The sequence below is a fragment of the Pseudomonas sp. S2_E01 genome, from assembly GCF_054668365.1.
Genome location: NZ_CP162762.1, coordinates 3,313,146 through 3,428,046, shown reverse-complemented (window position 1 = coordinate 3,428,046; position 114,901 = coordinate 3,313,146). Strand labels below are relative to the sequence as shown.

Annotated in this window: 104 protein-coding genes and 1 pseudogene (2 of these 105 only partly in view); 67 read left to right on the top strand and 38 right to left on the bottom strand. The window is 62.0% G+C overall.

Features of this window, described 5'->3' with window-relative positions; genetic code table 11:
* The 3 genes in view from AB4O36_RS15675 to AB4O36_RS15665 are tightly spaced (at most 11 nt apart) and all read left to right on the top strand, a layout consistent with a single transcriptional unit that may run on beyond the window.
* On the top strand, window positions 1–844 hold the 3' portion of the coding sequence (locus tag AB4O36_RS15675) for a catalase family peroxidase (RefSeq protein ID WP_460139640.1). It extends 98 nt beyond the left edge of the window; only the last 844 of its 942 coding nucleotides appear in the window; the start codon falls outside the window, past its left edge; its stop codon occupies window positions 842–844.
* Between the two features lie 11 nt (window positions 845–855).
* Window positions 856–1,197 carry a hypothetical protein gene (locus tag AB4O36_RS15670; RefSeq protein ID WP_460139639.1) on the top strand — a complete coding sequence of 114 codons (342 nt, stop codon included), beginning with the start codon at window positions 856–858 and terminating at the stop codon, window positions 1,195–1,197.
* Entirely contained in the window at window positions 1,188–1,520 is a 333-nt protein-coding gene (locus tag AB4O36_RS15665) for a hypothetical protein (RefSeq protein WP_460139638.1), read from the top strand. The genes AB4O36_RS15670 and AB4O36_RS15665 overlap by 10 nt, the downstream gene beginning before the upstream one ends.
* A gap of 234 nt (window positions 1,521–1,754) precedes the next feature.
* On the opposite strand, the gene AB4O36_RS15660 is transcribed toward AB4O36_RS15665, so the two are convergent.
* Window positions 1,755–2,375 (bottom strand): LysE family translocator, encoded by a 621-nt coding sequence (locus AB4O36_RS15660; protein WP_460139637.1) that lies wholly within the window; start codon window positions 2,373–2,375, stop codon window positions 1,755–1,757.
* A gap of 236 nt (window positions 2,376–2,611) precedes the next feature.
* Here AB4O36_RS15660 and AB4O36_RS15655 point away from each other — a divergent pair, with 236 nt between their 5' ends.
* Window positions 2,612–3,541: a DMT family transporter gene (locus AB4O36_RS15655; protein WP_460139636.1), complete on the top strand. Its 930-nt coding sequence runs from the start codon at window positions 2,612–2,614 to the stop codon at window positions 3,539–3,541.
* A gap of 72 nt (window positions 3,542–3,613) precedes the next feature.
* Window positions 3,614–4,213, top strand: a complete 600-nt coding sequence (locus tag AB4O36_RS15650) for an eCIS core domain-containing protein (protein WP_460139635.1) — start codon at window positions 3,614–3,616, stop codon at window positions 4,211–4,213.
* Window positions 4,214–4,235: 22 nt separating this feature from the next.
* Here the strand turns inward: AB4O36_RS15650 and AB4O36_RS15645 are convergent, their stop codons facing one another.
* Window positions 4,236–4,649, bottom strand: coding sequence for a cupin domain-containing protein (locus AB4O36_RS15645; protein WP_460139634.1), 414 nt, complete (start codon window positions 4,647–4,649; stop codon window positions 4,236–4,238).
* A 748-nt stretch (window positions 4,650–5,397) separates the two neighbouring features.
* On the opposite strand from AB4O36_RS15645, the gene AB4O36_RS15640 reads away from it, so the two are divergent.
* The 5 genes from AB4O36_RS15640 to AB4O36_RS15620 all read left to right on the top strand — a co-directional run bounded on the left by AB4O36_RS15640 (window position 5,398) and on the right by AB4O36_RS15620 (window position 11,078).
* Window positions 5,398–7,464, top strand: a complete 2,067-nt coding sequence (locus AB4O36_RS15640) for an ATP-binding cassette domain-containing protein (RefSeq protein WP_460142147.1) — start codon at window positions 5,398–5,400, stop codon at window positions 7,462–7,464.
* 14 nt (window positions 7,465–7,478) lie between these two features.
* Window positions 7,479–8,525 (top strand): ABC transporter substrate-binding protein, encoded by a 1,047-nt coding sequence (locus AB4O36_RS15635; protein ID WP_460139633.1) that lies wholly within the window; start codon window positions 7,479–7,481, stop codon window positions 8,523–8,525.
* Complete coding sequence (locus AB4O36_RS15630) at window positions 8,525–9,424, top strand: homocysteine S-methyltransferase family protein (protein WP_460139632.1); 900 nt, start codon at window positions 8,525–8,527, stop codon at window positions 9,422–9,424. Before AB4O36_RS15635 ends, AB4O36_RS15630 begins: the two co-directional genes overlap by 1 nt.
* 180 nt (window positions 9,425–9,604) lie before the next feature.
* Window positions 9,605–9,883 carry a hypothetical protein gene (locus AB4O36_RS15625; protein WP_460116544.1) on the top strand — a complete coding sequence of 93 codons (279 nt, stop codon included), beginning with the start codon at window positions 9,605–9,607 and terminating at the stop codon, window positions 9,881–9,883.
* 16 nt (window positions 9,884–9,899) lie between these two features.
* Window positions 9,900–11,078 (top strand): carboxylate-amine ligase, encoded by a 1,179-nt coding sequence (locus AB4O36_RS15620; protein WP_460139631.1) that lies wholly within the window; start codon window positions 9,900–9,902, stop codon window positions 11,076–11,078.
* On the opposite strand, the gene AB4O36_RS15615 is transcribed toward AB4O36_RS15620, so the two are convergent.
* On the bottom strand, window positions 11,039–12,163 hold the full coding sequence (locus AB4O36_RS15615) for an ATP-binding protein (protein WP_460139630.1): 1,125 nt from the start codon (window positions 12,161–12,163) through the stop codon (window positions 11,039–11,041). The genes AB4O36_RS15620 and AB4O36_RS15615 overlap by 40 nt on opposite strands.
* 150 nt (window positions 12,164–12,313) lie before the next feature.
* The gene (locus tag AB4O36_RS15610; protein WP_460139629.1) at window positions 12,314–15,709 is read right to left on the bottom strand and encodes a bifunctional diguanylate cyclase/phosphodiesterase; all 3,396 of its coding nucleotides are present in this window, start codon (window positions 15,707–15,709) and stop codon (window positions 12,314–12,316) included.
* Between the two features lie 168 nt (window positions 15,710–15,877).
* Between AB4O36_RS15610 and AB4O36_RS15605 the strand changes: the two genes are divergently transcribed.
* Window positions 15,878–16,900 carry a UV damage endonuclease UvsE gene (locus AB4O36_RS15605; protein WP_460139628.1) on the top strand — a complete coding sequence of 341 codons (1,023 nt, stop codon included), beginning with the start codon at window positions 15,878–15,880 and terminating at the stop codon, window positions 16,898–16,900.
* A 120-nt stretch (window positions 16,901–17,020) separates the two neighbouring features.
* On the opposite strand, the gene AB4O36_RS15600 is transcribed toward AB4O36_RS15605, so the two are convergent.
* On the bottom strand, window positions 17,021–17,857 hold the full coding sequence (locus AB4O36_RS15600) for an AraC family transcriptional regulator (RefSeq protein ID WP_460116537.1): 837 nt from the start codon (window positions 17,855–17,857) through the stop codon (window positions 17,021–17,023).
* A gap of 135 nt (window positions 17,858–17,992) precedes the next feature.
* Here AB4O36_RS15600 and AB4O36_RS15595 point away from each other — a divergent pair, with 135 nt between their 5' ends.
* Both AB4O36_RS15595 and AB4O36_RS15590 read left to right on the top strand, forming a co-directional pair.
* Entirely contained in the window at window positions 17,993–19,390 is a 1,398-nt protein-coding gene (locus tag AB4O36_RS15595; RefSeq protein ID WP_460116535.1) for an NAD(P)/FAD-dependent oxidoreductase, read from the top strand.
* A gap of 17 nt (window positions 19,391–19,407) precedes the next feature.
* A complete protein-coding gene (locus AB4O36_RS15590) occupies window positions 19,408–19,767 on the top strand; it encodes a cupin domain-containing protein (protein WP_460116534.1) in 360 nt (119 codons plus the stop codon).
* A gap of 142 nt (window positions 19,768–19,909) precedes the next feature.
* Here the strand turns inward: AB4O36_RS15590 and AB4O36_RS15585 are convergent, their stop codons facing one another.
* A complete protein-coding gene (locus AB4O36_RS15585; protein ID WP_460116532.1) occupies window positions 19,910–20,803 on the bottom strand; it encodes a LysR family transcriptional regulator in 894 nt (297 codons plus the stop codon).
* Between the two features lie 130 nt (window positions 20,804–20,933).
* On the opposite strand from AB4O36_RS15585, the gene AB4O36_RS15580 reads away from it, so the two are divergent.
* From AB4O36_RS15580 to AB4O36_RS15555, 6 genes are all read left to right on the top strand, one after another.
* Window positions 20,934–22,034: an ABC transporter ATP-binding protein gene (locus tag AB4O36_RS15580; protein ID WP_460116530.1), complete on the top strand. Its 1,101-nt coding sequence runs from the start codon at window positions 20,934–20,936 to the stop codon at window positions 22,032–22,034.
* Between the two features lie 75 nt (window positions 22,035–22,109).
* Window positions 22,110–23,225: an ABC transporter substrate-binding protein gene (locus AB4O36_RS15575; RefSeq protein ID WP_460116529.1), complete on the top strand. Its 1,116-nt coding sequence runs from the start codon at window positions 22,110–22,112 to the stop codon at window positions 23,223–23,225.
* A gap of 1 nt (window position 23,226) precedes the next feature.
* A complete protein-coding gene (locus tag AB4O36_RS15570; protein WP_460139627.1) occupies window positions 23,227–24,075 on the top strand; it encodes an ABC transporter permease in 849 nt (282 codons plus the stop codon).
* Complete coding sequence (locus tag AB4O36_RS15565; RefSeq protein ID WP_460139626.1) at window positions 24,072–24,926, top strand: ABC transporter permease; 855 nt, start codon at window positions 24,072–24,074, stop codon at window positions 24,924–24,926. The genes AB4O36_RS15570 and AB4O36_RS15565 overlap by 4 nt, the downstream gene beginning before the upstream one ends.
* Before the next feature lie 66 nt (window positions 24,927–24,992).
* On the top strand, window positions 24,993–26,144 hold the full coding sequence (locus tag AB4O36_RS15560) for a M24 family metallopeptidase (protein ID WP_460139625.1): 1,152 nt from the start codon (window positions 24,993–24,995) through the stop codon (window positions 26,142–26,144).
* A 10-nt stretch (window positions 26,145–26,154) separates the two neighbouring features.
* Window positions 26,155–27,258 (top strand): arginase family protein, encoded by a 1,104-nt coding sequence (locus AB4O36_RS15555; protein WP_460139624.1) that lies wholly within the window; start codon window positions 26,155–26,157, stop codon window positions 27,256–27,258.
* A 442-nt stretch (window positions 27,259–27,700) separates the two neighbouring features.
* Here AB4O36_RS15555 and AB4O36_RS15550 read toward each other — a convergent pair whose 3' ends face one another.
* On the bottom strand, window positions 27,701–28,975 hold the full coding sequence (locus tag AB4O36_RS15550; protein WP_460139623.1) for a nucleotide disphospho-sugar-binding domain-containing protein: 1,275 nt from the start codon (window positions 28,973–28,975) through the stop codon (window positions 27,701–27,703).
* A 95-nt stretch (window positions 28,976–29,070) separates the two neighbouring features.
* Window positions 29,071–30,003, bottom strand: a complete 933-nt coding sequence (locus AB4O36_RS15545) for a GntR family transcriptional regulator (RefSeq protein WP_460116519.1) — start codon at window positions 30,001–30,003, stop codon at window positions 29,071–29,073.
* A gap of 197 nt (window positions 30,004–30,200) precedes the next feature.
* On the opposite strand from AB4O36_RS15545, the gene AB4O36_RS15540 reads away from it, so the two are divergent.
* The 9 genes from AB4O36_RS15540 to AB4O36_RS15500 all read left to right on the top strand — a co-directional run bounded on the left by AB4O36_RS15540 (window position 30,201) and on the right by AB4O36_RS15500 (window position 38,792).
* On the top strand, window positions 30,201–31,256 hold the full coding sequence (locus AB4O36_RS15540) for a polyamine ABC transporter substrate-binding protein (protein WP_460139622.1): 1,056 nt from the start codon (window positions 30,201–30,203) through the stop codon (window positions 31,254–31,256).
* 81 nt (window positions 31,257–31,337) lie between these two features.
* Window positions 31,338–32,198, top strand: a complete 861-nt coding sequence (locus AB4O36_RS15535) for an ABC transporter permease (protein ID WP_460116515.1) — start codon at window positions 31,338–31,340, stop codon at window positions 32,196–32,198.
* A complete protein-coding gene (locus AB4O36_RS15530) occupies window positions 32,195–33,001 on the top strand; it encodes an ABC transporter permease (RefSeq protein WP_460116514.1) in 807 nt (268 codons plus the stop codon). Before AB4O36_RS15535 ends, AB4O36_RS15530 begins: the two co-directional genes overlap by 4 nt.
* Window positions 32,994–34,070, top strand: coding sequence for an ABC transporter ATP-binding protein (locus AB4O36_RS15525; protein ID WP_460116512.1), 1,077 nt, complete (start codon window positions 32,994–32,996; stop codon window positions 34,068–34,070). Before AB4O36_RS15530 ends, AB4O36_RS15525 begins: the two co-directional genes overlap by 8 nt.
* Window positions 34,071–34,103: 33 nt before the next feature.
* Entirely contained in the window at window positions 34,104–35,387 is a 1,284-nt protein-coding gene (locus tag AB4O36_RS15520; RefSeq protein ID WP_460139621.1) for a nucleotide disphospho-sugar-binding domain-containing protein, read from the top strand.
* Window positions 35,380–35,748: a cupin domain-containing protein gene (locus AB4O36_RS15515; protein ID WP_460116509.1), complete on the top strand. Its 369-nt coding sequence runs from the start codon at window positions 35,380–35,382 to the stop codon at window positions 35,746–35,748. The genes AB4O36_RS15520 and AB4O36_RS15515 overlap by 8 nt, the downstream gene beginning before the upstream one ends.
* A 131-nt stretch (window positions 35,749–35,879) precedes the next feature.
* Window positions 35,880–36,224, top strand: coding sequence for a cupin domain-containing protein (locus tag AB4O36_RS15510; RefSeq protein ID WP_368553905.1), 345 nt, complete (start codon window positions 35,880–35,882; stop codon window positions 36,222–36,224).
* Window positions 36,225–36,229: 5 nt separating this feature from the next.
* Complete coding sequence (locus AB4O36_RS15505; RefSeq protein ID WP_460139620.1) at window positions 36,230–37,297, top strand: aminoglycoside phosphotransferase family protein; 1,068 nt, start codon at window positions 36,230–36,232, stop codon at window positions 37,295–37,297.
* Window positions 37,284–38,792: an aldehyde dehydrogenase family protein gene (locus AB4O36_RS15500; protein ID WP_460116505.1), complete on the top strand. Its 1,509-nt coding sequence runs from the start codon at window positions 37,284–37,286 to the stop codon at window positions 38,790–38,792. Before AB4O36_RS15505 ends, AB4O36_RS15500 begins: the two co-directional genes overlap by 14 nt.
* Before the next feature lie 133 nt (window positions 38,793–38,925).
* On the opposite strand, the gene AB4O36_RS15495 is transcribed toward AB4O36_RS15500, so the two are convergent.
* From AB4O36_RS15495 to AB4O36_RS15445, 11 genes are all read right to left on the bottom strand, one after another.
* Window positions 38,926–40,398 (bottom strand): aldehyde dehydrogenase family protein, encoded by a 1,473-nt coding sequence (locus tag AB4O36_RS15495; protein ID WP_460116503.1) that lies wholly within the window; start codon window positions 40,396–40,398, stop codon window positions 38,926–38,928.
* Entirely contained in the window at window positions 40,391–41,218 is an 828-nt protein-coding gene (locus tag AB4O36_RS15490) for an ABC transporter permease (RefSeq protein ID WP_460116502.1), read from the bottom strand. The genes AB4O36_RS15495 and AB4O36_RS15490 overlap by 8 nt, the downstream gene beginning before the upstream one ends.
* Window position 41,219: 1 nt before the next feature.
* Window positions 41,220–42,137 (bottom strand): ABC transporter permease, encoded by a 918-nt coding sequence (locus AB4O36_RS15485; protein WP_460116500.1) that lies wholly within the window; start codon window positions 42,135–42,137, stop codon window positions 41,220–41,222.
* 31 nt (window positions 42,138–42,168) lie between these two features.
* On the bottom strand, window positions 42,169–43,311 hold the full coding sequence (locus tag AB4O36_RS15480; RefSeq protein WP_460116498.1) for an ABC transporter substrate-binding protein: 1,143 nt from the start codon (window positions 43,309–43,311) through the stop codon (window positions 42,169–42,171).
* A 34-nt stretch (window positions 43,312–43,345) separates the two neighbouring features.
* Window positions 43,346–44,455, bottom strand: a complete 1,110-nt coding sequence (locus tag AB4O36_RS15475; protein WP_460139619.1) for an ABC transporter ATP-binding protein — start codon at window positions 44,453–44,455, stop codon at window positions 43,346–43,348.
* A 117-nt stretch (window positions 44,456–44,572) separates the two neighbouring features.
* On the bottom strand, window positions 44,573–45,415 hold the full coding sequence (locus tag AB4O36_RS15470) for a helix-turn-helix transcriptional regulator (protein ID WP_460116495.1): 843 nt from the start codon (window positions 45,413–45,415) through the stop codon (window positions 44,573–44,575).
* A 178-nt stretch (window positions 45,416–45,593) separates the two neighbouring features.
* Window positions 45,594–45,800, bottom strand: coding sequence for a hypothetical protein (locus tag AB4O36_RS15465; protein WP_460116494.1), 207 nt, complete (start codon window positions 45,798–45,800; stop codon window positions 45,594–45,596).
* A gap of 301 nt (window positions 45,801–46,101) precedes the next feature.
* Window positions 46,102–46,518: a hypothetical protein gene (locus tag AB4O36_RS15460; protein ID WP_460116493.1), complete on the bottom strand. Its 417-nt coding sequence runs from the start codon at window positions 46,516–46,518 to the stop codon at window positions 46,102–46,104.
* Window positions 46,519–46,618: 100 nt separating this feature from the next.
* A complete protein-coding gene (locus AB4O36_RS15455) occupies window positions 46,619–47,032 on the bottom strand; it encodes a VOC family protein (RefSeq protein ID WP_460139618.1) in 414 nt (137 codons plus the stop codon).
* Between the two features lie 106 nt (window positions 47,033–47,138).
* Window positions 47,139–47,741, bottom strand: a complete 603-nt coding sequence (locus tag AB4O36_RS15450) for a TetR/AcrR family transcriptional regulator (RefSeq protein WP_460139617.1) — start codon at window positions 47,739–47,741, stop codon at window positions 47,139–47,141.
* On the bottom strand, window positions 47,728–48,579 hold the full coding sequence (locus tag AB4O36_RS15445; RefSeq protein WP_460139616.1) for a 3-hydroxybutyryl-CoA dehydrogenase: 852 nt from the start codon (window positions 48,577–48,579) through the stop codon (window positions 47,728–47,730). The genes AB4O36_RS15450 and AB4O36_RS15445 overlap by 14 nt, the downstream gene beginning before the upstream one ends.
* Window positions 48,580–48,742: 163 nt before the next feature.
* On the opposite strand from AB4O36_RS15445, the gene AB4O36_RS15440 reads away from it, so the two are divergent.
* The gene (locus tag AB4O36_RS15440; RefSeq protein WP_460139615.1) at window positions 48,743–49,753 is read left to right on the top strand and encodes an AraC family transcriptional regulator; all 1,011 of its coding nucleotides are present in this window, start codon (window positions 48,743–48,745) and stop codon (window positions 49,751–49,753) included.
* Here AB4O36_RS15440 and AB4O36_RS15435 read toward each other — a convergent pair.
* From AB4O36_RS15435 to AB4O36_RS15425, 3 genes are all read right to left on the bottom strand, one after another.
* Entirely contained in the window at window positions 49,695–50,681 is a 987-nt protein-coding gene (locus tag AB4O36_RS15435) for an alpha/beta hydrolase (protein ID WP_460139614.1), read from the bottom strand. The genes AB4O36_RS15440 and AB4O36_RS15435 overlap by 59 nt on opposite strands.
* 221 nt (window positions 50,682–50,902) lie before the next feature.
* Window positions 50,903–51,901, bottom strand: coding sequence for an NAD(P)H-quinone oxidoreductase (locus AB4O36_RS15430; protein ID WP_460139613.1), 999 nt, complete (start codon window positions 51,899–51,901; stop codon window positions 50,903–50,905).
* Window positions 51,902–51,959: 58 nt separating this feature from the next.
* Window positions 51,960–53,171: a YbfB/YjiJ family MFS transporter gene (locus AB4O36_RS15425; RefSeq protein WP_460139612.1), complete on the bottom strand. Its 1,212-nt coding sequence runs from the start codon at window positions 53,169–53,171 to the stop codon at window positions 51,960–51,962.
* Window positions 53,172–53,282: 111 nt separating this feature from the next.
* Here AB4O36_RS15425 and AB4O36_RS15420 point away from each other — a divergent pair, with 111 nt between their 5' ends.
* Window positions 53,283–54,146 carry a LysR family transcriptional regulator gene (locus AB4O36_RS15420; RefSeq protein WP_460116479.1) on the top strand — a complete coding sequence of 288 codons (864 nt, stop codon included), beginning with the start codon at window positions 53,283–53,285 and terminating at the stop codon, window positions 54,144–54,146.
* Window positions 54,147–54,269: 123 nt separating this feature from the next.
* Here AB4O36_RS15420 and AB4O36_RS15415 read toward each other — a convergent pair whose 3' ends face one another.
* Window positions 54,270–54,992 (bottom strand): pirin family protein, encoded by a 723-nt coding sequence (locus tag AB4O36_RS15415; protein ID WP_460116478.1) that lies wholly within the window; start codon window positions 54,990–54,992, stop codon window positions 54,270–54,272.
* A gap of 237 nt (window positions 54,993–55,229) precedes the next feature.
* Here AB4O36_RS15415 and AB4O36_RS15410 point away from each other — a divergent pair, with 237 nt between their 5' ends.
* Window positions 55,230–56,180, top strand: a complete 951-nt coding sequence (locus AB4O36_RS15410) for a GlxA family transcriptional regulator (RefSeq protein WP_460116476.1) — start codon at window positions 55,230–55,232, stop codon at window positions 56,178–56,180.
* A gap of 159 nt (window positions 56,181–56,339) precedes the next feature.
* Window positions 56,340–57,812, top strand: a complete 1,473-nt coding sequence (locus AB4O36_RS15405; RefSeq protein WP_460139611.1) for an ATP-binding protein — start codon at window positions 56,340–56,342, stop codon at window positions 57,810–57,812.
* Here AB4O36_RS15405 and AB4O36_RS15400 read toward each other — a convergent pair.
* Complete coding sequence (locus tag AB4O36_RS15400; RefSeq protein WP_460116472.1) at window positions 57,783–60,581, bottom strand: ATP-binding protein; 2,799 nt, start codon at window positions 60,579–60,581, stop codon at window positions 57,783–57,785. The genes AB4O36_RS15405 and AB4O36_RS15400 overlap by 30 nt on opposite strands.
* Before the next feature lie 336 nt (window positions 60,582–60,917).
* On the opposite strand from AB4O36_RS15400, the gene AB4O36_RS15395 reads away from it, so the two are divergent.
* Complete coding sequence (locus AB4O36_RS15395; RefSeq protein ID WP_460116470.1) at window positions 60,918–61,493, top strand: flavodoxin family protein; 576 nt, start codon at window positions 60,918–60,920, stop codon at window positions 61,491–61,493.
* A 59-nt stretch (window positions 61,494–61,552) separates the two neighbouring features.
* On the opposite strand, the gene AB4O36_RS15390 is transcribed toward AB4O36_RS15395, so the two are convergent.
* Window positions 61,553–61,984, bottom strand: coding sequence for a helix-turn-helix domain-containing protein (locus AB4O36_RS15390; RefSeq protein ID WP_460116468.1), 432 nt, complete (start codon window positions 61,982–61,984; stop codon window positions 61,553–61,555).
* 135 nt (window positions 61,985–62,119) lie between these two features.
* On the opposite strand from AB4O36_RS15390, the gene AB4O36_RS15385 reads away from it, so the two are divergent.
* The 5 genes from AB4O36_RS15385 (at window position 62,120) to ycaC (ending at window position 66,815) form a co-directional block, all read left to right on the top strand.
* Window positions 62,120–63,040 carry a LysR family transcriptional regulator gene (locus AB4O36_RS15385; RefSeq protein WP_460139610.1) on the top strand — a complete coding sequence of 307 codons (921 nt, stop codon included), beginning with the start codon at window positions 62,120–62,122 and terminating at the stop codon, window positions 63,038–63,040.
* A 243-nt stretch (window positions 63,041–63,283) separates the two neighbouring features.
* Window positions 63,284–63,700 carry a DoxX family protein gene (locus tag AB4O36_RS15380; protein ID WP_460116465.1) on the top strand — a complete coding sequence of 139 codons (417 nt, stop codon included), beginning with the start codon at window positions 63,284–63,286 and terminating at the stop codon, window positions 63,698–63,700.
* Complete coding sequence (locus AB4O36_RS15375; RefSeq protein ID WP_460116463.1) at window positions 63,693–64,286, top strand: antibiotic biosynthesis monooxygenase; 594 nt, start codon at window positions 63,693–63,695, stop codon at window positions 64,284–64,286. Before AB4O36_RS15380 ends, AB4O36_RS15375 begins: the two co-directional genes overlap by 8 nt.
* The gene (locus AB4O36_RS15370) at window positions 64,283–66,121 is read left to right on the top strand and encodes an amidohydrolase (protein ID WP_460116462.1); all 1,839 of its coding nucleotides are present in this window, start codon (window positions 64,283–64,285) and stop codon (window positions 66,119–66,121) included. The genes AB4O36_RS15375 and AB4O36_RS15370 overlap by 4 nt, the downstream gene beginning before the upstream one ends.
* 67 nt (window positions 66,122–66,188) lie before the next feature.
* Window positions 66,189–66,815, top strand: a complete 627-nt coding sequence (gene ycaC / locus AB4O36_RS15365) for an isochorismate family cysteine hydrolase YcaC (protein ID WP_460116460.1) — start codon at window positions 66,189–66,191, stop codon at window positions 66,813–66,815.
* A gap of 55 nt (window positions 66,816–66,870) precedes the next feature.
* Here ycaC and AB4O36_RS15360 read toward each other — a convergent pair whose 3' ends face one another.
* On the bottom strand, window positions 66,871–68,298 hold the full coding sequence (locus AB4O36_RS15360; protein ID WP_460139609.1) for a mechanosensitive ion channel domain-containing protein: 1,428 nt from the start codon (window positions 68,296–68,298) through the stop codon (window positions 66,871–66,873).
* A gap of 168 nt (window positions 68,299–68,466) precedes the next feature.
* On the bottom strand, window positions 68,467–69,486 hold the full coding sequence (locus tag AB4O36_RS15355) for an alpha/beta hydrolase (RefSeq protein WP_460116458.1): 1,020 nt from the start codon (window positions 69,484–69,486) through the stop codon (window positions 68,467–68,469).
* 160 nt (window positions 69,487–69,646) lie between these two features.
* On the opposite strand from AB4O36_RS15355, the gene AB4O36_RS15350 reads away from it, so the two are divergent.
* The gene (locus AB4O36_RS15350) at window positions 69,647–70,543 is read left to right on the top strand and encodes a LysR family transcriptional regulator (RefSeq protein WP_460116456.1); all 897 of its coding nucleotides are present in this window, start codon (window positions 69,647–69,649) and stop codon (window positions 70,541–70,543) included.
* 152 nt (window positions 70,544–70,695) lie between these two features.
* On the opposite strand, the gene AB4O36_RS15345 is transcribed toward AB4O36_RS15350, so the two are convergent.
* From AB4O36_RS15345 to gspG, 3 genes are all read right to left on the bottom strand, one after another.
* On the bottom strand, window positions 70,696–71,214 hold the full coding sequence (locus AB4O36_RS15345) for a hypothetical protein (RefSeq protein ID WP_460116455.1): 519 nt from the start codon (window positions 71,212–71,214) through the stop codon (window positions 70,696–70,698).
* An 89-nt stretch (window positions 71,215–71,303) separates the two neighbouring features.
* Window positions 71,304–72,491, bottom strand: coding sequence for a type II secretion system F family protein (locus AB4O36_RS15340; protein ID WP_460116453.1), 1,188 nt, complete (start codon window positions 72,489–72,491; stop codon window positions 71,304–71,306).
* Between the two features lie 12 nt (window positions 72,492–72,503).
* On the bottom strand, window positions 72,504–72,947 hold the full coding sequence (gspG, locus tag AB4O36_RS15335; RefSeq protein ID WP_460116451.1) for a type II secretion system major pseudopilin GspG: 444 nt from the start codon (window positions 72,945–72,947) through the stop codon (window positions 72,504–72,506).
* A gap of 194 nt (window positions 72,948–73,141) precedes the next feature.
* On the opposite strand from gspG, the gene AB4O36_RS15330 reads away from it, so the two are divergent.
* The 20 genes from AB4O36_RS15330 (at window position 73,142) to AB4O36_RS15235 (ending at window position 95,875) form a co-directional block, all read left to right on the top strand.
* Window positions 73,142–73,750, top strand: coding sequence for a lytic transglycosylase domain-containing protein (locus tag AB4O36_RS15330; protein ID WP_460116449.1), 609 nt, complete (start codon window positions 73,142–73,144; stop codon window positions 73,748–73,750).
* A 336-nt stretch (window positions 73,751–74,086) separates the two neighbouring features.
* Window positions 74,087–79,915, top strand: a complete 5,829-nt coding sequence (mnxG, locus tag AB4O36_RS15325; RefSeq protein ID WP_460139608.1) for a manganese-oxidizing multicopper oxidase MnxG — start codon at window positions 74,087–74,089, stop codon at window positions 79,913–79,915.
* Window positions 79,916–80,261: 346 nt separating this feature from the next.
* The gene (locus tag AB4O36_RS15320; RefSeq protein WP_460139607.1) at window positions 80,262–82,214 is read left to right on the top strand and encodes a YncE family protein; all 1,953 of its coding nucleotides are present in this window, start codon (window positions 80,262–80,264) and stop codon (window positions 82,212–82,214) included.
* 13 nt (window positions 82,215–82,227) lie between these two features.
* Window positions 82,228–82,887, top strand: coding sequence for an SCO family protein (locus AB4O36_RS15315; protein WP_460139606.1), 660 nt, complete (start codon window positions 82,228–82,230; stop codon window positions 82,885–82,887).
* Complete coding sequence (locus AB4O36_RS15310; RefSeq protein WP_460126541.1) at window positions 82,884–83,504, top strand: SCO family protein; 621 nt, start codon at window positions 82,884–82,886, stop codon at window positions 83,502–83,504. The genes AB4O36_RS15315 and AB4O36_RS15310 overlap by 4 nt, the downstream gene beginning before the upstream one ends.
* A gap of 9 nt (window positions 83,505–83,513) precedes the next feature.
* Entirely contained in the window at window positions 83,514–85,064 is a 1,551-nt protein-coding gene (locus AB4O36_RS15305) for a cytochrome c/ABC transporter substrate-binding protein (protein WP_460126539.1), read from the top strand.
* Window positions 85,065–85,079: 15 nt separating this feature from the next.
* Window positions 85,080–86,033 carry a peptidylprolyl isomerase gene (locus AB4O36_RS15300; protein WP_460139605.1) on the top strand — a complete coding sequence of 318 codons (954 nt, stop codon included), beginning with the start codon at window positions 85,080–85,082 and terminating at the stop codon, window positions 86,031–86,033.
* A gap of 224 nt (window positions 86,034–86,257) precedes the next feature.
* On the top strand, window positions 86,258–86,788 hold the full coding sequence (locus tag AB4O36_RS15295; RefSeq protein ID WP_460126536.1) for a response regulator: 531 nt from the start codon (window positions 86,258–86,260) through the stop codon (window positions 86,786–86,788).
* 83 nt (window positions 86,789–86,871) lie between these two features.
* On the top strand, window positions 86,872–88,578 hold the full coding sequence (locus AB4O36_RS15290) for a GspE/PulE family protein (RefSeq protein WP_460126534.1): 1,707 nt from the start codon (window positions 86,872–86,874) through the stop codon (window positions 88,576–88,578).
* On the top strand, window positions 88,559–89,362 hold the full coding sequence (locus AB4O36_RS15285; protein WP_460139604.1) for a hypothetical protein: 804 nt from the start codon (window positions 88,559–88,561) through the stop codon (window positions 89,360–89,362). Before AB4O36_RS15290 ends, AB4O36_RS15285 begins: the two co-directional genes overlap by 20 nt.
* A gap of 1 nt (window position 89,363) precedes the next feature.
* Window positions 89,364–89,909: a PilN domain-containing protein gene (locus AB4O36_RS15280; RefSeq protein WP_460139603.1), complete on the top strand. Its 546-nt coding sequence runs from the start codon at window positions 89,364–89,366 to the stop codon at window positions 89,907–89,909.
* Window positions 89,896–90,444, top strand: coding sequence for a GspMb/PilO family protein (locus AB4O36_RS15275; protein WP_460126528.1), 549 nt, complete (start codon window positions 89,896–89,898; stop codon window positions 90,442–90,444). Before AB4O36_RS15280 ends, AB4O36_RS15275 begins: the two co-directional genes overlap by 14 nt.
* Complete coding sequence (locus AB4O36_RS15270) at window positions 90,444–90,962, top strand: hypothetical protein (RefSeq protein ID WP_460139602.1); 519 nt, start codon at window positions 90,444–90,446, stop codon at window positions 90,960–90,962. The genes AB4O36_RS15275 and AB4O36_RS15270 overlap by 1 nt, the downstream gene beginning before the upstream one ends.
* Window positions 90,959–92,803, top strand: a complete 1,845-nt coding sequence (locus AB4O36_RS15265) for a secretin N-terminal domain-containing protein (RefSeq protein WP_460139601.1) — start codon at window positions 90,959–90,961, stop codon at window positions 92,801–92,803. The genes AB4O36_RS15270 and AB4O36_RS15265 overlap by 4 nt, the downstream gene beginning before the upstream one ends.
* Before the next feature lie 2 nt (window positions 92,804–92,805).
* Window positions 92,806–93,279 (top strand): type II secretion system protein, encoded by a 474-nt coding sequence (locus AB4O36_RS15260; protein WP_460126522.1) that lies wholly within the window; start codon window positions 92,806–92,808, stop codon window positions 93,277–93,279.
* Window positions 93,280–93,282: 3 nt separating this feature from the next.
* The gene (locus tag AB4O36_RS15255; RefSeq protein WP_460126521.1) at window positions 93,283–93,657 is read left to right on the top strand and encodes a type II secretion system protein; all 375 of its coding nucleotides are present in this window, start codon (window positions 93,283–93,285) and stop codon (window positions 93,655–93,657) included.
* Window positions 93,632–94,171 carry a type II secretion system protein gene (locus AB4O36_RS15250; protein WP_460139600.1) on the top strand — a complete coding sequence of 180 codons (540 nt, stop codon included), beginning with the start codon at window positions 93,632–93,634 and terminating at the stop codon, window positions 94,169–94,171. Before AB4O36_RS15255 ends, AB4O36_RS15250 begins: the two co-directional genes overlap by 26 nt.
* A complete protein-coding gene (csgE, locus tag AB4O36_RS15245; protein WP_460139599.1) occupies window positions 94,168–94,557 on the top strand; it encodes a curli production assembly/transport protein CsgE in 390 nt (129 codons plus the stop codon). Before AB4O36_RS15250 ends, csgE begins: the two co-directional genes overlap by 4 nt.
* A complete protein-coding gene (locus AB4O36_RS15240) occupies window positions 94,554–94,988 on the top strand; it encodes a curli assembly protein CsgF (protein ID WP_460139598.1) in 435 nt (144 codons plus the stop codon). Before csgE ends, AB4O36_RS15240 begins: the two co-directional genes overlap by 4 nt.
* A gap of 29 nt (window positions 94,989–95,017) precedes the next feature.
* Window positions 95,018–95,875: a CsgG/HfaB family protein gene (locus AB4O36_RS15235; protein WP_460126513.1), complete on the top strand. Its 858-nt coding sequence runs from the start codon at window positions 95,018–95,020 to the stop codon at window positions 95,873–95,875.
* 304 nt (window positions 95,876–96,179) lie between these two features.
* Here AB4O36_RS15235 and AB4O36_RS15230 read toward each other — a convergent pair whose 3' ends face one another.
* The 6 genes from AB4O36_RS15230 to AB4O36_RS15205 form a co-directional block, all read right to left on the bottom strand.
* On the bottom strand, window positions 96,180–96,542 hold the full coding sequence (locus AB4O36_RS15230) for a hypothetical protein (RefSeq protein WP_460126511.1): 363 nt from the start codon (window positions 96,540–96,542) through the stop codon (window positions 96,180–96,182).
* 304 nt (window positions 96,543–96,846) lie between these two features.
* The gene (locus tag AB4O36_RS15225) at window positions 96,847–97,131 is read right to left on the bottom strand and encodes a hypothetical protein (RefSeq protein WP_460126509.1); all 285 of its coding nucleotides are present in this window, start codon (window positions 97,129–97,131) and stop codon (window positions 96,847–96,849) included.
* Window positions 97,132–97,418: 287 nt separating this feature from the next.
* Window positions 97,419–98,864: a curlin gene (locus tag AB4O36_RS15220; RefSeq protein WP_460139597.1), complete on the bottom strand. Its 1,446-nt coding sequence runs from the start codon at window positions 98,862–98,864 to the stop codon at window positions 97,419–97,421.
* 28 nt (window positions 98,865–98,892) lie between these two features.
* Window positions 98,893–99,357: a curlin gene (locus tag AB4O36_RS15215; RefSeq protein ID WP_460126506.1), complete on the bottom strand. Its 465-nt coding sequence runs from the start codon at window positions 99,355–99,357 to the stop codon at window positions 98,893–98,895.
* 58 nt (window positions 99,358–99,415) lie between these two features.
* On the bottom strand, window positions 99,416–101,671 hold the full coding sequence (locus tag AB4O36_RS15210) for an Ig-like domain-containing protein (protein ID WP_460139596.1): 2,256 nt from the start codon (window positions 101,669–101,671) through the stop codon (window positions 99,416–99,418).
* Between the two features lie 35 nt (window positions 101,672–101,706).
* A complete protein-coding gene (locus AB4O36_RS15205) occupies window positions 101,707–103,053 on the bottom strand; it encodes a hypothetical protein (RefSeq protein WP_460139595.1) in 1,347 nt (448 codons plus the stop codon).
* A gap of 289 nt (window positions 103,054–103,342) precedes the next feature.
* On the opposite strand from AB4O36_RS15205, the gene AB4O36_RS15200 reads away from it, so the two are divergent.
* The 5 genes from AB4O36_RS15200 to AB4O36_RS15180 all read left to right on the top strand — a co-directional run bounded on the left by AB4O36_RS15200 (window position 103,343) and on the right by AB4O36_RS15180 (window position 111,797).
* Window positions 103,343–104,791: a sensor histidine kinase gene (locus AB4O36_RS15200; protein ID WP_460139594.1), complete on the top strand. Its 1,449-nt coding sequence runs from the start codon at window positions 103,343–103,345 to the stop codon at window positions 104,789–104,791.
* 187 nt (window positions 104,792–104,978) lie between these two features.
* Complete coding sequence (locus AB4O36_RS15195; protein ID WP_460126501.1) at window positions 104,979–107,780, top strand: multicopper oxidase domain-containing protein; 2,802 nt, start codon at window positions 104,979–104,981, stop codon at window positions 107,778–107,780.
* Entirely contained in the window at window positions 107,777–108,808 is a 1,032-nt protein-coding gene (locus AB4O36_RS15190; protein WP_460126499.1) for an SCO family protein, read from the top strand. The genes AB4O36_RS15195 and AB4O36_RS15190 overlap by 4 nt, the downstream gene beginning before the upstream one ends.
* Window positions 108,809–108,910: 102 nt before the next feature.
* Entirely contained in the window at window positions 108,911–110,401 is a 1,491-nt protein-coding gene (locus AB4O36_RS15185) for a sensor histidine kinase (RefSeq protein WP_460126497.1), read from the top strand.
* Entirely contained in the window at window positions 110,370–111,797 is a 1,428-nt protein-coding gene (locus AB4O36_RS15180; protein ID WP_460126495.1) for a sigma-54-dependent transcriptional regulator, read from the top strand. Before AB4O36_RS15185 ends, AB4O36_RS15180 begins: the two co-directional genes overlap by 32 nt.
* On the opposite strand, the gene AB4O36_RS15175 is transcribed toward AB4O36_RS15180, so the two are convergent.
* On the bottom strand, window positions 111,788–112,177 hold the full coding sequence (locus AB4O36_RS15175; RefSeq protein ID WP_460126493.1) for a hypothetical protein: 390 nt from the start codon (window positions 112,175–112,177) through the stop codon (window positions 111,788–111,790). The two genes, AB4O36_RS15180 and AB4O36_RS15175, sit on opposite strands and share 10 nt — an antisense overlap.
* A gap of 170 nt (window positions 112,178–112,347) precedes the next feature.
* On the opposite strand from AB4O36_RS15175, the gene AB4O36_RS15170 reads away from it, so the two are divergent.
* A complete protein-coding gene (locus AB4O36_RS15170; protein WP_460126491.1) occupies window positions 112,348–113,199 on the top strand; it encodes a class I SAM-dependent methyltransferase in 852 nt (283 codons plus the stop codon).
* Here AB4O36_RS15170 and AB4O36_RS15165 read toward each other — a convergent pair.
* Window positions 113,184–113,490 (bottom strand): annotated as a pseudogene (locus tag AB4O36_RS15165) (addiction module antidote protein). The gene AB4O36_RS15170 and the pseudogene AB4O36_RS15165 overlap by 16 nt on opposite strands.
* Before the next feature lie 434 nt (window positions 113,491–113,924).
* On the opposite strand from AB4O36_RS15165, the gene AB4O36_RS15160 reads away from it, so the two are divergent.
* Together AB4O36_RS15160 and AB4O36_RS15155 are read left to right on the top strand one after the other, a co-directional pair.
* Window positions 113,925–114,593: an ABC transporter ATP-binding protein gene (locus tag AB4O36_RS15160; RefSeq protein ID WP_460139593.1), complete on the top strand. Its 669-nt coding sequence runs from the start codon at window positions 113,925–113,927 to the stop codon at window positions 114,591–114,593.
* Window position 114,594: 1 nt separating this feature from the next.
* Window positions 114,595–114,901 carry the 5' end (the start) of an ABC transporter permease gene (locus AB4O36_RS15155; protein ID WP_460139592.1) on the top strand. The gene runs 2,165 nt beyond the window's last position, so the window shows 307 of its 2,472 coding nt (coding positions 1–307); the start codon lies at window positions 114,595–114,597; its stop codon lies off the right edge, out of view.

The window sequence follows — 114,901 nt, the reverse complement described above, 5'->3', positions numbered from 1 at the left end:
CGTCTGCGCGAGTGGTGAATTCACACCATCGACTGACGCGCCCCAATGGGTCAGGTCGAGCCTGTTTACCCAGGGTGGCGTGCCCGCGGTGCTGCGTTTTTCTGTGGGCGGTGGCAACCCCAACGTCTCTGATAAGAGCCGCACCGTACGCGGCTTGTCGGTGCACCTGAACGACGGTGCCCAAGCCTACGACCTGATGATGATTTCCGAGCCGGTGTTCTTCGCCGCCACGCCCGCTTCGTTCGTCGCGTTCCTGCAAGCACGGGTGGCTGACCCGGCCACCAAGAAGCCTGATCCGGACAACATCAAGGCGTACGAAGCCAGCTTCCCCGACGGCAAGCTCCAGCCGCGCCTGCTGGCGTCGCACCCGGCGCCGGCGTCCTATGCCACGACCGCGTACTTTTCCACGCATGCCTTTCGCTTCGTCAACGGCCGTGGTGAAGGTGTGTGGGGCCGGCTGGTGATGGAGCCGGTGGCAGGCACGGTGTTGCTCAGTGAAGAACAGGAAGCCAGCCTGCCTGACGCGTTTCTGGCCGCAGAACTCGATGCGCGTCTGCAGACCGGCACGGTGCAGTTTCGCTTGTACATTCAGCCGGCGGGGCCGAACGACTCGCTGGTCGACCCGTCGCAACAGTGGAGCGAAAACCACAGCGCTCGCCTCGAGCTTGGACGCCTGAGCGTTCAGGCGGTCGAAGCGGACACCTTGTGCAACCCAGGGGTGTTCGACCCGATGCGCCTGCCGGATGGCATCGAACCATCGGACGATCCGGTGCTGCTGTCGCGCAGCGCGGCGTACAGCGTATCGCTGCAGCGTCGCCAGGCACCTGGCGAAGCGACTTGCTGAGGACCAGTCCCATGCGTGTTTTACCGATGGCGGCCATGGCGTGTGCTGCCGTGATGCTCACGGGTTGCGCCTGCGCACCAAACGACCCGACCCTGACCTTGCACACCCGCAAGACTCCGGCCGAGTACGCCGATTGCGTTGTACCGAAATTGCAGGACAACGCATTGACGCCGACCGTCTCGCAGAGCCAGCGCAGCTATCGGATCGTGGTGCCCAGCAAGGTTTCGGCGAACAAGGTGCTGGAGGCGCACAAGGCTGGCAAGGGCGGCAAGGTATTTGTCTACGACCCGCAACTTCTGGCCTCGAACGTACTGCCTTCGAGCTTTGAACGCGTCGCGCAGGATTGCATCTGATTCTGGCTGACAGCGCTTATGCGCAACTCCTTTGGTTGGCCGCAACCAGCCATTTTCAACCCATGCCGGTGTCGGCGTGGGTTTTTTTTGCCAGGAAAACGCTGGGCAGCCGCGAGGAAATTGTCTCCACAGAGGCTACAGAGCGTATCGAATCGGACGGCGCACTGGCGCGCCTGCGCCTGCACTTCGATGACCCGCTATTTCTGCGGATGGGCAGAGGGTTGCAGCCAACGGTTCGGGCGATGGACATCGCGGCATTACTGATCCCGGCATTGCGTAGCATCGAGGTGGTGATCAAGCAGGCAGCGCGGCACGGTGGTTGATTGACGGGCTCGCCGTGGTCAGGCAGACACGATCCCTGTAGGAGCGAGCTCGCTCGCGATGGTCGTCAACGATGACGATGGCTGCCTGAATGCCCGCGGTGCCTGACCCACCATCGCGAGCGAGCTCGCTCCTACAGGGGATCGCGTAACGCTTTTGATCTTCTGTGGGAGCGGGCTTGCCCGCGATGGTCGTCAACGATAATGCGGAACACCTTGCACTCCGTAGTGCCTATTTCAACGCTTGCTGAACGCCAACCGCGCCGCAAACAGCACGAATAGCATCCCCGTGGCGCGATCCATCCACTTGATGACTTTCTCGCGGCGCAGAAAGCTTGCCAGCGGCTGGGTCGCGCCGATCAAGGTGGTGGACCAGATCAGCCCCAGCACCACGTGAATGCTCACCAGGCCAAAGGTCCAGGCAACCAGGTTGTGCCCCTGGGGGATGAACTGCGGCAGGAACGACACATAGAAAATGCCGATCTTGGGGTTGAGCACGTTGCCCATCATGCCCTTGAGGAACCAGTTGGCATTGGGTTTGGCGTCAGCCTGCACCGGCGATAATGAACTGCGCGGGCGCAGCAGCATGTTCAGGTCCAGCCAGGCGAGGTAGGCCGCGCCGCAGTATTTGAGGATGTTGAAGGCCAGCTCCGACACCGCAATCAGCGCACCCAGGCCAAACGCCACGGCCGCCCCCCACAGCAGGCAACCGGCGTTGATGCCCAGCGCGGCGCGAAACGCTTGCTGCCGACCTTCCACGGTGGCGGTGCGCAAGACCAGGGCGGTGTCCAGGCCCGGCGTCAGCGTCAGCAGGGTGGCGGCGAGGGTGAAGGCGAGCAGGTTGTCGGCGATGGGCATGGGATTCACTTACTGCGGGATGGATATGAGCGCACGTTAGCATAGGCCCCTCACACCCGTTGACCGCTGCGAATTCGTTCACTCGCACGCATTCACCTTTGCGCTCGGTGTCGACCGCCATGACATCCTGGGAGTGCCCAAGGTATGCCGAAAAGGAATGTCAGTATGCGGCGTTTTCGTTACATCGGCGCGGCGATTTCTCCTAGTATCGTGGCATTAATCAACGGGTAGCCGCGATGCGAACAGCAATAGTCCATGCCATGATGGCAGGCGCTTTATGGGGGGCGGTAATCGTCACGCCTTCAATGATCCCCGATGTGCATCCGGTGGTGATCAGTTGCGCACGTTTTCTGGTGTATGGCTTGTTCGCCGTGCTGGTGGCATTGCCTCGCGCCCGGCAGCTCCTGGGGCGCCTGCGCAAGAGCGATGTGCTGATGTTGCTGGAGCTGGCGCTGACCGGCAACTTGGTCTATTTCATCCTGCTGAGCGCGGCGGTGCAGTATGCCGGGGTGGCGATCGCCTCCCTGATCAATGGGCTGATCCCGGTCGCGATCATGCTCATGGGCAGGAAAACCAGCGGAGGCAGCAGCGGGTCGATGTACATCTCGCTGGCGTTGATCTGCGTCGGTACGGCGTGGATCAACGTGCCGGCGATCATGGACGTCCTCCATGGCCAGGGCAACAGCGACAAGGCATTCGGCGCATTCCTCGCAGGACTGGGCGTGCTGTCCTGGTCGTGGTTCGCCTTGCGTAACGCCGCGCATCTCAAAACGCTGCGCTTCAGCCCCAGTGAATGGTCGACGCTGCAAGGTGTGACCACGGGTGTTGTCGCGCTGTTTGCCAGCATTGGCGTGTGCCTGTTCAATCCGCAGATCCTGCCCACGGCATTGAGCGGCGGGCGCATGACCGTGTTTCTCCTGGTGATCCTGTTTCTGGCCATTTGCGGGTCGTGGCTGGCCAACGGCTTGTGGAACAGCGCTGCACAGCGCCTGCCGCTGGGGCTCAGCGGGCAGATGATCGTCTTCGAAACGTTGTGTGCGCTGGTTTATGGCTACCTCATGTTGTGGGCCTTGCCCGGCTCCAACGAGGCGATCGGCATCCTGCTGGTGCTGGGTGGCATCGCCTGGACCTTGAATGCGCGAGGGCGACGAGCTGCTGCCACCTGACATGCTGGCTTCAAGGGCTGCGCCGTTCGCAGCTACGCTAAGGGCATCTCCATCTCCAGGACGCAAGCCTTGATGCCGCCCATAACCACGCGCCTGGTGGCGCTGCTCGCGTTTTGCCTGAATCTCCCACTGGCGGCTCAGGACAGCGCCTGTCCGGCAGGCGAAAAACAGGTGTGCCTCAACGGCTGCATCTGCCTGCCAGATATGGGCAGGATTGCCGGCGTACCGGATGGCATCTATCAGGTCGCAGCGCCCGCGCTCGCCTTATGGCTGACCCAGTCCCGCGCCGAAGCCGCGAGTGCTGGGGTTCAACCCATTCCGGCGCCTGTACGTGAGCAACTGCTGCGCTGGTACGACGCCAGTGTGCTCGACGCCGTGAGCTACAAAATCAGCGACGACGGTCAACTCAACGCCGCCAACGCCATGCTGCAAAACCCTGACATCGGCGCGGTGACGCTGATCGACATCATCGTTTTTCGAACCGCTGAAGACGCCGGGCAGAACATCGCGCTGTGGGCCCATGAGCTCAAGCACGTGCAGCAGTATCAGGAGTGGGGTGTTGCCGGTTTTGCCCAGCGTTACACCGCGGATTTCAACGCGGTGGAGGCGCCGGCCTACGCCATCCAGATCGAGGTGGGAAGGGTGTTGCGGGAAGAGGCGGCGACTCAATGAGCCTCCTCCCGACAGGTGTTGCTTATTTCGACAGGATCAGCAGCGGCGTGTTTTTCTTCACGACGTAGGTCGCCAGCTCCGACGCGGTGGTTGAGCCCACGTTCTTCGCCGTGTGGGCGACACCTTCGGGAATGAACAGCGAATCACCGGCTTTCAGCGTCACCGGTGGCTGGCCTTCGAGTTGGTATTCGAACGTACCGCTCTCGACGTGGGCGATCTCCACGCCGGGGTGTGAGTGCTTCGGCGCGGCCACGCCCGCATCGAAGTCCACGCGGACCTGGATCACCTCGCGGTCGGCGGCACCCAGGTCGGCGCGCAGCAGGTCGGTACGGTGCAGGCCGCTCTGCCAGCTTTTGGTTTCTTCAGCGTGGGCGACGCCAGTGAGTGCGCCGATTGCGACGACGGTAGCGAGGACGGCGGTCTTGAATCGAGACATTTTTATTCTCCGGTAAGCGCACGGCGAAGCGGGGGAGGTAAGCGCCTGTGCGGTGAACTCATTAGGCGGGTGGGGTGTGTCTGCGGCGTGTCGAACTATGGGTGTTTTGTATCTTGAGGTAGCCGTGGGGGTAGGGGATACGTGGTGGTACATATCGCGGCTGGTCTTACCCAATTCCTGTAGGAGCGGGCTTGTCGAACCGTCGCGATGGTCGTGAACGATGATGAGGGCTGCCTGGTGCCCCGCGGTGTCTGGACCTCCATCGCGAGCAAGCTCGCTCCTACAGGTTTTTGTGTCGACTGCACATCCTGCGGCTTGCCCGGCCCATTGTGGGAGCGGGCTTGCCCGCGATGGTCTTGAACGATGACGCTGGCTGTCTGATGCCCCGCGTTGTCTGGGCCTCCATCGCGAGCAAGCTCGCTCCTACAGGTTTTTGTGTCGACTGCACATCCTGCGGCTTGCCCGGCCCACTGTAGGAGCGGGCTTGCCCGCGATGGTCTTGAACGATGACGCTGGCTGCCTGATGCCCCGCGGTGTCTGGGCCTCCATCGCGAGCAAGCTCGCTCCTACAGGTTTTTGTGTCGACTGCACATCCTGTAGGTTCACCGTCGACTAAGCTAATTCCAAAATATTATTTATTTCATTTTTTTAAGATCGTTTAGCTTTATGCCCATGCAGAGCGCCTCGCTGTCCAGCCAGGCGCTTTTTTTTGCGTCAGGTGATGTGCAGGGGAGCGGCCGTGTCAGTTATACAAACCTCATTGGCGACAGGTCTTGAGCCTGCGCAAAGGTCCGTTGCCCCAGCCGACGTCGTGCTTGAGCTGCGGGCTGTCACCAAGGCCTACACACGCAGCCAGGGCGCGGCGACTTTGCCAGCGGTCAACGATGTCAGCCTCAAGGTACGACGCGGTGAAGTGTTGTGCCTGATGGGCACCTCCGGCAGTGGCAAGTCGACCTTGTTGCGCCACATCAATCGCTTGATCGAACCGACCCAGGGTGAAGTGCTGATTGAAGGCCAGGCCATCAGTGGCTTGAGCAACAGCGATCTGCGCACGCTCAGGTCGCGTCGCATCGGCATGGTGTTCCAGCATTTCGGCCTGTTACCCCACCGCACCGTGCTGGAGAACGTGGCGTTGCCGCTCGAGCTGAGCGGCGAGCCGGAAGTCATCCGGCTGGCCTCCGCCGCCGTGCAACTCAAAGCCGTGGGGCTGGAGGGCTGGGGCGAGCATTACCCGCAGGAGCTGTCCGGTGGCATGCAGCAACGCGTCGGCCTGGCCCGGGCATTGGTCACCGAGCCGGACTTCCTGCTGATGGACGAGCCGTTCAGTGCCCTTGACCCGACGATTCGCCGAGACCTGCAACAGCATTTCCTCGCCCTGGTTCGCGAGCGCGGAATCACGACCTTGCTGGTCACCCACGACCCGGCCGAAGCCATTCGCCTGGCGGATCGTATTGCGGTGTTGCGGCGCGGGCGGCTGGTGCAACTGGGCACGCCGCAACAATTGCTTGAGCAACCCGTCGATGCTGAAGTCGCGGACTTTTTCCGTGACTGCCAGCCAACCTCAGCCACGCCATCGGCGGTGAACAGCCTGGCGACCGAGGCGGGGCAACCTGAACTGCGCGAACAGCCGGTGACGTCTGGACTGCCGTGGTGGCAAGCGCTGCTCCTGGGCCCTGCGGCCTTGGCAGCAAGGGGCAAGGGCGGATTATTCTGGGCCACCTTTGCGGCCGAACTCGGGGCTTTGGCCGCGCTCGGGCAGGGCATTGCCAGCGCAACGGCATGGACGGTGGTCGTTGCGCTGCTGGTGCTGGCTGCCAGCCGATTTGCCGCGATTTCCCTGAGCGGGCATGCCTCGCGCTCCCACGCCTCTGGTTGGCTGCTGCCCCTGACCGTGGTATTGGCGTCCCAGGCGCTGGTGGTGTGGCGGGTGATCACTCCCGAAACCACCCACGCGCTGTTGCAGTTTCCGATCAATCGCCAGGTCATGCTGGTGACTGCGCAAAGCATTGACGACTTTATCGGCTGGTCGCAAATCACCTTCGAAGGGGCTTTCGTCGGTGTGATCGTCGCGGTGCGCACGGTCATCGAAGGCGTCGAAAACATGCTGGGCTGGCTGCCATGGCCGGTCGCTGCACTGTCACTGGTCTTCCTGGCCTGGCGGTCTGCCGGTTGGGGCCTGGCGCTCACCAGCGGTGCGGCATTGTTGTACATCGGCCTGTTCGGCTTTTGGGAGCACACCATTGCCACGTTGGCGCTGGTGGGTGCCTCGGTGTTGATCGCCCTGGTGATCGGTGTGCCCACCGGCATCGTGCTGGCCAAACGGCCTCTGGTGCGCCGACTGTCCACGCCGTTGCTGGACGTCATGCAAACCTTGCCGACCTTCGTCTATCTGATTCCTGCCGTGGCGTTCTTTTCGGTGGGCAAGACTCCGGCAGTGATCGCTACCGTCATTTTCGCCCTGGCCCCAATGATTCGCCTGACTTCGCTGGGCATCCAGGAAGTGCCCAAGGACGCGGTCGAAGCCGCCGTCGCCCACGGCGCCAGCCCCTGGCAGACCCTGATCAAGGTGCAACTGCCACTGGCGCGCCGCTCGCTGCTGCTGGGGATCAACCAGACCATCGTCATGAGCCTGTCAATGGTGGTGGTCGCCGCGCTGATCGGCGCCGGCGGCCTGGGCTACGACGTCATGACCGCGTTGCGCAACATCAAGGGCGGCGAGGGCGTGCTGGCCGGTATTGCGATTGTCGTGTGTGCACTGATCCCTGACCGAATCATTCAATCGAGCTTGCGCAAGCAAGACCACCTCTCCCACTGAAAGTGAGACTTATCGTGAAGACATCTCTATCGCGCAGCTTCGGCACGGCGGCACTCGTGGCGTCCTTGATCGCTCCCGTCACGGCCATGGCCAAGGACAAGATCGTCATTGGGGAACAGAACTGGACCGGCGCCATCGCCATTCAGCACATCCTGGGCGAAGTCCTGCAAACCCGCCTGGATGCAGACGTTTCCTACCTGGCCGGGGATGTTCCGGTGCTGTTCAGCGCAGCGTCCAAGGGCGACGGCTCGGTGGATGTGCTGACCGACATCTGGCTGCCCAACCAGTCTGCTGCCTGGGCCAAATACGTCACTGGCGGCACCCGTTCACTGGTGCCCAACAAGCAGCCCTACGTGGGTGAGCAGGGCTTCTACATTCCCGGCTATGTGCAGGACAAGTACGGGGTCAAGTCGGTGTACGACCTGAAGAAACCGGAAGTGGCCAAGCTCTTCGAACCGCTGGGCGGCGGCAAGGCGCAGTTGCTGGTGGGGCCGGCGGGTTGGGAGTCGACCTACATCGGCGAGATCAAGGCCAAGGATTACCAGTTCGCCGATAAATTCGAGTCGATCTCCACCGAGGCCTCGGTGACTTATTCCAAATTGGCGGCGGCTTACAAGGCCGAGCGAGGCGTAATCTTCTACGCGTACACCCCGGACTGGATTTTTTCCGCCTTCGACCTGCGTCGCCTGGAAGAGCCGGCCTTCGATGGTTATGCCCAGGACAACAAAAAGGATGACCCGCTGTACAAGGCCGACGGTTGCTGGAAATTCATCAGCCCGACGGTCGACCCGGACTGGTTGAACAAGAGTCGTATTACCTGCGCGTTCCCGGACGCCAAGGTCTACGTGCTGTCCTCGGTTGCCCTGCAAAAACGTGCGCCCAAAATCGCCGAATTCTTGCAGAACGTTGCCATCGAGCCGTCGCAGCTCAATGACCTCATCCTGAAAATCGAAAAGGAAAAGCAACCGGCGGACGTGGCTGCCAAGGCGTGGGTCAAGGCCAACCCTGCCGTTATTGATCAGTGGCTGGCCGGTCCTGCGCAGAAAGTGAGTGCCAACTGATGACGACCGTACGTTTGTTGGATGGTGGCATGGGGCGGGAATTGCAACGCATCGGCGCGCCGTTCCGTCAGCCGGAATGGTCGGCGTTGGCGCTGATCGAATCGCCGCAGTTTGTGCTGCAAGCACACCAGGCCTTCGTCGCTGCAGGGGCCCGGATCATCACCACCAATAGCTACGCGGTGGTGCCGTTTCACATCGGTGAGGAGCGTTTTGCCGAGCAGGGCCTGGAGCTGGCCGAGCGCGCAGGAAGGCTGGCACGCCAGGCGGCCACTGAAAACCCGGAGCCGGTCACGGTGGCCGGTTCGTTGCCGCCGGCCCTGGGCTCTTACCGGCCGGACCTGTTCGATCACTCGCGCAGCGTTGCCATCCATCGAACGCTGATTGCCGGGCTACGCGATCACGTCGATGTCTGGCTGGCGGAAACCCAGAGCTCTATCGCCGAAGTGCGAGCGGTAGTCGAAGCGTTGGGTGCACAGCCCAAGCCGCTGTGGCTGTCATTTACGCTACTGGATGACGCTGACGGGGCGCCACGGTTGCGCTCTGGCGAAACAGTCGGAGCGGCGGTGCAGGTGGCTGCTGAACTGGGCGCGAAGGCGGTGTTGTTCAATTGCAGCCAGCCAGAAGTGATGGCTGCGGCGCTGGCCGAGGCGCGGTCAGTCATTGTCGGGCAGGCGATTGAACTGGGGGTATACGCCAATGCGTTCCCTGCGGTCACCGCCAAGGCCGAAGCCAACAGCACATTGCTGGAGATTCGCGCCGATTTGACCCCGGACGCGTATTTGAACTGGTCCAGTGTCTGGGTCGCGGCAGGTGCGAACATCATCGGCGGGTGCTGCGGCATTGGACCGGAGCATATTGCGCAGTTGCATGTGCACTTGGTGCAACAACAGGCATCTTGAGTGCCTGTACGGACCCCTTCGCGAGCAAGCCCGCTCCCACAGGGTGGACAACGCGGAGCTCCGGTGGGAGCGGGCTTGCTCGCGAAGAGGCCAGCCCCACACCACACCCCTCATCAATTGACCTGAACCTCGCACCGCCCCGGGTGTTCCATACCAAAACACCCCCGGATCGATGCCGCCATGAGTTCATTCAAGCCCTTGCTGACACCCCTCCAACACCAGCGGCTCTGCGCTCTGGATGCCTGGCATCGAGCGCTCGAGGACTGCACGCTGCGCATGAACTGCCCTGACGCCTACCATGAGACGCTGATACGCCATGCGGACGAGATGGATCGCAACGGTCTGGTGGATTGGCAGGAGTGGCGGGATCTGCGCGCCGAGGCAGACCGCGCCTATTTGCGGGCCGTCGCGGGTGAGGACTACCACCCGTCACGTTCCAGCGGTCGGCGCCTCGTCTAGCGCAGGGGAATGAGCCATGAACGAGCCACTGAAGTTCGGCATCGAAGAAGAGTATTTCCTCACCGATCTGGACTCTCGACAGGTGCCCGGGGAAGTCCCGCGCGAGGTGAGCAATCAGTGCGCGGCCGCCTTGGGACACGCCTTCGCCTACGAGATGTTCCAGTCGCAAATCGAAGTCGCCTCACCGGTTTTCACCAGCCTGCCTCAAGCGGCCGAATACCTGGTCAACGCCCGCGGAACCTTGCAGCAGGTATTGCAACCCTTTGCGCTCGGGTTGCTCAGCGCCGGCAGCCACCCCTTGGGTGATTGGCGTGCGCAACCCCCCACCGACCAGGCGCATTACCGGCAGCTGTTCGACGATTATCAATATGTCGCCCGGCGCAGCCTGCTTTCTGGCCTGCACGTGCACGTGGAGGTTCCAGCTGACCTGGACCGTATCCGGGTGATGAACGAGGTCCTGCCGTGGACGCCGTTGCTCCTGGCATTGAGCTGCTCCTCACCGTTCTGGCAGGGGGATGACAGCGGGTTCGCCAGCTATCGCCAGACCGCCTGCGATGAATGGCCGCGCATGGGCGTGCCGGAATACCTGGAAGATCAGCGCGCTTATGATGACTACGTGTCGTTTCTCATCGCCAATGGCGCCATGAAGAAAGCCAGTGGCTGCTGGTGGGCGGTGCGCCCATCCTCCAGCTACCCGACGCTTGAGTTAAGAATGACCGACGCTTGCCCCCGTTTGAAGGATGCGCTGAGCCTGGCTTCGTTGTTCCGGGTGCTGGTTGCCTACGCCATTGCACAGCCTCGTGCGGGGGCTGGCTACTCGGTGACGTCCCGTTGGACACTGATGGAGAACCGCTGGCGAGCAAAGAGGTCTGGCACCAACGCCATGTTTCTCGTCGAGGGCTTCGACCGTGCCTTGACCCTTGAGCAATGGTTGTCCCTGGCGGAGCAGGTATTGGGGGCAACAGCGCGATCATTGGGTGTCGAGGACGTCTTCGATGAGTTGCGGCACATAATCCGCGAGGGCAGCAGTGCAGGGCGACAACGGGTCGTTTATCAAACGTCCATCAGTAGCGGTCGCCAACCCCATGAAGCGCTCTTGCAGGTGGTCGATCATCTACTGATCGAAACCGCGTCATCCTCGCGCCGTGACATGCCTCAGGCATTGGGCAGCAGCACGGTGAAGATAGTGCCTTGATCAGGTGTGGATTGCACTTCAATGCTGCCGTCGTGTCCTTCTACGATTTGTGCAGCGATGAACAAACCGAGCCCCAATCCGGACGATGAGCCTTTTTCGCCCGAGGCATAACTGGAATACCGGCCTTCTGGATTGAACAGGTGAGGCATGATTTGTGCGGGAATGAGCTCACCACGATTCTGCACGCTGAACAGAGTGCGGTGCCCGTCGCGCTTGAGTGTCACGTGGATCGGTTGCTGCGCATCCCCATGGCGGATGGCATTGGCGATCAAATTGGTGAACACCTGTTCCATGCGTAAAGGATCGAATTGCCCACTGACGTTTTCGTTGGCGTGCAGCACGAGCTGTACGGCGGGGAAACCGGTGCGCAGTTCTTCCACCACCGAGGCGCACAAACCGTTCAGATCGCAGGGTTGACGATTGACCGGCAGCCCGGTGCCCAGGTTGACCCGCGCCAGGTCAAGCAAGTCATTGACCATCGAGTCGGCACGCCGCACGCTCGTGCTGATCTGCGTCGCAAGTCTGCGTTCGCGGTCGGACAGGTGAACGCTCTCTCGCAGCAGGTCACTGGCCATCATCACCGCGCCAAGCTGCGAGCGCAGGTCATGCCCCAGGACACCCAACACGGTCTTGCGCGTCGACTCGACGGCCTGCCCGTACGTTCTGATCGACTCAACTAGCGCCTGATCGATCGCTTCGTTGAAGCGAATCATGTCATCGATCCGATGCGTTTCGTCAAAAGCGTTTTCCGCCATCCAGAGCCTGAGCACGCTGGAGCGCAGTGCCCGGTATTCAGAAACCATCTGATCCATGGAGAAACCGGCGACAAGGCGTGTCCTGGCATGGGTATCGGCGGGCGAATCGCCGTCAATATCGGGGCCCCGTCCTTCGGATTTGGCAATCTGCTGCTGCTCGGTCTGGGTCCTGCGCATGTCCCGCGCCACTGTTTCCAGAATGAATTGAGCGTGATTTCTCAGCCCTTTGGCGTCCATCGTCGGCATGGGTGTATCTATCGTCCTGGCATACGTAACCCAGGCCGCCAAAATCTGTTCCATGTGTTTGAGAATGAAATCGTGTAATCGCATGGCGGTCGTTGTTGCCTCCCTGGTCACCCATTTGATGTGCATGTACGTGCGACAGGCGAACGGATGGCGCCGGCCCTGCCTTCAGAAGTCATTTTAGTTCAGTGCCCAGAGAGTGTAGTGCCGTATGGGGTCTGTGCCATGACACTCGGTTCAATGTCGTGCGTTCAGCCACTGTTCGAAGTCTTGCGCCGGCATCGGACGTCCGTATAGGTAACCTTGACCCTGGTCGCAGCCGATTGTTTCAAGGAAACGATGCTGCTCTTCGGTTTCAACGCCTTCGGCAATGATCTTGAAGCCCAGTGCATGGCCCAGTTCCACGATGGTTTTGGTAATGGCCACGTTTATGGAGTCCTGGGGCAGGTCCGAGATGAACGTGCGATCGATCTTGATATGGTTGATCGGCAGGATCTTCAGGTACGCCAGAGACGAATACCCCGTACCGAAGTCATCGATGGCGGTGGTGATCCCCAGATTTTGCAGGGTGCACAGCACCTCCCTGGAGTGTTCGGGGCTGGCCATCATCAGGCTTTCCGTCACTTCGACCTCCAGCGCGCTGGCAGGCAGGTCGTACAGGTCCAGCGCGCAGCGAATGGTTTCGACGTAGTCGCTGCGATCGATCTGCAAGGTGGCGACGTTGATTGCGATGACGCCGTGGGCAATGCCTTGATCCTCCCAACGGCGCAGGTCCTTGCAGACCATGTCGACCACCTGTTCGCCGATCTGAATGATCAGCCCCGTGCTTTCTGCCAACGGAATGAATTCAGCAGGGGAAATCAGGCCTTTGATCGGGTCGCGCCAGCGGATCAATGCTTCTGCACCTTCGACCGCGTTCGTGACCAGATTGACCTTGGGTTGATACCAGACCTCGAATTCGTGATTGAGCACCGCCCGCCGCAGGAAGCGCTCGCTGTTCATGCGTTCCTGGGCGCGCAGTGTCATTTCGGGCTGGTAGAAGCGGTAGTCGTTACGACCACTGTCCTTGGCGCCATACATGGCTGTGTCTGCCTGGCGCAATAGAAGCTCGGGCGTTTCGGCGTCGTGTGGGGCAATCGAAATACCAATGCTGGCAGTCAGCAGCGTCGAGGTGCCTTTGAGGTCGAAGGGCTCCTGCAGTGAGGCCAGTAGCTTCTTGGCGATGATGATCGCATCGGTGGGATGAGTCAGGTTGTTGAGAATCAGTGCAAACTCATCCCCGCCCAACCGTGAAACCGTGTCTTCTGCTCGTACGCACGCCAGGAAACGAGACGCCGCCTGCTGCAAGAGCAGATCACCCATCGAGTGCCCCAGGCTGTCATTCACGGTCTTGAAGCTGTCCAGGTCAAGCACGACGACGGCCAGTGATTGGTTGTAGCTCAGCGAGAGGTCCAGTGAATGCTGCAATCGTTCGTGGAACAGCGAGCGGTTGGGCAGGGCGGTGACAGGGTCGTAGTGCGAGACGCGCTCCAGGTCGGACCTGGATTGATTGATGGCCGCCATATCGGAAAACACCGCGACGTAGTGGCTGATATTTGCATTGTCATTGTAGACCGCGTTGATGGTCAGCCATTGTGGATACAGCTCGCCGTCTTTCCTGCGATTCCACAACTCCCCGCGCCACAGCCCGGTGAGCTTCAGGGTTTCGATGATGTCGCGGTAAAACGCATTGTCCTGTTTGTCGCTGATGAGAATGTTGGGCTTGAAGCCGACGGATTCCTCGGCACTGAAGCCGGTAATATGGGTAAACGCCGCGTTCACTGACAGGATGTGGCCGCGGGCGTTGGTGATGATCACGCCGTCGGCGGTATTGTCCAGAACGATGCCTGCCAGGCGTAACTGTTCGCTGTTCTGCCGGGTCGCGGTAATGTCGGTGGAAATACCCAGGACTCCTGAGGCTTGGCCACCGGCCCCTCTGAGCACGCATTTGGTGGTCAGGTAAGTTCGAGTCGCGCCCTGTTGCACCAGTTGATCCTCGAAATGCAGTATGCCGCCGGTTTCGAGCACTTTCTTGTCGTTCTCGCGCAGCGTGTGGGCCTCCTGCGCGGGCAAGTAATACTCCCGCGTCTGGCCTTTCATTTCTTCGAAGGAAATATTGGCGGCCTGCTCGAACATGCGGTTGCAAAGCCGTAGTTTGCCTTCGGTGTCATAGACGTAGATGAGCGATGGAGCGTTTTCGACGATCTCCAGCAACAGGGCCTTCTGCGTGTGCAAGGCTTCTTCGGCCTTCTTCCTGTCGGAGATGTCGCGCACCACGGCATAGAGCATCGGCTCGTCAGCCAGATTGACCGAGCACAGCGTGACCTCGGCCGGGAAAACGCTGCCATCGCCGCGCTTGTGCAGCCATTCGAAACGGTGCACACCGTTGGCCAGAGCCGTTTTCAACATGGCCTGTGCCTTGACGGTCGACAACTGTCCGTCGCCTTGATACTCGGGAGAGATGTCGGTCGTGCGGATTCGGTGATATGTGGCGGGATCATCGAAACCGAAAACGCGCATCGCCGCCGCGTTGGCCTGGGTGCAAATACCGCCCGGGCCCAGAATCCAGATAGGATCGGGGGAGCGCTCGAACAGCGCACGAAAACGCGATTCACTCTGGCCCAATGACCTCTCGATCACCCGGCGCTCTTCGATTTCCTGTGCCAGCTCGGTATGGCGCTGGCGGATGAGTTGGTTGCGCCTGCTCAGTTGCGCCGCGAACACCGTCAGCAGCCCGGTGCCGATCAGGGCCGAGAGGAACAGTGGCGACACGAGCAGGGACGCAGGGCGCGAGCCCGCTACGGGCAATGCCGCCAACTCCCAGGTACCACCGGGTACATCGACCGATGTGACCAGCGCATCGCCCTGGAACAGCTGCGGATCACCTTTGATCATTTCGCCCAAGGCACCCCTGCCGTCCCGGCCACGCAGCGCAAGGCGCAGACTGCTGCTGGTGTTCAGCCCCCCCGCGTCGAGCAACCGATCCACGTCAGCGACCACGGACGTGCTGCCCCAGTACACCGCTTCTCCTGAGGCATCAGTGACGAAGACGGGGCGACGATGAATAAACGCCTGACCGCCCTGCACCAGCGTGACAGGGCCGGCCAATACCGACGTCTTGTTTTTGCGGGCGAGTTCGAGCGCCGGATATTGGTCTGCAACCGTACGGTAATCCAGGCCCAGGATCTGTTGGTTGCCGGCGATTGGAAATACCCGACTGACGACGTCATTGGGCGCCAGAGAGAGGTGATGAATGTGGGGTTGGGACTCGATCGCTCGTTGCGACATGCCGTCGAAGTGCGCTGCAGTGATGGTGCCGTCCAGGCTCAGCAGTTGTCCGATACCCGCCGTCACATCGAATGTCGAGCGAACCTGGCTCTCCAGCCGAGCCTTGACTCCGGCCAGCTCCACCATGCCTTGGGCGGCGGCCTCCTGTGCCTCTTCGTGCACGTCCATGGCACCCAGGGTGACAGAAATGACGATTCCGCTCAAAAAAATGCTGGCTGGCAATACAAAGGTACGCCACCGACTTTGCGGCTCGGGAGTCGGGCTATTTTGGGTGTCCGGGGCCGTGGCGGCTCTTGGTGTGTCCAACGCGTCGTTCCTTGAGTCCATGCACGGCATCTGCCTTTGAGTTGACTGGTCGGCAACAATGAAAGTTTCGATGGATAATGAGTGAACCTCAAGTGGAATTCGGACCTAAGTTCTTATCGCTTATCTGAACGCCGTGTACGACATTAACTCAAACGAGCCGTCCTCTCCATGACCCTGACGCGAATCGGTTTTGCCTGTCAGTTCAAGCATCCGCAGCGTGAGCTGTCGGTGTCTGAGCTCAAGGCGCTCGAAGGCCCCTTGAACCCGCGTACTACCACCCTTCGCTGGATGGACACGGTGTCGCCGCAGCTTGCGCGCGACAAGCTGATTGAAGTGGTGCTGCACAACCTGGCCGCACAACTGCGCCTGCTCGAATATGTCAGCGGGTTGCCGCCGACCCTTCGCATGCTGCGTCTGAGCAGCGACCTTTTGCCGTTCTACAGCCATCAAAAGGTTCGCGATTTCTATCGCGACCCCGGGATCGAGCAGCAGTTGGCGGCGGGGTTCGCCGCCATCGGCGAGCTGGCGCGCGAGGCGGACATACGCCTGTCGTTTCACCCCGGACAATATTGTGTGTTGGGATCGGATAACCCAGGTGTCGTGGAAAACAGCGTCGCCGAGTTCGAATACCACGCCGACATGATCCGCATGATGGGCTACGGACGGCGTTTCCAGGACCTCAAGTGCAATGTGCACATCGCCGGGCGATTGGGTGTCGAGGGAACGCGTGCCGTCTGGTCGAGGCTGTCGGAGGTTGCCAGGAACTGCATCACTTTCGAGAACGACGAGAAAACCTACGGGCTGGACCATTGCCTGCAAGTGGCCGACCTGGCGCCCGTGGTGCTGGACATTCACCACTGCTGGATCCATGAAAACGACTACATCGCCCCCGATGACCCCAGGGTTGCACGAGTGATCGACAGTTGGCGCGGCGTCCGTCCGACCATGCATTACTCCCAGCCACCGGAGCGTTTGCAGGAATTGGGCTTCGATGCCGGCAACAAGCTGGAGATGGAGGCGTTGTTGCAGGTGGTGTCAAAGCGTGACCTCTATGCGCACAGCGACCAGATGTGGAACCGCTGGACCAATGACTACGCGCTGCAGTTTCGCGATCGCTTCGACATCATGCTCGAGGCCAAGGACAAGAACCTGGCGGCGCTGGCGTTCTATGAGTACGCCAGCAACCTGTAGGAGCGAGCATGTCGAGGCGTCGAACCGTCGCGATGGTCGTTAACGATGACGCTGGCTGTCTGGACGCCCGCGGTGTCTGGACTACCATCGCGACGGTTCGACGCCTCGACATGCTCGCTCCTACAGGTTGCACAGTTGTTGTGCATAACTCTTCGGCGAACACCCGGTCCGCTCCTTGAAGCAGCGATAAAACGTCGACAACGAATTGAACCCCGCCGCACTGGCTATCTCCTCGATCCGGGCCGTCGTGCCCTGGGTGTTCAGGTGCTCCAGCGCCTCATCCAGCCGCAGCTGATTGAGCAGCGCATAAAACGTTTGCCCGCGAACCTGATTGAGGAAAAACGAAATCTGGTTACGCGTGTACCCCGTCGACGCCGCGACATTGGACAAGTCCAGGCGTGGATCGAGGTACGGCTTGGACTGTTCGAAATACTGCTGCAAATCATTGGCCAGCGCGCCGATCTGCCGGGCGGACAAGCCCAGGCGGCTTACGGCACCTGCGCTGTATGTCGGGCGGGTTATGGGCGGCGCCTGGCTGACGAGGGCTGCATGCTCGTTGACCCTGACAATCAACCCGTCCCGGATCGACAGCGCTTCGACGGTGCGCAATGACACCAGCCCGTCACTGCCGTTGAGTGTCACCTGGTATTGCAGGAACGCGGTATCGCCGTCGACTCGCAGGCGGTCGGTGTAGGTCTGCAATTCCTGCGACCCGCGCGGCATGCTGGCGCCGAGATACGCGCGTAGTTGTCCGTAGTCCAGCGCGCGGTTTTGCAGGAAATCGTTGTACTCGACCGCCGGGTGATACAGCGCCATCACCGCGTCGAGGTCGCGGCGTTTCCAGGCCTGGTGGTAAAGCACGGCGACCAGGTGGGTCTGGGCGCTCGCCGGGTCCGTCACGAAGGTGTCGGTGGTGGGTAAATCCAGTGCTTGCACAACGAACTCCAGGTCGCGCATCAGGGGCGAGCCGTGAGTATTCCAGAAGCCGTGGTTTTCCGCCCGTGTCCGCTGCGAGGTTTGTCGCGCCGTGGTGCCTGTGAAAGCGCAGGCGTTTGCATTAGCGTCAGCCTATGAATTTTCGGAGCCGAGCGCATGCCCCAGCACACCGCGAACCCATCCCTGGCTGATGCCCGGCCTTACCCCGTCTGGCTGGAGGCGCGAGTCAGCCCGCCAGCCGCTCCCCGACTGACCGGCGACATCCTCTGCGACATTGCCATCGTCGGCGGTGGTTTTGTCGGTTTGTGGACGGCGCTGAAAGCGCGCCAGCGTTGGCCCGATGCAAGGATCGTGGTGCTGGAGGCCGGGGAGTGCGGCGGTGAGGCGAGTGGACGCAACGGCGGGTTCTGCGCACCGAGCATTTCCCATGGTGTGGCCAATGCGTTGAAACGCTGGCCGGGGGAGGCCGAGCAACTGGTGCGCCTGGGTCGGGAGAACCTCGATGCTTTCCAGCAGGATCTTCAGGAGTACGCCATGGACGTGGCGTTCGAGCGCCAGGGCAAACTCAACGTCGCCAGCCAGCCGTGGCAGGTCGATGGCTTGCGCTCGATGCAGCGCAACTATGAGCGCTTCGGCATTGATTGTCAGTACGTGGAAGGCGTTGACCTCAAGGCCTACCTGGACTCGCCCGACTATGTCGCCGGTGTCTTCGAGCCCAATTATGCGCTGCTCAACCCCGTGAAAATGGTCACCGAGTTGCGCCGGGTTTGCCTGGCGCAAGGGGTGCAGTTGTTCGAGCATTCGCCTGTCAGTCGTTTGCGTGAAGACGGCACTTATCAGGTGCTGGAAACCGGCCTGGGCACGGTCAGGGCGGACAAGGTCGCGCTCGCCACCAACATCGCACCGCCCCTGCTGGGGACGCTTAAATCCAAGGTCATTCCGATCTATGACTATGCCTTGGCAACCCAGCCGCTGAACGAAGAGCAATTGCGCGCCATTGGCTGGGTCGGGCGCTACGGCATCGCCGACAGCGGCAATCAGTTTCATTACCTGCGCAAGACCGAGGACAACCGCATTCTCTGGGGCGGCTATGACGCGATCTATCACTTCGGCAGCCGCCGCGACGAGGCGCTGACCCAGCGTCCCGACAGCTTCGCCACCCTGGCCCGGCAATTTCAGGCGGCCTTCCCGGCGTTGGTCGATGTGCGTTTCAGCCACGCCTGGGGCGGCATCATCGACACCTCGGCGCGCACCACGATGTTCTGCGGCACCGCGTCCAATGGCCGTGTGGCCTATGCCCAGGGCTTCACCGGGCAGGGTGTGTCCGCCAGCCGTTTCGCGGCATTGACCCTGCTCGACCTGCTGGAGGGCAAAGCCACTGAGCGTACGAAGCTGGCGATGACCTCGACCGCACCGTTTCCGTTTCCCCCCGAGCCCTTGCGGTACCTGGGCGTGTCGATGGCCCAGCGCTCGCTGGCCCGCGAAGACCGCACCGGGCACCGCGACTGGCTGCTCAAGGGGTTCGATGCATTGGGCATCGGGTTTGATTCTTGACTGGAGTGAGTACACGCATGAGCACGCCTTCGCACATCATCGACTTCGCCAACCCCGAGTTGCCCGTGGTCGAACTCGACACCACGGACCCGGCGCTGGTCGACATACCGTACCGTAGCCGCAGCTGGCGGCATTTTGTCGACCCGCAGAAAAAAGCCACCGCCGGCATCTGGGAGGCCCCGCCCCATCTGGAGCGCTGCGAGTGCGACTACGATGAGCTTTGCCACCTGCTCGAAGGGCAAGTTCGCCTGACCGACAGCGATGGCGCCAGCCAGTCGTTCCAGGCCGGTGACACCTTCGTGGTGGCCGCCGGGTTCAAGGGTACCTGGGAAAACCTCACGCACGTGCGCAAGGTGTTCATGATTCTGCGGGGCTGACATTTGGGTTGTCTGGACTGGCCTCTTCGCGGGCAAGCCCGCTCCGACAATGATCCGTGTTGTTGCATAAATAGTGTGAACACCCAAAACCCTGTGGGAGCGGGCTTGCCCGCGAAGAGGACGTCATAGCCACCGCGAAACCTCAATCCACCCGCGCAATCATCTCCAGCTCGCGCATCAGCCAATCCGAGAATGCCTTTGCCAGGTCATTCGCGCCCCGCGGCGGCAGGATGATGAAGTACGGGTGCGGGGCCGGGAACTGGATGTCGAACAGGCGGATCAGCGTACCCTGGGCCAGGTGCTCGCCCGCCAGGATGTGATCGCTGATGGTCACGCCCGTGCCGGCAATCGCCGCGTCGATGGTCAATGAGGCATTCGGCAGGTAGATGTTCTGCCGACCCTGCAAGCTGGGAATGCCGGCCGCCAGGAAATAGCGGCTCCAGTCATAGCCCTCGTCCTCATGCAGCAACACCTGGCGCTCCAGGTCACGTGGTTTGCGCAACGGTTCGCTGCCGTTGAGCAGGCGCGGGCTGCCCACCGGGAAATACATGATGTCGCCCAGCGCCGCGATGCGCTGGCCTTCGACCTGGCTGTCACCAAACGAAATCACCAGGTCGACGTTCGGTGTCGCCTGTTCGATCGGCAGCATGTACAGCGACACGTCCGGGTAATCACGCAAAAAACGGTCGAGGATTTTCGAGATTCGCGCCAACAGTGCCGGGGCGCAGGCGATGCGCAGGCTGCCGGACGGCGTGGAGGTGGGCAGGGCCGTCTGGATGTCGCGCAGTTGCTCGAACGCGCCGTTGACCAACTGGCTCAACTTGCGCCCCGCCGAGGTCAGGTGCACGCCCTTGCCCTGGCGCTCCACCAGCGCCACTTCCAGCTCTTCCTCTAGCTTCTTGATCTGGTGGCTGATGGCGCTGTGGGTAACGTGCAGTTCCAGTGCCGCACCGCCCGTGCTGCCCTGCCGGACCAGGGCATCGAAAGCGCGCAGGGCGATCAGGGAGGGGAGGCGGCGTGTCGCTTTCAGAGCCATGTTTGCCTGATTGATGGTTAGTTGAATTCACATGAAACCTAGAAAACAAATCATTTGATGTCAATCTGGTTTGTCGTGAAGATGGCTCCACCAGTCAGTCACTCATACGGTTACACGAGAGGGATTTTCGATGTCGGTTCAGCAAGCGCAATTTGTCGACCTGATACGCCTCGGCAAGTCCTACGGGCAAACCCGTGCGTTGAGTGACCTGACCCTGCACATCAAGCGCGGTGAATTCCTCACCCTGCTCGGGCCGTCCGGTTCCGGCAAAAGCACCACCCTGATGATGCTCGCCGGCTTCGAAACTCCCAGCGAAGGCCGCATCGAACGCAATGGCCAGAACATTACCCACCTGCCCGCCGACCAGCGCGATTTTGGCGTGGTGTTCCAGGGCTATGCGCTGTTCCCGCACATGACTGTGGCGCAGAACATCGCCTACCCGCTCAAGGTGCGCAAAATGCCCGCCGCACAGATCACCGAGAAGGTCGGGCAGATGCTCGAAAGGGTCGGCCTGCAAGGTAAGGGCGAGCGCGGCATCCAGCAGTTGTCCGGCGGCCAGCAACAGCGTGTGGCCCTGGCCCGGGCGCTGGTGTTCGAACCCTCGTTGCTGCTGCTCGACGAACCCTTGTCCGCCCTCGACCGCCGCCTGCGCCAGGAGATGCAGATGGAGCTGGCGCGCATGCACAAGGAATTCGGCACCACCTTTGTTTTCGTCACCCACGACCAGGAAGAAGCACTGGCGCTGTCCGACCGGGTCGCGGTGTTCAATCATGGTCGCCTGGAACAGCTGGGCACGCCGCAGGAAGTCTACGAGCGGCCGTCCAGTCGCTTCGTCGCCAACTTCCTTGGTGACACCAACCTGCTCGGCGTGCAGGGCATTCGCCGCCAGGACGACGCGCTGATCTGCAATTACCAGGGTCGCTCGCTGGTGGTGACCCGCGGCGCCGACCCGCTGGCGGTAAGCAATGCCGGCGAGCACTGGCTGGCGATCCGCCCCGAACACGTCGACCTGCAACCGCTCGCCCAGGCCGGCGGCGGCAACGGCGTGATCGCGCGCATGGAAAAACTCACTTACCTGGGTACCCACGTCAGCCTCGACATGCGCCTGGACGATGCGCAACCGATGGCGTTGCGCATCCCGGTCGGTCATCCGATGTTGAGCAACCTGCAACAGGGCCAGCCGTATTGGTGCGCCTGGTCGCAGCAACATGGCCACCTGATTTCGGCTTAAAACAACAGCAAGCAACACACCCAATAAAAACTGGTTCGATCACCTGCCCACCACCTATTGCATGGGGTTCCGAGGATGAAAGACAAACAGCGCTTTATCGACGACACAATGGACATCGCCCGGGAGAAACTCGAAGCCGGCACGCTCAGCCGTCGCAGTTTCAACCAGGCCCTGATGGTCGCGGCCGCCATGGCCGGGCTCGGTCCGATGCGCGGTGCCTTCGCCGCCGGCGGTTCGCTGGTGGTGTCCAACTGGGGTGGCGATGCGGTCCCGGCCTTCGAGAAAAGCTACCTGGATTTCGCCGGCGCCAGTGGCCTGGTGCTCAAGGTCGACGGCAGCGGCCCCACCGAAGGCGCGGTGAAAACCCAGGTTAACAGCGGCGCCGTGCGCTGGGACGTGTGCGACGGTGAAATGTATTCCTCGTACCGCCTGGGCAAGGAGGGGGTGCTGACGCCCATCGACTACTCGATCGTCGACAAGTCTTTGATCGGCTATGGCGATATCCACGAATTCGGCCTGGCCAACTACACCTACAGCTACGTGATCGGCTACGACGCCAAACGCTTCGGCAAGAACCCGCCGAAAAGCTGGGCGGATTTCTGGGACGTGAAGAAGTACCCCGGCAAACGCACGCTGTACAAATGGATGAGCGCCAACCTGGAGTGCGCGCTGCTGGCCGATGGCGTCGCCCCGGACAAGCTCTACCCGCTGGACGTCGACCGCGCCCTGCGCAAGATCGAGGAGCTGATGCCCCACGTGGTCACGCACTGGTCCACCGGTGCCGAGTCGCAACAACTGCTGCGCGACGGCGAGGCGAGCATGGGCCAGATGTGGCACACCCGCGCCGAACTGGTCAAACACGACACCGGTGGTGCGGTGGACTGGACCTTCGACAACGCCATCGTCGCGCCGTCGGTGTGGTTCGTGCCGAAGAACAACCCGGCCGGTTCCGCCAACGCCATGAAGTTCATCGCCTACGCCTTGCGGCCGGAAGTCCAGGCCAGGCTGATGGAGGTCTACAACATGGGCCCGGTGGATGCCAAGGTCAACGCCTTGCTCTCGCCCGAGTTGCAGCGCATCAACCCGACCGCGCCGGACAACCTGGCCAAACAGGTGTCGATGAACAACCGGTGGTACGCCGATCACTACGGTGAAACCCTCGAACGTTACCTGGCCCTGATTGGTGGCTGACATGCGACTCGGTTCCCAAGGCACGTTGCGCATCTATGCGCTGCTGATCCTGCCGTTGCCGGTGATCATCCTCGTCGGTTACCTGTTGCCGACGGTGGGTGTGCTGGGCTGGAGTCTCAGCCTGCCGCAGCCAGGCGTGCAGCATTACGCGACGATCATCGACAACGCGACGATCCACACGGTCATCTGGCGCACGCTGCGCATCTGCCTGCTGACCACGCTGATCAGCGTCGCCATCGCCTACCTGATTGCCTATCGCTGGCGGTTCGCATCCGGGCGCGGGCGGCAGCTCATCGAGTTGTTCGTGCTGCTGCCGTTCTGGTTGTCGATGCTGATCCGCGCGTTCGCCTGGCTGGTGTTGTTGCGCAACGACGGTCTGGTCAACCAGAGCCTGCTGACCCTGGGCATCGTCGACGAGCCGCTGGCGCTGGTGCGCAATGAACTCGGGGCGCTGATCGGCATGGTGCATTTCATGGTGCCCTATGCGGTGCTGCCGTTGCTGTCCTCGATGCGCCAGATCGACGACGGCCTGCTGCGGGCGGCGAGCAGTCTGGGCGCGCGACGCTGGGCGATGCTACGGGACGTGTTCTTCCCGCTCACCGTGCCCGGTGTGGCGGCGGCCTCGGCGACGGTGTTCGTGTTCAGCCTCGGTTGCTTCGTTACGCCGGCCCTGTTGGGCGGTGGCAAGGCGGCGATGCTGGCCGAGAGCATCTACATCCAGATGTTCCAGTTGTCCAACTGGGGTCTGGGCGCCGCGCTGAGCATTGTCCTGATGTTGATGGTCGCCGTTTGCGCGCTGGTGTTCGGCAAGCTGGTGGGTTTTGCACGTTTGACCGGGAGAACCGCATGAGTAGCTTGCCAACGGTAAGTCGTCTGGCCGCGCAGGCGCCGGCCGCTGCACGATTGAAGCCGCGCTTCGATGTCGCCCGGCTGCTGTCGTTCGCCGGCCTGTTGCTGGCGGCGGCTTTCCTGCTGCTGCCGGTGCTGGTCATCGTGCCGCTGTCGTTCGGTGATCAACGCTATCTGGCCTTTCCGGACGGCGCCTGGTCTCTGCGCCACTACCTGGAGCTGCTCAGTGGTGGCTGGCTCAGCTCGATCCTGCAAAGCCTGGGGCTGGCGATTGTCGTGGGGGTGATCAGCACCGCCCTGGCATTGCTGTTCGCCACCGGCATCTGGCTGGAGCCCCGTCACCGCATTGCGCTGACCACCGTGGTGCTGTTGCCGATGATCGTGCCGCAGGTGGTGTCCGCCATGTCCATCTATTACCTGGGGGCGAAGGTGCAGCAACTCGACACCTTGCTCGGCGTGGGTTTTGGCCACCTGATGATGGCACTTCCGTACTCGCTGATCGCCATGCTGGTGGCCTACAGCCGGCTCGACACCAGCCTGTACAAGGCCTCGCGTTCGATGGGCGCGGGCCTGTGGATGACCCTCCGCCAGGTGCTGATGCCCAACGTGCGGGTGGGCATGGCCGGGAGTTTCTTCATGGCCTTCATCATGTCCTGGGAAGAGGTGGTGGTCACGCTGTTCACCAGCGGCCTCAACGTCATTACCGTGCCCAAGCGCATCTGGGATGGCCTGCGCTACAACCTCGATCCGGCCGTCGCCGCCGTTTCCACCCTGATGATCTTCATCACCCTGGTCGTGCTGCTGGTGCGCCTGTACCGGCACGACAGGAACGCTGACACACCGGGTCGCTAGCCGGCCCGTCTCAACGCAATACCTCACTCGTCACCCGTGCACCTTTTCCCTAAGGAGGGAGTCCTCATGATGACTGCATTTCCGCTGCGCACTTATCGTCAACGTATCGACGCGGTCAAACGCCGAATGAGCGAGCGTGGCCTCGACGCGATGGTGATCAACTACCCGGACAACATCAACTACCTGACGGGCTTCGACAGCCTGGGTTTCCTCTGGTACCAGGCGCTGATCATTTCGCCGAAACTGGTCAACCCGATCTTCCTCACCCGCACCAGCGAAGAGCCGTGCACCTATGAGTTGTCGAGTCTGGAAGAGGGGATCTTCTACGACATCGCCAAGCAGGACCCGCTGCGCATCGTCGCCGATTCGCTCGAAGGGCTGGGCCTGAGCCAGGGTCGCATCGGCCTGGAATTGCAGGCCTCGACCTTCAGCGCCCTGCAATACACCACGCTGCTGCGGCACATGCCCAACGCGCATTTCGAGGATGCCTCGGTGGTGGTCGCCGAAGAGCGCCTGATCAAGACCGCCGAAGAAATCGAATACCAGCGCAGCGCCGCACGCATGGCCGACTACGGCATGCGCGCCGCGTTCGAGGCGCTGCGTCCGGGCATGTCGGAAGTGGAGATTTCCGGGATCGTTTCCCAGGCGCTGGGCGAGGCCGGCAGCGAGTATTCGGCGATCAGTCCGATGTGTGCCACCGGGCGGCGCAGCACCATGACCCACGCCATGCCGCACCGCATCACCATCAGTCCGGGTGATGTGGTGATTCTCGAACATGCCGGCGTGTGCAACCGTTACCACGCGATCCTGATGCGCACCGCCGTCATCGGCAAACCGACGGCGCGGGTACGGGAAGTCTCGACCCTGCTGACCGAAGCTTTCAATGCTGCCATCGACGTGGCCAAGCCGGGCACGCCGGTGGGTGAGGCCAACCGGGTGTGCAACAAGATCCTTGACCGCATCGACCTGTCGCGCACCCGCGTGCACCGCATCGGCTACAGCCTGGGCCTGGCCTATCCGCCGACCTGGCTGGAAGCGATGATGGTCGACGAGGCCGACGACCATGTGTTTCAGCCAAACATGTCGTTCTCGATCGAGCCTAACCTGTCCCTGTACTCCGAAGGCTTTGGGCTCAAGCTGGGTGACACCGTGCTGTGTGAAAAGGATGGCTCGCGCAGCCTGTCCGAGATTGCTCCTGAGCTGACCGTCATCGACTGAGGAAGCCGACATGCCTGCATTGATGGACGTTTTCTGGCACGACGATGTGCTGCGCCACGACACCGGCTACGGGGTGTTCGAGGCGCCGCCCAGCGAACTTTTGGATGCGCAGAGCCAGCACCCGGAAAGCAGCCCACGGCTGGTCAACATGCGCGCGATCCTGCGCAATGGACCGGTGGCCGGGAACCTGGTCTGGCACGAGGGGCGGCACGCAACCTGGCCGGAGATCCTGCGTTTTCACACCCAGGCCTATGGTGAGAGCATTCAACAGGCTGATCAGCAAGGGCGGCGATTCAGCAGCACCACGCTGATCAACGCTGGTGGCCTGGCCGGGTTGCTGGCGGCGGCGGGCACCAGCGTGGCGGCGCTGGAGCAGACCCTGCGCGAGCGGCGTCCGGCCATGGCACTGGTGCGCCCGCCGGGGCACCATGCGGCGCCGGCCATGGCGGACGGGTACTGCTTTTTCAACAACGTCGCGGTGGCAGCGAGAGCCGCGCAGGCGGCGGGCATCGAGCGGGTGGCCATCGTCGATTGGGACGTGCATCACGGCAACGGCACCCAGGAAGGGTTCTACCAGGATCCGACGGTGCTGACCGTGTCGCTGCACATGGACCACGGCGCCTGGGGGCCGAGCCATCCGCAGACCGGCGGCGTCGAGGAGCGCGGCAGCGGTGATGGGGTTGGCAGCAACCTGAACATCCCATTGCCCATGGGCTCCGGGGATCTGACCTACGCGCTGGCGTTCGAACGGTTCGTCGAGCCGGCGCTGGCCTCGTTTGCCCCGCAATTGCTGATCATCGCCAATGGCCTGGACGCCTCGCAGTTCGACCCGAACGGCCGTCAGTTGCTGACCATGAAGGGTTTCAACCGTCTGGCCCAACGGGCCCGCCACTTCGCCGACGCGCACTGCGAAGGGCGCCTGCTGATCGTCCAGGAAGGCGGCTACAACCCGGCCTACAGCGCCTACTGCCTGCACGCCGCCGCCCAGGGGTTTTTGGCTGCAGACTCGACCCTGGCCGACCCGTTGGCGTACATGCCGGTGTTCGAGGAGCGCAGCCATGCCGATGTCGAGGTGTTGGCCAAGGCGCTGGAGGAGGTGGGTTGGCGATTCTGATACCCGGCCATCCCCACCCCCTGTAGGAGCGAGCTTGCTCGCGATGGTCGTTAACGATGACGCTGGGCGCCTGACACCCCGCGGCGTCCTCGGGTGCATCGCGAGCATGCTCGCTCCTACAGTGGATCTGTGCGGTTCGGATGATTTGTGCCTGGCAATACACAACCCCTGTAGGAGCGAGCTTGCTCGCGATGGTCGTTAACGATGACGCTGGGCGCCTGACACCCCGCGGCGTCCTCGGGTGCATCGCGAGCAAGCTCGCTCCTACAGTGGAACTGTGCGGTTCGGATGATTTGTGCCTGGCAATACACAACCCCTGTGGGAGCGAGCTTGTCGAGGCGTCGAACCGTCGCGATGAGGTCGGCACATTCAACATCGATGGTGTCTGACCCTGCGCCATCGCGGGCAAGCCCGCTCCTACAGGAAACCGGAGGGGCCGGGGTTACAGCGCCATGATCGCCCGTGCCGCGATGTCGGTGCCGCGGGTGGCTTGCATGGTCTGGCTGATCGTGGCCAGGCGTTGTTTCATTGAAGCATCGGCCAGCAGTTGTTCGAGGGCGGCCGGCAGGGCGGACAGGGGATCGGCGAAGCGCGGCAGGTAGCGTCCCACGCCCACTTCTTCGGCGCGGGCGGCGTTGTCGTGGCCGTCCCAGCAGTAGGGGATGATCACCGACGGCAAGCCGAAATACAGCGCTTCGCAGAAGCTGTTGTTGCCCCCGTGGTGGATGAACAACTGGCACTCCCTGAGCACCGCCGGTTGTGCAAACCAGCTGTCCAGGTAGACGTTGTCCGGCACCGTGGCGTACTCGTCGCGATAGGCGCCGACGTTGATCAAGAAGCGATAGGGCAGGTGTTCGATGGTGCCGATCAGGCGCTTGATCATCGAGGTGTCGGCCGCCCCCAGGCTACCGAAGCTCAAGTAGATCAGTGGCGCGTCGTTGTGCCGAGGAAAGTCCGGCACGATGTAGGGCGCCTCGCGCCGCACGCAGCCGTCGAGGTAGACATACCGCTGCGGATCCAGGGCCTTGTCTCGCGCATACCGCACGGACGTTGGTGACAGCAGCAGGTTGAGCCACGGCGAATCATCGAGAAACTGGCCCGGCGGGCAGGGCGGTGTGCCGTTGTTCGTCAGGAACGCGGAAAAACGCTCATGGGCCGGCGCGACGGCGCGGCGATAATGCTCGGCAAACCGCTCGCGCCCCTTGTTGTCGCCCGCCAGGCAGCCTGACAGATAGGGCGGCACGGCGGCATCCGGCAGTTCGGTTTCGGCGCAGGAGACCATGCGCACCCACGGGCAACCCGCGTTGGCGATAGCGGGGAACATGACCACATTATCGAGCACGATCACGTCCGGCTTCAGACGACCGAGCAATTGCTGCAACGGCTTCTCGGCTTCGATGGCGGTGTCGATGATCGCTTCCCAGGCCGGGGCCACGTAGCTGTCGATCTGCGCCTGTGGGGTCTGGTCGAAATACGGGATATTGCGCTCGATGAAGCGCTCCCAGTAGTGCTGGTGTTCCGCCGCCGACAGTGGGTTGACCGGCGCAATCGGGTACTCGTCGAATCCGTATTCGGCAAACAGCCCCTGGAAATGTTCGTAGCAGATAAACACCGGTTTGGCCCCCAGCTCACGCAAGGACTGGGCGATACCAATGCAGTTCAGGGCCGCGCCGAAACTGGCTTCCGGAAACAGGGCGATCAGTTTTTGTGGGTGCATGGCAAGAAAATCCGTGGCGGGGAAAGTCCGCCGTGCCTGAGATAACTGGATGCTGTCTTATTTTATAAAAAAAATCATCCTGTATTTTGAGCGCTTCAGCGACGTCCGAACACGTGGCCCTGAGGGATCCCGCGATTGGCTGTTTGCGGGCGCTGGGCGGCGCTCAGGCGCAGATGCAGGCGCAGCAGGTCGGCGGCGATTTCCAGTTGGCCGCGTTCGATGTGCGCAATGATCTGCAGATGTTCGCGCAATGCCTCCTGCAAGCGGTGCACGCTAACGCTCGGCAGCAGGTTCGGCAGGCGCCGCAGGCTCTGATGCTGGAGAAGTGCGTCAGCGACAAAGCGATTGCCGCAGCTCTGGCCGATCAGCTCGTGGAAGCTGATGTCCAGCTCGCGAAACTGCTGGATATCGAAATGCTCGACCGGGCTTGCCAGCAGGCTCTGCATGGCGCTGCGCAGCAAGGCCAGGCGTTGCGGGTCGGCGTTGAAGTTGGCGCTGAGCAGCGCTTCCGGTTCGAGAATCAGCCGGAATTTGAGGCTTTCCTCAAGGGCGGCGAAGCTGTTCAGCGACGGTCGGAACAGCCACGACTGCCCCGGCCCGCGCTCGATGGCCTGGTTTTCACTGAGTTGCTGCAGGGCTTTCTGCGCGGCTGGGCGGCCGATGCCATAGCGGCGCATCAGTTCGCTGATGCTGATGCTGTCACCCAGGCGCCCGGCCATGCGATCGCGCAACACCGAAGTGGCCAGTTCTTCTTCCTCGGCCTGGGGCAATACGGCGCTGAACGCCTGACCGGCTGGGGTGGCGAGCAGGCGATAGCCCTTGCCGGCTTCGTGGCTGAGCAGGTTTTCCTCGAGCAGCACATTGAGCGCGCCACGGATCAGCGTGCGTGACACCTGAAACGTGCGCGCCAGGGCTTGCTCGGCCACCGGGTCGCCGGCCACCAGTCCGCTTTCCTGGGTGTGCTCGAGGATGCGCCGGGCCAGCTCCAGGTGGTTGGTGCGAGGTTTCTTTTCAGCTGTTGTGCTCAAGCGTCTCATCTCTATTGGTCGCTGTGGACTCACGTGCACATCTTATGTCATGCACCGCTCGACAGTCAGTCCAGAAAAAACCATTGACATCTTTTTATACTGGTCCTAATTTCTAAAAAAAAACACATGCAATCGTTTCTCTGGTTTTGCCGTACTGCCTTCGAATTCAAAAAATAAACAATCGTCGGGTGAGTATTATGAGAAAGCTGAAAGGCCTTATGTGTCTGGGATTGAGCGTTTCCCTGGCGATCGCTGCACAAGCGGCCACTGCGAAAGACATGGTGATTTCCATCTGGGACGGTTACATGGCCCCGGATGCGCTGGACAAGTTCAAGGCGGCCAGCGGTGTCGAGGTCGACAAGGCCTTGCACGCGACCAACGAAGAGATCATGGGCAAGCTCATGGCCTCGGGCGGAGAAGGGTATGACGTGGTGTTCGTCTCCTCGCCATTCGCTGAAGTCCTGCACAAACAGGGGCTGCTTGCGGACATCGATCCGGTCAAGGTCCCCAACCTGAAGAACCTCTCCCCCCAAGCCTCGAAACTGGAATACGACCCGGGCAACCATTTCTCGGTGCCGTACACCTGGGGCACTACCGGCATCTGCTACCGCTCCGACAAGGTCACGCCGGCCCCGGTGAGCTGGAACGAACTGCTCAATCCCAGCGATGCGCTCAAGGGCAAGGTGACCATGCTCGCGACCGACCGCTGGATGCTCGGCGCCGGGTTCCTGGCCAAAGGCTGGTCCGTCAACGACAGCGACCCGAAACAGATCGCCGCCGTGCGTGACCAGTTGATCGCCACCAAGAAACGCATCCTCGCCTTTGACGACACCACCTTCTACTCCAAGCTCGCGTCCGGCGAATCGCTGATGGCGCATGCCTGGGACGGCTGGTGCAACTACGGCACCCAGGCCAATGCCGCGATCAAGTTCGTGGTGCCCAAGGAAGGCTCCGACTTGTGGGTCGACACCATGGTCGTGCTGAAAAGCTCCAAGCACCAGGACCAGGCGTTGCAGTTCATCAACTTCATGCTGGCCAAGGAAAACCACGCCTGGGTCGCGGAAAACATCCTCTACAAAGTCCCCAACCAGGCCGCCATGGCCGGCTTGTCGCCTGACCTGCTCAAGCAGTACCCCAACCTCACCATCGCCCCCGACGACTTGCTGAAGATGGAGCAGTTGCGGGACCTGGGCGGCACCACGCAAAAAGCCTACACCCGGGCGGTCACCGAAATCATGGCGGCGCAGAACTAAGCCACATCGATCCCGAGGCATGCCGGGCATGCCTCGCCACGCTCGCAAACCGCCCGTGTGACTGGGCGCAAGGATTGGGTAATGAGTGCTTTGCATGCTGACAGGCGCCTGTCGGCCTGGCTTCTTGCGCCCGGCTTCGGCTGGCTGCTGATCTTCCTGGTGGTGCCCTGCGTGCTGGTGCTGGTCTACAGCTTCGTCGAGCGCGGAGCCTACGGCGGCATCGACTGGCTGTTCACCTGGGAAAACTACCAGCGCGCATTCGATCCGCTGTACCTGGGCATCCTGCTCAAGTCGGCGAAAATCGCCGGGCTGGCGACGCTGTTCGCCGTGCTGATCGGCTATCCCGCCGCGTACGCCATTGCCCGTGCGCCACGGCGTCATCAGGCAGTGTTCCTGTTCCTGGTGATGCTGCCGTTCTGGAGCAACTACCTGATCCGCACCTACGCCTGGATCGTCCTGCTCAACCGCGAAGGCCTGATCAACCGCCTGTTGCAGATGTTCGGCTACAGCGGTGACCCGATCAATATGCTGTACACCGAAGCGTCGGTGGTATTGGGCCTGGTCTACAACTACATCCCGTTCGTGATCCTGGCGATCTTCTCTTCGCTGTCGCGTATCAACAACGAGCTGTGGGACGCCTCCCGGGATCTGGGCGCCTCGGGCTGGATGACCTTCCGCCGGATTATCCTGCCGCTGAGCGTGCCGGGTGTCGCCGCCGGTGCGGTGTTCGTATTCGTGCTCAGCATCGGCAACTTCATTACCGCCGACCTGCTGGGCGGCAAGCAGGTACAGATGGTCGGTAACCTGATCTACGCGCAGTTCCTCACCGCGCGGGACTGGCCGTTCGGTGCCGCGCTGAGTTTCTTCCTGATCGCGATCATGCTGATCCTGTTGTTCGTCCAGGCCCTGGTGGCGCGCCGTGCAGAAGGGGGCCGCGCATGAGTCAGTCGCGTTCCCTGGGCGGTACCGCACTCAATACGCACCTGTGGCTGGTGTATGCCTTCCTGTACGTGCCGATCCTGGTGCTGATCCTGTTGTCGTTCAACAAGTCCGGCCTGCCGACCGCCTGGGGCGGCGTCTCGCTGAAATGGTACGTGTCGCTGGCCCACAACTCGGCGATCCTTTCGGCGGCGCTCAACACCCTGATCGTGGCGTTGGCGGCGACCTTCATCGCCTGCGTGCTCGGCACCTTGCTGGCGCTGGGCATCGAGTTGCGCCGCAAGGGCAGCGACAAGGGCCATGTGGTGGACACCTTGCTGATGGCGCCGATGATTATCCCCGACATCGTCCTGGCCATTGCGCTGCTGAGCTTCTTCAACCTGCTCAAGGTCGGCCTGGGCCTGCACTCGATCATCATCAGTCACGCGGTGTTCAACATCGCCTTCGTCTGCGCGGTGGTGCGCACGCGCCTCAAGCACTTCGACTACTCGATCCTCGAAGCCTCGATCGATCTTGGCGCCAGCGCCTTCACCACCTTCCGCCGAGTGCTGCTGCCGGCGATTTTTCCAGGCGTGCTGGCCGGCGGGTTGCTGTCGTTCACGCTGTCGGTGGACGAATTCATCATTGCGTTTTTCAACTCCGGTTCCGGCCAGGCGTCGACCACCTTGCCCATGCAGATCTACGCCATGATCCGTTTTGGTGTCACCCCGGAAATCAATGCCCTGGCGACGCTGGTGATGCTGGTCAGCATCACCGCGCTGCTGGCTTCGCAGCGTCTGAACAAGGCCCCTCGCACCCATGAATAATTCATCTGCGGTACTGATCCTGGACAAGGTCAGCAAGTCCTATGGCAACGGCCTGGCGGTGGACGAGGTGTCGCTGAACATCCGCGAGAACGAGTTCTTCGCACTGTTGGGCCCGTCGGGCTGCGGCAAGACTACCTTGCTGCGCATGCTCGCCGGTTTTGAAACCCCCAGTGGCGGCTGCATCTACCTGGATGGCAAGGACATCTCGCCCCTGCCGGCCAACAAGCGCCCGCTGAATCTGATGTTCCAGTCCTACGCGCTGTTTCCCAACATGACCGTGCGCAAGAACATCGCCTACGGCCTGGAGATGGAGCGACTGCCTCAATCCGAGATCCGTCGCCGGGTCGATGAAGTGCTCAATACCGCGCAGCTCGCTGAACTGGCCGAACGCAAGCCCGATCAGCTCTCCGGCGGGCAGCGCCAGCGTGTCGCCCTGGCGCGGGCGCTGGTCAAGCGGCCACGGGTATTGCTGCTGGATGAGCCCCTGGGCGCACTGGACAAAAAGCTGCGGGAAAAGATGCAGCTGGAACTCAAGCGCCTGCAACTGGAAAGTGGCATCACCTTCATCATCGTCACCCACGACCAGGAAGAAGCCCTGGTCATGTCCGACCGCATGGCGGTACTCGATGGCGGCAAGGTTTGCCAGTGCGGCAGCCCGAGCGAACTCTACGAGAACCCCAACAGCCGCTTCGTCGCCAACTTCATCGGTGTCAGCAACCTGTTCGAAGGTGTGCGGTCCGGGCAGCACACCGTGCGCGTCAACGGCCAGGAACTCAATGTCGAGACCGATGCGCCGCTGGTGCCGGGGCAATCGGTGGCGGTGGTGGTGCGTCCAGAACGCCTGCAGGTGCTGGGGGAGGGCGAAACCTGCGCCAACCAGGTCAGCGGCCAGATCGTCGAGATCGCCTATCACGGCCTCGACACCAACCTGCATGTGCAGACCGCGTTCAGCGACAAGCCGCTGATCGTGCGGGTGCCGTCCTCGCAATGCGAATTCGCCCATTTTGCGATGGGCATGCATGTCCGGCTCGGCTGGCAGGCACGCCATGCCCGTGTTTTGACGCGCTGAACCCTAAAAAAGACCAGGCAGGAGCATTGTTCGATGAAACAGAAAGTGATCGCGTTCTTTCCCGAAGCCGCCTATGGCCCGGCCCTGAATTCAGTGGGCATCGCCCAGGCGTGCGAAGCCCTCGGTCACAAGGCGGTGTTCCTCACCGACCCGGGCATGAGCGGCGTGTATGCCGGCTATGGTTTCGAAGAACACATGGTCAACATGTCAGCGCCCATGCCGCCCGAAGAGATGGCGCGTTATTGGGTCGACTTCATCAACGGCCACATTCCCAACTTTCGCAAAACGCCGCTGGACCAGATCGACAACTACGTGAAGGAATGCTGGGCCGCCATCGTCGACACCGCCAAGTGGGCACAGAAGGAATTGCCCGCCGTGCTGGACAAGGTCAAGCCGGACCTGATCTGCGTCGACAACGTGATCCTGTTCCCCGCGATCAAGCAATACGGCAAGCCGTGGGTGAGGATCATTTCCTGCTCGGAAAACGAGATCGAAGACCCGGACATCCCGCCGCACCTGTCGGGCATGAGCGTCGACGACAAGGCCGGCCATGCGCAATTTCGCCAGCGCTTCGAAGAGGTGGTCGGACCGATCCACGACGACTTCAACCAGTTCCTGCAAGCCCATGGCGAGGCACCGTATCCGCTGGGTACCTTCTTCGAAGCGTCGCCGTACATGAACCTGTTGCTGTACCCGGACGCCGTCAAGTTCGAGCGCCGTCATCCGTTGTCGGCCGAGCGCTTCCACTACCTGCAAGGGTGCGTGCGTAACGATACGAGCTACGAGATTCCGCAGTTTGCCGCTCACAACGACAAACCGTTGCTCTACGTCAGTTTCGGCAGCCTGGGCTCCGGTGACGTCGAGCTGCTGCAACGGCTGATCCGCGCCATTGGGCAGTTGCCTTACCGTGCGTTGTTCAACGTTGGCGAGCACCTGGACGAATACCCGGACCTGCCCGACAACGTGCAGATCTCCAACTGGTTCCCGCAACCATCGGTGATCGCCCAGGTCGATGCGGTGATCCACCACGGCGGCAACAACAGCTTCACCGAATGCCTGTTCTTCGGTAAGCCGGCAATTGTCATGTCCTACGTCTGGGACGGCCACGACAACGCCATGCGCGCCGAGGAAAGCGGCCACGGCTTCAAGCTCGATCGCTACGAATGGACCGACGCGCAACTGGCGGAAAAACTCGACGCCTGCCTCAACGACCAGGCCATGCGCCAACGCTTGCAGCGCACCAGCGCGCAGATGCAATCCCGCAAGGGCCCTGCCGATGCAGCGGCCATTCTCGACAAGGTCCTGAACAATGCCTGATACCCACACCACGGCGGGGTTTACCCCGTACCTCGAAGCCGTCAGCACCCGCACCGACCTGGTGGACTGGGGCGTACAGAGTGACGCCGTCGAAGGCGTCTCGCATTCCAGCGGGCGTCTGCTGTTCAAGGGGCCCAACAACAGCCCCGAAACCGGGCTCTGGGTGTGCACGCCAGGGCGCTGGCGCCTGTCGATTCCCCGTGACGAGCTGTGCCATTTTCTGGAAGGCGATGCCACGTACCGCCACGACAACGGCGAGGTGATCGAAATCCGCCCCCACACGCTGGTGCTGTTCCCGGCCGGCTGGACCGGCGAATGCCACGTGCGGGCAACCCTGCGCAACGTTTACATGCTGGCTTGAAACCCACCCTGACCTGTAGGAGCGGGCTTGCCCGCGATGGCGGTGTGTCAGCCAACACTGATACCACTGAGATACCGCATCGCGAGCAAGCTCGCTCCTACAGGGGATATCACCCATTTTGGAGAATGTTTATGACCACCCCATTCCTGTACAACCCCCTGAACATCACCGACGTCAAAGACTGGGGCGTGATCCCCACCATGCTCGAAGGCGAGTCCCGGGTCAGCGGCGTTGTCCTGCACAAGGGTCCGGAAGGCCAGTCCGAGTGCGGCGTGTGGATCTGCACCCCAGGCAAATGGTTCTGCCACGTCACCAGCGACGAGTTCTGCCACTTCCTCGAAGGCCGCTGCACCTATGTGCATGAGTCCGGTGAAGTCATCGAGATCAAGCCCGACACCGCGGCGTTTTTCCGCAAGGACTGGAAGGGCGTGTGCACCGTCCATGAGACAGTGAAAAAGGTCTACATGATTCGGTGACCGCCATGACCCAGACACCTGTGACAACGTCCGAGCGCGAACACCAGCGCGCCGCCTTCCTGGCGCGCGCCGGGTTTGCCACGGCGCGATTGGAGGCGTTGCCGGCGGATGCGTCGACCCGGCGCTATTTCCGCCTGGGCGGCGAGGGCTTGTTGCTGATGGACTCGCCACCGCACAGCGAGCCCATCGGTCCGTTCGTTCAGGTGGCCCGGCATCTGCACGACCTGGGGCTGTCCGCACCGGACCTGATCCTGGTGGACGAGGCAGCGGGGTTGGCGTTGATCGAGGATTTCGGTCACGACACCTACACCCGCCTGTTGGCGGCCGGGCACCCGGAAGGGGCGTTGTATCGGTTGGCGGTGGATGCCCTGGTGGCGTTGCATCGCGCGCAGCCCGCCACGGCACTGGCGCCGTATGACGCCGGGCAACTGAGTGACGAATGTGCGTTGTTCATCGACTGGTACGCGCCGTTGTTGATCGGCCATGAGGCAGCGAGGGAGCGGCGCGAGGCGTTCCTGGCGCTGTTCGCCGAAGCCTGCCGCGACGTTGCGCAACGCCGTGAAACGCTGGTGCTGCGCGACTACCACGTGGACAACCTGATGCTGCTCGAAGGCCGTCAGGGCGTGGCGGCCTGTGGCTTGCTGGACTTTCAGGATGCGTTGCTCGGCGCGGCGGCCTACGACCTGATGTCCTTGCTCGAAGACGCCCGCCGCGACGTTCCCGAAGCGCTGCGCGTGGCCTTGCTGACCCATTACCTGATGCAGCGCCCGGAAATCGACGCACCGCGCTTCCTGGAAGATTACCGCCGGCTGGCGGCCCAGCGTCACGCCAAGGTGCTGGGGATTTTCGTGCGCCTGGCCGGCCGCGATGGCAAGCACGGTTACCTGGCCCACCTGCCGCGCACCCTCAAGCTGTTCGTTCGTGCATTGGACGCCGAGGCCTTCGGGCCGCTGCGCGCGTGGCTCAACGGCCATGTTCCGGGCTGGCGCGATGAACTGCCGCCGGCCACGCTCGATGCATTGCGCCAAACCCCTTATCGAATGGTTCAAGGATCTGCCCATGACCCCCTTTAGTCCTGACACCGCATTGCGCTTCATCAATGGCCAATACTTGCCGCTGACCCAGGGGCGAGGGCGCGAAGTGCTCGACCCCGCCACCTTGCAACCCGTCGGGCAGGTCGGCCTGTGCGGCGACGCCGATGTGCAGGCCGCTGTCGATGCGGCCAACGCCGCGCAACGGCAATGGCGGCAGGTCGACGCGAAAAGCCGCGCTGCGCTCCTGCATCAACTGGCTAACGCCCTCGAACAGAACACCGCCTGCAACCGCGAAGTGGCGCGGCTGATGACCCTGGAAATGGGCAAGCCTTTCGCCGAGGCCATGGGCGAGTTGGCCAACTGCGCGCCGATCTTTCGCTACTACGCGGAAATGGCCCGGGACGATGCCGGCAAGGTCGCCGGCACCACGCAGATCGGCTCGTTCCAGCATGTGCGTTACGAGCCTTACGGCGTCAGCGTGCACATTATGCCGTTCAACTTTCCAATCCTGCTGATGTGCTGGACGGTGGCGGCTTCGCTGGCGGCGGGCAATGCCTGCATCATCAAGCCGGCGGAAGCCACCACCCTGTGCACGCTCAAGTTCATGGAGCATTTCACCACGCTGGCGCCGGGGCTGGTGTCCTGTGTGCCGGGGGATGCAACCACCGCTCAGGCGCTGGTGAAATCCAGCGGCACCCATGCGGTGGCCTTCACCGGCAGCGTGGCGGCGGGCAAGGCGGTGGCGGTGGCGTGCGCCGAGCAGATGAAACCCTGCGTGATCGAGGCCGGTGGCAGCGACCCGATGATCATCTCCCGGCATGCGCCGCTGGAAGTCGCGGCCGCCGGGGCGGTGACCGCCGCGTTCCACTTGAGCGGGCAGATCTGCACCTCGGCGGAACGCTTCTATGTGGTCGACGAGATCCACGATGAATTCGTCGCCCGCTTTGCCGAGCGCACCCGAGCGCTGCGCATCGGCCACGGCCTGGAGCACACGGAAATCGGGCCGATGGTCAGCGAGGCGGCGCGTAACAAGGTCATGCGCCTGGTCGACGATGCCGTGGCCAAGGGCGCGACGGTTGTGTGTGGCGGGCGGGTGCCGCCGCAGCATAGTGTTGGCTGGTTTTATGAACCGACCATCCTCACCGGCGTGACGTCGGACATGGCGATCCTGCAGGAAGAATGCTTCGGCCCGGTCGCGGCGATCTGCCGGGTCGGAAACTTCGACGAGGCGGTGCGCCTGGCCAATGATTCGCCATTCGGCCTCGGGGCATCACTTTTTTCCACGGACCTGGCCGAAGCGATGGAGGCCGCCGAGCGTCTTGAAGCCGGCATGGTCTGGGTCAACAACCCGCTGATCGACAACGACGCACTGCCTTTCGGCGGCTGGAAAATGTCCGGACTGGGGCGCGAACTCGGACGGCAGGGCCTCGAGGCGTTCCGCCGCTCGAAAATGGTCATCATCGACCACCAGCCGAAAATCCATGACTGGTGGTATCCGTATGCCGATGATGTGTTTTATCGCGATCAGCCCTGAGTCAGCAGGGCACCGCCCACTGTGGGAGCGGGCTTGCCCGGGAAGGCGGTGGGTCAGGCCCCATGATGTTGGATGTGAGGGCCTCTTCGCGGGCAGGCTCGCTCCCCCAGGGGGCCTGCTCGCTGAACCGCGGTTATTTCAGGTACCACCCCCACGGCTGGTCGCTGATGTACTCGGTCACCTGCTTGACCTCCAGGTAATTGTGCAAGCCCCACTCACCAAGCTCACGGCCGATGCCGCTGTGTTTCATGCCGCCCCACGGGGCCTCGACGAAGGTCGGCTGTGAGCAGTTGACCCAGACGATCCCGGCACGCAGCTGGTTGGCGACCCGGGCGCTGCGCTCGAGGTCGGCGCTCATGACGGCCGCGGCCAGGCCGAAGCGGCTGGCGTTGGCCATTTGCAGCGCCTGCTCTTCGGTCTTGAATCGCTTGACACACAACACCGGACCGAACACTTCTTCGCGCCACAGGATGCTGTTGTGCCCCGGCTCATCGAAGATCGCCGGCTCGATGAAATACCCCTCGGGCAGATGCGCCGGTCGCTGGCCGCCGGTGAGCAGGCGTGCGCCGCTGGCCAGTCCCTGGTCAACGTAACCGAGGACCTTGTCGTACTGCCCCTGGCTGACCAGCGGCCCCAGCAACACGCCGGGCTGCATGCCTTGGCCGATGGTGATCTTGCGGGTCTCCTCCACCAGTCGTTCGATCAGTCGCGGTGCGATACCTTCTTGCACCAGCAGGCGCGAGGTGGCGCTGCACACCTGACCCTGGTTCCAGAAAATGCCGAACAGAATCCATTCCACCGCCGCTTCGACATCGGCGTCGTCGAACACGATAAACGCGGATTTTCCGCCCAATTCCAGGCTGATGTTCTTGATGTCACGCGCTGCCGCCGACATGATCTTCGCCCCGGTCGGTACGCTGCCGGTGAACGCCAGTTTGTCCACGCCAGGGTGCTCGGTCAGCGGGCCGCCGGCATCGGCGCCGAGGCCACTGACCACGTTCAGCACTCCGGCCGGCAGCCCGATGCGATCCGCTGCCGCCGCCAGCTCCAGCGCGGTCAACGGCGTCAGTTCAGATGGTTTCAACACCAGCGTCGCCCCGGCCGCGAGGGCTGGTGCGACTTTCCAGGCCGCCATCAGCAGCGGATAGTTCCAGGGGATGATCTGCCCGGCCACGCCAATCGGTTCGTGGCGGATGCGACAGCGAAAGCGCGCGTCGGGCAACGCCAGGGGTCGGTCCTGCTGCTGATCCAGCTCACGGGCGAGCCCCGCGTAGTAGCGAAAGCAGCCGATGGCATCGGCGATATCCCATTGCGCTTCGGGCAAGGGTTTGCCGTTGTCCCGCACCTCCAGTTCGGCCAGAGTCTGTTGGCCGCTTTCCAGTTCCTCGGCGAGCGCTTCCAGCCACTGCGCGCGCTCGGCACCGGTCGTCTGGCTCCAGCCATTGTCGAACGCTCGCCTTGCGGCGCGCACGGCGTGGTCGACGTCCTCTTCGGTGCCCGCCGCGACGCGATGAAACACTTGGCCGGTGGCCGGGTCGATGACGTCCAGGTAACCGCCCAGGTCCGGGCTGACCCACTCGCCGTTGATGTAAAGCTGATCACGCATGGTGAGACTCCTGGGCGCCGGAACGGCGGTTTTGCAGGTGGCGGGAAGTGAACAGCAGCGCCAGCGACGCACAGATGATGACGGTGGACACCGCATTGATTTCCGGAGTCACGCCGCGGCGGATCGAAGAAAAGATGTAGATCGGCAACGTTGTCTCGGAACCCGCGACGAAAAACGCGATGATGAAATCGTCGAAGCTGAAGGTGAAGGCCAGCAGGAAACCAGCCATGATCGCTGGACCGATCTGCGGCAGGGTTACGCGCCAAAAGGTGTGCATGGGTGGTGCGTAGAGGTCGGCTGACGCCTCCAGCAGCGCCTTGTCCAGTGAGTCGACGCGGCTTCGCACGATCACCATCACCAGCGCCATGGTGAACAGCGAGTGCGCGGCGATCACCGTGAAGAACCCCATGTTCAGGCGGGGCAGGCTCGGAATCCAACTCGCCAGCAATGGGTTGATCAGATCGAACAGACTGATGAAGGCGATCAGCGTCGAAATGCCGATCACGATGCCGGGCACGATGATCGCGCAGTAAGTGAGGGCGTCGAACAGCAGGCGGACCTTGGGATGGGCGCGTTGCAGGCCGAACACCGCCAGGGTGCCAAACAGCGTGGCGATCACCGCAGACGTGAACGCAATCAAGGCGCTGTTGCCCAGCGCTTCCATGATGAAAGGGTTGCCGAACGCCCGGCCGAACCACTGCGTCGAGCAGCATTGGAACGCCAGGCCGCTGCGCCCGGCGTTGAAGCTGAACAACACGATCAACGCGATCGGGGCGTAGAGGAACAGGTACAGCGAAGTCGAATAGCTACGCAGCCACATGTCACATGCCTCCATCGGCGGGGCGGCCGCCGTAGCGGGCCACCAGTTTGAGGTAGACGCCGATGATCAGCAGCATCATCGCCACCAGCGTCATCGCCAACGCACTGCCGAACGGCCAGTTGCGCGATTGCAGGAACAGGTCGACCAGCGCGTTGCCGACGAAGAACACCTTACCGCCCCCCAGAATCGCCGGGATCAAAAACTCGCCCATCAGCAGAATGAACACCAGCATCACCCCGGTAATGATCCCGGGGGCGGAGAGGGGCAGGGTGATCCGCCGGAAGCTCTCGAAGGCGCTGGCCCCCAAATCCGCAGAGGCCTCGAGCAGGCGCTTGTCGAGTTTTTCCAGACTGACGTAGATCGGGAACACCATTAATGGCAGGTAGCCATAGACGATGCCGATCAGCACCGCCCAGGGCGTGTTGATCAAGCGCACGTCCTCAAGGCCCACGCTTGCAAGCAGCGCCGGGATGCCCTTGCCGCTGAGGATGAAGATCCAGGCGTAGGTGCGGATCAGGAAACTGGTCCAGAACGGCACGATCACCAGCGTCAGCAACAGCGAGCGGTTGCGGGAGACCTTGACCGCCAGGAAATACGCCAGTGGGTAGGCCGCCAACAGGCACACCAGGGTCCCCAGCGGCGCCAACATCAGCGTGTTGCTGAACGCCGCACCGCGGGAACCAAGGTTCAGGTAGTTGGCCAGCGTAAAGCCGCCGGCATAACCGCCCACCGCGCTGCGCTCGCCGAAACTGAACACGAGGATGATCACCAGCGGCATCAACAACAGCAGCAGGAACCACAAGGTCGAGGGCAACAGCATCAGCAGGGTGATCCGTCGGCCGAGGCTGCGCCGTTGGCGTACCTCAGCTGACAGGGCACTGGCCGGCTGCACCGTTTGCGGGTGGGCGGCAGCGTTCATCGGTGACTCCTCGTTGGCCATGGTCGGGGGCTCAGGCGGACTTGAAGCGCGCCATCAGTTCAGCGCGTGCCGGGCTGGTAAGCGTCGCCGCTGCACCGAATTCCAGCGGGCTCAAGGCTTCGGCGGCCGGGTACATGATCGGGTCGTCGAGCATGGCGGTCGGCAGAAGGGCATCAACGCGCTTATCGCCGCTCGGGTAGCCGTGGCTCAGCACTTCAAGCTTGTTGTGCTGCGGGTCGAGCAGGTAATTGATGAACGCATAGGCGGCGTCCTTGTGTTCGGAGCTCTTGGGGATGGCGAAAAAATCGCTCCACAGCTCGCCACCTTCCTTGCCCAATGTGAAGTGCATTTGCTCGTTGTCGCGATGCAGTTGCGAAGCGTCGCCGGTCCAGGACATCGCCAGCCACGCATCGCCGCTGCGCATCGATGGCTGGATGTCCGAGTTGATCGCGAACAGGTGCGGCTTGACCTCGATCAGCAGCTTTTCCGCATCGGCCAGTTCTTTGGGGTCCAGGGAGTTGAAGCTGTAGCCGAAACTTTTCAGGGCGTTGCCGATGGCGGTCAACTGGTAGTCGTGGACCATGGTGCGACCACTGGCCGGGCCTTGCGCGGCTGCCCAGAATTCTTTCCAGCTGGTAGGACCGTTCTTCAATTTACCGGTGTCGTAGAGCATGCCGGTGGTGCCCCAGTTTTTCGGCACGGCGTACACCTTGCCGTCTACCGTGCCCTGGGCCATGAACTTCTGCTGGAAGGCCGAAGCATCGAAGTTGGGAATGCGCGACAGGTCCAGCGGTTCGATCAGACCCAGTCCCACATAGGTGCTGATGGTGTAGTTGGTCGGCACGAGCACGTCCCAGCCGCTGCCACCGGCCTGCAACTTGGCGAGCATTTCTTCGTTGGAACCGAACACGCTCATCGACACTCGCGCGCCGGTGGTTTTGCCGAATGCGTCGAGATTGTCCTGGCTGTGGTAATTCGGCCAGGTCGCCAGCGACAGGCGATCGCCGAGCTTGGCCTGCTCGGCCGCGTACGCGGTGGACGTCAGCAGGCCGGGCATGTTGGTGGCGACTACCGCAGCGGCAAGGCCGAGGCCGGTGCGGCCAAGGAATTCGCGGCGACTGATCGAGCCGTTCTGCCAGCTGCGCAGGGTTTTGATAAACGTCTTCTGGTCCATAGCACGCTCCACATCCAGTTGATGAATTATTGATTTACATCGCCATGGCCAAGCCGTTGGCGTGATCCCAGCCGACGCTCACTGCCGCGCCGTGTTCGAATGCATGAGCGTCCTGATGGCGCGGCACCCGCACGCAGACCACGCCGAAAGCCTGGGTGCGCACGCGGTATTCGGTGGAGTTGCCCAGGTAAATGCGGTCTTCCACGCACCCTTGCAGCTTCACTTCGCGGGAGAGGTCCGCGTGGGCGCCAGCAATGCTGATCAGCTCCGGACGCACGGCGATGCAGCCGGCGGAATCGGCGCTCAAGGCTTTGCCGGTGGGCGTCAGGGGGCTGGTCAGCTCCAGACCCTGTTCGGTGCGCAGCACCACAGAGTTACCGTGCAACTGACGCACCGTGCCGTTGAACAGGTTGGATTCACCGATGAAATCGGCCACGTACCGGGTGGCCGGTGCTTCGTAGAGTTGTTCCGGAGTGGCGGTCTGGATGATGGAGCCTGCGTGCATCACGCTGATGCTGTCGCTCATCGACAGCGCTTCTTCCTGATCGTGGGTGACCAGCACGAAAGTGATGCCGACCTCCCGTTGCAGGCGCAGCAGTTCCGATTGCATCTCTTTGCGCAGTTTTCGATCGAGGGCCGCCAGCGGCTCGTCCAGCAACAGCACGGTCGGCTTGTTCACCAGTGCCCGGGCCAGTGCAACACGCTGTTGCTGGCCACCGGACAGCTCGCTCGGCTTGCGCTGGCCGAAGCCACTCAGGCGCACCATTTCCAGCGCTTCATCGGCCATGCGCAGTTGGGTTTTTTTGTCGGGGCGCGGGGTGCGATAACGCAGGCCGTAGGCAATGTTCTGCGCCACCGTCAGATGGGGGAACAGCGCGTAGTGCTGGAACACCATGTTCACCGGCCGCTCGTAGGCCGGCACACCGGCGACGCATTGACCCGCCAGGCGCACTTCACCGCTGGACGGTTGTTCGAAACCGGCGATCATGCGAAGGGTGGTGGTCTTGCCGCAGCCCGAGCCGCCAAGGAAGGAGTGGAAGGCGCCACGGCGCACAGCGAAGTTCAGGCCACTGACGGCGGTCACATCGCCATAGCGTTTGACCACATTGCAGAATTCGATATCACTTGGCGAATTGTCGTTCACGAGGCCGGCTCCCTTGCAGTGATGAAACAGTGCGACGGGAGCCAAACTACCAATGGGGGTTTTACGGTGTATATATCCCTTGGGGGATAGGGGCAGCTTCGAGCTTCAAGCTTCAAGCTAAAGGCTGGTCGTGCGTTTCTCTTGCAGCTTGTCGCTTGAAGCTTGCAGCTGATTCTCTGTCAGATCGCGAATGAACAACCCGAGCAATTCGGACTGGCTGCCGATGCAGAGTTTGGCGTAGATGTTCTTGCGATGAATCTTCACGGTGCCGGGGCTGATGTTCAGTTGCTCGGCCACCGAGGCGCTGGAGTGACCGCGCAACAGCAACTGGACGATTTCCTGTTCGCGGCCGGTGAGGATGTGGGCGCCAAACTGGTCGAAGGCTTCGCGGATCTTGAAGTCCAGGTCCTGAGCCGGTCGTGGCTGCTGCGCTTGCCGCAGGCGCCAGGCTTCAGTGATGACCTGCTCGACCACGCCTTGCGCGCATTCGATCAACTGCATCTCGTCGCGACTGAATGCGCAACTCGCCGAGGAGCGCATCAACGACAGCACCGCCATGGCACCACCCCCCAGCTCGACGAAAAACGCCACTTCTTCGGCCAGGCCCGTTTGCTGGTAATAGGTCAGGTAATACTCGCCGAGGTAGAAGTGGTCGGGCGCGAACTGGCGCAGGCGCCACAATCCCGGTGCCTGGCCACGGGTGCAGGCCAGGTAGAACGGGTCGAGCAGGTAGGGCCCGCACTGATAGTCGTCGACGTACACGGCGCGCTTGTCGGCGGCGAAGGTATCGAACAGCGCCAGTGGCCGGTGATTGCCCTCGTAGACGAACAAAACGAAATGATCGACTGGGCAGATCTGCCGCAACCAATGGCTCAATCCGGCCAGTCGCGCGTGTCCTGCTTGCAAGTCGAGCAGGTGGGCGACTCCGGTGGTCCAGAGTTTGAGTTCCTTGGGACGCATGGTAGCTTCGGATAACGGGTGAGCTTCAAGCGATGCACAAATTACGCCATGGCGGTTTACGCCATGGATTGCGGGGAGGACGAGGTGGCGTCCTGGAAAAGACGCACCTTTAAGGGGCTGGTTGTTACCGAGGTCTACAGGATCAGTATCATCCTCGAGGCATTGTGTGGGAAAACCGTCAGAGTGCGTAGCCGGCCGTGAGGGCAATCGGGGCGTCCTGCGCACCCACGATCAGATGGAAGGGCACTTGCACAGGTTCATCGACGGAACTGACCTCGAAGCTACCGACCACTACGGGCTGGCGCTCACACATTTCAGTCGACTCTCCGGCCATGTTTTTCGCCATTTTCGCGTGATTCGCTGCGATTTCACTGAGAGTTGACACGTTGCATCTCCGAAAAGCTGATCCAGCGGTGTGCTGGCGTGGGTGAGTATAGGTGATGGATGTTACGTCAGGATTTCGACGCTCCGTGACGATCACGCGAGCGTGTGCAAACCGTGAGCCAGAGGGGGCGGGCTTTTTCTGACGCTGATCGCCGGGCGACGAGTGGTGAACTCCTGTAGGAGCGAGCATGCTCGCGATGGTGGTTCAGGCACCGCGGGGTGTCAGGCAGTCAGCGTTAACGTTGACGTCCATCGCGAGCATGCTCGCTCCTACAGGTATGGGTACAGGTTCAGGTGACTCCTCACCGATACTTGATCACAATCCCTTTGAGTTTGCGGCCCTGGACCGTTTCAACGTCGCGGCTCCACAAACCGCCGCGCACGAACGCGCCGGTGGTCTGGATGTGGTCGTAGACCACCACCACCGCATCGCCGCCGAGTTTGGCCGATTCCTCGCGCAGTTTCTGTTCGACTTCGGTGATCGGGGGCGCGGGCTCGGTGCTGGCGTCGATCAAGACTTCGCCCAGGCGGATGTGTGGGCGCAAAGGTTCAGTGCGCAGCACTTGCACTTCGCTGGGCAGGGTTGGCGCCGGGTGTTCGACGCCGACGTAGGCGGTGGTGTGGGCGTCGACGGTGGCGCAGCCTTGCAAAATGAGGAAGGAGGCCGCCAGCCCTCCTGCCAGCAGGGACAGTTTTAACCGGGGGGGCAGGAGCGGCATGGGGGGTACTCCGAAAAGTGAAGCGTTAGTCGGGTCGCCCGTTTGACGATAGCAGACACCAGGCTGACTGGCCCCTGTGGGAGCAAGGCTTCAAGACCCGCTACTGATCCTTCTCGCAGTTAACCATCCACGCCACACCAAACCGGTCGGTCAGCATGCCGAAACGCGCGGCCCAGAAGGTCGCTTCCAGCGGCATCTGCACCTGGCCATCTTCGGCCAGTGCGTTGAACACCCGTTCTGCCTCCTCGATGCTGTCGACATTCACCGATATCGAACACCCGGCCATGTCATCGGCGGGACGATCGGGCGTGGTGTCCGAGCCCATGATTTTCTGGTCGCCCACCGCGAGGCAGGTATGCAGGATCAGGTTGTGCAGGTCGACGGGGACCTGGTCGCGCATCGGGCTTGAAGCAAAATCCATCATCACTTCGATCTGGCCACCCAGGGCCTGGGCATAAAAAGTGAACGCGGCTTTGCAGTCGCCGTTGAAGATAAGGTAGGGATTGATTTTCATGTCGGGCTCCGGCTTTGCGAGGGATCTGGATAGCAAAGCGTTAGAGCGCGGGACAAGCAAAAATCTTTTAGATGGTTTTTCTATTGAAAGGGCGTGGCTTATCGCCTCAGGCGACGGCGAGTGATGGAGAAGGTCGCAACAGGCGCTCGATGGCGCCACCGATCAGGCTCTCCAGCAGCTCATCGCGAGCCGGCTCATCCAGTGCATGTTGCGCCAGCCAACAGGGGGCGCTGTTGAGCAAGTTGGCGATGGCGTGGCCTGTGGCAAGGCGTGCCGGTTCGCTTAGACGCAGGCGGCTGGCGAGCATCTGCAACAGTAGGCCTTCGTACTGTTCGCGCAGCTGCCGTACTCGCGCCTGCTGCTCGTCGTTCAGGCAGCCGCTGTCGCGCTCCACCAGGCGGAAATGCCACGGCATCTCCTGATGGAGGTTCAGGTGCGCACGGATCAAATTGTGCAGTTTGTCGCGTTTAGCCCCGGCCTTATGATCGATCCGCGCGAGCGCGGCCAGCAGCTCTTCGTAGAACTCTTCGATCAAATCGAGCAGCAAATGCTGTTTGCTGGGGTAATGGTGATACAACGAGCCCGGCGAAAGGCCCAGGCACGTTGCCAGTTCGCGCATGCCGACCTGACCGAAACCCTTGCTGGCGAACAACTCCAGCACCTTGTCCCGGTACTCGGCAAAACGCGAACAACGCTCAGGCATAGGCATGGAAGCCACGCCCCGATTTGCGGCCCAGATAGCCTGCGGCAACCATTTCCTTGAGCAGCGGTGCCGGGCGGTATTTGCTGTCGTTGAAACCCTCGCAGAAAGCTTCGAGGATGGCGAGTACGGTGTCCAGGCCGATCAGATCCGCCAGGGCGAGCGGGCCGATGGGCTGGTTGCAGCCCAAACGCATGCCGGCGTCGATGTCTTCGGCGCTGGCCAGGCCTTCCTGGAACACCAGGATCGCTTCGTTGATCATCGGCACCAGAATCCGGTTGACCACGAATCCCGGACGGTTACCGGCGGTGATCGCGGTCTTGCCTAGGGTGGTGGCCATCTCCAGCGCCAGGGCATGGGTGGCGTCGCTGGTTTGCAGGCCACGGATCACTTCGATGAGGCCCATCACCGGCACTGGGTTGAAGAAGTGCAGGCCGATGAAACGCGCTGGCGTGCTGACGCTGGCGGCCAGTTGGGTGATGGACAGCGACGAGGTATTGGACGCGATCACGCAATCGGCGCTGACCTGCGCGGCAATCAGTTGCAATACGCGCAGCTTCAGGTCGAGGTTTTCCGTGGCCGCTTCGATCACCAGTTGCACATTTTGCAGGCTGGCGTAGTCGGTGCTGGTGCGGATGTTGTCGAGGGTGGCGAGCTTTTGCGCAGGCGTCAGGGTCTCTTTGCTCACCTGGCGTTCGAGGTTCTTGTCGATGGTCGCCAGGGCTTTTTGCAAGGCGCTGTCGGCGATGTCGATCAGGGTCACCTTGAAACCGGCCTGGGCGCAGACCTGCGCGATGCCGTTGCCCATGGTGCCGGCGCCGATTACGCCAATGTTTTGCAGATTCATGTGCCGTCCTTTCAATCAACCCTGCGATACCTTCGCCGCCGCAACGACCGAAGGCGTACTATTGCCGCGAGTCTAGAACCGGCATGACGGTTGGCCTATGCCGAAACTGTTCAACGGTGCTGGTGTTTTTTGCCATTCGGCTGATGGGGAGCGAAGCGTTCAAATGCGGGAAAAGGACTCGGTGGCTGCCTACTTCGTGCAAGCGATGATCCATGGGCTGGGTGACGATCAGCGGCGTCTGGCGGCGGCACTGCAGCAGGCCGGTGTCGAACCGGCGTTGCTCGAGCAACCTTCGGCGCGAGTGCCGGCCAGTGCATTTGCGGCGTTGTGGCTGATTCAGATCCGCGAGCTGAACGACGAATTCTTCCAGCTCGACTCCCACGGCATGTTGCCGGGCAGCTTCGCCCTGATCTGCCGCGCCCTCATCCAGGAACCCGACCTGCACAAGGCCATGCGCCAGTGTCTGAGCAATTTTTCCCTGTTTCTCAGTGACTATCGGGGCACGCTGACGGTGCGCGGCAAGCGGGCGGTAATCAGCCTGGACACCTGCGCGCCTAACGCCGATGTCGCGCGGTTTGGCGAAGAGACGTTCCTGGTGCTGATGATCAGCCTGATGTGTTGGCTGGGCGGGCGACGCATCCCCATCGACCGGGCGGACTTTCGCCATGAACGCCTGTCCCTCAGCGATGACCGCCTGCTCTGGGGCCCCAACCTGACCTTCGGCGCCGAGCGCACCGAAATCGAATTCCCTAGCCATTTCCTGCGCCTGCCGGTGGTGCAGGACCTGGCCTCGCTGAAGGTATTTTTGCGCACCGCCCCCCAGTGGCTGGTGATCCGCTTCCGCAACCAGCACGGCTTGGCCTCGCAAGTCCACCAACGTCTGCGCAGCAGCCACTACAGCCAGTGGCCAACCTTGCAGGCCTTTGCTTTGGAACAACACCTGAGCCCTAGCACCTTTCGTCGCAAGCTCGAGCGCGAGGGTTGCTCCTATCAGGAAATCAAGGACGAAGTCCGACGGGCCGTGGCGTTCGAGCAGTTACGCGAGAGCAAGGCCAGCATCGGCGACATTGCCGAGCGGTTGGGTTTTCAGGAACCCAGCGCGTTTCATCGGGCGTTCAAGAAGTGGACGGGGGAGAGCCCAGGGAAATATCGGGCGCGGTTCCAGACCGCTTGAACGGGCCGGCCATTTGCGCCGGTTTGCTTTTCATCAGGCTCTCAATGGCCTGCCGATACTGGTTGCCCCCCAGGCTCATGCTGTTGTTGTGGGTGCCACCGGGCACCAACAGCAGCTTTTTCGGTTCGTTGGCGGCGTTGAACAACTGTTCGCTGAAGCGCGAAGGCATGAATGCGTCGGCCAGGCCATGGACGACCAGCAGGGGCATGTCGATGTCGACGATTTTGTCGATGGAATCGAATTTCTGTGACAGCAGCCAGCGCACTGGCAACCACTTCACCGGCAGGTTGCTTTCGGCCACTTGCGCCACCGCATCACCCAGCGAGGTGAAGGTCGACTCGATCACCAGCCCGCGCGCCGGCACGGCAACCTGGTCCTTTTTGGCTTGGGCGGCCAGGTCGGCGGCCAGGTCGATGGCCACGGCGCCCCCCAGGGAGTGGCCGTAGATCAGGCGCTTGTTCGCATCCGGCTGCAGTGCCTTGAAGCGCTCCCAGGCCGCCCGCGCATCTTCGTACACACTGGCTTCCGACGGCAGATCGCCCTTGCTCTGGCCAAAACCACGGTAGTCGATGGCCAGTACCGAATAGCCCATGGCGCGCAGTTGCTCGATACGGAACGCCTGCCCGGTAAGGTTCCAGCGCACGCCGTGCAGGTACAGGATCGACGGCGCATCCCGTCGCGCAGCGGGCCACCACCAGGCATGCAGGTTCTGCCCGCCCTTGAAGTGGGGGGATTGGATGTCGAATTCCTGGACGTCCTTGGGTAAACCGCGATACCAGCCAGCCGTGCCCGGCTCGATGCGAAACAGCAACTCACGCTCGGTATGCTGCAGCACCCCGCAACTCACCGGCAGGCCGACCACCAGCACGGTCATGCACAGCAGCGCCAGCCAACGTCGGCGCAGGGTGGTGAGCAGGGGTGAAGACATGACTGGGCTACCGGTTGAACAAGGAGAGTCGATTTTTAACAGATGCTCGGCGGCTTTGTGTGGTTTTCGTGTGGCTTTTGTGTGGCTTTTGTGTGGACTCATGTTGCTTTTGTGGGAGCGGGCTTGCTCGCGAATGGGGTGTGTCAGTCACCCACGATGTTGAATCTGCAACCGCCTTCGCGAGCAAGCCCGCTCCCACAAGGGAGAATTGCCTCCTGAGCTCAATCCACTCGCAACACAATCTTGCCGATATGATCCCCACCCTCCATCCGCGCGTGGGCCTGCGCCGCCTCGGTCAGCGGGTAGACCTTGTCGATGATCGGCAGGCAACGTCCGGCCGCCAGTACTGGCCAGACATATTCACGCAGTTGCTCGGCAATCGAGGCTTTTTCCGAAGTGGTGCGCGGGCGCATCAGTGAGCCCGTGACGGTTGCGCGTTTGCTCATGATGCCCAGCAAATCGACGTCATTGGCACGTGCGCCGCCGAGGAAACCGAGCATCACCAGGCGTCCTTCCATGCCCAGTGCCGCGATGTTCTGGTTCAGGTACGAGGCGCCCATGATGTCGAGAATCACGTTTACGCCTTTGCCAGCGGTCTTGTCCTGGATCACCTGGACGAAGTCCTGCTCGCGGTAATTGATCGCCTCGGCACCCAGCTTGCGCACGGCTGCACATTTGTCCTCGCTGCCGGCGGTGGCGAAGGCCTTGATGCCGAACTCGCGGCACAACATCAGCGCGGTGGTGCCGATGCCACTGGTGCCGCCGTGGATCAATGCGCGCTGGCCTTTGCTGGCACCGCCCATATCGAACAGGTTGGCCCATACCGTGAAAAACGTTTCCGGAACGGCCGCCGCCTGCAGCCAATCCATACCGTCGGGGATCGGCAGCGTCTGGCCCGCCGGGGCGATACAGTATTGCGCATAGCCACCGCCATTGGTCAGGGCACATACTTTGTCGCCTACGAGGAATTCGCTGACGCCTTTGCCGACCGCCACGACTTCACCGGCCACTTCCAGGCCCGGGTTGGGGTTCATGCCGGGCTTGAGTGGGTATTTGCCGGCCCGTTGCAGGGCATCGGGGCGATTGACCCCAGCGGCAAGCACGCGGATCAGCACTTCGCCTTCGCCAGGACTGGGCACCGGCACCTGGCGGGGTTGCAGCACCTCGGGGCCACCGGGTTGGGTGATTTCGATCAGGGTCATGCGGTTGGGCAGCGTCATCGGAGCGTCCTGTCTGGAAGTTTTCATTTAAGTGGGACCGCGTGAAGGTGTCAGTGACTCAGTTCAGTGCCGGATGCAGCCGATCGCGGCGCGGCACCAGACGCATGCCCTGTTCCAGCAGCAACGCCACGACAATCGCACCGGCGGCAATGAGAAACAACAGCTCGTGGCGACCGCCGCTGGCGTTGAACAGTGCCGAATAGGCAAACCCCGCCAGTGCCTGGAACGTGGCGAACGACACCGTGGCACGACTCCAGGCAATCTGTTGCTGATGATGTTGAGGAATCAGCTCATGCACGCGGGCCAGCGCCAACGGCACGATGCCGGGTGGGAAGGCACCGATGATCACCGCCAGCACGGCCAGTGCGATGAATGAGCTGGAAATGGCCAGCAACCCCACCGCAACGGCCTGCACCACGAGGACCAGGCGGATGCTCGGGCGCGCGCCCAGTTTGTCGGCGAGAAAACCGTAGCTCACCGGTCCGATGATTGCGCCCAGGCCATACATCACCCAAATCAGTGCGCCCACGTGCGGCCCCGCGCCGAGGCCCCGGGCGACGTAGTCGACCAGGAACACCATGGCCGGAACCAGCCCGGCAGCCATGAAGGCGTACTGGGCGAACAGCAGGTAAACCTGTGGGTCGGTCTTCGCTGCGGATGGATCAGCCAAGGGCGTGTGGGTTGCCACATGGGAGGTTGAAGGCCAGCCAAACCAGCTCGCAGCGGTCAGCACCAGCGACAACAGGCCCAGGCCGAACCATGTGTTCTGCAAACCAAGGCTCAGCAGCGGCGGGACAATGGTCCCCGAGCCGGCAATGCCCAGGCCGATGCCCAAGAAGATCGCACCGCTGGCCAGGCCACGGCGCGAGGCTGGCACGTGCGGCAGCACCGTTGCCGCCACCAGCACCATGATCGCGCCACCGGCGATCCCCGACAGCAGGCGCCAGCCAAAAAACCAGCTCACCGACAATGGGAAACCACAGGCGAAAAACGCGGCCGTCACCGCCAGCATCATCAGGCGCAATGCCGTTGTGTTGGATGTGCGGCGAGCCAGGGGATGGCCGAGCAGGGCGCCGATCAGGTAACCGACCAGGTTTGCCGCGCCCAGGTAGACCACGTCATGGGTCGAGAACCATTGCGCCTGGATCAACGAGGGTATCAACGGCGTGTAGGCAAACCGCGCCAGGCCAATGCTGACCAGGCTGGCGCAAAGGCCTGCGAAGATCGGCAACCAGATCGCGCTGCGGGGTGGTGCATCAGGAGTCAGCATGGGGAGGTCCTGTGGAAATTTCTCTTGGGCCCAGCTTATCCAGTTTCATTGATGCAAATACGCAGCGAATTTGCGTTATGGTGATGCGTAATTGCATCAGTGGAGTACGCCATGAATTGGGATGACGCGCGGGTTTTTCTTGCCGTGTGCCGGGAGTCGACCCTGCGGGGGGCCGCGCGGGTGCTGGGAGTGGACCAGGCCACGGTTGGGCGGCGGGTCTCGGCATTGGAGAAGACCTTGAGCGCGACGCTGTTTCTGCGCACCTCGGAAGGCTACGCCTTGACTGCGGTGGGTGAGGCGGCGTTGCAGGCGGCCGAGAAAATGGAGCATTCGGCGCTGGAACTGCAACGGCGGATTCAGGGCCTGGATGATCGCCTGACGGGCACCGTACGCGTCAGTACCACGGACTCCATGGCCGTCGATTTCCTGATCCCTGCGATTGCCCGCGTGCACCAACGCCATCCCGATGTTCGAGTGCAACTGGATGCGTCGACCCACATTCTCAGTCTGGCGAAACGCGAGGCCGACATCGCCGTGCGCAACACCCGTCCCGATAATCCGGACCTGATCGCCCGGCGCATCGCCCGTTGGCCGGTGGGGCTGTTCGCCTCGCAAGCCTATGTCGACGCCCACGGCGTCCCCGCGCCGGGCTCGGCGTTCGAGGGACATGATCTGGTGGTGTATCAGCCGTACTTGCAGGGCAACAAGGAATTTACCCTGGTGGCGGAACCGCCGGGGCGCGGGCGCATTGTGGCGAGCCTGAGTTCAAGTCTGCTGGTGCGTCGCTCGATTGCGGCGGGGATAGGACTGGGGGAAATCCCGGTGTACATGGGCGAGAGGGACGGGCTGGTCCGGTTGTGGCCGGAGCGCACGCGACCGTTGCCCTATGACGTGTGGCTGGTGACCCACGCCGACCTGCGGCACACCGCGAAGGTGCGCGCAGTGATCGATGAAATCGTCGAGGTGTTTGCCTAGATTCTCCTGTAGGAGCGAGCATGCTCGCGATGGTCGTCAACGATAACGCTGGCTGTCTGGATGCCAACGTTGTCTGGGCTACCATCGCGAGCATGCTCGCTCCTACAGGGCAACCGTGATGCCTCATGGCATTTCAGGCAATTCCTGCGGCCGCAGGTCGAACACCAGCACTTCGGCATCCACTCCATTGCTCAGGTTCAGCAACTGCTCATTACGAACCCGCACGCCGTCGCCTTCCTGCAATTGCACGCCATTGAGTTCGACGCTGCCACGGGCCACATGAACGTACGCATAACGGTCGGCGGCCAGTTCCAGGGTGGCGCTTTCCTTGCCGTCGAACAGCCCGGCGTAGACCCTTGCATCCTGGCGCACTTTAAGCGAGCCGCTTTTCCCTTCGGGCGAAATGATCAGTTGCAGGCGCCCGCGTTTTTTCCCGGCGCTGAAATGCTCCTGCTGGTAGCGCGGCTTGGCGCCACTGACATCCGGCACGATCCAGATTTGCAGGAAGTGCACGCCTTGCGTTGCCGAGTGGTTGAACTCGCTGTGGGCCACGCCGCTGCCGGCACTCATCAGTTGCACATCGCCAGGGCGGATCACCGAACCGGTGCCCAGCGTGTCCTTGTGCTCCAGGGCGCCCTCAAGCACGTAGGAGAAAATCTCCATGTCGCGATGCGGGTGTTGGCCAAAGCCTTTACCGGCGGCGACGCGGTCGTCGTTGATCACCAGCAGGTCGGAAAAACCCTGTTCCTTCGGGTTGCGGTAGTTGGCGAAGGAGAAGGTGTGGAATGACTTCAACCAACCGTGATTGGCCATGCCGCGATCGGAAGCTTTGCGTAGGGTCAGCATGATGGAATCTCCTGTGTTGGACGTTGATTCGTCCGAGTGAGGAGAAGGTTAATGGTTATCCTGTGGTGCAATAAGTAGATGAAAATTGAAATACTGTCTCTTGTGGGTTGACAGTGATGTGTGGGCAGCGCGCGGCTGTGGAGCTGGGCCATAATGCTGAGAAATTTCCTCGTTCCCACAGGGGATTGGTGTGTCTGATCAAAGAACTCCTTTTGAATTTTCAGTGATGTGCAACCCATGAAAACCGTGGCAATGGTGCTGTTTCCCGACTTTCTCCTGCTCGACATGGCCGGGCCCATGGAGGTGTTTTCCATCGCCAATCGTTATCTCAAGCCCGATGACCATTACGCGCTGTCGACCATCGGCACGGTGCCGGGTGCGTTGCGCGCGTCCAACGGGGTGAACGTGCATGCCGACGTGCACATCGACCAGGCCTGTGACGGTTACGACCTGCTGCTGGTGCCCGGCGGCCCCGGTGCGTACAACGAAAGGCATCCACCGTTGCTCGATTGGCTCAAGCACAGCGTCAGCCGTTCCAGGTCCTACGGGTCCATCTGCACTGGCGCGTTCGTGCTTGGGCATGCCGGGCTGCTCGACGGCTACCGGGTCACTACTCACTGGCATTACACCGAACGCCTGATCAAGGCTTTCCCTGGCGCCAAGGTGGAGACCGATCAGATTTTCGTCCAGGACCGTAACCTCGTGACCTCTGGCGGCGTCACCGCCGGCATTGATCTCGCGCTCGCGGTGGTGGCCGATGACCATGGCAAGAAAGTTGCCCAGGACGTGGCCAAGGTATTGCTGGTGGTGATGAAACGCCAGGGCGGGCAAGCGCAGTTCAGCCCCTTGCTGGCCACGGTAGCCCCTCAGGAAACGCCGGTGACCCGCGTACAGAACTACATGCTCGAACACCTCGACGAAGCTTTCAACATCGAGCGCCTGGCGGGCCTGGCGACCATGAGCCCGCGGCATTTCGCCAGGGTGTTCGCCCGGGAGGTGAACATGACGCCGATGGAGTTTTTGCAAAGCGCGCGCATCGACTGCGCGAGGAACCTGTTGGAAACCACCGAGCTGCCGCTCAAGACCGTGGCTTTCAAAAGCGGGTTTGGCAGTGTTCGGCACATGCGCTTTCTATTTGGTGAAAAACTCGGGCTGACCCCGGCTCAATACCGCGAGCAGTTCAGTTAGCGCTGATTTGTCCGTTCTGCGCACCGAGATGGCCGTCATGCTCCCCTCAAGGCAGTTGTTCCGTCACTGATGACTGCCAAGATACCGGGAACGTTTGCAAGGAGGTGCGCGAGCCCGGCGTGCCATTGAGCCACTACGGGTTTGCCGACGAGAACGCGCATGAACAGTGTCACGAACCACGAGACCGTGTTGCATTTTGGTCCCTATGCCTTTCATCTGCGCCAGCGGTTGATCCTTGAGGGTGACCGCCCATTGCGCATGGGCGGGCGCGCCATGGACATCCTGCAAGTGCTGGTGGAGCAGGCCGGCAATATCGTCAGCAAGCAGGAGCTGATTGAGCGCGTGTGGCCGACATCGGTGGTCGAGGACATCAACTTGCGCGTGCACATTGCTGCTTTGCGTCGCGCACTGGGGGACGGTCAGGATGGGCGGCGCTACATCGAGAATGTGCCGCAACGCGGTTACCGCTTCATTGCGCCGGTGGAGCAGGCGCCCCTTGGCACCGAGATTTGCCTCGACAGCGCGCAGAAAATCCAGCACAACCTGCCGGCACGCCTGACCCCGGTGACGGGGCGTGACTCACTGGTTGGCAGCCTCGTGCGGCAATTGCCGGTGTGCCGGCTTATGACCCTGGTCGGCCCCGGCGGTATCGGCAAGACGACCGTGGCATTGCGTGTGGCCGAACTGCTCTTGCAGCACTATCGGGACGGTGTCTGGTTGGTGGACCTGGCCGCCATCGATGACCCCGCGCAGGTGGAAGATCACTTGAGCCGCGTCCTGGGGCTCGAGGTCGGCACCTCGCTGGAGGTCGTGGCGAACTGGCATGCGCTACTGGTGCTGGATAACTGCGAGCACCTGCACGAACGCTGTCGGTCCCTGGTTGACAGTTTCCTGCACTCGGCGCCGCGTCTGTCGGTGCTGGTCACCAGTCGTGAGCCGTTGCAGGTGCCGGGCGAAAACGTCCAGCCGCTGCCGGCGCTCACCGTACCGCCACAATCGGCCCTGCGCAGTGTCGACGAAGCCATGGGCTATTCGGCGGTGCAGCTTTTTGTCAGTCGTGCCCGCGCCCGTCAACAGGGTTTTACCCTGCGCGAGCAGGACTTGGCTGCGGTGCGCGACATCTGTCGTCGCCTCGACGGTTTGCCGTTGGCCATTGAGCTGGCTGCGGGGCAAATCGATGCATTGGCACTGGTGGGCGTGCAGGCGCAACTGGATAACTGTTTTCAGTTGCTGGCCCAGGGCAGACGCACGGCTGTCCCACGTCATCAGACCCTCAAGGCGACGCTGGACTGGAGTTATGAGCAGTTGAGCCCAATGGAGCAGACTGCGTTGCAACGCCTGGCGGTGTTCAAGAAGGCCTTCACCCTTGACGCGGCGATGGGCGTACTTGCTTGTTCCGCTCTGTTGCCGGCGCGTCTGATGGACGGGCTGCAAAACCTGGTGCGCAAGTCATTGCTGTCGGTGGAGCAGGGCAATGGTCAGGTCCGGTACCGCTTGCTCAATACCACGCGCAGCTACGCCCTGGAAAAACTCGAAGATAGTGGCGAACTGCGCAGCGTCGAGCGGCGGTACGCGCGCTACGTCAGCCAGGCCCGCCTGCCGTCAAACGGTGGGTTGCAGCTGGTCGAGTAGCCGGCGGACTTTCATCAGGTCCGGGGTGGCATAACCTTCGGTGAACCGCTGGTAGATCGGCGCCAACAGCGTATGCGCCTGCTGATGGCGTCCCTGGCGTTGCCACAGTCGCGCCAGCGAGGTGGCGCTGCGCAACTCCCAAGCCAGGGCACCCTGATGTTTCGCCACGTTCAACGCGCGGACCAGCAAGCTCTCGGCCGCCTGGCTGTTCAGCAGGAAATCTTCGACCAACAACGCATCAGCCCTGGCCCGGAGGATTTCCGCCGTGTTCCAGCCCGCCATGCCCGTATCGGCTCGGTGCATCAAATCGTCATCGATGAACGTGCCGTCCAGCGTGATCAGCAGGTCCTTGATCAGGCCTTCGCCCGGTTTGAATGGCAGGCGTGCTTGTTCGCGATCAATCACGTGTGCGTAATGCCTGGCCCAGGTGTAGAACAGCTGCACTGAATGTTTCTGCGCCTGTTCGAGCAACAACCCCAGCAAGTCACGCGCCGTGCGGCTGTCACCGTTGTAATGGGCAATCAGGCACCCGGCCAGGGCCAGGGTGTAGCAGATGGAGGTGCCGTGGTTGATTTGCAGGGCGATGTCCAGCGCTTGCCGGGCGGTACGCCAGGCCTGTTCCGGCTGACCTTGCAGCCAGAGGATTCGTGCCAGGATGGTCAGCGAAGCGACGCTCTGGTCGTATTGCACCCCAAATCCGTGGGTGAAACGGTTGAGATGACCGCTCTGGGTCATGCGTTGCAGCACCTGCTCGGCATTCACTCGGGCCGTTGACTGGTCTCCGGCAAAATGCAGCGCCAGCACCCGCAGCCGTTGAGTGCTCAGTGACAACACGGCGTCACCGTGCAAACCCAGGCGATCAAACTGCTGGCTCTGTTCCAGGGCCGATTGATAGTGCGCGCAACAGAGGTTGACCGCCATGTGCCCGGACACCGCCCGCAGTTGGCCGGCGATGTCGTTGCACTGTCGGGCCAGGGTTAGGGCGCTCACGAACGCCTCGATGGTTTCCGGCGTGCCGCCCTGGGTGTGATAACAGGAGCTGCCCAGCGCCAATTTGAGGGCGATTTCCACCTTGGGGCTGGGCTCGGCCGCAACCGCCAGCAGGGCCAGTGCCTTGCGCACATACATCCCGTGTTCCTTGAGCAGGGACAGCTCCTGCCACAATGGCGTGGACGTGGCCGTGAGGCGGATCGCCAGGGTTTGCGGCCCTTGCGCGGTCAAACCCCAATCGAGCGCCGAGCGGATGTCTTCCAGACTGCGGGCGTAACGGTCGATCCACATCGCCGTCGGTATCAACTCCCAATCGTCCCGCGCCTGTTCCATCAGGGCCAGGCAGCGCTCGGCGTGGCGCTCGCGAGTGCCCGGCAGATCCGAGGCGAGGCCGAGTTTCTCCAGGGCGTAGCTGCGCGTGGTGTCGAGCAGGCGGTAAAACACCTCCTCGTCGCCGACTTCCACGCTCAGCAGCGATTTGGCCACCAGTTGAGTGATCGAACCGAACACCTCGCGCGGTTCGATGTGTTCACCACCGATTACGGCCGCCGCCGACTCCAGAGTAAAGCTGCCACGGAACATGCCCAGGCGCCGCAGGCAGGTTTGCTCGCAGGTACTGAGCAGTTCGAAACTCCAGTCCAGCGTGGCACGCAGGGTCTGGTGGCGGCCCAGGACAGCCGGGCAACCCTGGGTCAGCAGGCGAAAGCTGCCTTGCAGTTGCTTGAGCAAACCGCTCAGGCCCAGGCTGCCGACTTGCGCCGCCGCCAGTTCGATCGCCAACGGGATACCGTCCAGGCGCTGGCAGATCTCGATGGCCAGGGGCAGTTCTTCTTCGGTCAATTCGAAACTGTCGTGACTGGCCATCGCCCGTTCCACGAACAGCTGCAGGGCGGAAAACGTCAGGGCCTGCGCGCGATCGAGCACCGCGATCGGCGGCGGGCAGTCGAGTGATTCCAGGCGCTGCACGAATTCGCCTTCGGCACGCAGGCCTTCTCGGCTGGTGGCCAGAATGTTCAGTTGTGGCGCGGCGCGCAGCAGGCTTTCGCTGAGCAGGGCGATCGCGTCGATCAGGTGTTCGCAGTTGTCGATCACCAGCAGCATTTGCCGGTCATGCAGTAATGCACCGAGTTCACTCAGCGGTTCGCCATCGTGCAAGGTCAGTTCGAGCAAGGTGGCCAGGTGTGAGGTGATCATCGAAGGATTGTTGATCGGTGCCAGGTCCAGCAGCAGGATACCGTCGCGGTAGCGTCCAATCAGTTGCTCGGCGACCCGCAGGGCCACGGTGGTCTTGCCGATGCCGCCGGGCCCGACCAGGGTGATGAAGCGCTGGCGTGGCAACTGCGTCACCAGGTTGTCCACCAGGGTTTGCCGACCGATCATACGGGTGCGCCGCAACGGCAGGTTGTGACCGCCAGGTGAAAGCGCCGGCTGCGCGGTGGGGTGTTCGCCATGCTCCAGCGAATAAGGCGCCACGAAGCTGTAGCCTCGCTGGGCGACAGTGACGATGTAGCGCTGCCCGGCCTGACCGTCGCCCAGTGCCTTGCGCAAGGCTGCCATGTGTACCCGCAGGTTGATGTCTTCGACGACGCTGTTGGGCCAGACTCCGGCAATCAGCGTTTGCTTGCTCACCACATTGCCGGCGTGCTCCAGCAGGATCAACAGGATGTCCATGGCGCGTCGACCCAGGCGCACCGGTTGATCAGCTTCCATGACCAGGCGTTGCGCGGGGTAGATCCGGTAGGGACCGAAATGGATCGCCTGGGCATGGGGTGGGGTCAATGGGTTGCTCCTGCTTGCAGCCGTCTGGTACGCGTATCCCGAGCATTTTTATCAGGTTTTTGCCGCAGCGCAATGCACGTGCGGGTGACCGTGCGGTGCTGGTCTTTGACACCGGGCTCCCGGCGCCACTCTACGCTTGCGGATTTACGGGCTGCGATGCGGATATAAGGTGATGCCATGGCTTTTGGCGCGCCAGGGAAAATTAACAACATTTAACTCGTGCTGCGTCCGGTCTACGCCCAAAACTCTCGCTCTTCAACGTCCATCGATCGGGCGCGACCCGACCGGCACCGTGGCCCTGTTGCAAAAGGAACAATTTGTCATGAGGACGTCGCAATGAGCAGCGTGGTTGTGGTCTATCACAGCGGCTACGGGCACACCCGCGTCATTGCCGAGGCCGTGGCCCAGGGGGTGGAACGCCACCCGGGCAGCAGTTGCCTTTTGATTTGCGTCGAGGATGTCGACCAGCACTGGGACCTTTTGCACAACGCCGACGCCATCATCTTCGGCGCACCGACCTACATGGGCAGCGCCTCGGCGCGCTTCAAGGCTTTCATGGAGGCCACCTCGGCGTTCTACCTGACCCAGCCGTGGCGCGACAAGCTCGCGGCGGGTTTCACCAACTCCGGTAGCCTGTGCGGGGACAAGCTCAACACCTTGTTGCAGATGGCCGTCTTTGCCGCCCAGCATTCGATGATCTGGGTCGGGCTCGATGTGCTGCCCGCACGCTCCAGTAGCGGACAGTTCGAAGGGCAGATGAATCGCCTGGGCAGCTCACTCGGTGCGATGGCGCAATCGAATGTCGAACAACCTCCCGAACAGGCGCCCCCGGCCGAGGACCGCTGCACTGCCGCGCACCTGGGCGAACGTGTAGCGCGGCTGGCCGAGCGCATGGGCCATGCGCCGGCCTGATCGAGGTTTTCTTGCAAAGGTTTGAGAGAGGAGGCGACACCCCATGGGTGTCACCGGCGTTACAGCGCGTGCAGTTGGGGTGCGAGACGGGGCAGGGCACGCAGGGTACGGCAGCGCCAGGCAAATGGGTTGATGCCTTCGCTGCGAGTGAACATGTGGCAGAAATGGGCCTGGTCGCAGAAGCCGCATTCGAGGCTGATCTGCGTGAGGCTGCGATCGGTGTCCTGGATCAATTGCTTGGCCCGGTTGATGCGCTGCCGACGGATCCAGTCCTGCGGGGAAAGCCCCGTGCTGCATTTGAATGCGCGGGAGAAATGACTGCGTGACAGCGCGCAGGCGCTGGCCAGGTCACTGACTTCGATGGTTTCGCCCAAGCGCTCGAGAATCAGTCGCTTGGCCAGGGCTTCACGCCAGGGTGTCAGGCCACCCGCAGTTTTCTTCGGCGCTTGCGTAACGGCCATACAGGCGGTGTTCTGCTGAGAATGGGCCATAACAAATGTCCGTGTCGGTGAGCTTCATTCTTGGTCGCAGGCCTCTGGCAGGCGAGTTAAACGTTGTTAATTGTGTCGATGTGCAGACACGGGATCGCGTAGAGTCCTACGCATTAAAAAAGGAAGGCCTTGCCCATGAACCGTAACGATCTGCGCCGCGTCGACATGAACCTGCTGGTGATTTTCGAAGCCTTGATGTTCGAGAAGAACTTGACCCGGGTCGCCGAAAAACTGTTCATGGGCCAGCCTGCGGTGAGCGCGGCGCTCGGTCGTTTGCGGGATCTGTTCGACGATCCGCTGTTGTTGCGCAACGGCCGCGGCATGGAGCCCACCGCGCGGGCATTGGCGATTCTCAAGGAATTGCAGCCGGCCATGGATGTCATCTCGGGCGCAGTCAGCCGGGCCAAGGAATTCGATCCGGCGACCAGCAGCGATGTGTTCCGCATCGGCCTGTCGGATGATGCCGAGTTCGGCCTGTTTCCACCGTTGCTGCGCCATTTGCAGGAGGAAGCACCGGGCATCGTCGTCATCGTGCGACGTGCCAATTTTTTGCTGATGCCGGCCTTGCTGGCCTCGGGGGAAATCTCCGTGGGGGTGAGCTACACCACGGACCTGCCGGCCAATGCCAAGTGCAAGAAACTGCGTGACATTCCCTGCAAGATTCTGCGCGGCGACAAACGGCCAGGGCCGCTGACCCTGGATGAGTATTGTGAACGGCCCCATGCCATGGTGTCGTTCTCCGGCGACCTCTCCGGCAACATCGACCTGGACCTGGCAAAGATCGGACGCAGTCGTCGGGTGGTGCTCGGCGTGCCGCAATTCAGCGGCCTGCGTGCGTTACTGGCCGGCACCGAGATGATCGCCACCGTGCCCGATTATGCGGCGTGTGCGCTGGTCGAGGGCTGCGCGTTGCGCGCCGAAGACCCGCCGTTCCCGATTGCCGCCGCACAACTGTCGATGGCCTGGAGCGGCGTGCACGATAACGACCCGGCCGAACGCTGGTTGCGCTCGCGCATCAGCGAGTTCATGTCGCGGCCGCTGCCGATCGGCGGCTGAGAGTCCCGACACCTTCCCCTGTAGGAGCGAGCATGCTCGCGATGGAGGCCTAGGCACCGCTGGCATCCAGACAGCCTGCGTCATCGTTAACGACCATCGCGAGCATGCTCGCTCCTACAGGTGGGCGCGGGCACCCCCCCGCAACTGAGCACGTACATCCAATTTTCCCTTCCCCCGCATCCGCATTATTCCCTCACGTTGTGGCGCACCCGCGCCAATGGTTTTCATTCGTGCAGGTACCCCATGAACGTTTCGCGACCGGATGAACGGGCCCAGGCAATCGGGCTGTTTTTTTTGCGTGTCAGCGCCAGCCTGTTCCTGCTGTGGGTGCACGGTTTGCCCAAGCTGCTTAACTACAGTGCTCAGTTGCAGGTGATCGAAGACCCCTTCCATCTGGGCGCTCACGTCACCCTGATGCTGGCGATTTTTGCCGAAGTCCTGTGCCCGCTGCTGATCATCGCCGGGGTATTGGTGCGTCTGGCGTGCCTGCCGATTCTGTGTGTCCTGTTGATCGCGCTGCTGGTGGTGCATCCACAGTGGAGCGTCGAAGAAGGGCAGTTCGGCTGGCTGTTGTTGCTGCTGTTCAGCAGCGTCCTGATCGCGGGGCCAGGACGGCTCGCGCTTAATGTCCGCCTCACCGGAGCTTTACGTTATGCCTGAATCCAACCGTTTCGACGAAGTCGTGACCCTGGTCATCAAACACCGGATCAAACCCGGTTTTGAGGTGCCTTACGAAGCCTGGTTACGCAACATCGTCAGCATCGCCGGGCAGCAGGAAGGGCACCTGGGCGTGGACGTGATTCGCGGCAAGAACGCTGGCCTCGACCTGTTTACCTGCGTGCTGCGCTACAGCAGCACCGAAGCGATGCAGCGCTGGCTGGACTCGCCGCAGCGCGTGCAACTGGTCAACGAAGCGGCGCCCATGCTTGCCGATGGCGACCAGACCGAGGTCAACCCGGTCAATGAGTTCTGGTTCGCGCCAACCACCGATAACGCACCACCACCGCCACCACGCTGGAAGCAGGCGGTGGTCACACTGGTTGTGATCCTGCCGCATACCCTGCTGGTGCCGCTGCTGTGGGGCCCGCTGCTCAAGCTCAATGCCTGGCTGTCCAACTACGTGGTCGCCACGTTCCTGATCACACTGACCATCGTTGTGTCGGTGTGCTACCTGTTCATGCCCCTGGCGACGCGTCTGTTCGCCCCCTGGTTGTCCTCTTCCACTCCATCCAAGGAAACGCGATGAACGCCGATCTGATTCTGCTCAATGGTCAATTTCATACCGTTGACCGTGAAAACCCGCGCGCCAGTGCTGTCGCCATTACCGACGGCCGTTTCGTCGCCGTGGGCACTGACGCCGAGGCCATGGCCCTGCGTGGTTCAGCTACACAGGTCATCGACCTCAAGGGCCGTTGCGTCATTCCCGGCCTCAATGACTCGCACCTGCACTTGATCCGTGGCGGTTTGAACTACAACCTCGAACTGCGCTGGGAAGGCGTGCCGTCGCTGGCCGATGCGCTGCGCATGCTCAAGGAACAGGCTGACCGCACGCCAACGCCGCAGTGGGTGCGCGTGGTCGGTGGCTGGAACGAATTCCAGTTTGCCGAAAAACGCATGCCGACCCTGGCCGAACTCAACCAGGCCGCGCCCGACACCCCGGTGTTCGTGCTGCACCTGTACGACCGCGCCTTGCTCAACCGTGCAGCCCTGCGTGTGGCCGGCTACACCAAGGACACGCCGAACCCGCCGGGTGGCGAGATTGTGCGTGACTCCAACGGTGAGCCGACCGGCATGCTGGTGGCGCGTCCCAATGCGATGATCCTGTACTCGACTCTGGCCAAGGGGCCGAAGCTGCCGCTGGAATATCAAGTCAACTCCACTCGCCAGTTCATGCGTGAGCTCAACCGCCTGGGCCTGACCAGCGCCATCGACGCTGGCGGCGGTTTCCAGAACTACCCGGACGATTACCAGGTGATCGAGCAGTTGGCCAAAGACCAGCAACTGACCGTGCGTATCGCCTACAACCTGTTCACCCAGAAGCCCAAGGAAGAGCTGACTGACTTCAAGAACTGGACCAGCAGCGTGACCCTGCACCAGGGCGATGATTACCTGCGCCACAACGGCGCCGGCGAGATGCTGGTGTTCTCGGCAGCGGACTTCGAGGACTTCCTGGAGCCGCGCCCGGATCTGCCGCAAACCATGGAAGACGAATTGGAGCCGGTGGTACGCCACCTGGTCGAGCAGCGCTGGCCGTTCCGCCTGCACGCCACCTACAACGAATCCATCAGCCGCATGCTCGACGTGTTCGAGAAGGTTAACCGCGACATTCCGTTCAATGGTTTGCCGTGGTTCTTCGATCACGCCGAAACCATCACCCCGCACAACATCGAGCGGGTGAGAGCGCTGGGCGGCGGTATCGCCATTCAGGACCGCATGGCGTTCCAGGGCGAGTATTTCGTCGAGCGTTATGGCGCCAAGGCTGCAGAAGCGACACCGCCGATCAAGCGCATGCTCGCCGAAGGCGTACCGGTGGGCGCCGGCACCGACGCCACTCGCGTTTCCAGCTACAACCCCTGGACCTCGTTGTACTGGATGGTCAGCGGCCGCACCGTCGGTGGCCTGGAACTGCACGCCGAAGGGCTGTCGCGCCAGACCGCGCTGGAACTGTTCACCCATGGCAGCGCCTGGTTCTCTTCCGAGCAAGGCAAGAAAGGCATGATCAAGGTCGGCCAACTCGCTGACGTAGCGGCCCTGAGCGCGGACTTCTTCAGCGTCGAGGAAGAAGCGATCAAGTGGATCGAGTCGGTGCTGACCGTGGTCGGCGGCAAAGTGGTCTACGCCGCTGGCGATTTCGAAAAACTCGGGCCAGCCAGTGTGCCGGTGCTCCCGGACTGGTCGCCGGTGGCGAAGGTGCCGGGTCACTGGCGCCAGAACGCGCCGATGCAGGCCCAGGTTCACCATTGCAGCGGTCCGTGTGGCGTGCATGCCCACAGCCATGACAGGGCGCGGATGTCGAGCGTGCCGGTCAGTGATTTTGCCGGCTTCTGGGGCGCCTTCGGCTGCTCGTGCTTTGCGTTTTAACCAAAAGAAAATGCGTTGGCTTTGCGTGCCGACGCTCGTGTAACACCCATCCATCGAGGAGCTTCACATGAGCAACGTTCCGTACACACGCCTGAACAAAGACGATGCGGTTGTCCTGCTGGTCGATCACCAGACCGGCCTGATCTCGCTGGTGCAGGATTTCTCGCCAAACGAGTTCAAGAACAACGTCCTGGCCCTGGGTGACCTGGCCAAGTTCTTCAAACTGCCGACCATCCTCACCACCAGCTTCGAAAACGGTCCGAACGGCCCGATGGTGCCTGAACTCAAGGAGCTGTTCCCGGACGCGCCGTACATCGCCCGTCCTGGCCAGATCAACGCCTGGGACAACGAAGACTTCGTCAAGGCGATCAAGGCCACTGGCCGCAAGCAACTGATCATCGCCGGTGTGGTCACCGACGTGTGCGTAGCGTTCCCAACCCTGTCGGCGCTGGCTGAAGGCTTTGAAGTGTTCGTGGTAACCGACGCTTCCGGCACCTTCAACGAAACCGTGCAGCAAGCGGCCTGGGCGCGCATGACAGCGGCCGGTGCACACCTGATGAACTGGTTCTCGGTCGCTTGCGAGCTGCAGGGCGACTGGCGCAACGACATGGAAGGCCTGGCCAACCTGCTGTCGCAGCGCATCCCTAACTACCGCAACCTGATGAACAGCTACTCGGCACTGGCCGCGAAATAACCCCGCAATAACTTTGTGGGAGCAAGCCCGCTCCCACATTTTGATCTTCATGCATTCAACGCTTCTGCATCCAACTCAAAAACCCACCCTTTTTGATCGGCACCGGCTTGGTCATCAATGCCAATCGGCTGTTCTGCGTGCGCACCGCCTGCAACTTATTCAATGCCCGGCCCACTTCCACGCGTTGCTCCATGGCACTGCGCACCAGCGCCTTGTCGATGCGGTAGATGACGCACGAGGTCAGGGTGGTGAAGGTAGCCTGGGAAGGGGTGTCGCCGAGGATGCTTTGTTCACCCATCACTTCACTGGGGCCCATGCGCCCGGCTTCGGTGTCTGCGTTGCCGTCCGGCACGGTTGCACTGACCACACCGGTGGCGATCACCATCAGGCTGTTCGGTATTTCGTCCAGTCCCAAGACCACCTGGCCAGCCGCGTATTGTTGCGCCACCATGGACTGGGCCATCTGGTCGCGTTCGTCGTCGCTCAGCGAACGGAAGATTTTCACTTCATCCAGCAGCGCCCGTGCGCGAGTCGCCGGTTCGATCACGCCATCGAGCCTGCGGGAAATACCGGCGGCCTCAAGGTGCCGATGCGCCAGGTCGAACAGTTGATTGCGCACTTCGCTTTTGTTGCCCAGCTCGGCGATAAAACCGCTGATCACGTATTCGGACATGGTTTCGCCAGCTTCCTTGAGCACGGCTTTTGGTGCCGGATTGGCCAGCAAACGGCTGCTGCCGCGCAGCGTGCGCTCCAGGGCATCCAGAACCCTGCGTGGACGAATGTTGTTGGGTACCTGGATGCTGATCGACACGCCGAACATGTTGTTTGGCCGGCTCAGGTTGACGATCTTCGCCTTGGCCGCCACCGAGTTCGGAACGACGGCGGTCGTGCCGGCGCCGGTCAGCAGGTGCGTGGCGCGCCAGTCGATGTCGACCACCTTGCCCTCCACACCGTCGATGACGACCCAGTCATCGACCTGATAGGGCTTGGTGGTGTTGAGCACGATGCCGGAAAACACGTCGCTCAAGGTGCTTTGCAGCGCAAGACCGACGACGATTGCCACGATCCCGGAAGTCGCCAACAAACCCTTGACCGGCAGCTCCAGCACATAACCGGCAGCGGCGACGATCGCGGCGAGAAACACCAGCGCCCCGATCACGTCCTGCAGCAAGCGCCCGCTATGCCCGATGCGGCGCATCAGCACCAGGCCGATGACTTCGGTCAATACCCGTGCGGCGTACAACCACCAGAGAATTCCCAATGCGGTAGCGCCCAGTTGCGCCACACGATCATCAGCGAACAACGGCGCCTGCAAAGGATTGACGCCGGCATTGATGCTGATCGCGCTGAACAACATGAACAGCACCAGGCGCACCGCCACCCGCGTCACGCGATGCTTGAAAGGCGCGAGGTGCCAGAGCACGGTGTCGATGAGCAGGAGCAGGGCGCTGAGGGTCAGCAGGTGGTTGGTGAGGAAGGACATGGGGACGCTCCGCAAGGCAGGGACAGGAACCGGAACCCTGTAGGAGCAGCCGGTCGACGCTCGAATGCTCGCGATGGACGCCCAGACACCGCGGGCATTCAGACAGCCCGCGTCATCGTTCACGTCCATCGCGAGCTTGCTCGCTCCTACAGAGGGTGATTGGCGGATTTACTTCAGGTGTTCTTTGAGCTCCAACGCTGCCTGGCGCACCGCCGCTTTCACTTCCGGAATCTGGCTCAGCGGATTGAGCAGGCCGAAGTCGTGGATCATGCCGTTGTAGCGCACTGCGGTGACCGGCACACCGGCCGCATCCAGATGGCGGGCGTAGGCTTCGCCTTCGTCACGCAACACGTCGAACTCAGCGGTCTGCACCAGCGCGGCGGGCAAGCCCTTGAGCTGTTCGGCGCTGGCCTGCAACGGCGAGGCATGGATCTGCGCACGCTCGGCCTTGTTGGTGGTGTAGTTGTCCCAGAACCATTTCATCATGCCTTTGGTCAGGAAGTGGCCTTCGGCAAATTGCTGGTACGAACCGGTTTCGAACTGTGCATCGGTCACGGGCCACATCAGTAACTGGAAGCGCAGGGCCGGGGCTTTCTGTTCCTTGGCCATCAAGGCCACGACTGCCGCCATGTTGCCGCCGACGCTGTTGCCGGCCACTGCCAGGCGTTTACCGTCGACACCGATCTCCTTGCCGTGTTCGGCCACCCAGCGGGTCGCCGCATACGCCTGATTGATCGCGGTCGGGTATTGGGCTTCTGGCGATGGCGTGTAGTTGACGTACACCGCGACGGCACCGGAGCCGACCACCAGGTCATGGATCAGGCGCTGGTGAGTCGGGTAGTCGCCCAGCACCCAGCCGCCACCGTGGAAGAACATGAACACCGGCAACTCGCCCTTGACCTTGGCCGGGCGCACGATTTTCAGGTCGATGGTCTGGCCGTCGACCTTGATCGCACGGTCGCTGACTTCAACACCCGACAGGTCCACTTTCACCGAGTTCTGCGCACCGGTCAGCACCGCACGGGCGTCTTTCGGGCTCAGTTGCTCGAGCGGCTTGCCACCACCGGCAGCGAGGGCTTCGAGGAAGGCCTGGGTGTTGTGTTCGACACCTGGGCTGCCTGCGGCGAACGCATTGCCGACAGCGAGGGAGAGGAGGGAAGCGGTCAGGGTTTTTTTGATGATGTTCATGGGGCAATTCCTTTTTGATTAATTAGAAGTTCGTTACCTGAGGGTCAGGGCTGCTGGCTCTGCGGTTCAGGCCTCAGCAACACCGTGGACACAGATTAATAAGTCGCCGCAAAAGGAAAAAGCGGCTATAAAGCGTTTAACTGTCAACCAGAGAGTGACAATGAACCCGTTCGAAGACATGCGTATTTTTTGCCAGGTCATGGACTCCGGAAGCTTCACGGCGGCGGCCGATCAATTGGGCCTGTCCAAACAGTTCGTCAGCCGACGCCTGATGCAGCTCGAAGAGCGCCTGGGCGTGCGCCTGCTCAACCGCTCGACGCGGCGACTGGACGTGACGCCTTTGGGCCACAGTTATTACGAGTCGGCCATGCGCTTGCTCGGTGAGGTCGAGCAGGTGGAGCAGGGCATTGCGGGCCAGACGACCGAGCCGCGCGGCAGCATCCGCTTGAGTGCGCCGCTGTCGTTTGCCGTGGCGCATTTGGGTTGCCTGCTGCCGCTGTTTTTGCAGCGCTATCGCGATGTCACGGTTGACGTGGACTTGAGTGACCGGCCGGTGGATCTGCTGGGCGAGGGGTATGACCTGGCGTTGCGTATCGGCGTGCTCGAAGACTCGACGCTGATTGCCCGGCGCATTGCCGTCATCCAGCGGGTGTACTGTGCAAGCCCCGCCTACCTGGCCGAGCGCGGTACGCCACTCAAGCCCGAGGACTTGCACAACCACGACTGCCTGCCCTACGGCCACGGCCGCCAGGTGCAATGGCGCTTTGCCGGACCGGGTAAACCGCTGACGGTCAATGTCGCCGGGCGCATGCGCGTCAACAACGGTGAATTGCTCAGAGACGCCGCCTTGGCCGGGATGGGGATTACTTATTTGCCGACGTTTATCGTCGGGGCGGCGTTGAAGGATGAACGGTTGGTGCCGGTGCTGGAGGACTATCAGCCCGAGCCGCTCGTGTTGTCGGCAGTTTACCCGCAGCATCGCCAGAGTTCGCGCCCGGTGCAGGCGCTGATCGAGTTTTTGCGGGAGCGGTTGGATGGGGTGGAGGGAGGCCTGTAGGGTTCACTCGGCCTCTGTGGGAGCGGGCTTGCCCGCGATTGCGGTGTGTCAGGCGACTTCTCTATCGACTGGCACGGCCCCATCGCGAGCAAGCCCGCTCCCACAGGTTGTGTAACTCACAAGGTCTATGGGTGTTGTTGGATCACTCTCGGTCAGGACCGTTTGTCATCACCCGGCTCGCCACCGACGTGTACGCCGTGGTCGTCGCCGATCTCGCCGGAGCGATGTACACCGTGGTCATCGCCGATTTCCCCTGAGCGATGAACGCCATGATCATCACCGGGCTCGGAGTGGGTGCCACTGCGACCCGATGAGGCCGTGTTGCCGGAATGCCCCGAATCGTTGCCTCTGCCGCTATTGCCACTGTGGTCGCCACCATGGCTGCTGCCGCTGTTGCCGCTGCCATGATCACCGCCGTGACTGCCACCGCCGCCGCCACTGCCGCCACTGCCGCCACCGCCTCCATTTCCACCGCCACCGCCGCCAGATCCACCTCCGCCACCACCACCGGATCCTCCGCCACCTCCATGGCCGCCGCCACCGCCGCCACCACTTCCGCCATCCTTGGCCTGTGCGCTGGATACGCTGGACAGGCTGTCCGGGATCAACACGGTAGACGCCGACAAGACCGCGCCAATCGCTACTGCCAACAAGAGTCTGTTGATATGCATGTCGTTCTCCGTTTTCTGTTTCGGGTTTGAACGTCTGTGCTGCTTGATTCAATGGGTGAACACCTCACCCTGCGTATTTATTCGCAGGGTCAGTGAATGCTTGAGGCCAATTCGAAGATCGGCATGTACATCAGGATCACGATGACTCCGATCAACAGTCCGATGAACGTCATCAGCAGAGGCTCGAACAACCGCACGAACCACTCGATCCATCGGCTGATTTCCTCGTCGTAGAAATCGGCGCTGCGCTCCATCATCTGCCCCAGGTTCCCGGACTGCTCGCCGGCCCGCAGCAGGCGCAGCGAGACCGGCGTGACCAGTTGGTTGAGCTCCAGCGCGGCTGAAAGCGACTGGCCCTCACGCACCCGTTCGCAGGCCTGATCCAGGCGCGTGCGGGAGGCGACAGTGAGCAGGTTGCGAACCATGCCCATGGCCGTGACGAGCGGGATGCCGCCCTGCAGCAAAATCCCCAGCGAGCGATAAAAACGCGCCAGTTCGTACATGACGATGCGCTGATGGACTGCCGGCAGTTTTTCGATCAAACGGTCCACGCCCCGACGAAAGGTCGGTTGTCGTTGCAGGAAGGTGAGGGTGCCAATGATCGCCGCAAGGCCACCGAAGAACTCCATTTGATGCGCATGGAGGAACATACCACTGCTCATCAGGATCTGCGACAGCCACGGCAGGTCCGAGCCCAGGCCCTCGAATACCAGGCTGAAGCGCGGCACCACATAGCCCATCAGGAACAGCACCACGCCACCGCCCACCACCAGCAACAACAGCGGGTAGATCGACGCGCTGACGATCTTCTGCCGCACCTCGTCCATGCGTTGGCGATAGCTGACATAACGCCCCAGAGCCTCGCCGACGGCGCCGGTCTTTTCGCTCGATTGCACCAGCGCCACGTACAGCGGCGGGAACACCGCCGACAACTGCCCCAAGGCCTGGGAGAACGATTTGCCTTCATACAGCAGGCGTACCAGTTCACTCAGGGTCTTGCGGGCCTGCGGCGCACTTTCCTTTTCCGCGAGGCTCTCCAATGCATCGATCAACGGCAGGCCGGCATTGAGCAGGGTGGTCAGTTCCTGGCTGAACAGCACCAGATTGAACGCTTCGCGCTTTTGCAGGCGCAACGCCCGCCAGTGGCGCTCGGCGTGCAGGCTGACTACCCGCAGGCCCTGGTCTTCGACCATGCGTCGCGCTTCGCTGTCACCCTGGGCCTCGATGCTCATCGACACCACGCCCGCCTTGCCCACCGCCTTGAGATGGAAACGCATGCGCACCTCCGGTCACTGCCAACTGGTGATTTCGGCGTTTTCGCCGTCACCACCGGGCTGCCCGTCCTTGCCCATGGACAACAGGTCGTATTCGGCGTTTTCACCGGGGTAGCGGTAGGTGTAGCTGCGGCCCCACGGGTCCATGGGCAGTTTTTTCTGCAAGTACGGGCCGGTCCAGCGGGTTTCGTCGCTGGGCGCGGTCACCAGCGCCTGCAAACCCTGTTCGGTCGACGGGTAGTGGCCAACCTCCAGGCGGTAAAGGTCCAGGGCTTTGCCCAAACCTTCGATCTGCGCCTTGGCCACTTTCACTTCGGAGCGGCCGAGCTGGGCGAAATATTTGGGTGCGACGATGCCGGCCAACAACCCGAGCACCACCAGCACCACCAACAATTCGAGCAGGGTGAACCCGCGTTGAGTTCGCGTTGAACGCGGGGCGAAACACAGTGGCTGTTTCATGATGACCTCACAGAGTCGGCAGAAGGGTCGCCACAGCCCCTCATGCAATTGCCATGCTCACCCCCGGACATCCTCGCGCAACCCTTGATTCACGGGCCTCCACGCAATCGGCACAGTGCTTGCGTATGCCTGATTTACCACCGGCCATTGGGGCATTACCCCCATTTTTCGGGGTCGGTCAGGGGAGAAGAATAATGAAAACACTCACCGCGGGATTGCTCGGCTGTGTGCTGCTGGCAGGTGCCGCCCAGGCCGATGTCTTCGTTTCCGTGGACGCCAAGGGCAGCTACGTTCTGTCCAACGTCCACCGCCCGGGTCGGACCTACGAACGGGTGATTCGCGAGCCATCGTCCTCGCTGGTCAGCCTCGATCAGCAACCGCAGATGATTGCCCGACAGCCCTATGCCGAGTGGGTGTCGGCGGCGGCCACGGCCAATCATTTGCCGGCGGCGCTGGTTCATGCGGTGATCCAGGCTGAGTCCGCCTACGACCCCAGCGCACGGTCGGCGAAGGGGGCGGGAGGCTTGATGCAGTTGATGCCCGACACCGCGCGGGAGATGGGCGTGAGCAACGTCTACGATCCCCAGGCCAACATCCAGGGCGGGACCAAATACCTCAAGCGCCTGCTGACCCTGTTCGACAATGACATCGCCCTCGCCGTGGCCGCCTACAACGCCGGGCCGCAAGCGGTGCTGAGCCGGGGAGGGGTGATACCACCGTTCGCCGAAACCCAGCGTTATGTCCCCAGTGTGCTGCGCCAGTACCGCCGTTTGCAGGGGCTGGCGGCGGATGCGCCGTTGTAAACCGGGGGTGCCCCAGTTCTGGGGCATAAGCCCCTGATCCCCAAACACACCCCGTCTCCTGTGGGAGCGGGCTTGCCCGCGATAGCGTTGGATCTGCCCATCATTTGTTGCCTGACACTCCGCCATCGCGGGCAAGCCCGCTCCCACAGTGGATCACTCGGAGCAATCTGCCATCCACCCGAAATGTGGGGGAAATGGGTGGGGGATTTCCCCCCACTTATCAAGTCGTTATCGCAACAGACTGAAAAATAACAAAAATATTTATGGCATGCGGATTGCTCAAAGGGATTTGTCGAGAACCATTCCCTGTGAAACCCCACAGCGAGGACCGTGATCATGACCGGTATCCCCCACGCTCATCACCTGGTAAACCTATTGCTGTTTCTTGCGCCGCTGTTCGGCGTCGAACTCGCCCAAGCCGCTGCACGCTGCGAACGCAATCTGGTGGCGAACGTCGTGGCGCTGGATCAACCGCTCATGTTCAACCGCCTCGGCGCCCAGAACGTCAACGGCATGATCTACGCCCTGCGCCGCGATGTGGTCGACGATAACGAAGTGTCGTTGGCCCAGGGCGGCGCGGCGGTGCCGGGCAAGGTGACGCTGCGGCCGGACAAGCGTCCGCGGCCGCTGGTGTTGCGCGTGGCGGCAGGCGACTGCCTGACCGTCAATCTGCAGAACCTGTTGGCTTATCAGGCCAACCCCGGTTCCCATGAGGATGGCGCACAAGAAGGCGAGGAGGAAGGGGGCGTCGCAGTCGGCAACCTCGACCCCTTCAAGGTCGACGAGCAGGTCGCCGACCGTCACGTCGGTTTTCAGGTCAACGGCCTGCAAGCGGTGAACAGCGTCGACGACATCTCGTCGTTCACCGGACGCAACGCCAACACCCTGATCCCCCCAGGTGCCAGCCGTTCCTACACTCTTTACGCCGAGCGTGAAGGGGTGTTCGCCGTCAGCAGCCGTGGCGCGACCTTCGGTGGCGAAGGTGCGGCCGGCAACGTCGCCAACGGCCTGTTCGGCCAGGTTGCAGTGGTGCCCAAGGGTGGTCGCAGCTACCGCAACACGATCACCGAGGAAGAAATGCGCCTGGCCAGCACTGGCCGCACGCCAGCCGGGCAGCCGATAGTCGATTATCAGGCCCGCTACCCGCAACGCGAGCCATGGATACGTGAAGGCAAGGCCGGCTCGCCGATCATCAACATGGTCGATGGCAACGAAATCATCTCCAGCGAAAGCGACGCCATTGTCATGGGCAGTAATGCCGACGGCAGTTTCCTGCCCGCCACCTACGCGCTGGAGTCAGTCGGTAAACGTAACCCGGCGCTGCCCAATCGCCTTGAGCCGTTCCGTGATTTCGCCTCGCAGTTCCAGGATGAAACGGCGGCGACCCAGGCGTTCCCCGCTTACTGGGCGGATCCGGTGATGGCCCACGTGCTGGAGCCGACCCGCGATTCGTTCATGATCAACTACGGCTCTGGCGGCATGGGGGCCGAAGTGGTCGCCAACCGTCTGGGCGTGGGGCCGATGCACGATTGCCTGTCCTGCGCTTATGAAGAATTCTTCCTCAGCTCCCACACCGTCGGTGATGTGGCGATGCTGGTGGACGTTCCGGCCAACGCCGGCCTGGAAGGCATCACGCCCGGCCAGACGCCGCGCGCCGACCAGGTCGGGGTCAAGGCGACCATGGCGCTGTATCCGTCGGAGCCTTCCAACGTCAACCACAGTTACATCGGTGACTTCGTCAAATTCCGCAACACCCACAACGGCCACGAGCAGCACATCTTCCACCTGCACGGGCACCAGTGGCTGTTCAACCCCAATGACGATAACTCCGATTACGTCGACGCCCAGGGCATCGGCCCAGGGGCCGGCTACACCTATGAAATCGCCAACGGCGGCTCGGGCAACCGCAACCGGGTAGCGGGCGACGCGATCTATCACTGCCACTTCTACCCGCACTTCGCCCAAGGCATGTGGGCCATGTGGCGGGTGCATGATGTGTTCGAAGAAGGCACCCAACTCGAAGTTTCGCAACAAGGTAACGACGGCTACCACAGCGAACCCTACGCATTGCGCCAGGGCAAACCGGCTGCGGGGGCGCGGGCCTTGCCCGATGGCGAGATCATCGCCGGCACGCCGATCCCGGCCGTGGTACCGCTGCCCGGCAAAGCGATGCCACCGATGCCCGGTAAGGTCGCGGTGGTGCCCAAAATCAGCGAAACCCTGGTCGCCGGCCATGACGACGATGATGAACATGAGGACCAAGGCGATGGCGACGGCCAACACCACGGTGGTGGCGCCCAGGCCATCGGTTCCCTGGCCCTGGTTGACCGCAGCGAAGCCAACCGCAACGCTGACGGCACGCTGAAAAACCCTGGCTATCCCTTCTGGATCGGCGGCATGGAAAGTTCGGTTGGCCAACGTCCACCGACCCCACCGCTGGACATGCTCGACGCGGCCACGGCTCAAAGCCTGAAAGCCACAGGCAAAGCCCTATGGGCGAACCTCGACCCGAACCAGTCCGGCGGTTGGGACGGTGGCCTGGGGCGTCATTCCCTGGATGGTTTCTCCGCCGGTGGTGAAGCCCTGACGGTGACCACTTCGCTGGATTTTTCCAAGGAAGTGAAACGCGCCAAGCCGCTGTACCTGCCGGAAGAGGGCACCGAAGTCGAACAGGCGGCCATGGCCTTCCATGCGAAAAAGGAACACCCAAGCTTTGCCCTGCTGCCCGGCAACCAGATCGTGCCGCGTAACTTCCGCACCAACGGTGCCTTGCCGATAGCCGGTGCGCCGTACTACGAGCCGTGCATGGATGACCGGCAGAAGCGCCTGACCAGCAGCGCCGGCACCGGTGAGTTCGCCAGCGGCGAGCGGGTCGACGGCATGACATTTACCGGTTCCTCCACCTACACCGCCGACCGTCCACGTATCTACAAGGCGGCCAATATCCAGTTTGACGCGGTCTACAACAAAGTCGGCTACCACTTCCCCCAAGCGCGCATCCTGGCGCTGTGGGAAGACGCCTGGCCGGTGATCACCAAGCAGCGTCCACCAGAGCCGCTGGTGATGCGCATGAACACCTTCGACTGCGTGCAGTACCAGCAGACCAACCTGGTGCCCGCCACCTACGAGATGGACGACTATCAGGTGCGCACGCCTACCGACGTGATCGGCCAGCACATCCACCTGCCCAAATGGGACCTGACGTCTGCCGATGGTTCGGCCAACGGCTGGAACTACGAGGACGGCGTGCTTTCCCCAGGTGCAGTGCAAGAGCGTATCCACGCCATTCGCGAATTCAACCAGTGCGAAGGCACCGATCCGCGCGACGGCACACCGGCCTGCCCGAAAGCCAAAAACCATCCATTCTTCGGCCAATACGGCCGGGCGGACTGGGTCGGCGCGCGCACGGCGATGCAACGCTGGTTCGTCGACCCGGTGATCAACACCAAGGGCGTTGACCGTGGCTTGGGCACCATCTTCACCCACGACCACCTGGGCCCATCGACTCACCAGCAGATTGGTCTTTACGCCACCGTATTGGCTGAACCTGCCGGCTCCACCTGGTTCCATGCCGAAACCGGCGAACCGTTGTACAGCGGCGCGCGCCAGGACGGCGGACCAACCTCGTGGCAAGCGGTGATCAGCACGGGTGACCTGGACGGCGACGGCAAGAACGACAGCTTCCGCGAGTTCTTCCTGGAGTACAGCGACTTCCAGCACGCCTATGAAGCGGGTGTGTATGTGGGCGCCGGCCCTAACGGCGTGCCCAATCCGCAAGCCTTCCCGGCCACCGCGGACAGCTTCCGCTACGCCATCAACCCACCGGTGCGCAATAACGCCAGCACCTTGCTCGATGGCATGCTCGAAGTGCAGGGCGGCATGGTGCCTGGTTGCCCGACCCGGCCGTGCCCACAGGCAATCTCGGTGGATGACCCTGGCATGTTCGTCGTCAACTACCGTAACGAACCGCTGGCCCTGCGCGTGTACGACCCGAACAAGGTCGGCCCGGACGGCAAGCGCGGCATGCAGGCCGATGGCCTGGGCGGCGACCTGGCGTATGCCATGCAAAGCCGTACCGACCGTGCAATCCCGGCGATGAACCTGGCACCGAACCTGATCACCGCGGCCACCGGCCCAACCGGTGGCACCACCTTGTTCCCGCCCCACATCAACAAGGGCGGCGCGGAAGCGGGTGACCCGTTCACGCCGATGCTGCGCACCTACACCGGTGACAACGTGCGGCTGCGGGTGCATGCCGGTGGTCACGAGGAGGAGCACAACGTCACGTTGCACGGGGTTAAATGGCTGCAGAGCGGTTCCGGCTTCGGCAACAGCTCCAACTCCGGCTGGCGTGCGTCGCAGATGATCGGCATCTCCGAGCAAATGGGCTTTATCGCACCGGTTTCGATGCTCTCAAGCTCGGCGGCGACCACGGGTGACTACCTGTACTCGATGGACGCCTCGATCGAAGGCTACTGGAGCGGCATCTGGGGCGTGATGCGCAACTACACCGCACAACGCAACGACCTGTTCGCCATCCCCAACAACGCCAAACCGACCGGCATGCGCAACACCGTGGCGTTCGACGGCGTGTGCCCACGGATCGGCGCCAACCCCAACGGCATCGGCACCCGGCCAACCCCGCAGCGCAACTATGAAGTGGTCGCGGCACTGGCCAATGACATCCTCACCAACCCGCTGGGCCTGACCATTGGCGACCCGGCAGGCCTGGGCATGCACGTGGGGGGGCCGTTGAACCCGGCGGGCGGCACCCTGGTGTTCAACTCGCGCACGGTGAGCATTCCACAGGTCACCGTGACCGATCCCGAAGACGGTGAAACCATCACCATCGGCGGACAGAGCGGGCCGCTGCATGACCCGACCGCGATCCTCTACGTGCGCAAGGCTGATCTCGACATCACCACCGGCAAGCTCAAACCCGGTGTGCCCGTCGAACCGCTGGTGCTGCGTGCGGCGGCCGGTGATTGCATCAACATCACCCTGGAGAACCGCCTGCCAAGCGTGATGCCGGACCTGACCCAGACGGCGGTGATGCAAGGCATGGTCAAGCGCGACCGCAACAGCGGCACGGGCTCGACCACCTTCAGCAACAACCTGATGCGGCCATCGAGCCACGTGGGTCTGCATGCGCAGTTGCTGGCGTACGACATCACCAAATCCGACGGCACCAACGTTGGCGCCAACCCGATCCAGACCGTGCCACCGCGCGTCGGCAACAGCGGCGCGTACCCGACCCGTACCTATCAGTACTACGCCGGGCACCTGGAGCGTGAAGGCAAACCGATCACCCAACTGGGGCGCAACGTCGACAACATCAATGCCACGGCGATCGAGTTCGGCGGCTTGAACTTCACACCGGCGGACGTGATCAAGCAGGGCCAGAAAGGCCTGGCTGCAGCGATGAGTATCGTGCCGATGGGCGCCACCTGGGTCGAGGATGCACGCAAGGTCAATGCGACGGTGACCGCGCCTGGCCAAACCAGCTACCGCGACTTCGCGATGGTCTGGCAGAAGGCGCTGAACATGCGCTGGGCCAACGGGCGGCCCGTGGAAGGGATTGCGGCGGAAGGGTTCGGCGTGCCGACCGACCCGCAGGACAACTCCAGCATGGCCATCAACTACAGGACCGAGCCGCTGTGGTACCGCTTTGGCCTGGCACCGGATGCACCGTTCGGTCACGCGCAGGGTGCCGGTTATGGCGACATGACCAACGCGCACATGGCCTACAGCAATGCGCTGGTGGGAGGCGATCCGCAGACGCCGGTGCTGTACGCCAAACCGGGGCAACCGTTCAGGACCCACATCCTGATGCCAACCGGCGGCAGTCGCGGCACCACCTTCCAGCTGGACGGGCATGTCTGGTCGGCCAACCCATTCCTGTCGGAGAAGAGCGATACCGGTGGCTATCCGATGGGTGCTCCGGGCGTGGGCTCGGTGAAGTTCGGCTACAACCCGATGTCGATGTACATCGGCGCCCACGAAAGCATCCTGCCGGCGGCGCACTTCAGCTTCATGTTGCCGAGTGCCGGGGGTGTCAACGCGGTACCTGGGGATTACCTGTTCCGCGACTACGGCGCCTTCGGGAACATTTCCGGGTTGTGGGGATTGCTGCGGGTGACCAATGAGCCGGAACCGGCACCGTAGGAGGAACCTGTAGGAGCGAGCCTGCTCGCGAGGCGGAGTGTCAGGCACCGCGATGTTGAAGGTACTGGCCCCATCGCGGGCAAGCCCGCTCCCACAGGGGAAACGCAGTACCTGTAGGAGCGAGCTTGCTCGCGATGGCGGAGTGTCAGGCGCTGAGATGTTGAAGGAGCCGTCCTCATCGCGGGCAAGCCCGCTCCCACAAGGGGCGGGGCAGTACCTGTAGGAGCGAGCTTGCTCGCGATGGCGGAGTGTCAGGCGCTGAGATGTTGAAGGAGCCGTCCTCATCGCGAGCAAGCTCGCTCCTGCAGGGGGGCGGGGTTGGCGGGTTTACCAGGGGAAAACAACAATGAACAAGACCATCTCAATCACCGCAGGCACGCTGGTCATCGGGTTGGCCGTGATCTGGCTGAGCGTCTGGCGCACCACGCCGCCGACCCTGCTCAGCGACGTTGCCTTGCCCAGCACCTGGGGCGACCAGACACTGGAGCGCGACGGCGTATCGGTTTCGCTGCAAATGCGGCCGCTGGCCGAGGACGGTGTGCTGCGCGAAGGGGAGTTCGCCGACGTGCTGTTTCGCATCACCGACAAGGCGTCTGGGCAACCGCTGGCGGGGGTGGCTCCCGGTGCCTGGCTCGATCCCGAGGCGATGGCCGCCGATCAGGCCCAGGGCCGTGACAGGAGTTGCAAGTCACGGGTCGGGGTGTTCCTCAAATCCAACATCGGCGCGCGGCCGGTGCTCGACCTCAACAGCTATTTCCTGCTGGTGATGAATCACGATGCTAGCGTCATGGTGGTAGACCCGTCGGTTTCGGTGGGTGGCATCACCAGCACCATGGCGCGCATCGACATCAAGCAACCGCCGATGGACTGGGTCACGCCAAAGGACAACAAACGGGTGTTCGTGTCGATGCCGGCGGCCAATGAAGTGGCGGTGATCGACAGTGAGCAGTTCAAGGTGCGCGAGTCGATCGCAGCCGGCAGCAACCCGGTGCGCGTGGCCCTGCAACCGGATGAACGCCTGCTGTGGGTCGGCAACAACGCCCCATCCGCCGAGCAGTCAGGGGTGACGGTGATCGACACCCGCAGCCTCAAGACGCTCAAGCACCTGACCACCGGCGGCGGCCACCACGAAATGGCCTTCAGCAAGGACAGCCGCTTCGCCTTCGTCACCAACCGCGACGACGGCACCCTGAGCATTATCGACATCGCCAGCCTGACCCTGATCAAGCAGCTCAAGACCGGCTCGCACCCTTTGTCGGTGGTGTATTCGCCGCTGTCTGACGCCGCCTATGTCGCCGATGGCCAGGACGGCACGGTGACCGTGGTGGACGCCCAGACCCAGTCGGTGCGGCGAGTGATCGCGTTGAAACAGGGCCTCGGCCCGATGGGCTTCAGTGCCGATGGCCGCTTTGGCATCGTCCTCAACACCCTGGAGAACCAGGCCTCGGTAATCGACGCCGCCACCGACGCGCTGATCCACGACCTGGACGTTTCCGCCGAGCCCTATCAAGTGGTGTTCACCAAGGCCTATGCCTACGTGCGCGGCCTGGCGTCGTCGAAAGTGACGATGATCAACCTGGCGACGCTGGGGGAAGGGCGCAAGCCAATCACCCAGGGTTTCGAGGCCGGGACCAAACCCCCGCGCCTGGCCGGTGACCTGCCGCTAGCGTCGAGCCTGGCCGTGTCGCGCGATGACAACGCGGTGTTCGTGGTCAACCCGGTGGACAACACCACCTACTTCTACGCCGAAGGCATGAACGCGCCGATGTCCGGTTACCCCAATCGCGGGCAATTGGCGCGGGCGGCGCTGGTGATCGATCGCAGCCTGCGTGAAGTCGAGCCAGGCTTGTACAGCTCAAGGATCAAGTTGCCGCCGGCGGGGCGCTTCGACGTGGCGTTCCTGCTCAACCAGCCCAACATCGTCCATTGCTTCAGCACCGTGATCGAGCCCGACAACAGCACCGCGCAACATATCGGGGTGCCGAAGGTGGAGTTCCTACTCGATAAATCCACCGCATCCCTGGGCAAGCCGTACACCGTGCGCTTGCGCATTGTCCAGGGCAAACAGAAAACCGTGCGCAGCGGCATCAACGACGTGCAGGTGCGCTACTTCCTGGCGCCGAGTTCGCGACCACAACTCGTTTCAGCCCGGGACGTCGGCAACGGCGTCTACGAAGCCCCGGTCACTCTGGACCGCCAGGGCGCCTGGTACCTGCATGTCCGCGCGCCGTCCCTTGGCGCCGGTTTTGGTGATCAAACGTTTGCCAGTGTCCGGGTAATGCCCGACGCCGCTCATTGAAGAGGACATCGACATGAATCGATTTACACCGTGTGGACTGCTGACACTTTGTCTGTTGGCATGTGGCATCGGCCAGGCCATGGCGCACTCGACGGGCGAGCATGCCGGGCACGACATGCCGGCCAAAAGCGCCAGCTCGGAAAGCACCCAGGTCAGGTTCGCCGACGTGGCGCTGGTGGACCAGAACGGCAAGAGCGTGCGGCTGGAGAAGGACCTGGTCAGCAACAAGATCGTGGTCATGAGCTTCATCTACACCAGTTGCTCCACGGTATGCCCGGTGGTCTCCTCGATCATGGGCAAGGTGCAGCAGCAGTTGGGCGGCCGGGTCGGCAAGGAGGTGCAACTGGTGTCGATCAGCATCGACCCGCAGCGCGACGACGCCAAGCGCCTGAACGACTACGCCCGCGCTTTCCAGAAGGGGCCGGGCTGGAGCTGGCTCACCGGCTCGCCGCAGTCGGTCAACGAAACCCTCAAAGGGCTGGGCAGTTTCAGCGGTGACTTCAAGAGCCATCAGCCGTTGATCCTGGTCGGTGACGGCAACAGTCGGCACTGGACACGCTACTACGGCTTTACCGACCCGGCCGTGCTGACCCGCGAAGTGGAAAAAATCAGCGGTCAGCGCAACGCCCATGCCAAACACACCGCCATTGCCAGCACGGAGCAACAGCCATGAGAGTCATCGACTGGATCAGCCTGACGGTGTGTTTCTGGATTTTCAGCGCAATGGCCTTCGCCCACGAAGACCATCAGCCGGCGACACCGACCGTCGCGGTGGCGCCACCGGCCACCGGTACCCGCGATGCCAAAACCTGGTTCACCGACACGCCGTTGCAGGACCAGAACGGCAATACCCTGCGCTTCTACAGCGATGCGCTGCACAACCGCGTGGTGCTGCTCAACGTGATTTTCACCAGTTGCAACGACGCCTGCCCGCTGATCACCCAGAAGCTCAAGGAAGTGCGAGAAGTGCTGGGCGACAAGGCAGACGACATCACCTTCATTTCCCTTACCAGTGATCCGCTGCGGGACACGCCAGCGGTGCTCAAGGCTTACACCTTGAAACAGGGCGTCGATGGGCCCCACTGGTTTTTTCTGACCGGCGACAAGGCGCAAATGGACCTTGTACTGAGCCGAATCGGCCAGATCGTGCCGACACCCGAGCAACACTCCACCCAACTGATCGTGGGGGATGTGGCCAACAAACGCTGGAGCAAGATCCGTCCCGATGCACCGCCCGCCGCCATTGCCCAGCGCTTGCAGTTGCTGACAATGCCCGTGGCCGGTCGCTGAGGGCGCGCCATGAAAACCCCCGTCATCCTCGGCCTGTTGATTTGCTGCGGCCTTGCCCTGAGCGCTCACGCGTTGCCGTTGACCCCCAGCGAAAATGCCGGCAAGCGGTTGTATCGCGAAGGGAAATCGGAGAGTGGCGAGCCGATCATGGCGCGGGTCGGGGCGGCGAACATGGTGCTGCCGGCCACGAGCCTGCCATGTGCCAATTGTCATGGCGCCGATGGTCTGGGTCGGCCCGAGGGCGGCGTGCGACCGCCGGACCTGAGCTGGTCCCGGTTGACCAGCAGCCATGGCCAGCAGCAGGTCAATGGCCGCGATTATCCGGCCTACACCGACCAAACGCTGGCGCGGGCCGTGCAAGAGGGAAGGGACCCCGGCAACAATCGTCTCGACCTGGCGATGCCGCGCTTCGTGCTGTCGATGAGCGATCAGCGCAATCTGACTGCCTACCTCAAGCGCCTCGCCGATGAGCGAGACCCCGGCCTGACCCCTGACAGCCTGCATCTGGGCACCTTGCTGCCGGGGGCCGGCCTGCTGGCGGAGGAGGGCGCGACGGTGGCGGCGGTGCTCAACGGCAGCATCGCGCGGATCAACAAGGCGGGCGGCATACATGGTCGGCAGTTGCGCCTGACGATCCTCGACCCGGGGCCTGACCTGGCCAGTGCGGAGGCTGCGCTGGATCAACTGATTGACCAGGAACAGGTGTTCGCGCTGATTGCACCGCTGGCCCCGGCGCTCGATTCGCAACTCGTTGCACGCCTGGAAAAGGCCGGTATCCCGTTGATTGGCCCGGTGTCGTTGCAGGGCTCGGCGCAAACCAGTCGGCAGATTTTCGAACCCATGCCGGGGCTGCGCGAACAACTCTTCGCCCTGGCTGATTACGCCACCGACAGTTTGCGCGTGCTTCAAGGCCCGACGCTGATCACCTACCCCGACGAGTCCGGCCAGCAGCAGGCGGCGCAAAATCTCGGCCAATACCTGCACCAGCGCGGCTGGCAGAACGTCAGCGTCAACCCCTACGGCCCGACGCAAGACCAACTGCCGCTGGGGTCGCGCTCGGTGTTCTACCTGGGCTGCGGCGAGGACTTCACCCGGTTTGCCGCGCGCCTGGAAACGGCAGGGCAGGTGCCTTACCTCTTCGCTACCTCGAATCAGGTGGCAGGCGACCTGCTGCAAGTGCCCAGCGGTTTTTCCCGCCGCGTGTTCCTGTCCTATCCATTCGTACCCAGCGACTGGACCCAGGCCGGGCGCCTGGCCCTGACCCAGGTGCGCGAACAGCAGGGGCTCGGCGGCCAGCACGCGGTGCTGCAGGTCGGCGCATTCAGTTCGATGCTGCTGTTGAGCGAAGGCATGAAGCAGGCGGGGCGCGATGCCAGCCGCGAAAAACTGATCAACGCACTCGAAGGCCTGCATGACTTCGACACCGGGCTGACCCCGCTGATCAGCTTCGGGCCCGGCCGGCGCCTGGGCTTGAGCGGTGCGCATATCGTCACTGTAGATCTGCCGGACCAGCGTTTTTACCTGGTTGCACCCTATAAGCCTGTGATGGCGACACCCTGAGCGGAGGCCTTGATCATGAAGTCCAGACTGCTGTTGATGGTCCTGACCTGTTGGTTGCCGGCGGTGTTGGCCAGCAATGGGCCCGCAGTGGCCAAGGTCAACGATCAGGAGATTTCGGCGCTGCGTTTCGAGCGTTATTTCGCCGAGTACCTGGAAGACCAGGGCCGGGCATTGGGCAGCATCCGTAATCCCAAGGCCTACAAACAACTGCGCCAGAAAGCGCTGGACGCTTTGATCGACCGCGAGCTGCTGTGGCAGGAGTCGATCAAGCGCGGGGTGGTCATCAGCGATGCCGCCGTGCAGCGCCAGGTTGAGCAGATGCGCGACGCCATGGGCGGAGCCGAGAAGTTCGCCCGCCGCCTGGAGGACGCCGGTTTCGACGAGGCCGGATTTGCCGAGTACACCCGCCATGAACTCGCTGCGCAGCAAACGTTCGCGCAACTGACGCAGGTCGCCCCGCCTGACGAGACAGAGGTTCGTGCGTTCTTTGACGAACACCGCAGCGAAATGAGCCAGCCTGAGACCGTGCAGGCGCGTCACATCCTGATCAAGGTCGCACAGGGTGCCGATGCCACCGCAGTCGAAGCCGCACGACTACGCTTGGTAGAGATGAAGTCGCAAATCAGCCGGGGCGCGGACTTCGCCAGTGTGGCCCGTACCGGCTCCGAAGACGCCAGTGCCGGCGCCGGTGGCGAGCTGGGCTATTTCCCCCGTGGCCGCATGATGCCGACGTTCGAAACGGCCGCTTTTGCGCTCAGGCCTGGGCAAGTGAGTGAGCCGGTTCGCACTCCCCTCGGATGGCATTTGATTTATTTACAGAACCACTTGGAGGCGGCCGATGTCTCAGAATCGCAGGGGCTTGAAATGGTCAGGGCGTACCTTGCCCGACAGCGACAAGTCCAGGTTCGTCAACAGGCGCTTGCGCAGTTGCGCTCCAGCAATCGGATCCAAAGGATTGACGGCGACTGAGGATTGGCCCCCCAATAGTGGGGGAAAAGCTTCGGCGACCATTCGTGCGCTTCCCCGCCTTTGGGGGAAAGGGTGCCTGGACGAAAACATTATTCGAAGCAATTCAACGGGATACGGCGGTGAAATAACCGGCGCTCAGCCTGGCATGAAGTGTGCGTTAGCCCTATCAAGGCGCGCACTCCATCAGGCTCGGAAATCGGACCTGCGGTTTCAAGGAGTCCACCTTGTTAAACAAAGTACTGGTTGTTGAAGACGAACAGCTTCTTGCCCAAAACCTCAAGGATTACCTTCAGGTGCAGGAACTGGACGTTCGGATTGCCCATGACGGTGCGACGGGTATCGGCGAAGCCGAACAGTTTGCCCCCGATGTGGTGGTGTTCGATTACCGCTTGCCTGATATGGAAGGTTTTGAAGCGCTCGAAGCGATCCGCCAGAACAGGAATTGTCATTTTGTGTTGATCACCGGGCACCCGACCGCCGAAGTCTGCGAACGGGCGCACCAACTGGGAGTCAGCCATATCCTGTTCAAGCCGTTTCCGATGGCGGAACTGGCCCGAGCGGTGTGCGACCTTCTGGGCATGCAGCGCGAACCCAACATGGCGGTAAGTACATCCGAAGGTTTTGTCGAACGACGCCAGAGCAGGAAAGAGAGTTTCCCGCTGCAGTTGTACGACGGCAGTTGGGTGCTGGTGGATCGCCGACGAAGTTCGACCTCCAAGGCACCAGACGACGAACAATTGCTCACCGGGGAATAGTGGCGCGACAAGCCGTTCCGGTCACACCGTAATTGCTCGCCGCGTCGACAGGGCTCAAGGGCCCCGGCGTTGGAGAGCAAGCCATGGACCGTCTATCCCTTGCCGTCGAACCGGCGCAGTTGGAATGCCCGCCATCGCGTTTTTCCAGTGAGCAACTGGCCCAGGCCCGGACGCTGTCCGCCAGTTCCGGCGAGCGGATGCTCGAAGCCCTCGGGGTGTTGTGCGAACTGGCACCCATGCCCTTCATCCAGCGCCTGGGCGCGACGCTGCATTACCCGGTGCTCGACACCGACACCCTGTTTTCGGCCACCCCGGTGTTCGACCGGGTCACCCTGGCCCAATGCCTCAAGCGCGAATTCATCCTGCTGCGCCACGATGAAGCGGTCATCGGCGTGTTTGCCGACCCCTTCGACACCGCACGCCTGGCCTGGATCGACGACTGCCTGCACGGCGCGCCGTTGTACCTGGTGCATGCCGACGACCTGAAAGCCTACCTGGCGCGCCACGAAGAGAGCTTCCACGCCGTGGAGTCGCTCAACGCCCAGGCCGATGCCAACACGGAAACCGACACCCTGCAAAGCTTGTCGCTGACCAGCATCAGCGAGGACGCGAGCGTTGTGGTGAAACTGGTCAACTCGACCCTGTACGACGCGCTGAAAATGCACGCCAGTGACATTCACCTGGGCACCACCGGCAGCGGCCTGGTGATCAAGTACCGCATCGACGGTGTGCTCAACAATATCAGCAAGATCCAGGGCAACGAGTTTGCCGAACAGGTGATTTCGCGGGTCAAGGTCATGGCTGAACTGGACATCGGCGAGAAGCGCGTGCCCCAGGACGGTCGTTTCAAGATCGGCATCAATGGCCGCCAGATCGATTTCCGGGTGTCGATCATGCCAAGCATCTTCGGCGAGGACGCGGTCCTGCGGGTGCTGGATAAACAGGACCTGGCCGACAAGGTCTGCGGCGTGCAGTTGCAGGCCCTGGGCTTCGAAGAGGAAACCCTGCGCCAACTGCGCCGCCTGGCAGCCGAGCCCTACGGCATGGTGCTGGTGACCGGACCGACCGGGAGCGGCAAGACCACCACGCTGTACGCGATGATCACCGAGATCAACCACGGCGTGGACAAGATCATCACCATCGAAGACCCGGTGGAGTACCAGTTGCCGGGCGTGCTGCAAATCCCGGTCAACGAAAAAAAGGGCCTGACCTTCGCTCGGGGTTTGCGCTCGATCCTGCGCCATGACCCGGACAAGATCATGGTCGGTGAAATCCGTGACCCGGACACCGCGCAGATCGCCGTGCAATCGGCGCTCACCGGGCACCTGGTATTTACCACCATCCACGCCAACAACGTGTTCGACGTGATCGGTCGTTTCACCCAGATGGAAATCGACCCCTACAGCCTGGTGTCCGCGCTCAATGCGGTGCTGGCGCAACGTTTGATTCGACTGGTTTGCAGCAGCTGCAGCAGCCCCTACATCCCCGGCGTTGAAGAGCTGGAAGCCTCCGGCCTCGATGAGCAGCAGGCGGCTCGCTACCACTTCGTGCAGGGCAAGGGTTGCGGGCATTGCCGTGGCACCGGCTATCGCGGACGCAGCGCTATCGCCGAGTTGCTGCACCTGGACGACGAGTTGCGGCAGATGATCGTCGAGCGCCAGCCGATTGCGAAAATCAAGGCCCACGCCTGCAAACGTGGCTTGCGCCTGTTGCGTGAGTCAGCTCTGGAACTGGTGCAACAAGGCCGGACCACTCTCGAGGAGATCAATCGTGTCACTTTTATCTCGTGAGCGTTATGTCGCCGTCATCGGCGCCAGTGGTGTCGGCCTCGGCCAGCGCCGAGGCAGCGAAACCCTGTGGCTGGGCAGCGTCGGGTTCATCGACGAAGGCTTCAAGGCATGGGCCGTGGCGCTGGACACCCTCGACCACCTGCTGGCGGACCACACCCGCGCCGGTGCCGAGTTGAGCGTGGTGGTTTCCGGGCACTTCAGCCGGTTCTGCCTGGTGCCCTGGAGCGAGCAGATCAGCAGCCCAAGCGAATTGCTCGGCTTTGCGCAACTGTGTTTCGAAGACCTCTACGGCGCGCCCAGCCAAGCCTGGAACCTGGTGATCTCGGCGGGACCGGCCGGCCATGACCGCATCGCCAGCGCCTTGCCCGAAGACCTGCTGACTCGGCTGCGCACCCTGGTCCGTGCCCGAAGTCTGCGCCTGCGCTCGGTGCAGCCCTATCTGATGGCGGCGTTCAATCATTTCGACAAAAGCCTGGCCGGTGGCGACTTCCTGTTCGTGGTCGCTGAACCGGTGCGCAGTGTGTTGCTGCTGCATCGCGAGCAGCGCTGGAGCTCGGTGCGCTCGGTGGGCAGCAGCGACAGCGACGCCGCGTTGACCGCACTGATTGCCCGTGAATGCCAGTTGCAGGCGTGCACGAGTGAGCGGCCGCTGAGCGTCTATCTGCATGCCCCGGCCCGCGTCGACGTACAACCGGACTTGCCCGACGTGCAGTTGCGCACCCTCGAAGAAGGCCGGACACCCGTACGCGATTGCCTGTACGTCATGTCCCGGGCGGTGGCCTGAGATGCGCACTCTTAATCTGGACTTTCAACCACGCCGGCGCTCGGGTCCGTTGGGCTGGACCCTGCTGGTGCTGGGCGGCGTGCTGGCGCTGAGCTGCCTGGTGATCTCGCAGCACCTGGGTGAACAGGTCGAGCAACAGCAAGGCCATCTGCAAACCACCCAGCGCGTGCTGACCGGCGATAACGGAACCAGGGTCAGCCTGACCCCGGCCGAGACCCGAGAACAGGCGCAGAACCTGGCCGAGATGCGCAAGGTTTCGCAGCAGTTGCGCCGGCCCTGGGAAAGCCTGTTCGCCATGCTGGAGACCATGCCGCGCACCGACATCGCCTTGCTGACCCTGACCCCCGACGCGCGCAAGGGCCAGGTGCGGATCAGCGCCGAGGCGAAAGACCTGGAGGCGATGCTGGATTTCCACCGCAACCTTGAAGCCAGTGACGAGCTGTCCGATGTGTCGCTGCTCAGCCACGAAATCGTGGCCAACGTGCCGGAACATCCGGTGCAATTCAACCTGTCGGCTACCTGGGAGATTGGCGATGCGAATCCCTAGACTGATCGTCCACGAATACCTGCACGGTCTGGGCGTTCCGGGCCTGGCCGGGGCGGTGTTGCTGCTATTGGCGCTGGGGTACGGCCTGCTGGGCCTGCTGCCGCACTGGCAGTCGTTGCAACAGCTCAGCGTGCAAACCCAGGAAGCGCGCGAGTATCTGGCCAGGGTCGAGGAGGGGAGTATTGCGGCCCCGGTGGTGCCGCAACGGCAACTCGATGACTTTCGCAGCAAGCTGCCGGCGCAGCCCCAGGCCACTGTCGCCATCGACAGGATCTACGCGCTGGCAGCGCAGGAACGCATCACCCTGGCCCGTGGTGAATATTCCCTGGGCGTCGACCCCAAGACCCATCTGGCGCGCTACCAGATCCTGCTGCCGGTGCGGGGCAGCTACCCGCAACTTCGGCGCTTCCTGCACGCCTTGCTGGGCCAGTTGCCGGCAGTGGTGGTGGAGGACGTGGAGTTCCAGCGCAAGAAAATCGCTGACACCGACCTGACCGGACGGATCCGCCTGACCCTTTATCTGTCGAGGTCATGATGAGTACCAAGCGCGCAGCAGGTTGGGCAGGTTTCCTGGGCGTCGCAGCGGCGCTGGCCTGGTTGCCCGGATACTGGATGCCGGCCGAGGAGGGCGATGAAACGCTCGCGGTGACCGCTACGACTGCCAGCGGCAATCCCCGTGTTGCCTCGCCGGACGCCACAGGCAAGCACAAAGCGGCGGTGATCAAGGACTTGAGCCCGGCAGGTGACCTGTTCACCGCCCGCAGCTGGAAGGCCGCACCCACCCTGGCCAGTGTGGTCGAGCAGCCCGTCAACATGACCCCGGTGGTGCAGGCCCCCACTGTACCGCCGATGCCGTTCCAGTTCGTTGGCCGGCTGGATGACCGTTCCGATCTGCAGGTGTTTTTGCAGAGCGGCGAAAAAATATACGTCGTACGCAAAGGGGATGTGATCGACGACACCTGGCGGCTCGAAGGCATTACCGATGCCGAGCTGAACCTGGTCTACCTGCCGATGCATTTGTCCCAGACCTTGTCTGTGGGGAGCGCGCTATGAACACAATCCGTTCGCTGATGAGCCTTGGCCTTTACGTTGCGCTGGCCGCGTGCAGTTCCGCGCAAGTGGCCAACAAGGAAGCTGCCGACTTGATCGACCAAGGGCAGTACGAAGCCGGACTGGCGCGGATCCAGGAAGGGCTGCGGGAAAACCCACGTGACACCGAACTGCACATGGCGCTCAACACCCAGCGGGTCAAGGCCATCAACGCGTTGCTGACCGACGCCGACACCGATCGCGCCCGCCGTGACTTCGCCTCGGCCCGCACCAGCTACAGCCGGGTGTTGACCATTGAGCCGAACAATCGCCGCGCCCAGGACTCCCTGCGCCAGCTCGAATACCTGCGCAGCATGGACGAAAAACTTGAACTGGCCCGTGGCGATCTGCGTCGCGGCGACATTTACGGCGCCGATCGCCAGGTCAAACAGATCCTCGAGCTTGACCCGCAAAACGCCGGTGCCCTGGAACTGCAAGGCAACATCCGCCTGGTGCAGAGCCGCAACGTCATCCAGTACCCCCAGTTGCGCACTCGCCTGGATCGGCCGGTGACCCTGGAGTTTCGCGATGCCAATCTGAAAACCATTTTTGAAGTGCTGTCCCAGGTCGCCGGCCTCAATTTCATCTTCGACAAGGACCTGCGTCCGGACATGAAAGCCACGATCTTCGTGCGTGACGTGCGCATCGAGGACGCCGTGGAACTGCTGCTGCAACAGAACCAGTTGCATCAGAAAGTGGTGAACGAAAATACCCTGCTGATCTACCCGGACTCACCGCAGAAGCTCAAGGATTACCAGGAACTGGTGATGCGCACCTTCTACCTGACCAGCATTGACGCCAACACCGCGCTGAACATGGTCAAGACCATGCTCAAGACCCGCGATGTGTTCGTCGACGAACGCCTTAACACCTTGACCATGCGCGACACCGAGGACGCGATCCGCATGGCCGAAAAACTCCTGCAGTCCCAAGATCAGTCCAACCCTGAAGTGGTGCTTGAAGTGGAGGTGATGGAAGTCGCCACTCAACGGATTCTCGACCTCGGCCTGCAATGGCCCAACACCTTTGGCGTAATCAACAGCGACGGCTCGCCGGTGACCTTGCTCGATCAGCTCAAGGGCATCGACTCCAGCCGGATCACCATCAACCCGTCGCCCCAGGCCAAGATCAACGCCCAGGACAACGATATCAACACCCTGGCCAGCCCGACCATCCGCGTGAGCAACCGCGAACAGGCTCGCATCCACATCGGCCAGCGTGTGCCGATCATCAGCGCCACCTCAGTGCCGTCCACCCAGGGACCGGTAATCACTGAAAGCGTGACTTACCTGGACGTCGGTCTGAAACTGGAAGTGCAGCCCACTGTGCACCTGAACAACGAAGTGGCGATCAAGATCGCCCTCGAAGTCAGTAACGCCACGCCTCTGGAACCGACCCGCCAGGGCACGATTCCGGTCCAGGTCGACACCCGCAACGCGCAGACCACCCTGCGTCTTCACGACGGCGAAACCCAGATTCTGGCCGGCCTGATGCGCAACGACCACGGCGCCACCGGCAACAAGATCCCGGGCCTGGGCGACATCCCGGGGCTGGGCCGGTTGTTCGGCAGCAACAAGGATAACGTCAGCAAATCCGAGCTGGTGCTGTCGATCACTCCACGCGTGGTGCGCAACCTGCCGTATCAGAGCCCATCGGACATGGAGTTCACCACTGGCACTGAAACCAGCATGCACATCCAGGCGCCGGATCGCGGCATGCAGACGACCGTGACCACAGGCCCCGCGGATCGACTCGACCGCCCCGTGGCAGCGACCTCGACCCAAGTCTTTATCGAGAAGCCTTGATCATGAACGCCTCGCAACGCGGTTTTACCCTGGTCGAAGTGGTGGTGACGCTGGCGCTGATCGGCATGCTCGCGAGCATGGCTGCGCCGCTGACCGAGACCGTGGTACGCCGTGGCAAGGAACAGGAGTTACGGTCCGCGCTGTATCAGATCCGCGATGCCATCGACGCCTACAAGCGTGCCTTTGACGCCGGCTATATCGAGAAGTCGCTGAACAGCAGCGGTTATCCACCAAACCTCAAGGTACTGGTGGACGGCGTGCGCGATGTGCGCAGCGCCAAGGGCGCCAAGTTCTACTTCCTGCGCCGTATTCCCCGCGACCCGCTGGCCACGGTCAAACGCGACGATGAAGGTGGCTGGGGTGTGCGCAGCTATGACAGCTCGGCGCAGAACCCCCGCGAAGGCGAAGACATCTTTGATGTGTATTCGAAGGCCCGCGGCAAGGGTCTCAACGGCATTGCGTATCGGGAGTGGTGAATCATGCGTCGGCAGAAGGGTTTTACCTTGCTGGAACTGATGGTGGTCATGGCAATCATCGCCACCCTGATGACCATCGCCATGCCCCGTTATTTCAACAGCCTGGAAACCTCCAAGGAAACCACCTTGCGCCAGAGCCTGGCGGCGATGCGCGAAGCGTTGGATCACTACTACGGCGACACGGGGCGCTATCCCGACTCGCTTGATCAACTGGTGGAGCAGCGTTATCTGCGCAACCCGCCGATGGACCCGATTGCCGAGCGCAAGGACGTCTGGGTGCTGGTCGCGCCGCCGGATGGCGTGCAGGGCGGGGTCGCCGATATCAAAAGCGGTGCCACAGGGAGGGCGCGTGATGGCAGCCTTTATTCCGAGTGGTAAGCCTGCCGGCGAAAGCGGCTTCACGTACCTGGGCGTGTTGTTTCTGGTCATGGTAATGGGGATGGGCCTGGCCAGTGCCGCCGAGTTGTGGTCCACCGCGTCGCGTCGCGACCGCGAGCGCCAGTTGCTGTGGGTCGGCACCCAGTACGCCCAGGCCTTGCGCAGTTACTACCGATCCTCGCCTGGGCTGGCGCAGTACCCAAAAGCCCTTGAGGACCTGTTGCAGGACGAGCGTTTTCCCAACCCCAAGCATCATTTGCGGCAGCTCTACCCGGACCCGGTCACCGGTGGCGAATGGGTCCTGATGCGCGGTTTTGACGGGCGCATCACCGGCCTGACGAGCGCCTCCACGGACACGCCGTTGAAGCAGGACAATTTCCCCACCCAGTGGTCGGACTTCGCGGGTATGGCGAGCTACAAGGACTGGCAGTTCGTCGCCGAGAAAGCCTTCCTCGACGGCGCAGCAGGCGCCGGCAAGGGCCAGGCCAAATCGCCACAGGGGTTGCAGCCATGAACTGGTTTTGCCTGGCGCTGATCATGATGCTGGCGAGTGCCGCCGCCCCGGCCGGCGAAGAAGACGAAATGATGGGCTTCATCGTCGATGACACGATCTCGCACATCGGCCACGACTTTTACTACTCGTTCAGTGAACGCCTGCGTGCCACCAGCCCGATGGATTTCAACCTGGTGGTGCGCGAACGACCTTCGGCGCGATGGGGCGCCCTGGTCACCGTGGAATTTCAGCAGCGCCTGGTTTACCGGCGGTTCCTGCCGCCGAACACCGTGGAACTCAAGGAAGAGGCGTACGACGCCGCCGACTGGGTACGCGGGCAGATCGTCCAGCGCAAGCTGGAAGCCATGTTGCAGGACACAACGGACCTTGAGAGGGACGAATTATGAAAACAACAAACTTCTCGCAACGTTCAGCGCTTTCACGGGCCGGCCTTTGCCTGCTCGGGCTTGCAGGTTGCAGCCTGGCGCACGCCACGGAACTGGTCTACACGCCCATCAACCCGTCGTTTGGCGGCAACCCGTTGAACGGCACCTGGTTGCTCAACAATGCCCAGGCGCAGAACGACTACGACGATCCCGACTTGAAAAAACGCACTTCGGCGGCCGGCACATCGGCATTGGAGCGTTTCTCCAGCCAGTTGCAATCACGTCTGCTCGGGCAACTGCTGGACAACATCTCAGCGGGCAACACCGGAAGCCTGACCACCGACGCTTTCATCGTCAACGTCATCGACGACTCCGGGCAACTGACCATCGAGGTGACGGACAGGGCCACGGGTGAAGTCTCGGAAATCAAGGTGAGTGGCCTGGCCCCTTGATGGGGTGTGCTTGATGGGGAGTGATGGACATGAAAAAAATAATAGTGCTAGGGCTGATATTGGCGGCATTACAAGGGTGCAGTCTGCGTGAGCCGATCGGCGCCGAACAGGACACCGAAACCCCGACGCTCACCCCAAGGGCGTCCACTTACTACGACCTGATCAACATGCCGCGCCCCAAGGGGAGGCTGATGGCGGTGGTGTATGGTTTCCGCGACCAGACCGGACAATACAAACCGACCCCGGCCAGCTCGTTTTCCACCAGCGTGACCCAGGGCGCGGCGAGCATGCTGATGGACGCGTTGCAGGCCAGCGGCTGGTTCGTGGTGCTCGAGCGCGAAGGGCTGCAGAACCTGTTGACCGAGCGCAAGATCATCCGCGCCTCGCAGAAAAAGCCCAACACCCCGGTGAACATCCAGGCGGAACTGCCACCGTTGCAAGCGGCGAACATGATGCTCGAAGGCGGGATCATCGCCTACGACACCAACGTCAAGAGCGGCGGTGAAGGGGCGCGTTACCTGGGCATCGACATCTCCCGCGAATATCGCGTGGACCAGGTCACCGTCAACCTGCGCGCCGTGGACGTGCGCAGCGGCCAGGTGCTGGCGAACGTCATGACCAGCAAGACCATCTACTCGGTCGGCCGCAGTGCCGGAGTGTTCAAGTTCATCGAGTTCAAGAAACTGCTCGAGGCCGAAGTCGGCTATACCACCAACGAACCGGCGCAATTGTGTGTGCTGTCGGCGATTGAAGCGGCGGTGGGGCATTTGCTGGCCCAGGGGATCGAGCGGCATTTGTGGCAGGTGGCGGGGGACAACTCGGTGCAGAATGAAACGCTGGATCGGTACCTGACGCAGAACAAAGTCGTGCCCGAAGAGGAGGAATGACCGAGGCGGCCCGATCACCCCTGTGGGAGCGGGCTTGCTCGCGATGGCGGCTTTCGACCTAGTACATATCCATTTCTGCGGTAACGGCCGCTTATGGTTCCGCTCTTACCGCGGGTCACATTGAGCCCCTGTAGGAGCGAGCTTGCTCGCGATGGTAGCCCAGGCACCGCGGGCATCCAGGCAGCCAGCGTCATCGTTAACGACGATCGCGAGCAAGCTCGCTCCTACAGGCCCCCCGGCACGTACAAAAAAGCCCGGCTGTTCAGGCAGGGCTTTTTGTTGGGTGTTGCGCGGGGGCCATGCTTCATACGGCACGGCGTTCGATCAGACGATCCGAGCCACCCTCGGCTACACGGCGTTCGATCAGACGATCCGAGCCACCCTCGGCTACACGGCGTTCGATCAGACGGTCCGAACCACCTTCAGCAACGCGACGTTCGATCAAACGATCCGAACCACCTTCAGCCACACGGCGTTCGATCAGACGGTCAGAGCCACCTTCAGCAACGCGACGTTCGATCAGACGATCCGAACCACCTTCAGCCACACGGCGTTCGATCAAGCGATCCGAACCACCTTCGGCAACCACCGGGTGAGCGGCGGTAGCGGCAAAAGCGTTAACTGCGAAAACCGAGAATGCGATGCTGAGAAGAGTTTGGCGTTTCATGATCGTGTGCTCCAAGGGGTGTAGTTGTTTGGTATGGAGCTGATGTTACGCCGCACAATTTTTATGAGAACTTCATTGAGCTGATGGTAACTATCGACGCCGATAATGCCCGCGCCAACCACATCCCCCTGTAGGAGCGAGCATGCTCGCGATGGAGGCCCAGACACCGTTGGGTGTCAGGCAGCCAGCGTCATCGTTAACGACCATCGCGAGCAAGCTCGCTCCTACAGGACCCCCGGCACGTACAAAAAAGCCCGGCTGATTAGGCCGGGCTTTTTGTTGGGCGTTGCGGTTGAGCCATGCTTCATACGGCACGGCGTTCGATCAGACGATCTGAGCCACCTTCGGCTACGCGGCGTTCGATCAGACGGTCAGAGCCACCTTCAGCCACACGGCGTTCGATCAGACGGTCAGAGCCACCTTCAGCTACGCGGCGTTCGATCAGACGGTCGGAACCACCTTCAGCCACACGACGCTCGATCAGACGATCCGAACCACCTTCGGCAACCACCGGGTGAGCGGCGGTAGCGGCAAAAGCGTTAACTGCGAAAACCGAGAAAGCGATGCTGAGAAGAGTTTGGCGTTTCATGATGGTGTGCTCCGGGGTGTTATTGGTTGGTATGGAGCTGATGTTACGCCGCAGATTTTTTATGAGAACTTCATTCAAATGATGGTAACTATCGACGCCAATAATGCCCGCACCAACCACCCCCCTGTAGGAGCGAGCTTGCTCGCGATGGTAGCCCAGGCACCGCGGGCATCCAGGCAGCCAGCGTCATCGTTAACGACGATCGCGAGCAAGCTCGCTCCTACAGGGCCCCCAGACGAAAAAAAACCGCGACCCTCACCAGGGTCGCGGTTTTCCTTGCCTCGCGCTCACTGCTGCATCACGGTCGCCCGGTTATCCATCCCCATCTGTTGAACGGTTGCCATCTGCGTCGTACCGCTCTGGTCGACGTTGGCAGTGTTGCCGGTGCCGCCCTGGGTGACGTACGCCACGTTCATGGTATCGGCCTGTTTGACGGTGATCATGTTGTCGTCGCCGCTCTGGCTGGTGTAGGCCTCGTTGCCGGTGCCCGATTGGGTGAAGTTGGTGGTGTTGTTCATGCCGTTGCTGTTGCCCATGGCCAGGTTGGCAGTGCCGCGCTGGTCGGCGACGAGGATGTTGTCGGTGCCGTTCTGCTCGAAGTACAGCTCGTTGAAGCTGTCAGCCTGGACGACTGTGGTCTTGTTGCCAGATCCTCCCTGGAAGGTGGTCATGATATTGCTGACGCCGTCCTGGGCGAAGTTGGCGGTGTTGCCGTTGCCGTTCTGGTTGACGGTGGCGCGCTGGTTGCTGCCGAACTGGCCGCCTTTTTGCGGGCCTTTCCAGTTGCTGGCGTAGACCTTGTTGTCGTTACCCACCGAGGTCGCCGTGAGCGAATGACCGTCGCCGTTCTGATAGGTGAAGTGCACATTGCCCACGCCGGTCTGGTACAGCGCCAGGCTGGAGCCAATGGACTCGAACTGGTCGGCATAGATGGCGTTGAGGTCACCGACCTGGAACACCTGGGCGACGTTGTTTTCCCCAAAGCTCTGGTCGACCACGGTTTCGTTGCTCACGCCCGACTGGTTGACGGTGGCCTGGCTGGCGAGCTGGGTGTCCTGCCAGACTTCGGTGCCGTTGCCGTCACCGAACTGGTTGATGGTCAGAGTGCCGCCTTCGCCGTTGCGCTGGTCGCCGTAGGCGTAGTTGGTGCTGCCCGCCTGGTTGATGTTGATCTGGCCGCCATTGTGGAAGACCTGTTCGGCGGTACCGTAGTTGCCGCTGCCGTACTGGATGATCACCGCATTGTTGGCGGTGCCGAGCTGGATCTGCTCGATGTTGGCGTCATTGCCGTCACCGAACTGGTAGGTCTGGCCACTGGTGCCTTCCTGACTGTCCTGATAGACGAACGAGAAGTTGCCGGTGCCTTCCTGCTGCTGCAGCACTTCGCCGCCACCGACGCCGATCGACTGGCTGGCATGGGCGGTGTTGAAGGCGCCGGTCTGCTGCTGGGTGATCTTGCTGTTGTCCTCGAACAACTGCTCGGCGTAACCGGCGTTGTAGTCGCCGACCTGGTTCTGCTCGATGGTGCCGGTGGCCGTGTCCTGCACGGCAGCGGCGTCGTTGCCTTGGCCCAGTTGCTGTTGGGTCGCGGAGCTGAACGAGGCCTTGGTCTGCTTGACGTCGGCAACGTTGGCGGTACCGTTCTGGTTCTGGGTGGACTGGCTGTCGTCGGCCATGGCCTGGGCACTGACCATGACCAGGATGGCGGCGGTAAGGGGCGTCAGTTTGAACATGATGAAACCTCCAGGATGATGCAGTGCTTTAGCGGTATTGTTTGACCGAAACGCTCATGCCATTTCCCGACTGGTTCACGGCGCTGGAAAGCCCCGTGCCGGCCTGGTCGATGCTGGCGTCGTTGTTATTGCCGTTTTGGGAAATCTGCGCGCGGTTCTGGCTGCCGGTCTGGGTGATCGAAGCGGCATTGCCATAACCTTGCTGGGTGATCATCGCCATCAGGTCGCTGCCTTGCTGCAGGATGAACGCTTCCTGATTGCTGCCCGACTGGACGATGGTGCCGAGCAACGACTGGCCGTTCTGTTGCACCAACGCCACGTTGGCCTGGCCGTTCTGGTTGATCAGTGCCTGTTGGCCAATGGGCGTCGGTAACTCGCCCAGATCGGCACCGGGGCCCAGATCGTCGTTTTCCATCAAATCGTCGGCGCCGCTCGCGCCTGCGCCGCTGCAAAGCAGAAGCAGGCAGAGCAGGGCGGCGGTTGACGTTTTCATGGTCTTGTCCTTTTGAGTGAAAGGGCCCCATCAGCCGGGTGGCCGATGGGGCGCGGGCTCAGTTGGAGATCACTTGCACGGTGCGCACGGTGCCTTGGGACGAGGTGATGGTGGCGGTCGGGTTGGCCGACGGGACCACTGTTGTCGTGTTGTTCACCGTCAGCCGCCAGCGCCCGGTCACCGGCACCGTGGTGGTGCCCAGTGTTTGCAGCCCGGTCGGGGTAGTGACCTGGATGGTGATGGTGTTGCCGGTGGTCACCGATGAGGTCCCGCTGAGGTCCCAGGTGAAGCGGTTGTTGGAGCGTGCGGTCACGGTGGCCGCCGTCACGGCAAAGGTTTCTGCCGCTGGCCGTGGCGAGACTTGCACGGTTACCGTCGCCGGGGCTGTCGACACGGCGCCGAAGCTGTCCCGCGCGAAGTAGGTGAAGGTTGTGGTGAAGGCGGTAGTCACGGTCGCCGGTGGGTTATAGGTCAGGACCGTGCCATTGCTGGTGACGGTGCCTCGGCCTGCTGCCGGTTGAGTGAAACTGGCCACCCCGAGCGGCAGGTTGCCTTCCGGATCGGTGTCGTTGGTCAACACGTTGATCGGCACGGACACACCCAGGGTCGCGATGCTGTCAGCCACGGCCGTTGGCGCCTGGTTCGGTGCCACGGTGATGGTCACGGTCGCGGCCGTGGTGGAAGCCAGGCCTTTGACGTCTTGCGCCTTGTAGGTGAAGGTCGTGGTCAGTGGCGAATTGACCACTGCCGGTGGGGTGTAGACCACCGCAGTGGTGCCGCTCAGCGTCACGGTACCTTGCCCGGTTTCCGGTTGGGTCAGCGCGGTGATGGCCAGCGGCGTGTTGCCGTCCGGGTCGCTGTCGTTGGTCAACAGGTTGAGGGTGATCGGCACGCCGAAGCTGGTGCTGCCGCTGTCCGCGTTGGCGATCGGCGCCTGGTTCTCGCCGCTGTCCGGCGCGGTGCCGACCACCACGACGGGTTCGGTGTCGCTGCCGCCGGCCGAGGATTTGATCGTCACGGTGGCCGGTGGTTGAGTCAGGTCGGCGACGGTGAGTTTCTGCAATAGGCCTTGTTTCGACAAGCGTCCGAAACCTTGGGCAACCATGTCAGGCACGTTCACTTCATCGGTGGACGTGGCTTCAATGACCAGGCTGTGATTGCTCCAGTTGTAGCGTGCGGTCTGGACTTTCACGACGTCAGTGACTTTGCTCGAGACCGCCGTTGGCCGGGTGGTTGCGTCGCCCGGGGTGTTGGCGGTGAGCACCACCACTGGCGGCACGTTGCCGTTGCTGATGAGGTGCTGGGCGAAGTACTGGCCGCGTCCGTCGCCGATCATGTTGACCAGGCAAGGTGATGGAGGCGCGCCGGGAATCAGTGTCACGCTTTCGCGGAAGCACAGGCTCGAACTGTTGGGCGATTTGCCAAAGACTTCCACCTGGGTGCTGCTACTGCCAGGGCCGGTGGACTTGCGTCGATAGGTGGCACGACCGATTTCCACCGGTGTCTGTGTCCGGCTGTCGAGAATTTTGCCGGAGACGGTAAACGCCGAGGTCTCGATGGTGCCCGCCGGCCCTTGGATACGCAGAAAATTGGTGCCGAAGGGGCTGCCGGTGACCGCCTCGGAGATGTTCGGATCGCCGATGAACGTGTCCATGGTGCCGGTGTCCGGGTTGAGCTCGGGGTAAGGCCCGCCAACGCCGCGCAGGAAAGGCCCGACTTCACCCGTGAGCGCACCGGAGAAGTTGCCCGGTGCGCCGATGCCGACGTCGCGGGTGACATTGATGACCCGCCGGCCAGGCGTCGGCACATTGATCGTTTCCTTGCCGTAGGGGTGAGTGATCACATAGGTCCCGGCGATGGGAATGTTCACGCGAATGCGAATCCGCGCGAAGCTGGCCTGATCGCCATCGATCGGGTTTTCCGCCGTGAAGGCTGCTTCGACCCCCGCCACGTAGGCGTCCACGCCGTAACCGCCGACATCGGCGATGGTGGTTTCTGCGAGGAACCAGAAAGCCTCCGGTGGCCAGTTGTCCGGGAACACCATGGGCTGAGTGTCGTCGAAAATCCCCGGTTCCGGATTAAGGATGCACATGTAGGCCGGTGCGCCGGGTGCACCTGGGGCCCGGGAGCTCGTCGCTCGTGACTGGCACAATTCCAGCGACAGTTCAGTATTGTCCTGATACCACATGGGGAATTTCCCCGTGGCGAAGGTGTAAGGGCCGGGGTCGACGGCGGCGAGTTGAGCGAACGCAGTGCCGGAGAGCGAGATTGTCAGCCCCAGAGCGTTGAGTGCGAAGCGTGGCCACTTGTTCATGATGCCTCCTGATGCGGATCTGGGCATGAGTGCGTTCATTGCACGATGACCACGTCTTCGATATCGACGCCGCCATTGGCGGACGTCACTTGCACCTTGGCCGGTGGAATCGGCGTGATGTTGGTCGACAGGGTTTTCTCAGGACCGCTACCACTCAATGCACCGATGGCCACCCCGGTGCCGGAGGTGGCGGTCAACACCGGTGGCGAAGTTTCGTCGCTGCTGGAAGCAACGATGGTGAGCTGGCCGTTGCTGAGCTTGTATTCGGCTTGTGTGATCACCACCAGGTCGGTCAGCGTTGCGGACCGCGTGGTCGCTGTGCTGGTGGGAATGGCCAGGTGGTTGTCCGCCGTGACCGACAGGCTGGTTGGCAGCGTCGGGTTGGTGGCGGACTGGGCATACCAATGGCCGGTGGTGTCGGCCTCGGTCAGGTTGAGCACCGGCGTGTTGCTGTCCAGCTTCACGGTGGCTGGTGGCGGCGGGGCCAGCACGAACACATCCTGCTGAGCCACCGGGGCACTGCTGCCAGCCTTGCGTGAGTAAGTGCTGCGTTCGGTGATCAGCGGGGTCGGCCGGGCGACCGTCGACAACTTGCCGGATATGGCCAGGACCGTGGTGCGCAGGTCCAGGCCGTTGGGGCCTTCGATGCGAATGTAGTTGGTGTTGAAGGGGCTGCCGGTGAAGGTCTCTTCCAGGTTCGGATCGCCGACAAATTGCTCGACTGCCTGGGTTTCGGGATTGGTCTCGGTGTAAGGGCCGTTGGTGCTGCGCAGGAATGGGCCGATATCACTTTTGAGCGCGCCGTCATAGGTTTTCGGCGAGCCGATACCGATGTCGCGGGTCATGTTGATTGCTTTGCGGCCGGCGACAGGCACGTCGAATATGTCGACGCCATAGGGGTGAGTGATCGTGTAGATACCCGGGGTGGGCACGTCGACGCGAATCCGGATACGGCCGAAGCTGATCTGGTCGCCTTCCTTGGGATCGCCGCCGGAGAAGGCAGCTTCCAGGGCGCTGACGTACGTCAGGTCGATGCCGCGCGCAGCGTCGACGATGGAGCCGTCACCGGTGAACCAGAACGCTTCGTCAGGGAAGTTATCCGGAAATACCATCGGCTTGGTGTCGTCGAAAATCCCGGGGTTGGGACTCAGCAGGCACATGTAGGCAGGCGTGCCCGCCACGACAGGGGCCCTGGAACTGACAGCCTTGGTCAGGCACAGGTCGAGGGTACGACCGTGGGTGTCCTGATACCAGGCGGCAAAGTTGCCGGTGGGAAGCGTATAGGGACCTTGGTCGACAGCAAACAACGCGGCCTGGGCAGAGCCTTGGGCCAGTGCACTCACGATCACGGCGATCGCGGTTTTGGACAGTAAAGGGTGCATGAGTTTTCCCTCTATCGAAGACCTGCCCCCGGGGGTTGGGTCAGTTGAGGGGGCTTCGGCAACTTCCATACCAACAACGTGAAAGTGTCAGGAGAGGCCCGTAGTAGTCGGGTATTGGGGGTGAGAAGGCCTGACGCGGCCAAGCAGGGAACGGGCGAGTTTCCCCAGGATTGGGGTAAGGATGGGGATGCCCCTTCTGTAGGCGCGAGGGATGCCAATCCCCAGTACCGGGCAAAAATGTGGCCATGGGCTATAACCAAAAGGGGGAAGTGGTCAGGAAGCAGTGCCCATGAACATGCCAACACAAACCCTCCAGAATCAGGAGGGTGATGTCCTTCTGCGCTCGCGTAAGCAGCCATTCAATCTGTTGCGCTGGTTCTCGCTGATCAGCATGGCGGTGATCGGCACCGTGGCGATTGCGCTGGGTGCGGTCTCCACCAAGTTCGTGATTACCGAGAGTATTCAACGCGATGCGTTGCTCACCTCGCAGTTCATCCGGGCGATTGCCTCGGCGGAGGTGCGCCACGTCTCGATCCCCCATGTGCGCACCATGGGTGACTTGCTCGACCCACGCCAGGATCGCAACTTTCCTGAAATCGACCCGTTGGCCCGCGCCGATGCCCGGGGGGAATTCCTCGATCATATCGCCCACTTGCCCGACGTGATCCTGGCCAACATCTACGCCCCCGATCGTATGGTGATCTGGTCGACCAACCCGGCGCTGATGGGCACCACCATCGAAGCCGATGAAGACCTGGACCATGCCTTCGAATTCAAGACACCGGTGTCCGCCAGTTACCACGATGTCGACAAGGCGCGCATGGAGCAGAAGTTCACTTCACCCCCTGAATACATCTTCATCGAGAATTACATTCCACTGTTCGACGCCGAGGGCAAAACCGTCACGGCGATGGTCGAGATCTACAAGGAACCCAAGGACCTGATCGAACGCATGCAGCGCGGACTGGTGCTGATCTGGCTGGCGACAGCCCTGGGGGGCGGGCTGATTTACTTGGGGTTGTACTGGATCGTGCGACGCGCAGCGATGCAACTGGCGGCACAACAAAAGCAACTGATTACCAACGAAACCTTCGTGGCCCTGGGCGAGATGTCATCGGCGGTGGCCCATAGCTTGCGTAATCCCCTGGCGACCATCCGCTCGAGCGCCGAGCTGGCACTGGAGTTCGACAGCGGGCCGGCGCACAAGAACATCAATGACATCATTGGCCAGGTCGACCGCATGTCGAAATGGGTGCGCGAACTGCTGCAATCCCTGCGTCCTTTGCACGATGAACCGGAGCCCGTGAACCTGGTGGCCGTCTTGCAAGAAAGCCTCAAGGCGTTCGAGCAGCAGATCGCCAGGGCTTGCGTGAACGTGGTGTTCGAGCCGCAGCAAATGCCAATGGTGGTGAGCCAGCCGATGCAGTTGGCGCAGATCCTCAACAGCCTGATCGCCAATGCACTCGAAGCGATGGACAAGGGCGGGACGCTAACGGTTACCCTGGAATCGAGACATCCCCGCCGTGTGAAAGTCGCCCTTCGCGACACCGGTAAGGGTATGAGCGAGGAGCAGCGCAAAATGGCCTTCCGCCCGTTTTTCACCACCAAGCAGGGCGGGCTCGGCGTTGGGCTGGTGCTGGTCAAGCGGATCATGGAGCGCTGCGGCGGTTCGGTCAGATTGGAAAGCCGTGAAGGCGAGGGCACGTGTGTCCGTCTGTCGTTCAAGCGCTTTCCCTGAAAATGGGGATGAACTTTCCCCGGTAGCGGGTGTCATTCCCCACCCCGATCGGCACCGGTATGGCACATTGATGCTGATAAGCCATTGTTTTGCGGGGTGTTAACACTTTCGTATTAAGTTGTTACAAATTTGGCCGATTCCTTGCAAAACCACCAGTACCCCCTTCATGACTTCGAGGCGGCTGGTGATGAACACGAAAGCCCGTTATCCCTTCAAATGGCTCCTGACGCCTTTGAGCGTTGTCCTCACAATGACGCTGGGCACGGCGACGCTGCGCGCCAGCCCGATCGATGACGAGCGACAGCCAGAACCGACAGACCCTTCGGCGTACTACGACGAACCGGCCGACGAGCCCGCGGCTCTAAACGCCATCCTGACCATGCCGGAGGCCAACGAAGACTCCTTCGATCTGCCCGATGGCGTCAAAGGCAGCCGCGACACCACGCGCCAGGAAAACATCCTGCCGCCGACGGTGCAGACCAGTTTCAACTATCCCACCAACGGGAAGCCCAGCCCGTTGTTCGGCGCGTTGCCTTTCACTCAGCAACTGGCGCTGTTCGAGGAGTTCGGCCCGGAGAAACTCGACCCCACCACACCGTCGGCGCCCTTGCCATTCCCCGCAGCAGCCATCGGCCCGTTGCCGCAACAGGACCCTACCAGCGTTGCCCGCAGCGCACCGCCCAGCGCCGCTCTCGATGCCTTCATGCGCCAACCGGGGCTGACACCATTCCCCAGCCAGTTCTCCAATGTGGTGGATCGCAACCCGTGGCAGGCGCAGATCGAGTACTTCCTCAACCGCCGCATCGGCTCCTCGGCCGAAGGTCGTCCACCAGGAAAGGGCTGGTCGCATCAACGCTGGAACGAGTTCTACCCGCAAACAGCCTACAAGACCGTACAGACCGGGATCAGGACCAACACCGGCTGGCGTGACAGTCATCAGATGCATGGTTACGCCGTGGGGGAGTTCGGCCCTGGTGGCCTCTATCACAACGTCGCCGGCATCCCCGCCACGGACGGCACCGCCAAGGGTGTCGAAGCGCGGATTCACCCGAACATGCCGGTGCAAAATCACAACTCGGTGTGGACCTTCGACGGCACCTTGCCGCCCAAACTGTTGATGGTGCGCTATGGCCAACCGGTGCTGATGCGTCACTACAACGGCTTGCCCATCGACCCCTCGGCCAACATGGGCTTTGGCCTGCACACCATCAGCACTCATGAACACAACGGCCACGCCCCCGCGGAAAGCGACGGGTATGCCAACGCGTTCTTTTTTCCGGGCCAGTATTACGACTATCGCTGGCCGATCCAGCTGGCCGGTTACGACAGCATCAACACCAAGGCCGAAGACCCCCGCGCGGCGTTCCCCTGTGCGCCAGGTGAAACCCTGTGGACCAACGACCTGACCCCCAGCCTCAAGACCTGCGACCACGGCACCATCAAGATCCGTGGTGACTGGCGCGAGACCATGAGCACCCACTGGTTCCACGACCACATGCTCGATTTCACCGCGCAGAATGTCTACAAGGGCAACGCGGCGATGATGAACTACTACAGCGCCCTGGATCGTGGCAACGAATCGGTCAACGACGGTGTCAACCTGCGCCTGCCCAGCGGCAGCGCCTTGCCGTGGGGCAATCGCGACTACGACATCAATCTGCTGTTCGCCGACAAGGCGTGGGATCAGAGCGGCCAATTGTGGTTCAACCCGTTCAACACCGACGGGTTCCTCGGTGACGAGGTGCTGGTCAACTGGCAGTGGAAACCGACCCTGGATGTGCGCGCCCGCAGTTATCGGTTCCGCATCCTCAATGGTTCAGTGTCACGTTATTTCAAGCTGGCGCTGGTGCGTGAGATCAAGGGTAGCAGTGGCGAATTCCAGGGACCGAAAAACTCCGGTGTGTCCTACGCCCGCGTGCCGTTCCACATGATTGCCAACGACGGCAACATCATGGAGCACGCCGTCCCGTTCGATGGCAGCATGGATCTGGACGCCGACGGCGATAAGCAGAATCACAACGCGATCCTGCCGACACAAGGTATCGCCGAGCGCTTTGACATCATCGTCAACTTCGCGAAAAACGGTATCAAGCCTGGAGACAAACTGTTCTTCGTCAACCTGCAAGCCCACGACGATGGCAAGGGTCCCAAAGACGTGATCCCGCTGGCCGACCTGCTCTCCGAGAAATATCTGGCGGTGATCAAGCAAACCAGCAAGGGACCGCAGTGGGACAGGGGGGACCCGGCCGTCGGCAAGGTGCTGCAACTCAACGTCAAGGCCTACACCGGTCAGGACCTGGCCATGGACCCGGCGGCCTATGAACCGGCCAAGCCCGGCAAGGCCGAAGGCCTGGTGATGATTCCGCTGAAAATCCATCGCGACAACGTCGCCGACAAGCAATTGCTGGCCAACGCACGCCACCGTACCTTCACCTTCGGCCGCTCCGACGGCACCGATGAAGCACCATGGACAGTCAAGACCGATGGCGGGTTCGGCTTTCACATGGACCCTCGTCGGCTGAACACCGCCACCAAGCTGGCCAGCGGTCCGACCGATGCAGGCGTTGCGGGTTTCGGCACCCTTGAGGTCTGGAACATCAAGGCCGGCGGGACAGGCTGGAGCCACCCGGTGCATGTGCATTTCGAGGAGGGCATCATCCTCAGCCGTGGCGGCAAGGCTCCACCGGAATGGGAAAAATGGGCGCGCAAGGACGTGTACCGCATTGGCTCGGAAAAAGACGGCCTGGACAGCGTCGAGATGGCGATCAATTTCCGCGAATTCGCCGGGACCTACATGGAGCATTGTCACAACACCCAGCATGAGGACAACTCGATGCTGCTGCGCTGGGACATTGAGAAGCCGGGGCAATTCCAGTTGATGCCAACACCGCTGCCGAGCTGGGATGGCGTGCGCTACGTCAACTCCGCTGCGCTGCCAACCTTCCGCAATGGCGATGGCTTCGGCCCGCAAGTACAGGTGAAAAAATGAACCGGGCCGGCGCCGACAGCGCGCTGCCGACGCCGCGCGCCCGCGCCCTGGGCATGCACCTGATTCTGGTGCTGGTCACCTGCCTGCTCGCCGCCAGGGCGTTGGTCGCCCATGACGGCGTGCTGGCGCCGCCGGAATCGACGACCCCCTGGGGCGGCAACTACTTTCCCAACACCCTGCTGACCGACCAGGACGGTCGGCAGGTGCGTTTTTTCGATGACCTGATCAAAGACAAAGTGGTGGTGATCAATTTCATCTTCACCTCATGCAGTGATTCATGTCCGCTGGAGACGGCGCGCTTGCGCCAGGTGCAAAAGTTGCTGGGGGATCGAGTGGGCAAGGACATCTTCTTCTACTCGATCAGCATCGACCCGTTGAGCGATACCCCCGAGGTGCTCAAGGCCTATGCGCAACGCTTCAAGGTCGGGCCGGGCTGGCAGTTCCTCACCGGCGAGTTCGAGGCCGTCACCGACTTGCGCAAAAAACTGGGGTTGTTTATCGAGGGCGTCGACAACGGTCGCAACAAGGACCACAACCTGAGCCTGATTGTCGGCAACCAGCAAACCGGGCGCTGGATGAAGGCCTCGCCGTTTGAGAATCCGTGGATTCTCGCCGATCAACTGGCCAACACCTTGCAAAACTGGAAGCAGGCCAGCTCGGAAGAGAGTTACGTCAATGCTCCGGAAATCCGCGCGCCAAGCAACGGTGAAGAATTGTTTCGTACGCGTTGTGCGTCGTGCCACAGCCTCGGCCCGCAGGACGGACAAGGCATCGGTATGCGCAACATCGGCCCGGACCTGGTCGGCGTGACCCGTCAGCGTGAGCTGGCCTGGCTCAACCGCTGGATACGTGAACCGGACCGCATGCTCGCCGACAAGGACCCGATCGCCACGCAGCTTTTCGAACGGTTCGACCGGGTCCCGATGCCCAACCTGCGCCTGGATGAACAGTCGGCGCAGTCCATTATCGAGTTCCTGCAGGAGGAAACCGAGCGCCAGCAACCGTTGCAGGCGGCTCAGGTGCAATAGCGGCGAAATACAATCATAGAGGCCGTCGGTTTCGATCAATGCCACCTACACTGATCCGAAGCACCACGGGAAATGCCTTACGTCTCGGTCAGGATTCCTTTCATGCAGATACTCGAACAACCACAAGTACCTGCGTTGCCGCCAGCCGAAAAAGGCATTGGCTTACGGGAGCAATTCAACCTTTTGCGCTGGTTTTCCCTGGGGAGCTTCCTGATCATCGCCGGTGTGGCGCTGGCGCTGGGCTACATTTCCACGCGCTTTGTGGTGGAGGAGAGCATCGAGCGTGATTCCATGCTGACGGCGCAATTCGTCCAGGCCATTGGTGCGGCGGAGATCCGGCATGCGTCGATTTCCCCCACTCGAACCATTGGTGAAATGCTCGACCCGCGCCAGGACGACGACGATCCGGACCTCACCGCCCAGGCCCGCGCTTCTTCGCGTGCCGAATTCCTCGATCACGTCGAGCACCTGCCAGACCTGCTGCTGGCTACGGTCTATGCCCTTGACCGCACGGTGGTCTGGTCAACCAACCCGGAGCTGATCGGAGAGCGGATCGAGGACGACGAGGAGCTCGATGAATCGTTCGAAATGAGGGAGCTGGTGTCCACCAGTTACCACGAGATTGATGAAGAGCGCCCCGAGCAACGCCTGCTGCGGGAGCCTGAATACCTGTTCATCGAGAACTACATCCCGATGTTCAATGCCGACAGGAGCAAAGTGATCGCCATGGTGGAAATCTACAAGGAACCGGCCGACCTGGTGGCGAGCATCCAGCGCGGCTTCAAGACGATCTGGTTCGCCACCTTGCTGGGCGGCGCCGCCATTTATCTGGGACTGTTCTGGATTGTCTGGCGCGCGGCCAAGCTGCTGGAGAGTCAGCAGAAGCAGTTGATCAGCAACGAAACCTTCGTCGCCCTGGGTGAAATGTCATCAGCCGTGGCCCATAGCCTGCGCAACCCTCTGGCCAACATCCGCTCCAGTGCCGAACTGGCCCAGGAAATCGCCAGTCACGGGGCGCAGAAAAACATTGGCGACATCATCAATCAGGTCGATCGCATGTCGCGCTGGGTGCGTGAGCTGCTGGTGTCGTTGCGACCGGTGAAGGACGATGAGGAAAAGGTGGACCTGGTGGCGGCCATCGACGACACCCTGAGTGCCTTCGAACCCTTGATCCGGCGCTGCGGCGTGGAAGTGCGCTTCACACCGATGGCCTGCACGCCGGTCGTCAGCCAACAGGTGCTGCTGACGCAAATACTCAATAGCCTGTTCGCCAACGCCCTGGAGGCCATGCCCAAGGGCGGCGTGCTGAGCATCGACATCGAATCGCAACACCCTGGCCATTTGCGCATGACCCTGAGCGACACCGGCAAGGGCATGAGTCGTCAGCAGCAACAAATGGTCTTCAAGCCGTTTTTTACCACCAAACAAGGTGGCCTGGGCGTCGGTCTGGCCCTGGTTAAAAGAATAATGGAGCGTTTTGAAGGTTCGGTCGAACTGACCAGCCAAGAGCAGGAAGGAACCCGCGTCAGTCTTCATTTTAAAGTGGCAACGGGAGAGGATCATGGAGCACAGCATTCTACTGGTCGAGGATGACGAACTCCTCGCGGAGAATATACAGACGTACCTCGAGCGTAAGGATTTCGAGGTGACGGTTTGCCACTCGGCTGAAGAGGCGCTGGAAAAAATGCACACGTTTGCCCCGGACGTGGTGCTCACCGACAATTCGCTGCCGGGCATGAGCGGTCACGATCTGATCCAGAAGCTGCGCGTGCGTGCGCCCGACCTCAAAGTGATCATGATGACCGGCTACGGCAACGTCGAAGATGCCGTGGTGGCGATGAAAGAGGGCGCCTTCCACTACGTCACCAAACCGGTGGCGCTGCCCGAACTGAAGTTGATGCTGGACAAGGCCCTCGCCACCGAGCGGATGGAGCGCACGTTGTCGTTCTACCAGGAGCGCGAAGCACAGAAGTCGGGGGTGCAGGCGTTGATCGGCGAATCGGCACCCATGCAGCACCTGAAAAACACCATCGGTCAGTTGCTCGACGCCGAGCGCCGCATGACCAGCGGTGATTTACCTCCCGTGCTCGTTGAAGGCGAGACCGGCACAGGCAAGGAACTGGTGGCCCGCGCCCTGCATTTCGACGGGCCGCGCAGCAAGGGGCCCTTCATTGAGTTCAACTGCGCATCGATCCCCTCCAATTTGCTCGAGTCCGAGCTGTTCGGTCATGAGAAGGGCGCGTTCACCGACGCCAAGGACCGTCGCACCGGGTTGGTGGAGGCCGCCGATGGCGGCACGTTGTTTCTCGATGAAGTGGGGGAAATGGACCTGCTGTTGCAAGCCAAGCTGCTCAAGCTGCTGGAGGACCGTACCATTCGCCGGGTGGGCTCGGTCAAGGAGCGCAAGGTCGACTTGCGGGTCATCAGCGCGACCAACTGCAACCTCGAGCAGATGGTCCAGCAGGGCAAATTCCGCCGCGACCTGTTCTTCCGTTTACGTATCATCTCGATCAAGGTGCCGCGCCTGTATGACCGTGGCGAAGACATCCTGTTGCTGGCCCGGCATTTCCTCGCCATGCACGGCAAACGCTATGGTAAACCCAACCTGCATTTCAGTGATCAGGCCGAAGAGCTGATGCTCAACTACAGCTGGCCAGGCAATGTGCGCGAACTGCGCAACATGCTCGAGCAAACCGTATTGCTCGCACCGAACGACACCATTGCCGCGCACCAGTTGAACGTGTGCCTGAGCCTGGTGGATGAGCCGCTGGTGATGCCGGAAATGCCTCACAGCGAGCCGCGCCCGATGTACAACGGCAGCGAGTCGATGAACCTGCCGGAAGTGGAGCGAGACATGGTGCGCAAGATGCTCGACAAGACCGACTGGAATGTCACCAAATCGGCCCGCCTGTTGGGTTTGAGCCGCGACATGCTGCGTTACCGGATCGAAAAACTCGGCCTCGCACGCCCCGACAAGCGTCAGTGGTAAACCGCCGTCGCCTTCTGGCTGAGGCAGGCCAGGAGGCAGGTGGGATCGATGACTTCCTGGTTGACGTACACCCCGCGCTCGGCGTCATAGGTGCGAATGAACACGCGGACGGTGGCGTCCGCAATCGTCGGCAGGCGTGAGTCGGAAAACTCATGCTGACTGGAGATCGGGATGAAGTCCTGCGGCGCCGTCGGGATGTACGACCCTGGTGGCACCGTGCTCAGACTGGGCGGTGCAGGGTGGGCAAACGGCTGATCATCGCCGTAGTAATTGAACTCGCTGCTGTATTCGGACGTCGGCGTCAGGCTGTTGTCCGCGTGGGCGTTGAGGGTGACGGTGAGACAAAAGGCGAGCGCCAGCGTCAGTTCGGTGTATTTCATGGCTGCACCTGCGAATTCGGTTTTCCCGCATTTCCCCAAGGCCATTAACTATAGCTGCCGAGCGGGGGTGTTGCCGCTTTACAAGAATCCAACAAACAGCCAATGGGCTTATCGAAGGTGCTGATCTAGACTCGGGTCCGGCAAATAACTGCCGAAGTCTGGAGCGCGCAATGGAAATGCCGTCAAACCAATCCGTCATCGCCAGCAACCGCGATGCCTGGAACGATTCCGCCCGACACCACAAGGACAATCCTGAATGGCTGGCACTGTTGACGCAGGTGGCCGAGACTGATTTTTCCTGCCTCGATGACACCTTGCGCAATGTGCTGGAGCAGGTCGGAGTCGACGGCAAGGCCGTGGTGCAATTGGGCTGTAACAATGGTCGCGAAAGCCTTTCGCTCTTTGCGTTGGGTGCCCGCCATGTGGTGGGCGTTGACCAGTCCGCTGCGTTTCTCGATCAGGCCCGCGAGTTGGCCTCCCGCTCACCCCATGCACCGACGTTCATCGAAGCAGATATCCACCACCTGCCGGAAGAACTGCACGAGCGTTTCGACGTGGCCCTGATCACCATTGGCGTATTGAACTGGATGCCGGACATCGGCGAGTTCTTCCAACACGTCGCACGTACCCTCAAACCCGGTGGCGCACTGGTGGTGTACGAAACCCATCCGTTCCTGGAAATGTTCAACCCCGAGGCCGACGATCCTTATCGCCCGGATTCCTCGTACTTTCGCCGCGAACCGTTCATGCAGGATCAGCCGATCGTCTACGAAGGCAAGGTCGAACAAGCGGCGGCGACGTCCTACTGGTTTGTTCACACCCTGGGCGATATCTTCACCGGCGCAATCGAGGCGGGCTTGCAGATCAGCCATTTCAAGGAATATCCGCATTCCAATCGCGAAGAGCTGTATGACCGTTATCAGCAACAGGCTGCACAGCTACCGATGTGTTTTAGCTGGGTGGCGTGCAGGAGTGAGCATGGGGCGAGCACGGGGCGAGCGCAACTTCAGATCACTGAGTGATTTTCCAGGTGGCCTGGTTGTGCGCAAATCGATTCCAAGGGCATGGATGACCTTCAATACCGTGTCAAAACGAGGTTTGGCACCCGGTGCGAAAGCTTTGGTCAGGCTCTCGCTCTCCATGCCCGAATCCTTGGCAATCTGTGACATGCCCCGAGCCCTTACAACGTAGCCGATGGCCCTTAGAAACTCCTCGTTATCGCCGTCTGCCAGTACTTGGGACAAGTACTCGCTCATGGCTTCGTCGCTGTCGAGCAGCGCGACCATATTGAATGCAGTCGAAGTTTGGCTCATGGTTGGATCTCCCTTGCCAATTTTCTTGCCCGCTGGATGTCAGCGGCTTGCGATGACTTGTCACCCGCGGCAACGTTATCGCGCAAGGTGAAGTAGACCCGATAGCCGTGCCATGTCGCGAAAGTAGTGGTTTGCCGAACGATATAATCCATCCATCGACTGTATCCATCTGGATAGGTCTGAGCAGTCGGGCCGTTCGCTGACCTAGCGTGTGATTTTCCTGAAACTGTGTAGGGCTATCAGTTGTCCACAGGGCAATCGCTGCAGTGGATCGCGCGATCTGGTAAATCCTCTTACGCCGGACCCTACAAGGGCGAGATTGTCTACCTAAGGCATTCCGGCAATAGGCAAAAACACGGTTAACCACCCAAAATACGCTCACCCAGCCTTCATCCCCGTTACTCTGTCTCCATACTTTTTGCAGGTTTACTTCCATGCTCCAGGTCCAGGGCGTCTTCAAAAGCTATGCCACCGCACAAGGTCCGCTTCCGGTGTTGCAGGGGGTCGACCTGACGCTCACGCCTGGCAGCAGCCTGGCGTTGATGGGGGAGTCGGGGAGCGGCAAGAGCACCTTGCTGCACCTGATCGCCGGCCTCGACAAGGTCGATAGCGGCAGTATCCGCAGCGGCGAGTATCGGCTCGAGGAGATGAGCGAAGCGCATCTGGCCAACTGGCGGCGTACGGAAATCGGCCTGGTGTTTCAACAGTTCAACCTGATCGGCAGTTTGCGTGTAGAGGACAACCTGGCATTTCAGGCTCGCCTGGCGGGGCGTTTTGATGAGCGCTGGCAGGCGCACCTGGTCCAGCGATTGGGCTTGGCTGATGTATTGCGTCGTTATCCGGAGCAGCTGTCCGGCGGTCAACAGCAACGGGTGGCGTTAGGGCGTGCACTGGCCGCGCAACCTCGGTTGCTGTTGGCGGACGAACCCACCGGCAGCCTGGATGAAGCCACCAGCGATGAAGTGTTGAAGCTGTTGCTGGAATTGCTCGACGACAGCCCAACGACCTTGTTGATGGTCACCCATAGCCCGAGCGTGGCCGCGCGACTGGCGCAAAAGGTGGTGTTGCACCGCGGACGCCTGGTCGGCGCGGACGAGCGCTGAGGTGGGGATTTTTCGCCAGACATTACGGGCGTTGCTCAGCCATTGGCAACGCCATCCGGTGCAGTTGTGCAGTGTGCTGACCGGGCTTTGGCTAGCCACTGGCTTGCTGACTGGCGTGCAGGCGCTGAACAGCCAGGCGCGTGACAGTTACAGCCGGGCCAGCCAAATGATCGGCGGCGAACCCCAGGCCAGCCTGAGTGCGCCCGGTGGCGCGACGTTTTCCCAGGCCCTCTTTGTCGAGCTACGACGGATGGGGTGGCCGGTGTCCCCGGTTTTGCAGGGGCGGGTGACGCTCAAGGGCCATGAAG

Coding starts and splice junctions, on each gene's coding strand:
- AB4O36_RS15670 (WP_460139639.1), top strand. CDS start 856: ATGCGTGTTTTACCGATGGCGGCCATGGCGTGTGCTGCCGTGATGCTC.
- AB4O36_RS15660 (WP_460139637.1), bottom strand. CDS start 2,375: ATGCCCATCGCCGACAACCTGCTCGCCTTCACCCTCGCCGCCACCCTG.
- AB4O36_RS15655 (WP_460139636.1), top strand. CDS start 2,612: ATGCGAACAGCAATAGTCCATGCCATGATGGCAGGCGCTTTATGGGGG.
- AB4O36_RS15650 (WP_460139635.1), top strand. CDS start 3,614: ATGCCGCCCATAACCACGCGCCTGGTGGCGCTGCTCGCGTTTTGCCTG.
- AB4O36_RS15645 (WP_460139634.1), bottom strand. CDS start 4,649: ATGTCTCGATTCAAGACCGCCGTCCTCGCTACCGTCGTCGCAATCGGC.
- AB4O36_RS15630 (WP_460139632.1), top strand. CDS start 8,525: ATGACGACCGTACGTTTGTTGGATGGTGGCATGGGGCGGGAATTGCAA.
- AB4O36_RS15625 (WP_460116544.1), top strand. CDS start 9,605: ATGAGTTCATTCAAGCCCTTGCTGACACCCCTCCAACACCAGCGGCTC.
- AB4O36_RS15620 (WP_460139631.1), top strand. CDS start 9,900: ATGAACGAGCCACTGAAGTTCGGCATCGAAGAAGAGTATTTCCTCACC.
- AB4O36_RS15615 (WP_460139630.1), bottom strand. CDS start 12,163: ATGCGATTACACGATTTCATTCTCAAACACATGGAACAGATTTTGGCG.
- AB4O36_RS15605 (WP_460139628.1), top strand. CDS start 15,878: ATGACCCTGACGCGAATCGGTTTTGCCTGTCAGTTCAAGCATCCGCAG.
- AB4O36_RS15600 (WP_460116537.1), bottom strand. CDS start 17,857: ATGCGCGACCTGGAGTTCGTTGTGCAAGCACTGGATTTACCCACCACC.
- AB4O36_RS15595 (WP_460116535.1), top strand. CDS start 17,993: ATGCCCCAGCACACCGCGAACCCATCCCTGGCTGATGCCCGGCCTTAC.
- AB4O36_RS15590 (WP_460116534.1), top strand. CDS start 19,408: ATGAGCACGCCTTCGCACATCATCGACTTCGCCAACCCCGAGTTGCCC.
- AB4O36_RS15585 (WP_460116532.1), bottom strand. CDS start 20,803: ATGGCTCTGAAAGCGACACGCCGCCTCCCCTCCCTGATCGCCCTGCGC.
- AB4O36_RS15580 (WP_460116530.1), top strand. CDS start 20,934: ATGTCGGTTCAGCAAGCGCAATTTGTCGACCTGATACGCCTCGGCAAG.
- AB4O36_RS15575 (WP_460116529.1), top strand. CDS start 22,110: ATGAAAGACAAACAGCGCTTTATCGACGACACAATGGACATCGCCCGG.
- AB4O36_RS15570 (WP_460139627.1), top strand. CDS start 23,227: ATGCGACTCGGTTCCCAAGGCACGTTGCGCATCTATGCGCTGCTGATC.
- AB4O36_RS15565 (WP_460139626.1), top strand. CDS start 24,072: ATGAGTAGCTTGCCAACGGTAAGTCGTCTGGCCGCGCAGGCGCCGGCC.
- AB4O36_RS15560 (WP_460139625.1), top strand. CDS start 24,993: ATGATGACTGCATTTCCGCTGCGCACTTATCGTCAACGTATCGACGCG.
- AB4O36_RS15555 (WP_460139624.1), top strand. CDS start 26,155: ATGCCTGCATTGATGGACGTTTTCTGGCACGACGATGTGCTGCGCCAC.
- AB4O36_RS15550 (WP_460139623.1), bottom strand. CDS start 28,975: ATGCACCCACAAAAACTGATCGCCCTGTTTCCGGAAGCCAGTTTCGGC.
- AB4O36_RS15540 (WP_460139622.1), top strand. CDS start 30,201: ATGAGAAAGCTGAAAGGCCTTATGTGTCTGGGATTGAGCGTTTCCCTG.
- AB4O36_RS15535 (WP_460116515.1), top strand. CDS start 31,338: ATGAGTGCTTTGCATGCTGACAGGCGCCTGTCGGCCTGGCTTCTTGCG.
- AB4O36_RS15530 (WP_460116514.1), top strand. CDS start 32,195: ATGAGTCAGTCGCGTTCCCTGGGCGGTACCGCACTCAATACGCACCTG.
- AB4O36_RS15525 (WP_460116512.1), top strand. CDS start 32,994: ATGAATAATTCATCTGCGGTACTGATCCTGGACAAGGTCAGCAAGTCC.
- AB4O36_RS15520 (WP_460139621.1), top strand. CDS start 34,104: ATGAAACAGAAAGTGATCGCGTTCTTTCCCGAAGCCGCCTATGGCCCG.
- AB4O36_RS15515 (WP_460116509.1), top strand. CDS start 35,380: ATGCCTGATACCCACACCACGGCGGGGTTTACCCCGTACCTCGAAGCC.
- AB4O36_RS15510 (WP_368553905.1), top strand. CDS start 35,880: ATGACCACCCCATTCCTGTACAACCCCCTGAACATCACCGACGTCAAA.
- AB4O36_RS15505 (WP_460139620.1), top strand. CDS start 36,230: ATGACCCAGACACCTGTGACAACGTCCGAGCGCGAACACCAGCGCGCC.
- AB4O36_RS15500 (WP_460116505.1), top strand. CDS start 37,284: ATGACCCCCTTTAGTCCTGACACCGCATTGCGCTTCATCAATGGCCAA.
- AB4O36_RS15495 (WP_460116503.1), bottom strand. CDS start 40,398: ATGCGTGATCAGCTTTACATCAACGGCGAGTGGGTCAGCCCGGACCTG.
- AB4O36_RS15490 (WP_460116502.1), bottom strand. CDS start 41,218: ATGTGGCTGCGTAGCTATTCGACTTCGCTGTACCTGTTCCTCTACGCC.
- AB4O36_RS15485 (WP_460116500.1), bottom strand. CDS start 42,137: ATGAACGCTGCCGCCCACCCGCAAACGGTGCAGCCGGCCAGTGCCCTG.
- AB4O36_RS15480 (WP_460116498.1), bottom strand. CDS start 43,311: ATGGACCAGAAGACGTTTATCAAAACCCTGCGCAGCTGGCAGAACGGC.
- AB4O36_RS15470 (WP_460116495.1), bottom strand. CDS start 45,415: ATGCGTCCCAAGGAACTCAAACTCTGGACCACCGGAGTCGCCCACCTG.
- AB4O36_RS15460 (WP_460116493.1), bottom strand. CDS start 46,518: ATGCCGCTCCTGCCCCCCCGGTTAAAACTGTCCCTGCTGGCAGGAGGG.
- AB4O36_RS15455 (WP_460139618.1), bottom strand. CDS start 47,032: ATGAAAATCAATCCCTACCTTATCTTCAACGGCGACTGCAAAGCCGCG.
- AB4O36_RS15450 (WP_460139617.1), bottom strand. CDS start 47,741: ATGCCTATGCCTGAGCGTTGTTCGCGTTTTGCCGAGTACCGGGACAAG.
- AB4O36_RS15445 (WP_460139616.1), bottom strand. CDS start 48,579: ATGAATCTGCAAAACATTGGCGTAATCGGCGCCGGCACCATGGGCAAC.
- AB4O36_RS15440 (WP_460139615.1), top strand. CDS start 48,743: ATGCGGGAAAAGGACTCGGTGGCTGCCTACTTCGTGCAAGCGATGATC.
- AB4O36_RS15435 (WP_460139614.1), bottom strand. CDS start 50,681: ATGTCTTCACCCCTGCTCACCACCCTGCGCCGACGTTGGCTGGCGCTG.
- AB4O36_RS15430 (WP_460139613.1), bottom strand. CDS start 51,901: ATGACGCTGCCCAACCGCATGACCCTGATCGAAATCACCCAACCCGGT.
- AB4O36_RS15425 (WP_460139612.1), bottom strand. CDS start 53,171: ATGCTGACTCCTGATGCACCACCCCGCAGCGCGATCTGGTTGCCGATC.
- AB4O36_RS15420 (WP_460116479.1), top strand. CDS start 53,283: ATGAATTGGGATGACGCGCGGGTTTTTCTTGCCGTGTGCCGGGAGTCG.
- AB4O36_RS15415 (WP_460116478.1), bottom strand. CDS start 54,992: ATGCTGACCCTACGCAAAGCTTCCGATCGCGGCATGGCCAATCACGGT.
- AB4O36_RS15410 (WP_460116476.1), top strand. CDS start 55,230: ATGAAAACCGTGGCAATGGTGCTGTTTCCCGACTTTCTCCTGCTCGAC.
- AB4O36_RS15405 (WP_460139611.1), top strand. CDS start 56,340: ATGAACAGTGTCACGAACCACGAGACCGTGTTGCATTTTGGTCCCTAT.
- AB4O36_RS15395 (WP_460116470.1), top strand. CDS start 60,918: ATGAGCAGCGTGGTTGTGGTCTATCACAGCGGCTACGGGCACACCCGC.
- AB4O36_RS15390 (WP_460116468.1), bottom strand. CDS start 61,984: ATGGCCCATTCTCAGCAGAACACCGCCTGTATGGCCGTTACGCAAGCG.
- AB4O36_RS15385 (WP_460139610.1), top strand. CDS start 62,120: ATGAACCGTAACGATCTGCGCCGCGTCGACATGAACCTGCTGGTGATT.
- AB4O36_RS15380 (WP_460116465.1), top strand. CDS start 63,284: ATGAACGTTTCGCGACCGGATGAACGGGCCCAGGCAATCGGGCTGTTT.
- AB4O36_RS15375 (WP_460116463.1), top strand. CDS start 63,693: ATGCCTGAATCCAACCGTTTCGACGAAGTCGTGACCCTGGTCATCAAA.
- AB4O36_RS15370 (WP_460116462.1), top strand. CDS start 64,283: ATGAACGCCGATCTGATTCTGCTCAATGGTCAATTTCATACCGTTGAC.
- ycaC (WP_460116460.1), top strand. CDS start 66,189: ATGAGCAACGTTCCGTACACACGCCTGAACAAAGACGATGCGGTTGTC.
- AB4O36_RS15360 (WP_460139609.1), bottom strand. CDS start 68,298: ATGTCCTTCCTCACCAACCACCTGCTGACCCTCAGCGCCCTGCTCCTG.
- AB4O36_RS15355 (WP_460116458.1), bottom strand. CDS start 69,486: ATGAACATCATCAAAAAAACCCTGACCGCTTCCCTCCTCTCCCTCGCT.
- AB4O36_RS15350 (WP_460116456.1), top strand. CDS start 69,647: ATGAACCCGTTCGAAGACATGCGTATTTTTTGCCAGGTCATGGACTCC.
- AB4O36_RS15345 (WP_460116455.1), bottom strand. CDS start 71,214: ATGCATATCAACAGACTCTTGTTGGCAGTAGCGATTGGCGCGGTCTTG.
- AB4O36_RS15340 (WP_460116453.1), bottom strand. CDS start 72,491: ATGCGTTTCCATCTCAAGGCGGTGGGCAAGGCGGGCGTGGTGTCGATG.
- gspG (WP_460116451.1), bottom strand. CDS start 72,947: ATGAAACAGCCACTGTGTTTCGCCCCGCGTTCAACGCGAACTCAACGC.
- AB4O36_RS15330 (WP_460116449.1), top strand. CDS start 73,142: ATGAAAACACTCACCGCGGGATTGCTCGGCTGTGTGCTGCTGGCAGGT.
- mnxG (WP_460139608.1), top strand. CDS start 74,087: ATGACCGGTATCCCCCACGCTCATCACCTGGTAAACCTATTGCTGTTT.
- AB4O36_RS15320 (WP_460139607.1), top strand. CDS start 80,262: ATGAACAAGACCATCTCAATCACCGCAGGCACGCTGGTCATCGGGTTG.
- AB4O36_RS15315 (WP_460139606.1), top strand. CDS start 82,228: ATGAATCGATTTACACCGTGTGGACTGCTGACACTTTGTCTGTTGGCA.
- AB4O36_RS15310 (WP_460126541.1), top strand. CDS start 82,884: ATGAGAGTCATCGACTGGATCAGCCTGACGGTGTGTTTCTGGATTTTC.
- AB4O36_RS15305 (WP_460126539.1), top strand. CDS start 83,514: ATGAAAACCCCCGTCATCCTCGGCCTGTTGATTTGCTGCGGCCTTGCC.
- AB4O36_RS15300 (WP_460139605.1), top strand. CDS start 85,080: ATGAAGTCCAGACTGCTGTTGATGGTCCTGACCTGTTGGTTGCCGGCG.
- AB4O36_RS15290 (WP_460126534.1), top strand. CDS start 86,872: ATGGACCGTCTATCCCTTGCCGTCGAACCGGCGCAGTTGGAATGCCCG.
- AB4O36_RS15280 (WP_460139603.1), top strand. CDS start 89,364: ATGCGCACTCTTAATCTGGACTTTCAACCACGCCGGCGCTCGGGTCCG.
- AB4O36_RS15275 (WP_460126528.1), top strand. CDS start 89,896: ATGCGAATCCCTAGACTGATCGTCCACGAATACCTGCACGGTCTGGGC.
- AB4O36_RS15270 (WP_460139602.1), top strand. CDS start 90,444: ATGAGTACCAAGCGCGCAGCAGGTTGGGCAGGTTTCCTGGGCGTCGCA.
- AB4O36_RS15265 (WP_460139601.1), top strand. CDS start 90,959: ATGAACACAATCCGTTCGCTGATGAGCCTTGGCCTTTACGTTGCGCTG.
- AB4O36_RS15260 (WP_460126522.1), top strand. CDS start 92,806: ATGAACGCCTCGCAACGCGGTTTTACCCTGGTCGAAGTGGTGGTGACG.
- AB4O36_RS15255 (WP_460126521.1), top strand. CDS start 93,283: ATGCGTCGGCAGAAGGGTTTTACCTTGCTGGAACTGATGGTGGTCATG.
- AB4O36_RS15250 (WP_460139600.1), top strand. CDS start 93,632: ATGGCAGCCTTTATTCCGAGTGGTAAGCCTGCCGGCGAAAGCGGCTTC.
- csgE (WP_460139599.1), top strand. CDS start 94,168: ATGAACTGGTTTTGCCTGGCGCTGATCATGATGCTGGCGAGTGCCGCC.
- AB4O36_RS15240 (WP_460139598.1), top strand. CDS start 94,554: ATGAAAACAACAAACTTCTCGCAACGTTCAGCGCTTTCACGGGCCGGC.
- AB4O36_RS15235 (WP_460126513.1), top strand. CDS start 95,018: ATGAAAAAAATAATAGTGCTAGGGCTGATATTGGCGGCATTACAAGGG.
- AB4O36_RS15230 (WP_460126511.1), bottom strand. CDS start 96,542: ATGAAACGCCAAACTCTTCTCAGCATCGCATTCTCGGTTTTCGCAGTT.
- AB4O36_RS15225 (WP_460126509.1), bottom strand. CDS start 97,131: ATGAAACGCCAAACTCTTCTCAGCATCGCTTTCTCGGTTTTCGCAGTT.
- AB4O36_RS15220 (WP_460139597.1), bottom strand. CDS start 98,864: ATGTTCAAACTGACGCCCCTTACCGCCGCCATCCTGGTCATGGTCAGT.
- AB4O36_RS15215 (WP_460126506.1), bottom strand. CDS start 99,357: ATGAAAACGTCAACCGCCGCCCTGCTCTGCCTGCTTCTGCTTTGCAGC.
- AB4O36_RS15210 (WP_460139596.1), bottom strand. CDS start 101,671: ATGAACAAGTGGCCACGCTTCGCACTCAACGCTCTGGGGCTGACAATC.
- AB4O36_RS15205 (WP_460139595.1), bottom strand. CDS start 103,053: ATGCACCCTTTACTGTCCAAAACCGCGATCGCCGTGATCGTGAGTGCA.
- AB4O36_RS15200 (WP_460139594.1), top strand. CDS start 103,343: ATGAACATGCCAACACAAACCCTCCAGAATCAGGAGGGTGATGTCCTT.
- AB4O36_RS15195 (WP_460126501.1), top strand. CDS start 104,979: ATGAACACGAAAGCCCGTTATCCCTTCAAATGGCTCCTGACGCCTTTG.
- AB4O36_RS15190 (WP_460126499.1), top strand. CDS start 107,777: ATGAACCGGGCCGGCGCCGACAGCGCGCTGCCGACGCCGCGCGCCCGC.
- AB4O36_RS15185 (WP_460126497.1), top strand. CDS start 108,911: ATGCAGATACTCGAACAACCACAAGTACCTGCGTTGCCGCCAGCCGAA.
- AB4O36_RS15180 (WP_460126495.1), top strand. CDS start 110,370: ATGGAGCACAGCATTCTACTGGTCGAGGATGACGAACTCCTCGCGGAG.
- AB4O36_RS15175 (WP_460126493.1), bottom strand. CDS start 112,177: ATGAAATACACCGAACTGACGCTGGCGCTCGCCTTTTGTCTCACCGTC.
- AB4O36_RS15170 (WP_460126491.1), top strand. CDS start 112,348: ATGGAAATGCCGTCAAACCAATCCGTCATCGCCAGCAACCGCGATGCC.
- AB4O36_RS15160 (WP_460139593.1), top strand. CDS start 113,925: ATGCTCCAGGTCCAGGGCGTCTTCAAAAGCTATGCCACCGCACAAGGT.